This window comes from Jiella marina (assembly GCF_024359545.1).
Taxonomy (GTDB): Bacteria; Pseudomonadota; Alphaproteobacteria; order Rhizobiales; family Rhizobiaceae; genus Jiella.
The window spans coordinates 172,456-265,972 of the sequence record NZ_JAKQZG010000007.1 but is presented as its reverse complement, the minus strand read 5'-3'; the positions used below and the strand labels follow the sequence as shown (position 1 = coordinate 265,972).

The following is a 93,517-nucleotide window of genomic DNA, read 5'->3' as shown; positions in this document are numbered from 1 at the left end:
TGGTGGTTGCGCGACATTGGCCTTCATCCGGATGGTCGCCATCATGGCAAAGGCCAGCATGACGAGACTGACATGGCGGTGCCAGCCATGCCATGAGCGGGTTTCGTTGTGATCGAGGCCAAGCTCGTTCTTGGCGGTCTCGAAACTTTCCTCGATCGCCCACCAGCGGATCACGTCTCAGGAAGTGGTGTAGCCGACGTTTGGCGTTGGCGATTGCGGCAACGTCGAGCTGACCAGTCTGTCATGCAGCGGGGAGGCTGATGATGGGATCATCGCAGACGGGAGCCAGAGATTCCAGCGCCATGTATCGCGAGCGCTGGACGGCCCATTCTTCGTTCTGTTCCATGAGGATGGCGCCGACGAGTGTTATTGGAAATCGCAACTGTAATGCTAGGCGCCGCTTGTATACCGTGGAACAATCGACGCTTTCCGGCTGACCTTGAGAGCGGCGGATGCCTCACTGCCATCCAGGGACACCCGCCATGTCCGGAAGTTCGTGAGCGATGCCCTTGTGGCAGTCGATACAGGTCTTCTGGTCTGTGAGAAGGAAGGTTTCGTGCGCTTCTTGTGCGCGGGGATTTTGCTGGGTGAGGTCCATCGAATCGGCCGAGTGACAGTTGCGGCATTCGAGCGAATCATTGTGGGTCATCCGAGACCATTCGCGGCTCGCCATAGCGAGTCTATGGTCGAGGAACTTCTCGCGCGTATCGATTGTGCCGAAGATCGCGCCCCAGACCTCCTTCGATGCCGCGACCTTGCGGGCGATCTTGTCGGTCCATTCGTGCGGCACGTGACAATCCGGGCATTGGGCTCTGACGCCGGAGGCATTCGACCAGTGCGGCGTCGTCTTCAGTTCGGTATAAACATTGTCGCGCATCTCGTGACAGGACACGCAGAACGCCTCGCGATTGGTGGCTTCGAGGGCGGTGTTGAACCCGCCCCAGAACAGGACCCCGGCGATGAAGCCGCCGAAGGTCAGGAAGCCCAGGCTGAAATGCACGCTCGGGCGGCGGAGGGTACGCCAGAACCAGCGGATCGGACCCAACATGATCAGCGCTGCCCGCTGGCGTTCTTCGGATGGATCAGATCGTCCAGATCGACGAAGTCATTCTCGACGAGGGGCGTGACCTCCTGCTGGCTGACATGGCATTGGGTGCAGAAATAGCGGCGCGGCGTGACGGCGGCGCGGAACTGGCCGTCGCGATCCATGAAATGGGTGATCGAGACCATCGGCGCGCCGCTCTCGCCCACCCGCGCGCGGGCGTGGCAGGAGAGGCATTTGTTGGAGTTGAGGTCGATCCGGTAGCCGGTGACGTCGTGAGGAATGATCGGCGGCTGCTCCGGATAGTTGCGGACCTTGCGGCCCGCGCCTTCCTCGAAATTCGCCATGGGCGGCGGCTCGGCATTGTCGGCCGGCGAGGTAGGCCCGCGCAAAGAGACGGGCTGCGCTAGAGCGGCGCCGAACAGGAAGGCGGTGGCGGCGAAGGCGAAAGCGGGGGCGAGACAGTGTTTCACGGCAAACCTCCTCAGACCTTCACCAGCTTGACAGCGCATTTCTTGAAGTCCGTCTGCTTGGAGATCGGGTCGGTCGCGTCGAGCGTCACCTTGTTGATGAGCTGGCTCGCGTCGAACCAGGGCACGAAGACGAGACCGCGTGGCGGCTTGTTGCGTCCCCTCGTCTCGACGCGGGTGACGATCTCGCCACGCCGGGAGACGACCCGCACTTCGGAGCCGCGCCGCATGTCGAGTTCGGCGGCATCGTCGGGATGCATGAAGCAGACGGCGTCGGGGAACGCGCGGTAGAGCTCCGGCACACGCTCGGTCATCGAGCCCGAATGCCAGTGTTCGAGAACCCGGCCCGTGGAGAGCCAGAACGGATATTCCTCGTCCGGACTTTCCGCCGGCGGCTCATAGGGCAGCGCGAAAATCCAGGCGCGGCCCTCCGGCTTGCCGTAGAAATCGAAGCCGGAACCGGGCGCTGCATAGGGGTCCGAGCCCTCGCGATAGCGCCACAGCGTCTCCTTGCCGTCGACGACGGGCCATCGCAGCCCACGCTCCTCATGATAGCGGTCGAAGGGCGCGAGGTCGTGCCCATGGCCCCGGCCGAAGCTCGCATATTCCTCGAACAGGCCCTTCTGGACGTAGAAGCCGAAATGCTCCGCCTCGTGATTGTCGTAGTCGGGCGATGTCTGGTCGAGGGGGAAGGCATCCACCTGGCCATTGGCAAAGAGGATGTCGAAGAGCGTCTTGCCGCGATGCTCCGGCATCCTGGCGATGAGTTCCTCCGGCCAGACCTCCTCGACCTGGAAGCGCCTAGAGAACTCCATGAGCTGCCAGAGGTCGGATTTCGCCTCGCCCGGCGCGGGCACCAGCTCGTGCCAGAGCTGGGTGCGCCGCTCGGCATTGCCGTAGGCGCCTTCCTTCTCCACCCACATGGCGGTGGGCAGGATCAGGTCGGCCGCCATGGCGGTGACGGTGGGATAGGCGTCGGAGACGACGATGAAGTTCTCCGGGTTGCGGTATCCCGGATAGGTCTCCTCGTTCATGTTGGGTGCTGCCTGGAGGTTGTTGTTCACCTGGATCCAGTAGGCGTTGAGCTTGCCGTCCTTCAGCATGCGGTTCTGCAGAACTGCGTGGTAGCCGGGCTTTTCGGGGATGGTTCCTTCGGGCAGCTTCCAGATGCGCTCGGCGGTCGCGCGGTGTTCCGGGTTCATCACCACGAGATCGGCGGGCAGGCGGTGGGCGAAGGTGCCGACCTCGCGGGCGGTGCCGCAGGCCGATGGCTGGCCTGTCAGCGAGAAGGGCGAATTGCCGGGGGTCGATATCTTCCCGGTGAGAAGGTGGATATTGTAGATGAGATTGTTGCACCAGACGCCGCGCGTGTGCTGGTTGAACCCCATCGTCCAGAAGCTCGTGACCTTCGTGTCGGGGTCGGCATAGAGCTCGGCGAGCGCCTCCAGCCGCTCCTTCGGCACGCCGGAAATCTCATGGGCCTTGTCGAGCGTATATTCGGAGACGAATGCGGCGAATTCCTCGAAGGTCATCGGCTCGGAATCATTGGCCGTCGCCGCGTTCGCCGCTGCCGCCTCGCGTGGGTGCTCGGGCCGCAATCCGTAGCCGATATCCGTCTGGCCACGGCGAAAGGTCGTGTGCTTGTCGACGAAGTCGCGGTTCACCCGCCCGGTCTCGATGATGTGGTTGGCGATGTAGTTGAGGATCGCGAGATCGGCATGGGGGGTGAAGACCACCGGAATGTCGGCGAGGTCGAAGCACCGGTGCTCGAAGATCGAGAGAACGGCCACCCTGACATGGGGTGCCGATAGCCGTCGGTCGGTCACCCGCGTCCACAGGATCGGGTGCATCTCCGCCATGTTCGAGCCCCAGAGGACGAAGGCGTCCGCCGCCTCGATGTCGTCATAGCAGCCCATCGGCTCGTCGACGCCGAAGCTGCGCATGAAGCCCGCCACCGCCGAGGCCATGCAATGGCGCGCGTTCGGATCGATATTGTTGGAGCGAAAGCCCGCCTTGTAGAGCTTCGAGGCGGCATAGCCCTCCCAGACGGTCCACTGGCCGGAACCGAACATGCCGACCGCCGTCGGTCCTTTCTCCTTCAGCGTTTCCTTGAACTTCTCGGCCATCACGTCGAAGGCCTCGTCCCAGGAGACCGGCTCGAATTCACCCTCCTTGTGGAAGACGCCATTGCGCTTTCTCAGGAGCGGCGTCGTCAGCCGATCCGCGCCATACATGATCTTGGAGAGAAAATAGCCCTTCACGCAGTTGATGCCACGATTGACCGGCGAGAGCACATCGCCATGGGTCGCCACCACGCGCTTGTCGCGCGTCGCCACCATCACCGAACAGCCGGTGCCGCAGAATCGGCAGGGCGCCTTGGACCATGTGAGCCCAGTCTCGTCGGCGTCGGTGACGAGGTTCGCGGCGCCCGCCGGCGTCGCGATGCCGGCAGCGGCGGCGGCCACCATGGCAGCCTGCGCCTTCAGCGCCTCGCGACGGGTGATCTCCGTGTCTGACATGATGGGTCGGCTCCCTTACGTCGAGACGCGGGGTGCGCCCGCATCGGTATGGTGGAACACGAGGCCGACGGACAGGACGCCGGCCAGCTTCGTGATTTTTTCGGTCGATCGGGCAAGCGCCGCATCGGTTTCCGATTCCAGGACGACGACGAGCTTGCCGCTCGCGTCCTCCGCGGAAATCTCGGCACCGCGCTCGGCCAGAATCGCGACCGCGACCGCCCGGAGGCGTTCCGGACGCACCTGGACGAAGAGGCTGGAGATGACGATCGGCTCAGCCATGGCGCGCCTCTTGCGCCGAAGCGCGAAGGGCGATCGCTTCTGCCGGGCAGATGCTGACGCACTCGCCGCAGCCGGTGCACAGGGCCGCGTCGATCGCGACATGGGCTCGGCCGCCGAGCGCGGGCCGGATCGACAGGGCGCCCGGCTCGCAGCTTTCCACGCAGCTGCGGCAATAGATGCCGCGGCTCGCAAGGCATGCCGCCCCGACCATGGCCAGGCCGGGCTGCGGTTTCGGCTGAAACTCGCCGCGAAGAAGGGCGCGGCGGCTGAGGTTGGCCATGATCACCCGGCCTCCGGCGGCGCCTCGACGACGCCGTTGACGAGATTGAAGATCCAGATCGCAAGGCCGAGACCGCCGATGCCGGCGACCACCAGGGCAGGAACGATGAGAAAGGCCAGAATGAAAAAGGCCGTGAACTCGCTGCGACGGCTGGCGGCTGGGGCTGCATGTTCCATAGTCGGCCGATCCTCCCGCGAAGCGCCGATCTTCGAAAGCTGCCCCATTCGGTAAAGCGAGGCTGCACGATCTGTCCTTGACGATCGTCAAGCTCAGCCCGAAATCAGGCCTGCCATGCTCAAACGCCTCTCGCCTTCCGATCACATCATCATGGCGAATACGCCGCTTCTCTCTGAGCTTCCGTCGGCCAAACGCGAAGCGATGGTGGCGGTCATGACGATTGTCGAAGCGCAGAAGCGCGAGATTCTGTTCACTGAGGGCGATGTCGCATCCGAATGTTTCATCGTGATCGACGGTTGGGTGCGCCTGTTCAGAATGGATCGCTCCGGGGCGGAGGCAGATATCGGCCTGTTTGGGCCCGGCCAGAGCTTCGCCGAGGCGGTGATGTTCCTGGGCGGTCGTTTTCCGGCATCGGCGCAGGTTGTCGAGCCGGCCCGGCTCGCGCGTCTGCCTCTAGAGGAGGTGCGCGGGCTTCTGAAGGACGACGCCGACCTCGCCATGGCGCTCCTGGGATCGTTGTCACTCCATCTGCATCGGCTGGTCGGAAGGGTGAGCAGCGATCGGTTGCAAAATGCCGAACAGCGGCTTTGCGCCTTTCTTCTCGAGAGCAGCGAGCCGGGACCAAGCGAATGCGCCGTTCGTCTTCCCTACGACAAGACAGTCTTGGCTGGCACGCTAGGTATGGCGCCGGAGGCATTGTCCCGAGCCTTCGCCGCGCTGCGCCCATTGGGGGTCAACGTCGAGGGCCGGGATATTGTGATCAGGAACCGGGCGACGCTGTTAAAACACCTCGATTGACGGCGTTCGGTGTGAAGGACTGCTCTCAGAGACCCTTGCCATTCCGTGCGATACGATCGTGTGCTTGGCCAGGACGAGAATATTAGGACGCGGTTTCCAGCGAACACAAAACTGCCTGTCTCCCTAACGGCTGCTACAAAGCCAGAAGCGATCAGACAGGGGTAGTTTGCGGGAGGGGGCGAAATCCTACCCTCTCATGACTGCCATCTGTGACGCGAGACGCATTTTACCTTGTCGCTGACCAATCGACCAGCGATGATCGATCCACCTTGGCAGGTGTGCCGCGTGCTCCTGATCGACGACGATTGATCAAGCGGAGACCTCGAAGTACCGGTATTTTTAGCGACGGCGGGCGGGCTGGACGGGCTGTAGCAGGCATGAACGGGTCGATCGGATGCGATTTCGGTCTTGTTGGTCGCCGATTTGGCGCTTGAAGGCGGCGTTTCCGGCGATTTCGCCGTCATGCAGGCGCAGTTCGCCCCTTGTGCCAGACGAAGCGTCGGAAGTTGTAGGTGAGATTGGCCATGCCGATTTTGATCTCGGCGCGCACGATGCCGATGGTGCGGATGACCAGACCCATCGGGCCCTTCTCGCAGGCGAAGACGTGCTCGACGCCCGAGCGGATCGTTGAGCGCCGCGCGTTGGCCTTGGAGGTGCGCTCGCTCATCGGCTTACCCTTCGGCTTCTTGCGGTGAATGTCCGAATTGAAGCCGTTCTCCCGCAGCCACTCTTCGTTCTTCTTTGATCGATAGGCGGTATCCGCCCAGACCGTCGAGCCGGTGTTGTTCTTGTCGAGGACGTTGGGGAGCTGCGCGCCATCATAGGCGGCGGCGTTCGTCGTCGACCATCCGCGGATGAAGCCGTGCCGGCGGTCGATCGCGATGTGGTTCTTGTAACCAAAGGCCGGAACAGCGATATCGACCCGCTTCTGGCCGTCATCAGCCGGCTTGGCCTTGGAGAACTTCACCGTCCAGCGGGCATCACGATCCTTCTGCCTCAGCTTGGCAGGCTTGTCCTTCCAGGCTTCAGGGACCTCGCCGGCCTTGATCGCCGCCTTTTCCTCTTCCGTATTGCGCTGCTTCGGCGCGGCGACGATCGTGGCATCCACGATCTGGCCGCCCATCGCCAGATAGCCGGCCTTGGCGAGATGCTTGTCGAAGCGCGCGAACAGGTTCTTGATCGCTCCGGCCTCGGCCAAGTGCTCGCGGAACAACAAGATCGTCTTGGCATCCGGCACCTTGTCGGCAAGCCCGAGGCCGAGGAAGCGCATGAACGACAACCGGTCCTGGATCTGAAATTCGGCCTGATCGTCCGACAGGTTGTAGAGCGCCTGCAGCACCAGGACCTTGAACATGAAAACCGGATCGTAGGGCGGCCTGCCGCCCTTGGCGCCGTCGGATCGCTTCAGCGCCTTCGACAAAGGCTTGCGGAACACCTCCCACGGCACGATCGCGTTCAACTTCTCCAGTGGATCGCCAGCTTCGCTCAGACGCCCGTAACGCTCGTCGATGTCCCAGAACCCTGGCTGTCCGCGCATCCATGCCCTCCCATCGCTTCGAAGGCGATGGAATCACAAAACGCCGCGCTTGGGGAGGTTTTTAGAGGCGTCCAAGCTCTCATCCGCGGGTTGGTTACCGCACGTCCCGTTTCCGTCGCTGGGCCTGCCTCACTCTAAGCTCGGGCGTTGGACGAACCTGCCCCACCGTACATCGAGGATTGCCCATCACAGTCGGGTGCCCGCGGCACGCCTGCCAAGGCTATGGTCCTGCCCATCGAAACGAGCAGAAATCCAACGACTTCAGGTCGCCTATGCCATCGGAGTGCGCCGTGCGATGTCCCAGGCGTAGCCAACCAATTCGCGAGCGATCGCCGTGTTCACCTTCGGTTGCGGCTTGCCGGCGGCCGATAGCCGTCGGAACCGCTGGCATAAACGAACCTGCGCCTTCCAGCCGATCGCCTGGATATCATCGGGAAGATCGGCAACACGCTGCCGGTAGCGTCGTTCTTCGCGTGCCGGCAACCGATAGGACCAACCAGCCTCGATCAGCATGGTCCTCGCATGGGCATTGCCCGCGCGTGTGATCCGTCCACGGTTCGTGCGCGCGCCGCTGGAATGCTCGGACGGTACGAGGCCGAGATATGCCATCAACTGCTTCGGGTTGGAGAAACGACCGAGATCGCCGACCTCGGCAATCAATGTTGCGGCGACGACGAGACGGACACCGCGCAGAACCTGAAGACTTCTCAGGACCGGCGCAAACCGCCAATTGGCTACGGCTTCCTCCAAAGCTTTTTCGAGCCGTTCGACGCGAGCCTGCCGTTCGAGAAGGCACCGCTTCAATTCCTCGAATACAAGTTGCTGATGAATAAAATCGAAGCGCTGCTCGGACAACCAGCGCCAATAGGTCTTGGTCCAGGCTGTTCGGCCAGGAAAACGTCGATCATGTCGCAGCAGAAACGAACGGACCGACTGCTTGGCGGCCGTAACCTCCTGCCTTGCACCGCGTCTCGCCCGCACGAGATCTCGGATAGCTTCATGGGCTTCATCAGGAACCCAAATCGCCTCGAGTTCTCCTGCCCTTAAGAGACGGGCGAGCGTCTGCGCATCGCGCCGATCGGTCTTGACGCGGTCGCCAGGGCGGCGAGGCATCATGGATGGGGCGATGACGATGCAGGATTGATCGAGCTTCTCCAAGTGGCGCTGAAGCCCGTAGCCGCAGGGACCGGCCTCGTAGCAAAACCGAAGCTCAATACCTGGACCATCAAGTTTCTTCACCAAACGCCGTACGGCCTCCTCTGTGTGAGCGATGACGCCGAGGTAGCGGATTTCACCTCCCGGCTCCCCGGCAGCTACCGCCACCGCGATCGTCTCCTTGTGAACATCAAGGCCGACATACTTTCTCTTTCCCTTCACGGCTCTTCTCCGTTGCTGACCCACTTCGTCAGCATCACAGATCCAAGCCCAAAGGGCCCCCGCAGTCATCGGGTCTCAGGATGCAGGTGTGTTCCACTGTGGACCGACTTCACAGCCGTCGTATCTCCATTGGTATCGATAACTCGGAATTATCGTGACCAACATCGAGAACTCGAGTGGCTCGGTCTTCTCCACCTCGCATTGGCTAAACAACCACTTTAGTATCAAGTCCCGAGGTCGGTTTCGCTATATGAGTTCGCGGAGATCGTGTTTTAGACTTCGGTTGCGCAAACGGTTCGTGGACGAGGCTTTTTGCCGAAATGGTGGGGGAGACAGGTCGTGTTGTCGGTCTCGATCGAGACACCGAACTGTTGCGAGCCGTTCCCGATAACTCCCGATTATCGAATTTGGCGTCGATGAGCGATCTCGGAGTAAATCCTCTCAAGGACATTGCCATGGGCCGCGCAGGTGTTACATTTGGCGTGGAGAGTCGCAGTCTGAAATCAAATATTTCAATAGTTTAGCAATATGCGGGCTTGCAGGTCGGAATCCTGCCGCCCCAGCCAAATCCAGCTAAGTCATTGAAATACTGATCGCTCCGTTCCAGCTGGGTAGACATTCCTCCAAGTGGGACACACGGCTGTGACACAACCCAAGTGACACGGAGTGTGAAATGGGGATCGCGACAGGTCTCGAACGACGAGGCGCCGTCTACTACTGGCGCAAGCGCCTGCCGGATACGCTCGCCGAGCGAATCGGTCTGACGCATGTTAAGCTCAGTCTTCGAACCCGAGAGGCTCAGGAGGCTCGATATCTCGGGGCTTGCCTCAACGGGATGGCTGCCGAGTTTCTGATGAGCGAACTTCCAGAGATCACGCGGGAGCAGCTGCAATCGCTCTTCCGCAAGACATTCGAGCAGCATCGTCGAAAGCTCGCCCTTCTCGCCGACTTCGCACGAAGCGAACGGGGCTTCATGCCATTGCAGGAGATCCAAGAAGAGACGGCGACGGGGTGGGCGTATCAGCACTTTTCTCGGAATGGACTGCATGCTTCAGTCGATGAGGATGCTCGAGATCGCTTTGCGAAGGTCGGCCTGTCCAAGGAAGAGATCGAGCGCGTCACAGCCACTGTTGACCGTATGAAGGCGAGTGGCGAGGCGACACCATCGGCGTCTCGCCTCACCGAAGCTATCAGGGCAACCGGTGCCGAGGTCACAGCTGCAACGAAAGCGAAAGCGCAGCCGATCTATCTGAGGGCTCTGGCCGAAGCGCTTATGAAGACGGACGAGCGCTATCGCCACGATCCTTTCGATTTCGATGCGGAGATCGGCTCGCTTGGGCTGCACCGTCGTGTCGACGATGGTCCTGGTGAAGTCGGCCGCCTTGGCCGCGCCGGTGCGCGTCGCGGTGGCCAGGCTTTCCTGCAGCAGCGCGTTCAGCCGCTCCTCGCCCATCCGCTGGCGCCATCTTGTCATTGAGGAGCGGTCGAAGGGCAGCCTGTGGCAGAAGAACTCTTCGCCGCAAAACAGCTGATAGTACGGGTTCTCCAGCCAGCGATCGCAGAGCGCCTCGTCAGACAGATCGTGCATCGCCTTCAGGATGCGAGCCCGGCCATCAGCCGCGTCGGCAGCGGTGGATGACCCGGAGCGTCGGTATAGACCGCGCCGAGCCGCGCCTCCAGAAACCGCCAGTCGATCGCCCGGCCGAGCCTGGTGAGCGCATGGTTCATGTCAACGATCTGATCGAGCCGGGCCCGGAACATGTCCGTCTGCCCGCTGTCCCGCCGCTCCTTCGGACGCATCCCGAAGCTCCCGATCCATGGACCCGAAAGCCATGGAATCACGCCCGCCGCCGCAACGCAATTTGCAAGTTTCTCCGCTCACACACGGCTGAAACTGGCAAAAAGCAATTCTTCGGAGCGGCTGATCAGCAGCCGAATTCAAAGGCTTCGATATTCTTCACGGGGGACGGCGTCGTAGCCCTTGTCGCCAAGCAGTTCTCTGGGCGGCGGAAGATGAGCAAGCATCGCCCGGGCACCACGATAGTCGCTTGTCTGGCCTTCGGACAGAAGAAGGACGAGCGGCCGACCTGATCCGTCGCAGACAGCATGGAGCTTTGAGTTCAAGCCGCCTTTCGTGCGTCCGATACGTCGGGGAACATCCCCTTTTTGAGCAGGCTCGCCGCGGTCCGGTGGGCCTTGAGATGGGTCGCGTCAATCATGATCCGCTCCGGCTCGGGCCCTTGGGTGGCAAGACTGGCGAATATCCGGTTGAACACGCCAAGACGGCTCCAACGGATGAAGCGATTGTAGAGCGTCTTTGGCGGACCGTAGCCAGCGGGCGCATCCTTCCACTGCAAACCGTTGCGGATGACGTAGACGATGCCGCTGACGACCCGGCGATCGTCGACCCTGGGGACGCCGTGCGGCAACGGGAAGAAAGGGGCGATACGCAACATCTGGCGGTTGCTCAACAGAAACAGTCCGGTCATCAGACCCTCCATCCGAAAACCGAACTGAATCAGATGTCGAAGCAGATTAATAGGTCCTGAGCCTAGGCGTCCGAAGACCATACAGCGCCTGGATCACCAGCACCTTGAACATCAAGACCGCGTCCATCGGCGGGCAACCGCCTATCGCACCATCCGAGCGCTTCAGCGCGGCACCCGTTTCAGACCGGAATATCTCGAAATCCACGACCGCCAACAACCGCTCTAGCGGGGCGCCCACCTTCGACAACGCAGCATAGCAATCGTCCAGATCGAAAAAGCCCCGCTGCTCCTACGTCCAGAGCCTCCATCGCCAACAAAGCGATGGAATCATGTCAGCCAGCTCAAAGCGAGGAGTTTTTCTTGTTGTCCAGTTGACGCAGCGATTGAAGTCGATAGGCTCAGCTTCGAGTTGTATGCCTCGCTTCAGGCGTGATAATACCAATATGCGACGAAGCTCGGCTCGACAGGCAAGACATTCTCGGCGGTTATATTGCGGGAACTCGCTCAACCATAGCAAAAATCGTTCCAACGCTCGTACCAAGTTTCGATTTTTTACCAAGCGCGACCAGACGAATGAATTCTAAAACTCGCTGCTTGCCAGGACTACACTACAGGGAGTTTTTTTACATGAATACCGAAGATCGATCGAGGGAAATCCAAGCTCCCTTCCTCAGACAGGAGGCGAAGCCCGTCCGGTATGTCGAACTTGGCTCGCGACAACGCGATGCCTTTCGTCGAATCTTATTCATGCTGCGGGAAAGTGTCTTACAGCTCGATGGCGCGTCGGCCAGTGCTGAGGCTATGCCCAGTTGGATGGTCGACAATCGCTCCTCGCGGATCGCTTTTCTCTCTGGGGCGCGCGGAACTGGTAAAACGACAGCTATGCTGTCGCTTGCGTTCGAGCTTGCAGAAGCCAGTCGAACGAAGCCAGACTCCAAAAGGTTTCATCCCGAGGCCCTAGATAGCGACGGCGCCGCGGAGAAAGAGGCTGCACTGCGGGTCAGCAACGCTGTCAACGACGTTGCCAATCGCGTTGTCTGGCTGGAGCCGCTCGATATTGAAGCAACACCCGACACGGCGAATTTGCTGGCAGCAATCCTGGCGCGCGTCGATAGCGCCACCCGACGCAACTCGGAACCGGAGAAAAATACCGCGCCGCGGCGGATGCAAGGCTTGTTTGAACGCGGCTCAGATTTTCAAGACGCATTGGCCGAACTCAGCCGCCTTCAGACCGATGTCGCCTTGGCGTGGGATGGCAATCTTGACAGCCGGGCCGGCCATCTTGATCCAGATGTCTATGCCGTGGAGGTCATGCGCGCGGAACGCGCGAGGCTTAGCCTTTTCACGCGCATGGCTGGCGTGCTTGATAAGATTGCGGATAGTGTCGCATTCTCTGATATTAATATGCCGCACGCCAACAATCGCGGACCGATTTTTGTTCTGCCGATCGACGATTTCGACATCAACGCTTCAATGTGCCTGCCGATCTTGCGGCTGATGCGAATGATCCTCGTACCTCGCTTGTTTGGTCTCGTTTTGGGCGACGTTGGGATAGCCCGCTACATGCTCAATATGAAGGTCGCGGGCGACATGGTGCGCGCAACGCACCATGCCGATCCACGGCTCCTCCCCATCATTCCTGAAGATGTTGGCGCGGCCGCGGGGGAGATCGCCTCCAACGCGCTGCGAAAGCTCGTTCCGCCCAATCAGCGGGTTCACCTCGAACAGCATTCCGCACGCCAGGGGCTCAATTTCCGCCCGCTTGGCAAAGAGGTTGCAAACAAACTCCTGCTTCATGAACTGCTCGAGGAAATCAAACTTGAACTTGAAGTTTTAGTTCCCAACGTCTCGGGAAGAGAGATCAAAACGCATCATGCTCGTGTCGCTGGCATGCCGATTCGCAGCTTTCGCGACTTTCTGCTGATAGGTCGATTCTCACTGTTCGAGTCGCCGGACGAAATTGATTCTTTTAGAGATGAACCCGCCTTCGAAAAGAACGAACGTATTGGCGAAGATCGGGTCAACGCTTGTGCTTACTCCGGGAAGGAATTTCTTCAATCACCGCTTCGTCGTTTAACGGATTTTTGGATTGAACTCTCCAATTTGGTTGAACGCACTAGGCACGGCAAAGATAACATGACTAGCTACGAAATGGCCGACGACGAGGAGAAAGCCGGTCTTGTCGATTTTTTGGGTGAACATTGCCGTCAAACACTTGAGGAAGACCGCGCTCTCGCTTCGCTCGACCGGCAACTTGTCCCGCTTGCACTTGGACGGTCTATGCCACGCCTTCCAGACTTCGACCTTCTACCGCTCCAAGTCCGCTCCGCGCCTGTTTCAGAGCGGCGACTTTTGGCCTACATCGACACAGAACGTGATGAAACGAACTACGTTGCGCAGCTGTATGTCGCTGGCCATCGGGCGTGGCGTTTTGAAAAAGTGCGAGAGCGCCAGCCCAACGACGTAGATATTCCCCGTGGAGTCCGAGAAGACGACAGTTCCCGTGACATCGTTGACGTTCAAGCGCTACTTGGCACCGAGAGCGCGTCGGCTCTCATGGTCTATCACGACATTTTGGTCCTTGTTTCGGAACATAGCTATGTTGGACGATCACGACTTTCGCCAGCCGAGATCTTTTCGGATGCGCGGCGACCGCTGGCGGTTGTAAAATGGAAGCGCACTGGCCGACCCCATAGTCTCGCCAGAGAGCGGTGGCCGCTTCCCTATTGGCAGACCTTTTGGGAATACGATTTGTTTCTCCATGCTTGGAACGACGCCATACGCAATATCGGCTATGCCCAGCAAGGAGAGGTGGCGAGCGGGCAGGTTGAACGCCTTGCTTATGTCTGGATCGCCAGCGCTACTGCAATTCTGGGTGGCGACACTCCAAAACGCCTCGAATCCACAATACGATTGACGAATACGAATTCTTCTGGCGTTGGCAAGGAGCACTGGCAACTACTTTTTGAAAATGTCGAGAAACTCATCAAAGAAAACTCTCGGCATACCAAACGTGGTGAGCGCCTGCGTGAGTGGGCTGTGCGAACCGTTCTTTTTACTTTGCCGGAATATGGATTAAGTCTCCAGGAGCGCGAACGTATCGCAAAATATGCAATGGAGAAACGGCAATTAATAAAAATTATCGAATCAGAAGCCGGTTATTTGCGTCGTATTCGTGATAACTCGAGTTCAATGAATAACAACTCCGTGCGAGAATTAATATCAAAGGCGTCTTTACCTAAGTCTGCGCGGCATTTATTCGAAATCGATGTTCCGGACGAGCATCAAGTCTAATGGCCTTCTCACGCAAATCAAGCATTCCCGTAGATCACCTAGTCGCGGAGATGGCGGCCTATCCGTTTTCGAGCGTTTGCGCACTTAAGCTCGGTTCGCAGCTCATAGCACTCGATCCCCAGATCACAGGTCCGACGCGAACCCTTTGGCGCAGCGCCGAAGACGAGATGGTTCGAAGCTCACCGTCTTTCTCCGTGGACGAAGTCGTCGCGCTACGTGATCGGGAGTGGTTTGCGGGCCTAGACAAAAATTTCACCCCGGTGCCGCTCCTCGAGTACTTAAGGCGCGTTGCGCGCGCCGCTCTCATGCTACATGGAACGGTCGCAGTTCCTTATGTGCCCGACAAGGTCGAAGCCATGAACGCGGAGACGATGCGGTCTCGAGAAGCACTGGCGCGCTGGCGCTGGCGCTGGCTATCTCTCTCGCTCCCCCAGGAATTGCTTTTGGCCGCACTACCAAACACGAGAGAGGCACTGCCGCAAGCAATCAATACTCTGTCGCCAACCTTGCTGCGCAATTTGCAGGATAATGGCTTTGCCGAAACCCACATGCATCTCGGTGCGGCGCTTGACTTTCCTTTACTCTGGATTGCCACACTGCATGCAATCGCCGACCGCACGGTTGAGTGGGATGCCTTCGAAAGCCCAGGCGCGTCGCTGGACGAGGGCCGGGATATGGCAGCATGGCTGGTGCGTTCCGCAAGTGTTCGCTACCTGCTCGCAGCTTTTCTCCAACAGCGCAAGTTTGATGAGACGTTCGAGGTATTCATCGATAATTGTCTTGATGAAACAGGCGACGCATCACTCGGCTCCACTGAGCGTGCACTGTTGTCAGACGGAATCGTTGAAATGGAAGCCGGCGACTTGATGGAGAACGGGCCGCTAAATTTTCGCCGCTGGCAGTCCCTCTACCGGCGGATGACCGGGATCGTCCCACGGTCATTCCCTGAAAAACTAGATGACGCGTTTTCCGCCGACCCCATTGCTAGCATGATCTCGGCCCGCCATACCGCACGACCAAGCGTCGACATGGAATTCCTAGCCCGTGCATTTGCGTACATGGACACAGTGAAAGCCGATCGACATTTTACCGCTTTACTTTGGCAGACGGTTCGCGTGCAAACCTTGTTTTTTCGGCATGTGACGCAGCGCCCACTCACCCCAGGGTTGACTTGGTTTGTCCGCTTTTACGATCGCATGCGCTCTTCTCGCAAACCGATCAGCTATAAGCTTCGCCTTTCCTCCGCTGCTTCTGTGTGTGGCTATGATGATGGACTGCGATCGTTGGAAATCCGCACGGCTCCAGAAAACAATACGACCGAACTATTCTGCCAATTGCGGGAACTCGGCAATGCGGCCAAGGAGTATGCTCCGGACGTTGCCGCAGCCTCGCCGCATGGCACCTATGAGACGACTCGTCCGATAGATCAGGGTGTATCAGGCCAAGGGCGACAAGACCGTGCAGCGCTCGCCAAGGCCGGTCTCGAAATTGGCGTCGTTTATCATTTCATCAAGGAACGAGGTGGCAGCGCAGGGCGTGGTGCACCGGCAGCCAACTGGTATGGCACGCATGCCGACCCGCTTGGCCAGGAGGGGCGGCCAGGCGGCAATCCGTCCGGATATCGCTATGCCCACTACTACAACAAACGAGAACGAGAGGCGCTAATATTAATTCGCGTGCTGCGGCAATGGCCACAGTCACTCGAAATGATCCGTGGCATCGACATGTGCACGGACGAACTCGGCGTGCCGGCCTGGGTGCTAGCTCCACTGATACGCGCAGTACGAAAAACGAGCTTCGAGACTTCGCAGAGCTTATATGCCGACGCCAAGTTGACTGTTCCCCCCTTGCGTACGACGGCCCATGCAGGCGAGGACTTTATTCATCTCCTAACCGGTCTGCGACTAGTCGACGACGCCGTCACCTATTTCGACCTGCGTGAGGGCGACCGTATTGGCCATGCGATATCGCTCGGGGTCGATGCCGAGCGCTGGGCCGACAGTACGGGACGCGTGCCGATGATGCGTGAAACACGCCTGTTTGATCTCACTTGGGAGTTGTCCTGGTATCGTCGCTCTCGCGCGGTCTTGCCGCCCGCCCGGCGCACATATATTGAAAGCGAGATCAGACGCCTCTTTCAGACCGTATTCGATGCCCGTGGCGATCAGCAGGATGTGTCGCACTTGATCGAAGACCTGCACGATGGCACGGAACTTTGGCTTGCAGGCTTTCCAAATGGCCCAACACCGCGCATTGCAAAAATCTCTCAACTGGGAGAGAGCTTGGAAGGAGCTGCGCGGCGCCGCTCACTGCTTCATACCTATCTTACCGATGCTGCAACCTTTCGCCGTAGCCGCGAAATCGAATGGATTGAACCGGAGCTCGAAGGCGAAGGCGCTATTCTTGCAGAAATCCAGCAAGGCATCCGCCACAGCTTGTCACAAAGGGAGATAACCATCGAAGTTAACCCTTCATCTAACCTTCTTATCGGCGATCTCGGTGATCTGACAAATCATCCTTTGTGGCGGATGCAGCCCCCTCGAAGCGACGCGGATGAACCGCTTTTGCCAATATGTATAGGATCCGACGATCCGCTGACCTTTGGTACGAGCTTGCCCCAGGAATATCAGTTGGTCTATGACGCGATGGTGCTTGCAGGTCTTTCGACGGAAGAAGCGCGGCGATGGCTCGACAGAGTTCGCGCCCGCAGCATGGAAGCTCGGTTCACTCTGCCCTATCGTCTCGGGACGCATGTCACTGACGCAAGTACTCATCACGGGTCTGAGCCTTCCCTGCTTCTTGCGGCAAATTGAAACGGCGCTCGCGCTCGCTGCAGAGCCGCTTTCCGGCCGCGTCATAGTCGCCAGCCAAAGACCAAGAGAGCCATCCGCTGAAAAGAACGAAAACTATCCCGAGAATTTTTGATATGTGAAAGTCGAACAAACTCGGCGTGAACAAAATCGCACATATCACGAAAGCCACACTTATGTTCGCGCACGTCGCGCGCATGTACCAAAAATAATTTTGAATTTCGCTGAATTGCGGTTCTTCTAGATAGAGATACCAAGAATTCTTTTTCGAGTATTTGGATCCGCCGATCTGAGAAACACGTTTACCGCCGAGTCTCCATATCAACGATCGTAATGCGTGAATAACAACTCCGATTGCATAAGTTGCAGTTACAATGGCCGCGAGGGCGAAAACGCCATCCGGGTCAGTAAGGCTCTTGGCTCTCCGAAGAGGGTCGAGAGCACCGAGATAATCTAAACTATGTGCGAGCCAGAGAACCAACGCGCCTGGCGCGAAAAACGCAAGATCGAAAACGCGAAAAAAGCTTAAGAAATTATTCATTAATTCCCTTACGTAAATTCAAAGACCTCAAATCGCGAGTACCTATTTTCGATTACAGCGTTCAAATAGATCGTGATTAAGTCCTCCACACGGTGAGGCCGGCAGTCGCGGTACTCACCTCTCCTAAGCAGCAGCCTTCTGAAGATCTGGTGTAATTTCCGAGTTCGCACGATCATGGAAGCCTCCAGCCCCCATAAACGCTAAACTCCGGATCACCAAGGTCTGATCCCAACTCCTTCGAAGCCGCCGGTAGCTTTTCGCGTTCCACCAGAATTCGGACTGAATGCCTTAAGGCGACGACGATTATCCAAACATCCTCGTCTCTGCCGTCGCAGGTTCCAAGATCCAAGGCGTAGGCTGGCGGAACCATGAGGACCTTGCGCGTGGCCTCCGCCACCTCCATCGGGAAGTGGATCGCCACGCGAACCGCAATCGTATGATCGCAGTTTGACGTCTGAAGCCCAATCCATGTCGTCTCCGCAGGCGGGACCGCGCCGATGAAATCGCGACCTTCTCGCCCGCTTTCGCATGACCGAAGTTTCAAAAGCCCAAGATTGCGACACCTGTCGACACCAGTTTCCCGGCGCTGCGCGGAGACGATCAAGCCTTCCGAGAAAACGATCCGTCCCTGATCAAGCCTCGGGGCGCGATCGGTCGTCATGGCCCCTCGCCGCGCCGCGCAAGGGCGGCGTCGACCACCGCTCGCGGAAGACCCATGTCGCGGGAGAGCTGCGCCCGCATCTCGGCGTCGAACTGCGGCCGAGCTGGTGGGGCGGGGCCTCCCAAATCCGTCGCCAGCGCGGGGACGAACGCAATATCCGCGCCGCCGGCTACGACCGGTCGTGGCAGCGTTGCCTCGACCTCTCTCGCCTGACGTTCGACGCGGTTCAGGATATCCGCGATCGCCTCCACCTGCGTGCCGCGACGGATCTGCCAGGTCGGCCGGCGAAACCAGACGAGATGCGGGCGGCTGAGCGGCTGCTCGGCGACCATTTCGGCGATATCGAGGGGAATCAGTCGCGGCTGCCGATTGCTCGCCTCCATCAGCCGCGACCAGCTCGGCCAAAGCATCGGTGGCATGGTGATCGGCAGGAAGCCGGCATCCTGTGCCGCGGCAAGGCGGATCGCGCGAATGTCGGGATGATCCTCGCCGAAGACCGCCATGGCTTCCTCCAGTGTCAAAGTGAAGAGGTCTGGATCGAACTGGAGGGGGCGCAACGCAGCCTGGGGTATCTCGCCGGCGCGCACGACGCTCTGGCGCGTGTCTTCGATCTCCTTTCGCTTCAGCAAGAGCATGTGATGCAGGGCGTAGAGCATCATCATCGGGTTGAGCTTGCGCCCCCACGCGCTTCGAAGAAGCTGCGGCGATAGCGTCGAGCGCTCGTCGGCCAGCGCCAGACGCGCGGCATCGGTCAGGCGGACGATTTCCGGCCGCTCGGTATAGAGCGTGTTCCACATGAAGACGGAAGCGTCGACGAGCCGCGGCTCGGAGGAATTCTCGGGATTGGACCCGAAGAGCAGATAAAGACGGGTTTGAAAATTGGTCACCGCGCTGATCGTCATCGACGCGGCCGTCTTTCCGCCAATCCGGAAATCCAGGCGGTGCAGTCCGGGGTCGATCGAGACCGTCCGGGTCGCCCAGCGATCGTGGTCGATGTCTCCCTCGCTCGCCCCGGATGCGAGATCGAACCGCTCGCTGCCGTGATGGAGGAGCGTGAGACCCGAATGGGGCGCCCGGAAGCGGCGATGCTCGGCCGTGTCGCTCCACCAGCGCGTCATAACCATCAGCGAGGCACGCTCCCCCGGTCCCCGGTCGATCCGGGCGATGGCATCGAACGACGCCGTCTCATGGGTTTCATGGATCCGCGATGTCCCGGCCAGCGGTGCGGCGGAGGCGAACTGAATGCCGGGCAGTTGAATCGTCCGCTCGCTCTCGAGCTCAATATGTTGCTCGTGTTCGGCGCGGCCGAGCTTGGCTCGCAGGAGATATCGGCCCTTGGGGACCTTGATCTCGAGCGCGCCCAGCCCTCGCGCGGCAAGCGCATGGGCTTCGTTGATGAGCAGGATTTCCGTGGCCTCGTCATCCGCCTTCACGGTCAGTTTGACCTTCGCGACCGGAACGACGGGCGCCGGCGGCGCTAGGCCTGGAACCAGGACGAAGTCGTCCACCGCGCCGAAGTCGGGCTCGGTCGAAATGTCGGGATCGTTGATCTGATCCTGCGACATGTATCGGCGCATATCGTTGAAGAGGTGGTTCCTGAGGCTCGCCGTCGTGATCGCACCGGTTGCGGAATCGATGGCCTTGCCGGACAGCCCTTCCAAGAGAGAGTGGGTAAAGACGCCGCGGACACGGCCGCCAATCAAATTCTCGACGGCCTTCTGGGTGAAATTGGCCGCATAGGCCGCCATCTCGACGGTTCTGGCCACCCTTGAGGAAAATTTCGGCAGGAAGCTAGGGGGCTGCGGCGTGAACAGGCGATCACGACTGGAACAGGCGTCGAACCAGAGCACATATTGCTCGAAACCGGCGCCATTGACGAACCAGTTGAAATACTCGGAAACATAGAGATGGGCGCGGTTCAAGGTATCGGCATTGGCCGTGAACAGTGCGGCGCGCTTACGCTCCGGCGAAAATCCATGTCCACCAGCATAGATATACAGCCGGCGGCCCGAGCGACCACTTTGTTCGATCGCGTCGGCGACCGTCAGAAACGCCTGAACGATATCGTTTTCGATCGGTTGCGGGCCACCGCCATCGAAGGGATCGGCGTAGTTGGCGGATCGGATCAGTTGGAGATTACCGGCTGGAAGCCCCCCGCCATTCGGATCGGTTAACCATGCGGCGACGGCCTTTGCGTCCTTGTCCGGCCCCTTCAGGTCGTTGGCTTTGGCCGGGTTGCGCCCGCCCAAGGTTGGATAGCGACCAACGCCGATCACGACGGCGTAATCGTCCGGGTTCATGGCAGCCGCCGCATCCGACCGCTCATGGATAAGCCTGGCGGATAACCTCCCGATCGGTGTCGGAGAGGTCGTCGTTGAAGCCCGTCGAAAAATCACCCACCGTCCAAGCTTCCGGGATCGGGTACATCATGATCGAGCGGGGATCGAGATTGCTCCCGCTGATCACGTGTGGATCGTAGTGCTTGAGGACGTTTTCATGGATCTGCGCGTGCGACCAGTTGTTCGGCGGGCCGGACAGATCGGCGATCACAGCCGGCTCGTTCCAGACGATACCGCCCTCCGGGTTTTGATGTTCGTGGATCAGGCCAAGGGCGTGGCCGAATTCGTGCAGGACGACGCGCCGCACGTCTGCTTCGCTCGATTGATCGGTCAGCCAGCCGTAGTTCATGGTCGGCTCGCTCTGATCGAGGATCTTCCGGCAATCCGTGCCAAGATAGGACCATGAGCCGTTACCCTGGACGAAGGCAATGCGGATTTCGGCGTCGCCCTGATCGATCCAGTCTAAGGTGAGATTGGCCATGCCGTTGCTCACCCACTCCTCCGCCACGGCCTTCACGCGGTCCCGTAGCGCCTGCGAGCCCTCCAGAAAGCGCACCCGGATAACATCCTGCGGATTCCACTTTGTGGGGTCGAGGACGGCGGCCTTCTCCCCCATCGCGACGTTCGTCTTGGTCATGCAGATGCAAAAGCGTTGTTCGTTCGTTGCCATAGCGACTTCCTCAACATCTTGGGCCCTGAGCATGCCGGCGGGGCGCGGCCTTGCGTCTCCCACAGGTGCAAGCTGCTCGCCCCAGGCGAGGCAGATCTCCGCCCATCCTGACTGAGCGAAGCGGCGGACGAGGATAGAGGCGACAATTGTCGCCGCTGCCGCTGGCAGGCCGAAGCCGCTGCCGGCTAGGAGCCCCGCGAGGCTGGCCGCCAACGCCCCCTGGCCGAGACCAAAGGCATGGCGGAGCGCGGTGCGATCGTCTTGATCGACGCGATCGTTTCCGCAAAGCAGGCGATAGACCTCGCGATGCATGCGCGCCAGGACCCGGCGCCCGAGCAGATAAAGAGCGTCCGAAGCCCCGTCGATCGAACCGGCGGGCATGTCGAGCGCGGCGCCCGGCGGCGAGGCCGCCCGACCGACGCCAGCAAGTGTCATCTGACGGCCAAGTTCCCGGCACAGCACCATCTCGTCATAGGTCGCGGCCAGGGCAAGGACCGCGTCGCCAACAGGAGATCGCTTACCCTTCGAGGCACCCGCACCGACCGTGGCCGGCAGCCCGCTCGCGAGCACGCCGCGGGACGACCGTCTCGGACCCACCGCCGCCATGGCGGAGCGAAACCGCGCGGCGACTGCGGCAAAGCCCTGGTCCTTCGGATGCAGTTCGTCGTACCACAGATCGTCGGCGACCGCGTCGCGACAATCGACCAGCGTGACTCGGCGTCCGAAGACGGGATCGGCCAGCAACGCTTCGAGCGCGGCATGAAACCGGTCGACGATGAGGCCCACGATCTCCCGTTGCAGCCCTTCATCGACAATGCCGCGGCTGGCCAACGGCTCGCCGAGCCAGCGGCCGCTATCGGGCACGGCATGGGCATAGCTATGGATGAAGACTGGCGTATCGGGTGCGGCCGCCGCCACACCCGACAACACCCTTTGATAGTCGTCAAGCACCTCTGCCAGGCGGCGGTCGAAGACGGCCTGCAAGTAGCTTTCGACCGGTCGCCCCGGCGCGAAGGGTTCGACAACATGGCGAATGCGACCACCGCCCAACAGATCGTTGCCGCCGCCCGAAAGCATCACCGCATCAGGCTTTTCGGTCAAAACCGCACTGACGAGCTCATCCTGCTTGCGGTAGTCAGCGAGCGTATCGCCCGCCGCGTCGAGGCTGAAGATGGCGAAATCGGTGTCGAGTTGGTCGACGACGTCGTCGAGCAGAAACGGATACTGGAACCAGGAATCTCCCTCCGACACGATCCGGGGTCCCGTCCAGCTGGGCACCCGGTCGCGATAACGCCTCTGCCGCCGCCAGCGATCAGCGGCATTGAGGGCATTAAGAAGCAAGGCGGATTGCGGTCGCACGCCCTGGGCTGGGCCGACTCCGGCAATTCGCGACGGATTGACCCGGACCCGAGGCGCGAATGCGCTGCTGGCGCTGGCGTCGGGCATCAGGTACGGACGAATTTCATGGTCCGGAACCTGCGGATCCAGAAGCATCCGTTCCAATTCATCTACAGAAATGGCTTTCGAGAAAGACATCAGCAATGCTCCCAATGCAAATGGGGCGCTACACTTCCTATACAATCACTGGTAACATAAACCATTTGATATGGCTATAATAGCGTTGCGGCAGTCTTACCAAGCGACATGTTCGTCGATCGCGTCTCAGGAAGTGGTGTAGCTGACGCTGGTCTCTGGGGATGTCACCGGCGAGGTCGAGCTGATCAGCCTGTCATGCAGCGTGCAGGCTGATGATGGAATCATCGCAGGCGGGAGGGAGAGTTTACAGCGTCATGTATCGCGAGCGCTGGACGGCGCATTCCTCGTTCTGCTCCATGAGGATGGCGCCGACGAGCCGCGTGATCGCCTTTTCGTTTGGAAAGATGCCGACGACATCAGTGCGGTGTTTGATCTCGCCGTTGAGCCGCTCGATCGGGTTTGTGCTGTGCAACTTCGCCCGATGCTGCTGCGGGAGGGTCATGTAGGCGAAGACGTCTTCCTCCGCGTCATCCATCAGAGTGGCCAGTTTCGGCAACTTCCCCCTCATCTGATCGGCGACCTGACGCCATTGCTTCTTGGCACTGACATGATCGTTCTGGGCAAAGGCGGCAACAACGCGCCGGCTGTTCTCGCCGGCATGGGCCAGGGCGCTTCTTTGAAAGTGGACCCGGCAACGCTGCCAGCTCGTGCCCAGGACGCGAGCGACAGCAGCCTTGATGCCTTCATGGGCGTCGGAGATCACCAGCTTCACGCCTTTGAGGCCGCGTCGGACGAGACCACGAAGAAAGTCCGTCCAGAACGGTTCAGCCTCGGACGGACCGATCGCCATGACGAGAACTTCGCGTCGCCCATCGCGGTTGACCCCGACGGCGATGGTGACTGCGACGGAGACGATGCGGCCAGCCTGGCGAACCTTCAGATAGGTGGCGTCGATCCACAGATAGACCCACTCGCCCTCGATCGGCCGGGTCAGGAAGGCGTCGACGCGTTCGTCGATCTCCTCTCAAAGCCCGGAAACCTGGCTACGGCTGACGCCGGCGCCGCCATGGCGTGGACGAGGTCGTCCATGGAGCGGGCCGATACCCCATGAACATACGCCTCCTGAATGACGGCTACGAGCGCCTTTTCCACAGCGCGGCGCGGCTTGAGGAACGAGGGGAAGTAGGAGCCCGTCCTCAGCTTTGGGATCCGCAGCTCTACATTGCCGGCCTGGGTCTGCCATCGCGGTCGCGGTAGCCGTTGCGCTGAGCAAGCCGATCGACGCTCTTCTCGCCGCAGGCCGCACCGGTAGCGGCACTGACCTCCAGTTCCATCAGCCCTTCGGCGGCAAAGCCGATCATCTCGCGAAGAATGTCTGCGTCGGCACTCTGTTCGACAAGGGCGCGCAGGTCCATCATGGGTTTGGTCATCGGGGAGTCCTCGGTTCGGCTGCGTACCGCAACTCGACCCTATCGCCGGACCCCCGGTGACCGCTCAGCTACCCCAGTCGTTGGAACGTGACCGGCCGAACGAAGACGTCGGCTTTCCGCCTAATTTGCAGACAGGCCCAGATAATGTGCAATACGATGTTGCACGTTCGCTCTTCGCAGGTGCAATATCCCGGGCATGTCGCAGCCGCTGACCATCCTTCTCGTCGACGATAACGGTCTTCGCGCCTCGATTATCGAGGAGGGGCTGCGCGAGGCCGGACACTCGGAGGTGTCCATCGTCACCACCGTCGCGGGTCTCGTGAAGCGCATCGAGGTGCTCGAACCGGACGTGATCGTCGTCGATCTCGAAAACCCGAATCGCGACCAGCTCGAGCACTTCTTCCAGGTCTCGCGGGTGGTGAAGCGGCCAATGGCGATGTTTGTCGACCGTTCCGATGCGGCCTCCATCGAAGCGGCAATCGAGGCAGGGGTTTCGGCCTATGTGGTGGACGGGCTGAAGAAGGAGCGGATCAAGCCGATCCTGGACATGGCGATTTCGCGCTTCAACGCGGTCTCGCGGCTGTCTCGTGAGCTCGCCGAGGCCCGCTCGGAACTGGCGGAGCGCAAGGTGATCGACCGTGCCAAGGGTATTCTGATGAAGGCGAAGAAGCTCGACGAGGATCAGGCCTACAAGCTTCTGCGCCGCACCGCTATGAACGAGAACCGCCGGATCGGAGAAGTGGCCGCCAATCTCGTCAACGCCTACAATCTTCTCGGAGACGATTGATGGCCCGCCCCACCTCCATTCGTGCGGGCTATGTTCCGCTTCTCGACAGCGCCGTCCTGGTCGCCGCCGCCGAACTCGGCTTTGCCGAGGAACGCGGCCTGGACCTCGTACTCCAGCGTGAAACCTCCTGGGCGACGGTGCGCGACCGGATTGGCGTCGGTCAGTTCGAGGCCGCCCACATGCTTGCCCCGATGCCGATCGCGGCCAATCTCGGGCTGGGCCCGCTTCCGGTGCCGATGATGGCGCCGATGGTGCTGGCACTCGGCGGTAATGGGGTCACGGTGTCGAACGAATTGGCCCAAGCGATGGCCTCCCTCGCGCCGGCAGGCTTCGAGGCGACCCCGGGAGCTTCCGGTCAGGCGCTGGCCAAGGCGATCGGCCAGTTGGCGGACAACGGCCGGCCGGCCCTGCGCTTTGCGGTCGTCCATCCCCATTCGAGCCACAATTACGATTTGCGCTACTGGTTGGCGGCCTCAGGCATCGAGCCCGATCGCGACGTGGAAATCACCGTCGTTCCGCCGCCCCTGATGCCCGATGCACTCGCCGGCGGTGGCATCGACGGCTTCTGCGCCGGGGAACCCTGGGGGACGATCGCCGTGCGGCGCGGCGCCGGGCGCATGGTGACCAGCCGGGCGGAAATCTGGCGGCGCGGCCCCGAAAAGGTCCTCGGGGTAACGCAAGCCTTTGCCGACGAAAATCCCGAGGCGCTGCTTGCGCTGATCCAGGCGCTCCTCGACGCCGCAGAATGGTGTTCCGCCCCGGAAAACCATGAGCGTTTGGCGGGCCTCCTCGCCGGACCCGATCGTCTCTCGGTCGACGCGGCGACCCTCTTGCCCGGATTGCGGGGCATGCTCGAAATCGCGCCCGGCGAGGTGCGGGCTATCCCGGATTTCATGGTTTTTGCGGGTAAGGACGCGAACCGGCCCGACCCGCGTCACGCTCGCTGGCTCTATCGGCAGATGGCCCGCTGGCACGATGCGCCGATGTCGGAGGCGGGTCGAGAGATCGCAGGCAGGACCTTCCGCCCGGATCTGTTCGCCAAGGCCGCCGGCGGGGCGGCGCCCGACGTGATGCTCTCAGCTCTGGGCGACGGAGACGACGACAAACCGCATGGACTCTTCGACGTCTGATGTACTGCCGGCCGGTCCGTTGGGCACTCGTTTTTTGCGCGCCTGATGGGTCGCTGCCCAATGCTACGCCAAAGATTGTGCGCAGCGCAAAAGCAAAATGGCAAGAAAATAGGCACACACAGCAGAAGGGCAGATAATTTGCAGAAATTGCCGATTTCGCGTTGCAACAAGGCTGTCATTGTTCTAAGAATAGGGCTCAGAAGACGGTCGGTATCTCAATGACTATCGTCTTCTGACACGAAGCGGCGCAGGTCGCTGAGTATTTTGACGTCCAAAGGCGGGCGTCCCTGGCAAGGCTGCCGATCCTCGTAGATTCGCCAATTTCCATTGGCGTCGATGGGTCGGGCAGCCTTTTTTCGTTCCAAAATCCACCACGCCGGCGGATCTCCGCTCCGGGCAACGGGAGAGCTATGCGCATGCCCATCCTGAACTCGATCACCAGACGCACTCTTCTCGGCGCCGCGGGCGCTGCGCTTTGGCTTGGAACGTCGGCGGCCCAGGCCGAGATGCTGTTCCCGGAAAAGGAAGAACTGAAATTCGGCTTCATCAAGCTGACCGACATGGCGCCGCTCGCCATCGCCAAGGAACAGCACTTCTTCGAGGATGAAGGGCTTTACGTCACGCTGGAGCCCCAGGCGAACTGGAAGGTGCTGCTCGATCGGGTGATCACCGGCGAACTCGACGGCGCGCATATGCTGGCCGGCCAGCCGCTCGCGGCGACCATCGGCTTCGGCACCGAAGCTCATATCGTCACGCCCTTTTCCATGGATCTCAACGGTAACGGCATCACCGTGTCGAACGAGGTCTGGGCTGAGATGAAGAAACACATCCCCGAGAACGACGAGGGCCTGCCGGTCCATCCGATTTCGGCCGAGGCCCTGAAACCGGTGGTCGATCAGTACAAGTCCCAGGGCAAGCCCTTCAACATGGGCATGGTCTTCCCGGTCTCGACCCACAATTACGAGCTTCGCTACTGGCTTGCCGCCGGCGGGCTCAACCCCGGCTACTACACACCGTCCGACACGTCCGGCCAGGTCAAGGCCGATGTGCTTCTCTCCGTCACGCCGCCGCCGCAGATGCCGGCGACGCTGGAGGCTGGCACCATCCAGGGGTACTGCGTCGGCGAACCCTGGAACCAGCAGGCGGTGTTCAAGGGGATCGGCGTTCCGGTCATCACGGACTACGAGATCTGGAAGAACAATCCCGAGAAGGTCTTCGGGATGACTGCCAGCTTCGTCGAGGAAAACCCGCAGACCGCCATCGCCGTCACCAAGGCACTGATCCGCGCCGGCAAATGGCTGGACGAAAGTGCCGAAAACCGCGAGGAAGCCGTCCAGATCCTGTCGCGGCCGGAATATGTCGGCGCGGACGCCGAAGTCATCGCCAATTCCATGACCGGCACCTTCGAATACGAGAAGGGCGACAAGCGCGAGGTTCCGGACTTCAACGTCTTCTTCCGCTATTACGCGACTTATCCGTATTATTCCGACGCCGTCTGGTATCTCACCCAGATGCGCCGCTGGGGCCAGATCGCCGAAGCCAAGTCCGACGAATGGTACGACGAGGTCGCGCAAAAGGTCTACCGCCCGGACATCTACAAGCAGGCGGCCGACTCCCTCATCGATGACGGCTATCTCGATGCGTCCGAGGTCCCCGAGACCGACGGCTACAAGCCTGCGACGGCCGAGTTCATCGACGGCGTCGAATATGATGGCAGGAAGCCCAACGACTATCTCGGCAGGTTCGAGATTGGCCTGAAGGGCGACGAGGACGTCGCGAGCCTCTCCAACTGAACCCATCCAAAATCTGACGCGATCGGGCATGGCGGATCATCCCCGCCGTGTCCACGCGAGCAACCATCCGATCCGACCCGAGGACATGGCTGACATGAGCACCGCCTCCGATTTCATGGGCCACGAGCTTTCCGCCGACGAGCGGAAGGTCTTGAAGCGCGAAAAACGCCTCGCCCGCATCACCCGCGCGACTGGTCCCCTGACCGCCATTGGCCTTGGCTGGTCCGTGCCGCTCGCCAAGATCGCTGCCGGCGACGATGCGCGATCGAACCTGCAGGCCCTCTGGAAAGGCCTGGGCGTGCCGCTCATCGGCATCCTCGGCTTCCTGATCGTCTGGGCGACGCTCGCCCCGCAGGTACAGACCTCCCTCGGCTCCGTGCCCGGTCCGGTCCAGGTCTGGGAGCAGGTCGAATCGCTCTATGGCGACTACCAGCGCACCCAGGCCGACAAGGCCGCCTTCTACGAGCGCCAGGAAATCCGCAATCAGAAGCTCATCGAGGCCGGCCATGCCGACCGGGTGGGCATCCGCGACTATACCGGCGCGCCGACCTATCCCGAGCAGATCTTCACCAGTTTGAAGACCGTCTTCCTCGGCTTCCTGCTCGCGACAATCATCGCGGTTCCGCTTGGCATCGCCTGCGGCCTCTCCTCGACCATCAACGGCGCGCTGAACCCGCTGATCCAGATCTTCAAGCCGGTCTCGCCGCTCGCCTGGCTGCCGATCGTCACGATGATCGTCTCGGCGCTCTACGTGAACGCGTCCGACGCCTTGCCCAAATCCATGGTCGTCTCGGCGATTACCGTCACGCTCTGCTCGCTCTGGCCGACGCTCATCAACACCGCGTTGGGTGTCGCTTCGATCGACAAGGATCTCGTCAATGTCGGCAAGGTCCTGCAGCTGCCGACCTCGAAGACCATCACCAAGCTGGTGCTGCCCTCGGCGATGCCGCTGATCTTCACGGGCCTTCGCCTCTCGCTCGGTGTGGGCTGGATGGTGCTGATCGCCGCCGAAATGCTCGCCCAGAACCCCGGCCTCGGCAAGTTCGTCTGGGACGAGTTCCAGAACGGATCCTCGGACTCGCTCGCCCGCATCATCGTCGCGGTGATCACCATCGGCATCGTCGGCTTCATCCTCGACCGGATCATGGCCGCGCTGCAGTCCGCCTTCACCTTCTCATCGACCCGCTGAACCGAGGGAGCTTGTGACCATGACCAGTGCTTCCCCGATCATCGAACTGAAGTCGGTTTCGAAGAGCTATGGCGAGGGCAAGAACCGCGCCGACATCCTGAGCGGCGTCGATCTCAGCGTGAAGGAAGGCGAGTTCGTCGCGATCGTCGGCTTCTCCGGCTCCGGCAAGACGACGCTGATCTCGCTGCTCGCCGGTCTGATTGCACCCGACCAGGGCGAGGTCCTGATGCGCGGCAAGACGGTCCAGGGCCCCGGCCCCGAGCGCGGGCTGGTGTTTCAGTCCTACTCGCTGATGCCCTGGCTCTCGGTGCGCGGCAATGTGGCGCTCGCCGTCGATACGGTCTTCGCCAAGGAATCCAAGGCTGAGCGCAAGGCCCGCGTCGACAAGTATATCGACATGGTCGGCCTGTCCCACGCCGTCGACCGCAAGCCGGCGGAGCTTTCCGGCGGCATGCGCCAGCGCGTTTCGGTCGCCCGTGCCCTCGCCATGCAGCCCGAAGTTCTCCTCCTCGACGAGCCGCTCTCGGCGCTCGACGCGCTGACCCGCGCCAAGCTGCAGGACGAGTTCGCGGCGATCAGCCAGGTCGAGAAGAAGACGATCATCCTGATCACCAACGACGTCGACGAGGCGATCTTGCTCGCCGACCGGATCATTCCACTCAATCCCGGGCCGCGCGCCTCGCTCGGCCCCTCCTTCGACGTCGATCTCGCCCGGCCGCGCGATCGCACCGAGATGAACAGCGACGAGACCTTCAAGCGCCTGCGCCGGGACGTGACCAACTATCTGATGGAGCGTGGCCGCCACGCGAGCGACGACGCCGGCGAGGCCGTGTCGCTTCCCAATGTCGTACCGATCACCCAGAAGCCCCAGAAGGGCCCCGCACCCGATCTGCCCGACGCTTACAAGCGCGCCGCCCATTCCCCGATCGAGCGCGGTTTCGTCGAGTTCTTCGAGGTCACGAAGACCTATCCGACGCCGAAGGGCCCCCTCACCGTCGTCGACGGTTTCGATCTGAAAATGGAAAAGGGCGAGTTCATCTCCCTGATCGGTCATTCCGGCTGCGGCAAATCGACGGTCCTGTCCATGTGCGCCGGGCTGAACGACATCTCGTCAGGCGGCATCATCCTCGACGGGCGCGAAATCACCGCCGCCGGTCCGGATCGGGCCGTGGTCTTCCAGGCGCCGTCGCTGATGCCCTGGCTCACCGCCCGCGAAAACGTCGCGCTCGGCGTCGACCGGGTCTATCCGGACGCGACGCCCGCCGAGCGCAAGGACGTGGTCGAGCATTATCTCCACCGGGTCGGTCTTGCCGACGCCATGCATCGAAAGGCCGCCGACCTGTCCAACGGCATGAAGCAGCGCGTCGGCATCGCGCGGGCCTTCGCGCTCTCGCCGAAACTCCTTCTCCTGGACGAGCCCTTCGGCATGCTCGACTCGCTGACCCGCTGGGAGCTGCAGGACGTGCTCATGGACGTCTGGAAGCGTACCCAGGTGACGGCGATCTGCGTCACCCACGACGTCGACGAGGCGATCCTCCTCGCCGACCGGGTGGTGATGATGACCAACGGGCCGATGGCGAAGATCGGCAAGATCATGAAGGTCGACCTGCCTCGCCCGCGCACCCGCAAGGCGCTCCTCGAACACCCCGACTACTACCTCTATCGCGAGCAACTTCTGGGCTTCCTCGAGGAATACGAGACCGGCTCCCACGGCAAGTCCGCACAACCCGACGCCGAATCCTTGCCCAACGCTGCCGCCGAACCCGCTGCTGAGACCAAGAGGGAAGCCGCATGAGCGCTGTCATGGAACAAGAGGTTGCAACGACCCGCGCCTTCGTCGAAGTGACCGAGGTCTGGGTTCCGGAAGGCGACCGCCTCGTCTGGTCGAGCGGCAGCTACGGCGCCCTCGCCGATTTCGCCGCCGTCTCCGAAAAGCAGAGCTTCGCCAAGGGCGAGGGCTTGCCCGGCAAGGCCTGGGCCGAAGCCCGGCCGGTCGTGCTGAAGCGCTTCGACGGCTCGTATTTCCTGCGCGCCGAAGCCGCGAGGGATGCTGGGCTGACCACGGCCGTCGCCTTCCCGATCTTCGCCGGCAGTGAGCTCAAGTCCGTCGTCGTGGTGCTCTGCGCCGACGATGCCGTGCGCACCGGCGCCATCGAGGTGTGGCACGAGGACAGCGGCCTGTTGATGCTGGACGACGGCTACTACGGCGCCGCCAGGCATTTCGAATGGGTCTCCCAGCACACCCATTTCCCGCGCGGCCAGGGCCTGCCCGGCGGCGTGTGGGCCGCCAACGCGCCGATGCTGATGCGCGATCTCGGCTCCGGCTACCGCTTCATCCGGGCCGACAGCGCCGGCAAGGCGGGACTCACCACCGGCCTCGGCCTGCCGGTCGCCGTCCCCGGCGGCAAAACCTATGTGCTGACGCTCTTGTCGGCACGCGGCACGCCGATCGCCCAGCGCTTCGAGCTGTGGAATGCCCGCAAGAGCCGCACGGGTCCGGCGCGGGACGCGGTTCTCGCCGACGGCATCTGCCAGCGCGAAGGCCCGCTCTGGGACGACGAGAACGACCGCACCGTCGCGACCTGGGAAGGGCCGATCGGCCAGGTTCTCGGCTCCGGCATTCCGGTCGTCAAATACGACAATCCCGTTCTGACCGCAGGCTACGCCTCGATGGTCGCCGTTCCGATCTATCGCGACGGTGCGATCGCCCATGTGGTCGCCTGGTATTACTGAAAGGACAGTCCATGCAGAAACTGGTCGTCATCGGCGCCGGCATGGCTTCGGGCCGCGTGCTCGAACATCTGTTCGAAACCGACGCACAAGCCTACGAGGTCACGCTCTTCAACGCGGAACCGCGCGGCAACTACAATCGCATCATGCTCTCGCCGGTGCTTTCCGGCGAGAAGAGCTACGCGGAAATCGTCACCCATGACGATGACTGGTACGCCGAACACAAGGTCACCTGCCGCTTCGGCGAGAAGGTTCTCTCGGTCGATCGGACCCGCAAGGTCGTCGTCGGCGAAAAGGGCGAAGTCCCCTATGACAAGCTGATCATCGCGACCGGCTCGACCCCCTTCATCGTGCCGGTGGAAGGCCGCGATCTTCCGGGCGTCATCGCCTATCGCGATCTCGACGACACCAACACCATGATCGAGGCCTCCGGAAAGCCCGGCACCCAGGCCGTCGTCATCGGCGGCGGCCTGCTCGGGCTGGAAGCGGCGGCGGGTCTTCGGCTGCGCGGCATGGAGGTGACGGTCGTTCATCTGTCCGGCCATCTGATGGAGCGCCAGCTCGACGAGGCAGCGGGCTATCTCCTGCGCAAGGACTTGGAACGGCGCGGCATCAATGTCGTCACCCGCGGCTCGACCCAGCGGATCGTCGGCACGGACAAGGTTGAGGGCGTCGAGCTTGCCGATGGCACCGTGCTTCCGGCCAGTCTCGTGGTTATGGCGGTGGGCATTCGTCCCTCGGTGCAGATCGCCAAGGAGGCCGGTCTCGACGTCGGCCGGGCTATCACCGTCGACGCACAGATGCAGACGTCGGACCCGGACATCTACGCCGTCGGCGAATGCGTCGAGTTCGAAGGCACGCTCTTCGGCCTCGTGGCGCCGCTCTACGAGCAGGCCAAGGTGCTGGCGAAGGCCCTCCTCGGCGAGGCCGACACCTTCGTCGTCAAGGAACTCTCGACCAAGCTCAAGGTCACCGGCTGCGATCTGTTCTCCGCTGGCGACTTCGCCGAGGCCGAGGGCCGCGAGGAGATCGTGCTGCGCGATCCAACGCAAGGGGTGTATCGGCGGCTGGTGATCGAGAACGACCGGCTGGTCGGCGCGGTCATGTATGGCGATACCGGCGATGCCAACTGGTTCTTCGATCTGATGAAGAACAAGACACCCGTTGCGGAGATGCGCGAAACCCTGATCTTCGGCCAGTCCTATCAGGGTGGCGCCCCCTTGGACCCTATGGCGGCCGTTGCAGCCTTGCCGGATGATGCGGAAATCTGCGGCTGCAACGGCGTATGCAAGGGCAAGATCACTAGCACAATCAACGAGAAGGGCCTGACGTCTCTCGACGACGTGCGGGCTCACACGAAGGCTTCGTCTTCTTGCGGCACGTGCACCGGCCTCGTCGAGCAGCTGATGGCGCTGACCCTCGGCGGCGCGTTCAATCCGAACGCGGTGAAGCCCATGTGCGGCTGCACCGATCTCGGCCATGGGGACGTCCGCCGGCTCATTCGGGCCAAGGAGCTGAAGTCGATTCCCGAGGTGATGCAGGAGCTCGAATGGAAGACCTCCTGCGGCTGCGCCAAGTGCCGGCCGGCACTCAATTATTACCTCATCTCCGACTGGCCCGGAGAATATCAGGACGACAAGCAGTCGCGCTTCATCAATGAGCGCGTCCACGCCAACATCCAGAAGGACGGCACCTATTCCGTCGTCCCCCGCATGTGGGGCGGGATGACCAGCGCCAAGGAACTGCGCGCCATCGCCGACGTCGTCGAGAAATTCGACATCCCGTCGGTCAAATGCACCGGTGGCGCGCGTATCGACATGCTGGGCGTCAAGAAGGAGGATCTGCCCGCCGTCTGGGCCGATCTCAACGCCGCCGGCATGGTCTCGGGTGCCGCCTACGGCAAGGCGCTGCGCACGGTGAAGAGCTGCGTCGGCTCCGACTGGTGCCGCTTCGGCACGCAGGATTCGACCGGTCTCGGGATGCGGATCGAAAAGTTCATGTGGGGCTCGTGGACGCCCGGCAAGGTCAAGATGGCGGTCTCGGGGTGCCCGCGAAACTGCGCCGAGGCGACCTGCAAGGATGTCGGCGTCATCTGCACCGAAGCCGGCTACGAGATCCATTTCGCCGGGGCCGCCGGGCTCGACATCAAGGGCACCGAAATCCTCACCCAGGTGAAGACCGAGGATGAAGCCTTCGAGATGATCGTCGCCCTGGTCCAGCTCTATCGCGAGCAGGGCCATTATCTGGAGCGCATCTACAAATGGCTAAAGCGGGTCGGCATGGACTCGATCAAGGAGGCCATCGTCGAGAACGCCGAGAAGCGCCGCCATTATTTCGAGCGCTTTGCCGAAAGCCAGGACATTTACCGGCGCGATCCCTGGGCCGAACGCGCCACGGGCGGCGTCGCTTCCCATGAATTCAAGCCCATGGCCGACATCACCTTCAAGGAGGCTGCGGAATGACCACGCCTGCCTGGTACAAGATCGGCCTCGTCACCGACATCCCCAAACGCGGCGCGCGCTGCCTCAACACGCCGCTTGGCCGGGTCGCCGTGTTCCGCACGGCCGACGATCGCGTCTTCGCCATGGAGGATCGCTGCCCGCACAAGGGCGGCCCGCTCAGCCAGGGCATCGTCCATGACCGGTCGGTGACCTGCCCGCTCCACAACGCCGTCATCTCTCTCGAAAGCGGGGAGATGAAAGGGCCGGACGAGGGCACGGTCAAGACGTTCGCCATCCGGATCGACGCCCAGAGCCAGACGATCGAGATCAGCTTCGACGCGGTTGCGGCGGAACCCTTCGTCGAGGCGGCTGAATAAGCCGGGAGAGACCCGATCATGGACGCCGCCCAGACGACGAAGACCGTTCGCACCACCTGCGCCTATTGCGGGGTCGGATGCGGCATTCTGGCGACGCCGCAGCCTGACGGCAGCGTCGCCATTCAAGGCGATCCCGATCATCCGGCGAATTTCGGCAGGCTCTGTTCGAAGGGGTCCGCCCTCGGCGAGACGCTCGGCCTCGATGGCCGGCTGCTTCATCCGACCATCGACGGCGAACGCGCGAGCTGGGACGAGGCGCTTGGTCGGGTCGCGGAGACTTTTTCGCGCACGATCGCAGAGCACGGGCCGGATTCCGTCGCCTTCTACGTCTCCGGCCAGCTCCTGACCGAAGACTATTACGTTGCCAACAAGCTGATGAAGGGCTTCATCGGCTCAGGCAATATCGACACCAATTCACGGCTCTGCATGGCGTCCTCTGTCGCCGGCCATCGCCGCGCCTTCGGCTCGGATACCGTTCCCGGCACCTATGAGGATCTGGAACAGGCCGATCTCGTCGTCCTCGTGGGCTCCAATCTCGCCTGGTGCCACCCGGTGATCTATCAGCGCCTCGCCGCCGCCAAGGCCGAGCGCCCGCAGCTGCAGGTCGTCCTGATCGATCCGCGCCGGACGATGACGGCCGATATCGCCGACATGCATCTTGCGATCGCAAGCGACGGCGACACCGCGCTGTTCTCGGGCCTTCTCCGCCACCTCGCCGCTGTGGGCGCCGTCGATCAATCCTATGTCGAGGCTTACACGGATGGCTTTGAGGAGGTAATCGGTGCCGTCGGCCAGATGACGGTCGCTCAGGTCGCCGAGGCGACCGGGCTGAAGCCGCACGCGATCGCGAGCTTCTATGAGCTTTTCGCCCGCACCGAAAAGGTCGTCACTGTCTACAGCCAGGGCGTCAACCAGTCCGTCCAGGGCACCGACAAGGTCAACGCAATCATCAACTGCCATCTGGCGACCGGCCGGATCGGCCGGCCCGGCATGGGACCCTTCTCGATCACCGGCCAGCCCAACGCCATGGGCGGGCGGGAAGTCGGCGGCATGGCGAACATGCTCGCCGCCCACATGGCGATCGAGGACGCGGGACACCGGCGCATCGTCCAGGATTTCTGGGCCTCGCCGACGATCGCCGACAAACCCGGCCTAAAGGCCGTCGAAATGTTTCAGGCGGTGGCGGACGGCCGGATCAAGGCGATCTGGATCATGGGCACGAACCCCGTCGTCTCGATGCCCGATGCCGATGCGGTTGCCCAAGCGCTCGGCCAGTGCCCCTTCGTCGTCGTCTCCGATGTGGTCGCAAAGACCGATACGATGGCCTATGCCCATGTCGCGCTCCCGGCTGCCGCATGGGGCGAGAAGGACGGGACCGTCACAAACTCCGAGCGCCGCATCTCCCGCCAGCGCCCGTTCCTGCCGCTCCCCGGCGAAGCAAGGCCCGACTGGGCGATCGTCACCGAAATCGCCCGGCGCATGGGCTTCGATGCAGCCTTCGCCTATCAGAGCCCGGCCGAGATCTTCGACGAGCATGCCCGGCTGTCAGCCGAAGCGAATGCCGGCACCCGAGACTTCGACATCGGTGCGCTGGCCGGGCTCGACCGCGCGGCTTTCGATACGCTTTCTCCGGTGCAATGGCCGCAGCCTGCCACCGGAGAGAAGGCCACAGCCGACACGCGCTTCTTCGCAGAGGGCCGCTTTTATCATCCCGATCGCCGCGCCCGCTTCGTCGCACCTGCCCAGACCGACCTGCAATCGCAAACGCCGGGCGAGGCAAAGACGCTCCTCCTCAACACCGGCCGTGTCCGCGACCACTGGCACACGATGACGCGAACCGGCCTTTCGGCGCGGCTTTCGGCCCATATCGCCGAACCCTATGCTGAACTGCATCCCAAGGACGCCGAACGCCTGGGAGTGAACGAGGCCGATCTCGTCACCGTGGCATCCGATCGAGGCGAAGCGATCCTGCGGGTGCTGGTCAGCGAGCGCCAGAAGCCCGGCTCGGTCTTCGTGCCCATGCACTGGACCTCGCAGAATTCCGCCAAGGGGCGGGTCGATGCGCTGATTGATGCTGCGACCGATCCCATCTCCGGGCAGCCCGGCCTGAAATCGACCGCCGTCACCCTCAGGCGTTTTGCTGCAGCGTGGTACGGGTTCGCCGTGACGGCGAAACGACCCGTCACGAATGGACTCGACTACTTCTCGCTCGCCCGTGCGGAAAGGGGCTTCAGGCTGGAGGCGGCCGTCGCGGCCGAACTTGACGACCCGACGGCTCTCGCGGAACGGCTGATGGGCGTCGCGCGAAGCGCCATCCTTTCCTATCACGACGTTTCTGGCGGCGCCTATCGCTTCGCCGCCTTCGACGGCGAACGCTTGCTCGGCGCCTTCTGGCTCTCACGCAGCCCCGTCATCGTCTCGCGCTCCTGGGCGTCGGAGCGTCTCGGGGCCGAGCATCTGGCGCGCGATCGCTTTCGGCTTCTGGCCGGCCGCGGCGGCGCCGACCGGCCCGATCCCGGCGCGACGGTCTGCTCGTGCTTTTCTGTCGGGGTCAACGAAATCACGGCCGCTGTCGTGTCGGGCAAGGCGGTCACAGTGGGAGCGATCGGCGAGCTGCTCAAGGCCGGATCCAATTGCGGCTCCTGCCGCAGCGAGATCAAGGGGATCATCGATGGCGTCGAACTCAAACACTCAGCGTGACACGGGGCTTGGCGCGATGAGCATTCCCACTGAAGCGAGCGGTGTGGGGCACGCGCCGCCGCGCCCACGACGCTTGGGCTCGCTCGACGTCCTGCCGGTGTTCTTCTCGATCAAGGGCCGGCCCGTCCTGTTGGCCGGCGGCTCGGCCGCCGCTGCCTGGAAGGCCGAAATGCTGGCGGCGGCCGGAGCCGCGATCGAACTCTATGCGCCGTCTTGTGATCTCGACGCCGAGATGGCCGGCCTACTCGCCGAAATCGGCAGAGATGGGGTTCCACGGGCCGGACAGGTCCGTCATCACGCCAGGCCCTGGGGGCTCGACCTCTTCACTGAAAGCGCCCCCCGTTTCGCTCTCGCCATTCTCGAAACCGAGAGCGACGCCGAGGGTCAGGCCTTCGCATGCGCCGCGCGGGCGGCGCGCCTGCCAGTGAATGTGGTCGACAAGCCGGCCTTCTGCGACTTCGCCTTCGGCTCAATTGTCAATCGTTCTCCGGTCGTCGTCGGGATTTCGACCGCCGGCGCTGCCCCGATCCTCGGCCAGGCAATCCGCCGCCGCATCGAGACCTTGCTTCCCCCGGCGCTCGCCGGTTGGGCGCAACTCGCCGCCGAACTCCGCCAAGGCGTGATGGCGAGACTGTCTCCCGGTCTCGAACGCCGCAGCTTCTGGGAGCGCTTCACCGACAAGGCCTTTCAGACACGCGCTCCCGATGTCGAAGACGAAAGGGACGCGTCCCGCCTGATCGACGACATCGCGAAAGCCGCGAAGCCGGAAACAGGCCGCGCGCGGCTCGGCAGGGTGACGCTGGTCGGTGCCGGTCCAGGCGATGCCGAGTTGTTGACGCTGAAGGCGGTGCGCGCGCTCCAGGCGGCCGACGTCATCCTGTTCGACGATCTCGTCTCCGACGCGGTGTTGGAGCTTGCCCGCCGCGAGGCAAAGCGGTTGCTGGTCGGCAAGCGTGCGGCACGCGAGAGCTGTCGCCAGGAAGACATCAACGCGATGATGGTTACCCTCGCCAAGGCCGGCAAGAGTGTCGTGCGGCTGAAATCGGGCGACGTGTCGGTCTTCGGACGCGCCGGCGAGGAGCTTGAGACGTTGAGGCGCGAAGGTATTCCCGTCTCCATCGTGCCCGGAATCACGGCAGCTTCGGCCCTTGCGGCGAGCCTCGGAGTGTCATTGACCCATCGCGACCACGCCCAGGAGCTGCGCCTCGTGACCGGCCATTCGAAGAAGGGCGGCCTGCCCGAGGAGGTCGACTGGCCGGCGCTCGCCACTCCTAATGTCACCACGATATTTTACATGGGGGGCCGCATGGCCGGGCGGATCGCGGAGCGCCTGATGAGCCATGGGCTCGACGCGGATACCCCCTTCGCAATCGCCGCCAACCTGTCGCGCGACGACGAGACCTACGCCATCGGCCGCCTCGGAGATCTCGGGGAAATCGTTGTCGGCTTGGGCCTTGATCGCCCGATCCTGATCGGCGTCGGCCAGGTCTTCGGCCAGGCGGCGCAAGCAGTCGCGCAGTCGAGAGAAGGAAACATCACTCCCCTCCACCGTCCTTTCGAGAGACGCCAGGCTGTTGCCGGCTAGACAGACAGAGCCATGTTGGTCGAGATCGGTCCTTGACGTATTGGTCTCGTTCATCCCGATACTCTTGCGCCCTCATCGCAAATGTCATCGAGAATCGCGGCGACCCCATCCACAATGGCTGTGCCGAGAGCCTCAATGGCCGCGTGCGTGACGAACTCCTGGACGAGATCCTCTTCCTCGATCTCACCCAGGCCCGCGAGTCCATCACCGCAACCGGCTCGGGCGCTCCGCGTTCGTGGCGCACCCGTGAGGAGCCTGCCCACGGCAAATCTTTTTTGCGGGCGCACCAGGCTGCCCAACAGTCCGGGACAGAAACTCGAAGGCATGATCCTCGATTCAGTCATTTCAACGAGGCGCAAGTTCGGACCGGGCGTTGCCTTCATCGAGAATTCGACTTTATTGGGCTTGGTCTAACTGACCACGGGCGCCCCGCTGACAGAAGATTGGCGCCGGAGACGAACCGAGGCAAGTCGTCGGCATGAACGAAAGCAGCGCCCTCCCCGATGATCTCGGGCAGAAGCTCCGCCATATGCGAACGCTCCATAGCTTGTCCCTGAAGCAGCTCGCCAAAACCGTCGGCTGCTCCGAAAGCATGCTGTCCAAGATCGAAACAGGGAAAGTGAATCCGACCTTGACGATGCTCAGAAAGCTCGTCGACGCGCTCGGCATCAACATCGCATTCCTCTTCAACACCAAGGACGACGACGATACCGTGGTGCATCGGGCGGGGAATCGCCCCTTGATCGGCTTGGGCAATTCGCGGCATGGCGCCGGTATCGTGCTGGAACGACTGCCCCCGATTTCACGCCATACCGTACTCGAGGCCAATATTCACATCGTCAGTCCTGGCGGCTCGACGGGCGGCGCCTTCAGTCATGTGGGCGAAGAGATGGGCTTCGTCCTCGAAGGCGAAGTGACGCTGACCGTGGACGGCACCCCCTATCAGCTTGGTCCTGGCGATTCTTTCGCATTCCGCTCGGAGAAGGCACACGAATACTGCAATCACGGAAACCGGGACGCCCGCATCTTGTGGGTGAACACACCTCCGACGTTCTGAACCCGCTTCTCCGTCGAAACGACGATTTCGGCAATTCGACCATGCCGTCCCGGGCCTGCGGCCCGACCGGGCCGGAGGCTTCACCGCACCAGATACAACGTGACCGTGAGATCCGCCGGGAGTCCAGCCTGCCCAACAAGTAGGCTCGCCTATTTTATTCTCATATTTTTCATTCAAGTCACTTGAATGCGCGTTGGGATCGGGTACGCTCCCGGCTCGATCTCATCGGCCGAGGCGAGGGAAGGCTCGTATCCATGGCACAAGAAGCCACGATCCAGATCTCTTGCGCGCAGTTCGAACCGCGCATTGGGGAGAAAAACGCCAATGTCGAGCATAGCCTCGCACTGATCGAAACGCTGGCCAAAGACGGTTCGCAGCTGATCGTGCTGCCAGAACTCTGCAACTCGGGCTATGTCTTGGAAAGCCGCGAAGAGGCTTACGATCTCGCCGAGGACGTGGCCACCGGCGAAACCATTGACGCCTGGACGAAGGCCGCCGCCGACAGGAACGTCACCTTGGTCGCGGGCTTTCTCGAGCGCGACGGCGTGAAGCTCTACAACAGCGCGATCGTGATCGGGCCGGACGGCGTCATCGGGACCTATCGCAAGACCCATTTGTGGGCTGCGGAAGCATTGTTCTTCGAACGCGGCGATCTCGGCTTTCCGGTGTTTCACACGCGCTTCGGCCGCCTCGGCGTCCTGATCTGCTACGATGGCTGGTTTCCCGAAGCCTGGCGCCTTCTCGCCCTGCAGGGCGCGGACATCGTCTGCGTGCCGACCAACTGGGTTCCGATGGAAAACCAGCCCGGCCACCTGCCGGCGATGGCGAACATCCTCTGCATGGGGGCTGCACATTCCAATTCGATGGTGGTTGCAGCCTGCGACCGGGTCGGCACTGAGCGCGACCAGCCCTTCATCGGCCAAAGCGTGATCGTCGACCATAACGGATGGCCCGTGGCGGGGCCGGCCAGCAAGAGCGAGCCGGAACTCATCACCGCCCGTGTCGATCTCAGCCAGGCACGCCGGCAGCGCAACTGGAACGCCTTCAACCAGGTCGTCCGAGACCGTCGGACGGACCTCTACGGTGAAATGTTGGGGACTACGGCTCAACCCAACTGGTACTGACAAAGAGCCGCTCGCAAACAGGGAACGACGTCATGAAACTCACCCGTCTGGCAAGCAGCCTGCTGCTGCTCGGAGCGATGACATACGGCGCCGCGGCGCAGGAAGATCCGATCAAGATCGGCATACCGGTCGGCCTCAGCGGCGCCAACAGTGTCGTCGCCCCGTCGGTGGTCCAGTCGAGCGAGCTTGCTGCCGAAGAAATCAACGCCGAAGGCGGCATTCTCGGTCGTCAGGTCGAGCTCGTCGTCGCCGACGACGGCAGCGGCGCCCAGGGAGCCCAGCGCGCCTTCGACTCCCTCGTTTTCCAGGACGACGTGGACGTCCTGATCTCGATGGAGACGAGCGCGGCCCGCAATGCCGGCCTGCCGATCGTCAACCGGGCCGGCAAGCCGTATATCTACACCTCGTTCTACGAGGGCCGTTCCTGCAGCCCGTGGATGTATGTCAACGCCTGGGTGCCTGAGCAGCAGGTCACGCCGATCGTCGACCATTTCATGAACGAGGAAGGCGCCAAGAGCTTCTACCTCATCGGTTCCGACTACGCCTTCGGCCGCGGCATGCTGGAGTTCACCCGCCAGTATATCGAGGAAAGCGGCGGCGAGGTTCTCGGCGAAGAATACTTGCCCATGGACGGTTCCGACTGGACGGCGATCATCTCCGATCTGAAGTCGAAGAACCCCGACGCGCTGATCACCTCGACCGCCGGCGGCGCGCCCAACGTGACGCTCACCAAGCAATTGCGCAATTCCGGCGTCGACATCCCCTATGGCAACCTCGCCGTCGATGAGGGCACGGCCAAGAGCATGGGCTCGGACGCGACCGGCATCTACATCTCCCAGTCCTACCTGACGGGCATCGAGAGCGAGGAGAACAAGACCTTCCTCGCCGCAATGGAGGAAAAGTTCGGCGACGAGCTGAAGACTCCGAACGATCTGTCGGTGCCGCAATACGAGGCGATCTACCTCTACAAGGCCGCCGTCGAAAAAGCGGGCTCTGCCGATCCACAGGCCGTCGTCGATGCCCTGCCGGAGGTTTCCTATACCGGGCCCCGCGGCGACATCCAGATGAACAAGCAGCACCACACGCCGCTGACCATGTATCTCGGCCAGGTGAAGGATGACGGCACGGTCGAGGTCATCAAGACCTTCGAGAACGTCGATCCGGGCGAGCAGTGCCCGAACCTGTAATCGCCTGACGCGCGGGCGGGCGAGGCCACTCGTCCGTCCGCCCTTGCTTGTCCCCCCGCCGCGAACGCTTTCCAAGGAACCGGCCGATGGCGACGCTCTTCCTCGACATCCTGACGACGTCGTCGATGCTCTTTATCGTCGCGGCAGGACTGATGATCATCCTCGGCGTCATGAAGCTGATCAACTTCGCCCATGGCGCCTTCCTGACCGTCGGCGGCTATTCCGCCCATGTCGTGACCGATGCCGGGTTCAACGCCTGGCTGACCATCCCGGCCGCGGCACTCGTCGGCTTCGTGCTCGGAATCGTGGTGGAACGCGTCATCCTGCGCCCGCTCTACGACCGGCCGCTGGACGCCATCCTCGCGACCTGGGGCCTGGGAATCGTCATCGCGCAGGTCATCACCTTCATCTTCGGCCGCGGCGTCCAGTTCGCCGAGAGCCCGATTTCCGGAACGGCCGATCTCTTCGACATCAGCTACTCGTCCTGGCGACTGATCCTGGTCCTCGTCGCGGTGGTGCTCGGCGCGGCCCTGACCGCACTTCTCTATTTCACCCGTTTCGGCCTGAACGCCCGGGCGGTGATCATGAACGAGAATCTCGCCCGCGGTCTCGGCATCGACAGCGTCAAGGTGCGCGCGCTGACCTTCGGGTTGGGCGCGGCGCTCGCCTGTGCGGCAGGGGCGCTGATCACGCCGCTGCTGTCGATCGACCCGAATATGGGCCTGCCTTGGCTGGTCAACTCCTTCATGCTGGTCCTGGTCTCCGGCGTTGCCATTCCCGGCCTCGCCCTCGCCTCGCTGCTCCTCGGCGGCGCCCAGGTCCTCGTCTCGACCTTCGTCAGCCCGATCATCGGGGGGATCACCATCGTCGTTCTGGCGGCCGTCATTCTCAGGATCAAACCGCAGGGATTGTCCCGTGGCTGACATCACCTCGCAAACGCCGCAGCGTTCCTTGTCACCCTACTGGACCACTGCGATCGCGGCGGCGCTGGCTCTCGCCGTCGTCCTGACGGCGCCGCTCTATCTCGACATCTATCTGACCAACGTCCTGATCCGAGCCCTTTTCCTGGGGGTTCTGGCACTCACGGTCGATCTCGTCTGGGGCTATACGGGCATCCTGACCTTCGGCCAGTCCGCCTTTTTCGGCATCGGCGCCTATGCCTGCGCCCTGGTCTTCACCCATTGGGGTTTCGGGCCGGGATGGTTCGTCGCGGCTCTGGTGATCGGCATCCTGGCGGCGGGGCTGATCGCCTGGCTCGTGGGCCTCCTGTCGTTCTATCACGGCGCCTCGCCGCTCTATTCGTCGATCATGACGCTGGCCCTGCCGATCGTCCTCGTCCAGATCATCTTTTCCGGCGGCCGTTTCACCGGCTCGAGCAGCGGCCTGTCCGGGTTCCCGACATATTACTGGTCGATCAACACCTGGTTCATCATCGCCGGCGTGCTTCTGGTGACGGTCGCCTCGCTCGCCTGGCTCTTCGTGCGGAGCGACTTCGGCCGAATCCTGATCGCCATCCGCGAGAACGAGGATCGCTGCGCCTATCTCGGCATCCCGGTTTCGGCCATCAAGACCGGGCTCTTCGTCGTCTGCGGGGCGATCGGATCGATCGCCGGCTTCGGCTATGCCGCCTTTACCAATGTCGTCGCGCCGGAACTCGCCGGCTTCCTGCTCGGCACGGAATCGCTCGTCTGGGTCGCGCTCGGCGGCCGGGCGACACTGATCGGCCCGATCCTCGGTGCGATCGGCATCGACGTCACCTCGTCCTATCTGTCGGGCAGCCTGCCGTTCTTGTGGAAATTCATCGTCGGCGTCGCTTTCGTCGTGGTGATCATCCTTCTGCCGAACGGCATCGCTTCGCTCGTGACCGGTGCGTGGCGGCGCTACAAGGCCCGCGGCAAGGACGAAACCGCCGCGCATCGCCACAGATCGAACGTGACGCTGGTTCCGGCCAAGAGCCGTCGGCTCGAGGAAAACCTGTCCGACGACAAGGCTCCGATCCTGATCGAAGCGCTCACCTGCCGCTATGGCAGCCTGACCGTGCTCGATGGCATCGAAGTCGTGGGGCGCCGCGGCGAACTTCTGTCCATCGTCGGCCCGAACGGCGCCGGCAAGACCACCTTGATGCGCTGTATCAGCAATGGCGGCGAACGAACCAGCGGCGAGGTGGTGATCGCCGGCGAGAAGATCGGCCGCCGATCGCCGCAAAAGATCGTCGAGCTCGGCGTCGGGCGGAGTTTCCAGAACACCAGCCTGTTCGACAGCCTCACGGTCGGCGACTGTCTGCGACTCGCCCGCTACCGCATCGACGGCGCCAGCTATCTCGAACGCACCGAAAGGGTCGCCCTCCCCGAGCCGGCGCTGGAGATCCTCAAGGCCACCGGCCTGGACCGTCAGCTGGGGCTGGAGACGCGCTATCTCTCCCACGGCATGAAGCGCGGCCTGGAACTCGCGATGGTCCTGGCGACGGAACCGCGTGTCCTGCTTCTGGACGAGCCGACGGCGGGCCTGACCAAACCGGAACGCACGGCGATCGGAGACGTGCTGACGCGTCTCGTCGAGGACTATGGCCTTTGCGTTTTCCTCATCGAGCACGATCTCGATTTCGTCCGAGAGATCTCCAACCGGATCGTCGTGCTCCACCAGGGCAAGATGCTGCTCGACGGCAGCGTCGAGGAGGTCGTCTCCTCAGACCTCGTCAAAGCGGTCTATTCGGGCCAGGAGACGGAGACGCCGGCATGAGCGCCCTTCGCAAACCCGAATCTGCCGAAAGCGTGCTGACGGTCGAAGGGCTCACCAGCGGCTACGACGCGGCCCCGGTGGTGCGGGACGTATCCTTCTCCATCGCCGCTGGCGAGATCCTGGTGATCCTCGGCAAGAACGGCATGGGCAAGTCGACGCTTCTGAAGACCATCATGGGTTTCGTGCGCGCCTCCAGCGGCAAGGTGCACCTGGCCGGCGAGAACATCACCAACCGTCCGCCGCATCTGATCGCCCAGCACTCCGTCGCCTATACGCCGCAGGAATACGCGATCTTCCAGGATCTGACGGTCGAGGAAAACCTCCGGCTCGGCGTCGAGAACGACAAGCTGCTGAAGGAACGGCTGGAGGATGTCGAAGCGGCCTTTCCCCGTATTGTCGAGCGCCTGCGCCAGGGGGCGGGCACCCTGTCGGGCGGCGAGCAGAAGATGCTTCTTCTCTCCCGAGCCCTGATCGCCCGTCCGCAGATCATGCTGATCGACGAGATATCCGAAGGTCTGCAGCCCACGATGATCGCCAGGATGGCGGAGGTCCTGCAGGCGACCAAGGAGAAGAACGGCGTCGCCATTCTCCTCGTCGAGCAGAACCTGCCCTTCGCGCTTTCGGTCGCCGACCGCTACGCCATCCTCAAGATCGGCGAGATCGTCGAGCGGGGCGACGTGGCCCATGCGGACACGGCGGCAACGCTCGAAGAGCACCTGCGGATCTGAGCTCATGGCGGGGCAACGTTGATGATGGGCATCGAAGCCAACACATTCTCGATCGTCGGGCGTTGCGCGCGAACCGGCGAACTCGGCGTCGCAGTGGCCTCGGCGGTCCCGGCCGTCGGTGCGATCTGCCCCTATGTGCGACCGGGCGTGGGCGCCGTGACGACCCAGTCCTGGGTGAACCCCTATCTCGCCATCACCATCCTGGATGCGCTTGCCGACGGCGCCAATGCCGAGACCGCCCTGGCGCGGGCGATCGAAAGCGACAGCGAGGCCGGGCTTCGCCAGGTCGGCGTGGTGGATGCAATGGGCGGATCTGCCGTGTGGACCGGCGAGTCCTGCACCACTTGGCATGACTCGAAGACCGGCGATGATTTCAGCGCCCAGGGCAACATGCTTACCGGACCCGACGTGATCGCCGCGCTCGCCGCCACCTTCGAAGCGAATCCCCAGGACAGCCTGGCCGAACGGTTGCTGAAATGCCTGGAAGCGGCCCAGGCCGTGGGCGGCGACAAGCGCGGCAAGCAGGCGGCTGGCCTCCTGGTCTTCGGGTCAGAGGCCTACGCAAAGGTCGACCTGCGGGTCGACGAGGATCCGGCGCCGATCGCACGGCTGCGGGAGACCTACGAAATCGCCAAATTGCAATTGATGCCCTTCGTGGAAGGAATGCCGAAGCGGGACGCGCCGAGCGCTTTCCCGCCGAGCGTCATGGAGCTTTTGTTGAAGTCCCCGCCCGAACGGCCCGGCGGCGGAGGGAGCGACCAGCCATGAGCGAAGATACCAGAACCGGCCAACGCAAAGCCGATCCGGAAACCCTCATCCGCACCGACCGGCTGGAGGAAGTCCGCACCGCCTATGCAGCGATCGCCCGGCAAGTCGAGATCTTGAGGTCGCTCGATCTCGGCGAAACCCACCCGGCGGTGGTCTATCGGCCGCTGCGCCGCCAGGAGAAGAAGCCATGACGCCGGACGAAGCATTGAAGTCACCCCTCACCGACGTGGCGGCGGCAGTGCGGGCAGGCAAGCTTTCCTCGGCTGATCTCGTGGCCAGATGTCTCGCGAATATCGAAGCGCGCGACGGAGTGTTGAAATCCTTCGTCCACGTCGCCGAGGACGCCTTGGAACAAGGTCGCCGCGCCGACGCGGCGGCAACCTCCGGGATCGCCACCGGACCTCTTCACGGCATCCCGATTGCGGTCAAGGACAACTATCTCACCGCCGGCATGCCGACGACGGCGGGTACTGAAGCCGCCATTGCCTTTCCGCAAGAGGATGGGGCGGCCATCGCCAGGCTGCGAGCGGCCGGAGCGATCTTCATCGGCAAGACGCGGATGCATGAATTCGCTTGGGGCATGGAAACGCCTCCCACCTGCAATCCCTATGACGAAAGCCGCGTGCCGGGCGGATCGAGCGGCGGCTCGGGCGCCGCGGTCACGGCCGGCTTCTGTCTCGCCGCCACGGGCTCGGATACCGGCGGATCGATCCGCATCCCGGCAAGCCTTTGCGGCAATGTGGGCTTCAAGCCGACCTTCGGCCGGATCGGCCGCTCCGGCATCGTCCCGCATTCCTGGTCGCTCGACCATGCCGGCCCCCTCGCCCGCAACGTCGCGGATGCGGCCCTCCTCGTCGACGTGATGTCGGGCTACGATCCCGGCGACCCGGGTTCGGCCAACGAACCGCCGAGCGATCTCTCGCAAGCGCTGACGCAGGACGCACGAGGCCTTCGCGTCGGAGTCTGCCGCAACCACTTCTTCGAAGCCCTGGACCCCGAGGTCGAACGCTCGGTCGAAGCGGCGATCGCGCTGCTGGGTCGCCTCGGCGCGACCATCGTCGAATTCGAGGTTCCCGAACTGAAATACGGGCTCGGCGCGATCTTCGCCGTCGAGCTGTCGTCCTCGACCGCCTATCACCTTCCCCATATCGCGGCGGGCCATGTCGACGCCTATGCCGAGGACGTGCGGATGCTGGTCGAGATGGGCCGGCTGGTGACAGGCTCGGACTATCTGCAGGCCGAGCGCTACCGGGAACTGCTGGCGCAGCGGTTTCAGGACGTCTTTTCCCGCGTCGACGTCGTCGTCGGCCCGACCATGCCGATCACCGCCTGGGAAATCGGCCAGAAGGAGGTCGTGCTGGGCGGCAAGCGGGAGGCGGTTCTCGAGACCTCCTGGCGCTTCACCTACCCATGGAACCTCCTCGGTCTGCCGGCGATCAGCATTCCTTGCGGCTTCGATTCCAAGGGGCTGCCGATCGGCTTTCAGATCGCCGGCGCCGCCTTTGACGAAGCGAACGTCGTGCGGGCCGCCTCGGTGGTCGAGCGCCATACGCCCCGGTAGGACGGCGGACGCAGCCCGCAGACTCGCCGGCAGAGCTTTGAAACATCCAATCCCCGACCTTCGGGTTGGCCATGCTCGACCCGTCCGTCACGCGTATGACGGATGATGATGGGCGACCCCGCGCCGGCCGTCGACACCACCGACGTCGCAACGGGAAACAGGCCGCGCCTCTTCCTTGGTGCGATCGCTGGCGCAGACGCGAGGACATGTGAAGGGGCTTCTCGCCATTGTCCAGGAAGAGAAGCGATGGGTTGGGCGCATCGTCACGTCTCTCGGATCGCCCGCGCGGCGTTGGTCGCAGTGAAAGGGGCGGAACTGGCGTTGCCCGGCCTGCCCGGGGCGCAGCGCCGGGCCGGTCAGTTGGCCTGTTCGATGCGGACCGAAAATGGCTGGCTCTTCATCAGGGCGTCGATGTCGCCGTCGAAGCTTCCGAGCCGCACGAGGCCAGCCGAGTTCTGGAAGCTGCGATAAAAGATCGCGAGATTGCCCCACGGGGCATAATAAGTGATGTCGCCAGCCTCGGGCGTGTAGCTTTTCGGTGCCCCCTCGATGCTGAGCCGCCGGGGAAGATCCGAGACTTTTTCCGTCGAGGCATAGTCTTTCAGATCAAGTTCCAGCGGCAGGAGCGCGGCGAAATCGCGTGCCGAGGGGCTGTCGTCGAGTGTTGCCGGCAGGATCGTGTCGCCGACCACGAGTTGGATCTTCATGGTGTTCTCCTGTTCGATGGACTGGGCCAGCGCCAGGCGCAAGTCGGCGAGTCCGCACACGGCGCCGACCAGGATCAGGCAGCGCGCGATCGGCCAGATGGCGCCGGCGGCCAGAATTCGTTTCTGAAGCATCGTTCCTCGTCCGGTGAAAGGCGGGCCCGGCACTCGTCGGCGGTGGCGGAAACCCAGATGCCGAGCCGTGCCTGCTGGTCCTTGTGGTTCTCTGCGCATGCGGCCCGCCGCCGAAGGCTCTGAGACCCCCTGGCCAGCGACAGAAGCTCTCCGCCAAGGCCAGGGGTGTTCAGCTTTTCGCCTTGGCGGTCTGCTCCAGCATGTCGACGACTTCATGAAGCCGCACGGCATCCGCGAAGCTCGGGGCTGTCCGCGTGCCGTTGTCAAGATCGTCGGCCATTCGCGCATAAACGCCGGCGACGTTGCGGACGAGGGCGCTGTCCGGCAGGCCCTCATAGGCCGAGGCCGGAGGATCGAGAGGCGCCATCTCGCGGTCACTGCCGCGGGCACCGCGCAGCGAAAGCTGCGTCATCTGGCCATGGCCGCTCGTCCCGGTAACCTGGATGTCGCCTTCGCTGCCGTTGATCTCCCAGAGAAGATTCGTCCCGCGCGATGAGCCTCCGCGATAGTGGACCACCAGGGCAGCGCCGCTTTCCAGCGTACCGGTCGCCATGATCTGGTCAGGGGCTGTCTTCGGTCGCGTCTCGCCGCTATCGGTGACATTAACGGTCTTGAAATTGCTGGCGAATTGGCCGTCCAACCTGGCGATCGGACCCAGCACCTCGCCCACCGCCGCGAGCGTATGGGCGAGCGGGATCGATTGCATCGTCGCGCCGTTGGCGGCGTCGAACAGATAGGCGAGATCCGCGACCGTCTCTCCAGACCAATTGCCCCCCGATCCGACGAGCGTCGTGGAAAGCACCTTTCCGACGAAACCGTCCATGACGAGGCCGCGAAGATGCGCGACCTCGACGGCCATGCGCGCCTGCGTGCCGCACACCGCGACCACGCCTTTTTCGGCGGCGAGTGCCGCAAGCTGGCGTGCCTCGTCGATACCATTGCCGAGCGGCCACTCGCAATAGACGTTCTTGCCGGCGTTCAGGGCTGTGGTGACGAGTTCAAGATGATGCGGAACCTTCACGGTCACCACGACGATGTCGATGTCGGGCGAAGCACAGAGCGCCCCTGCGCTGTCGTAGGCCTGAATGCCGAGGGCATCCGCCGTCCGCTTGGCGCTTTCGGGCGTGCTGTTGGCGACGCCGTCGATGCTGAAGCGGTCCGAAAGAGACTTGAGGGCAGGAACATGGGCGGTCGCCGCCCAGTGAGAATCGGGATTGAGGCCGATGAAGCCGATCCGGTACTGTTTGCTGGTCATGACTCTTTCCAACTCGAGCGAAGGAGCGCGGCCGGCATGCCGACCGTCGCTCGGCGCGCATTGTCGAAGCCTACATCCAGCCACTCGCTCGTTTCAGGTGAGAATTCCGCTAGCTCATGTGAACGGGGCTCATGAATGCCGATGGTCAGCGTTGCCGCATCGATGTGCCGGTCTCATCACTCCTGTCGGTCGGATTTGCCCGGCGAGCACCTCCCGGGTCGTTGTCTCTCGGATCCTCGGCGCCCCCAACGCCGGACCACCGAAGTCAGTGACCGGCCGCCGCCTAGCCAGCCCAATGCGAGAGGATCGATCCCATGCGTGAGAGATCGCAGCCCTCGCCTGTTCCTTGTCGCTGACCGCAGCCATGGAAGCCCTGCGACTATCCCCGGTGGCGCAGGGCCTCGAGGATGACGCTGAAGGCGGCCGAATGCTGGCGGCGATGCGGGTAGTAGAGGTAATAGCCCGGAAAGGGCGGACACCAATCCTCGAGCACCGAAACGAGCCGGCCAGCCTCGATATGGGGCAGGACCAGATCCTCCGGGGCATAGCCCAGCCCGTAGCCCGACAAGGCTGCCTCGACCACCGGTCCTATGGCGTTGAAGGTCATCTGGCCGTCGACGCGTACTCGCATCTCCCGGCCATCCTTCTCGAATTCCCAGGCGTAGAGTCCGCCATGGGTCGGCAGACGCAGATTGATGCAGTCGTGGCCGGTCAGGTCCTGCGGCACGGAAGGCGTGCCGCGCTCTGCCAAATAGGCCGGCGAACCAACCACCAGCATCCTGAAGTCGGGCCCGATGCGAACGGCGATCATCCCTTCGGAGACCTGCTCGCCAAGCCGCACACCGGCGTCGAACCGGTCTCCGACGATGTCCGCCAGCGCATAGTCGGTGACGATCTCCACCTTCAGTTCCGGGTAGTTCCTCAGCACCGGCGCGAGCTTCGGCCAGACCAAAGTCTCGGCCGAATGGTCCAGCATCGTCATGCGGATCGTCCCTGCCGGCCGGTCCTTCGTTTCGATCAGCGCCCAGAGCTCCTTTTCGATGTCGGCAAAAGACGGCGCAATGCGCTCGAGGACCCGCTGGCCTTCGGCCGTCGGCGAGACCTTGCGCGTCGTGCGCGTCAACAGGCGAAGGCCGAGCCGCTGTTCCAGCGCCCGCACCGAATGGCTCAGCGCCGACTGGGACACACCGATCTGGGCCGCGGCACGGGTGAAGCTTCCTTCCTGGGCGACGGCGATGAAAGACAACAGATCGGCCATGTTCTCGCGCAGCATTTATGAGCACCTCTCTGATGTTCTTCTGTTTATCGCCTGTTTGCGCAGAAGAGAAAGGACCCATATCGCGTTCGTGAACGGTCCCGAAGGAGGCTCAGGATGAAGATCGCCATACTGGGTTCCGGCCGCATGGGCGGCGCTCTCGGAACCATCTGGGCGAAGGCGGGCCACAGCGTCACCTTCGCCTATTCGCGAAGCAGCCGAAAACTCGAAGACCTTGCAAAGGCCACGAATGGCCGCGCCGAGAGCCCGGCGGACGCGGCGAAGGACGCTGACGCCGTGCTCATCGCGGTCCACTGGTCGCGTATCGACGACGTCCTCGGCAAGGCGGGCTCGCTCGACGGCAAGGTCGTCGTCAACTGCTGCATTCCCCTCGACGAAGAGGATCGCGACCTCGTTCTCGGCACGACCACCTCTGGCGCGGAGGAGCTTGACCGCCGCCTGCCGGAAGCGCGGCTCGTCTGCGCGTTCAATACCTGTCCCAGCGAGGCGCTGTCCGCCGTCTTCGCCAAGTGTGACAGTTCGCCCCGTCCGCAGCTCCTCTATTATGGCGACGATCCTGCCGCGAAGGAGGTCGCGCGACAGCTCATCGAAGACACGGGATACGAGCCGCTCGACGCCGGCGCGCTGCGCATGGCCCGGTTTGTGGAACCCTTCGCCATGGTCACGGCCGAACTCGCCTATGGCGGTTCCGGCGGGGCGGAACTCGTCTACCGGTTCGACCGCCTTTCATGAGGCTTCGGCCTCCATTCGCGAGCATATTGGGCGCGTTCATAGCCGCAAACAGGATAGGGCCCCCGACCCCACTCGGATCTCTCTGGGCTTCATGGACGAGGCCGCACCGGGGAACTTCGCCCGACCAGATTGCCAGCCGCACCGCCATCGACGGGGGACCCGGCTGGCGCCCCGAGAGCGGGGAAAGACCGGCCCCCAAACCGATCTTCTCGCCGAAATCACCGGTGTGCCGGAAGCATGGCAGGACGGCATGGGCGGTCGCCACTTCTCACCCCGCCAGGAGGTCTTCCACGCGGATCGGGAACCGGCGGATACGCCGGCCCGTGGCGTGCCGGATGGCGTTGCCGATGGCGCCCACGGTGCCGGTCACGCCGATCTCGCCAACACCCTTGATGCCGAGCGCGTTGACGAAGGGGTCGTCCTCGTGAACCGTGATGACCTCCAGCCCCTGGACGTCGGCGTTTACCGGCACGTGGTAGCCCGCGAAATCGGCGTTCACGATTCGCCCGGACCGGTGGTCGAACTTCGCCTCCTCGTGCAGGGCGAAGGATATGCCCCAGATCATGCCGCCCATCAGCTGGCTCTCCGCCAACCGAGGATTGATGATCCGCCCGGCCGCGAAGGCGCCGACCAGCCGCGTCACGCGCATCTGGCCGAGTTCCGGATCGACCTTGACCTCGGCAAAGACGGCCCCGTGCGAGCTCATGGCATGCCTTTCCGCATCCTCGGGCGGCCGGGAAGCACTTCCGCTGCCCGTGATCTCGGCGCTGCCTGTGCGCGCCATGATGTCGGCGAACGCCTCGCTGCGGGTGTCGTCGCCTTCGAGATAGATTCGGCTTTCACGCGCCACGAAACGGCCGTTGCCCGCGCCGTGCAACGGCGAGGCCGGATCCGCTGCCGCGATCTGGCCGAGCTGCTGGACGACGTCGGTGCCTGCCGCGTGCAGTGCGCCACCGGCGGTCGCGGTATGGCCGGAGCCACCGGCGATGCCACCGTCCGGCAGGCTGGAATGGCCGGCGCGGAACTCGAGCTTGTCCATGGGCAGGCCGAGGCTGTCGGCCGCGATCTGGGCGAGCGCGGTCCATGCGCCCTGCCCCATGTCGGCCGCCGACGTCTCGACGAGGGCCGTCCCGTCGGGACGCAGGGTGGCTGTCGCCTCGGCGGCGAACATCGGAGCGGGAAAGAAGGCCGTGCCCATGCCCCAGCCGGTGAGCAACCCGTTCTCGTCGCGCACCTGGCGCGGCTCAAGCGGCCGGTCAGCCCAACCGAAACGCGCTGCGCCCTGACTGTAGCACTCGCGCAAGGCCTTCGACGAATAGGGCCGTCCGGTCCCGGGCTCCGTCTCGGCATAGTTGCGCAGCCGGCACTCGAGCGGGTCGATCCCGGCAAGCTCCGCCAGTTCGTCGATCGCGCATTCGAGCGCCGCAGAGCCCGACGCCTCCCCCGGCGCGCGCATCGGGCCAGGTGTCCCGATGTCGAGGCGCACGGCCCGATGAGTGGAGCGTAGCGCCCGTGCCGCGTAAAGGCCTTGCGAAGCGTTTGCCGCGGGTTCGACGAAGTCGTCGAAGGTCGAGGTTTCCGCGAGCCCCTCGTGGTCGATGACCGTCAATTCCGCATTCTCGTCGATGCCGAGACGCAGGCGCTGGCGCGTTGCCCCGCGATGGCCGACGGGACCGAACATTTGCTGCCGCGTCAGCATCAGCTTGACGGGTCGTCCCGCCATGCGCGCCGCCAGGATCGCCAGCACCTGCGGACCGGTCACAAAGGCCTTGGAGCCGAACCCGCCGCCCAGATAAGGGCTGCTGAGGGTGACGTTCTCAGGCGGAATACCGAAAAAATTCGCATAACCGGCGCACGACATCATCAAGGCCTGGCTCGGCATGTCGAGAGTGAGACGGTCGCCGTCCCAGCTGGCGACGACGGCGTGCGTCTCCATCGCGTTGTGATACTGCGCGGCGGTCTCGTAAGTCACGTCGACGGACTTGGCCGAAGCCGCATGGCCCGCTTCGACGTCGCCGTGTTCAGCGCCTGCTGGCAGGCCGAAACCGGCCGGCTCGAAGCCGAAGGCCTCGTTGTCGTCGAGCGAGGTACGCACGGGCTCCACCTCATAGCGCGGACTCAGCAGACGTGCGCCCTCCGTCGCGGCCTCAAGAGTCTCGCCGACCACCAGGGCGATCGGCTGCCCGGCATAGCGGACCGTGTCGTCCTGCAGCACTTCGATGCGGAAGGAGAACATGGTCGGCTTGGCCGACGGGTCTCCCTGCAGCGGCGGGCGGTTCTGCGGCGTCAGCACGCACGTGACACCGGGATGCCTCTCGGCGCTTTCGACGTCCAGATAGGTGACGTGGCCACGGGCGATGGTCGCCGGCACGAAGACGGCGTGCAGCAGCCCCTCGGGGCTGTTGTCCCCCGCGAACGTCGCGGCGCCGGTCACCTTGGCGATGCCGTCGCGTCGGGTCAGGGGCTGGCCCGAATTGGAGCCGAACCGCATGGGGCGGGCGAGAGTGTCAGACATGTGCGGGTTCTCCGGCTTGAGCCGCGAAGACGGATGCGGGAAGTGCCGGCATGCGCTGGGGCGTGCCGGCGGCAGCCATGGCGAGGGCGCGCGCGGCCGTGCGGCGGCCGAGCTCGATCTTCCAGGCGTTGTCACCCGAGGCGGTCGCTCCGGCCAGAGCGGCGTTGGCGGCACGCTCGAAGAGCGCTGCGTCGGGCGCCTGCCCCGCCAGCAACGCCTCGGCCTCGCTGACGCGCCAGGGTTTGGCCGCGAGAGCGCCAAGGGCAAACCGCGCCTCCGCGATGCGGCCTCCCTCCATTCGCAAGGCGGCGGCACAGGAAGCGATGGCGAAGGCGAAGGAGGTGCGTTCACGCACCTTGAGATAGCGCGCATTGGCAGCGAACCCGCTGCTCGCCGCCGGCAGGCGCAGTGCCACGATCAGTTCGCCAGGCTGAAGCGCGGTCTCGCGTTCGGGCGTGTCGCCCGGCAGGAGGTGAAAGTCGCCGATGGCGATCTCCCGCTCGCCGGAAGGTCCGGCGACCTCCACGACCGCATCGAGCGCCGACAGGGGGACGCAGAAATCCGAGGGATTCGTGGCAATGCAGGCGTCGCTCCACCCGAGGACCGCGAGATTGGCGTTCTCCCCCTCGCGGGCGTCGCAGCCCGTCCCGGGGGCGCGCCGGTTGCAGGCCGCGTAGGGATCCTGGAAATAGGCGCATCTGGTGCGCTGCATCAGGTTGCCGGCCACTGTCGCCATGTTGCGGAGCTGGCCGGACGCGCCCGACAGGAGCGCTTCGGACACCATGGGATACCGACGGAGGATTTCCGGGTTATCCGCGAGGTCGGCGTTGCTGACGAGCGCACCGATACGCATCGATCCGTCTGGCAGTGTCTCGACATCACGAAGCACCGCAAGGCGTCCGAGATCGATCAGCTTGCCGGGCTCGAGGGCGCCGGTCTTCATCAGGTCGACGAGGTTGGTGCCGCCGCCGAGCCAGCTTGCGCCCGGCTCCCAGGCAGCGATGGCCTCCTGCACCGTGGCGGGCCGGATGAGATCAAAGCTTTTCATGCCGCGTCCTCCATTTCGTCCTTCGCCATGCGGCGCGTGGCCTCCTGCACGGCAAGGGTGATGCCGTGATAGGCGGCGCATCGGCACAGATTGCCGCTCATGCCCTCGCGGATGCGTTCGGGGTCGTCGCCCGCACGGCCTTCCGCGATCAGGCCCACCGCGCTCATGATCTGGCCCGGCGTGCAGTAGCCGCACTGGAAGGCGTCGTTTTCGATAAAGGCGGTCTGGACCGGGTGCAGGTCGCCGCCTTCGGAGAGCCCTTCGATCGTCGTGATTTCGCAGCCGTCCAGCGTTGCCGCCAGCATCAGGCAGGAATTGGCCCGCCGCCCGTTTACGAGGACCGTACAGGCGCCGCACTGGCCGCGGTCGCAACCTTTCTTCGTGCCCGCTAGCGCCAGGCGCTCGCGCAAGAGGTCAAGCAGCGTCACGCGCGGATCGTCAAGATGAACTTCGTGGGCGCGGCCGTTTACGGTAAGGGTAATGGAGTGTGGCATTGAGGGTCCCTTCGAATGGGATTTGCCGACAGGTGGGCGCTTGCGCTGGAGAAGAGATCTCCGCAAGGTCGCGCCAAGGGATGCTATCGGCATCGTGGAAGAGCATATACGGAGGGGCCCTCCGTTTTCAAGGGGACATCTTTTTCAATGGAAGTGCGTAAGCGCAAGCCGCGTGCCGATGCCCTGAGGAACCGAGAACGACTGGTCGAAACGGCGAAGGACGTGCTCGGCAAGGGCGGACCGGACGCCAGCCTCGAAGCGGTGGCGCGGCAGGCCGGGGTGGGGATCGGAACACTTTATCGGCACTTCCCGACGCGCGAAGCCCTCTTCCACGCGGTCTTCAGCCGGGATCTGGAACGCCTCGTCGAGACGGCGGAGGGGCTTAAGGGATCCAACGACCCGCTCGAGGCACTGCGCGACTGGCTTCATGCCAATGTCGCTCTCGTCGAAACCAAGCGCGGCATGCTCGGCGCGCTGTCCATCGTGATGACGGAGGAATCAAAGGAAGCTTATTCCGCACAGTCGGAACGGATCCTCGCTGCATTGAACGGGCTGCTGAAACAGGCGGCGGACGCCGGCCAGATCCGCGAGGACGTGACGGCAGAGGACCTGCTTCAGACCATGTACGCCCTGTGCTATTCGCGCGAACCGGGCCCGGACTGGCGAGCACGAGTGCTGCGGCTGCTCGACATCTTCATAGACGGCCTGAAACGCTAGGCTGCCCTGTCGGAGGATTTGCTCTAGCGGGTTCGTCTGCAAGAGCCGGTACTCCGGCAGCCCCGCAATTTGCGGGATCGGGGTCGAAGCGGGAGCGCGCCGCCATGGCCGGCGACGGGCCGAGCCCGGCCTCGCCGCCGCCCGGCTGCCGCTTTCATCCTCGGTGCCCGCTCGCCTTCGACCGCTGCCGCGAGGAGCGGCCGGAACGCACCATGAATTCCCTCGACGGCCCGTGTCACATGTCTTGCCGCAGCGGCGATGGATAGGGGCATCGGTCTGCACCACCCTCGCGTCAATCGAGGCCCATCGTCTCTCTGTAGCCCTCCAGATACTCTCGCTCGGCCTCACTGGCGCGATCCATGCCGTTCATCGCCCGGTGCCAGAGCGGCACGATCGCCGGCGGGCGGCCCGCCTTCTCGATCCGCCGCGACTGCTCTTGCGAGAGCGTCAGGTCGATGGAGGCGAGATTGTCGCGCAAATGGTCCTCGCTCCTCGCCCCGAGCGCGATCGAGTGGACGCCGGGACGTTCGCGCAGCCAGGCCAGCACGACCTGGGGCACGCTGCGGCCCACTTCGCCCGAAACATCCTTCAACACGTCGATCACACGGTAGAGCCGCTCGGTATCGACGATGTGCGGCTCGGGCCAGTCGTTGCCCTGCCTCGTGCCGGGCTGCGGACCGTTGTCGCGGTCGATCTTGCCGGTGAGCAGCCCCTCGCCCAGCGGGCTCCAGACCTGCGTCGCGACGCCCAGATCACGGCCGGCCGGAATGATCTCGTATTCGACCTCACGCGCTTCCGGCGTGTAGTTCAGCTGATGGGCGACGGGCGGCGTCGCGCCGAGCATCTTCGCCGTCAGAACCGTCTTCGCCACCTGCCAGCCGGAATAGTTCGAGACGCCCCAGGAACGGATCTTGCCGGCACGGATCAGGTCGTCCATCACCGAAACCGTCTCCTCGACCGGGGTGACGCCATCCCACTGGTGGATCCAGTAATGATCGATCCAGTCGGTCTGCAGCCGCTTCAGGCTCTGGTCGATCTGGCCCATGATGTGGGCGCGCGAGGCGCCGGCCATGTTCGGCCCCTCGCCCATCGTCGTGCGGACCTTGGAGAAGATCAGAAGGTCGCTCCGCCGGCCCTTCACCGCCTCGCCGACGACCTTTTCGGAATCGCCCTTGGAATAGATGTTGGCCGTATCGAGCGCATTGACGCCGGCCTCCATGGCGATGTCGATGAAGCGTCTTGCGTCCTCGACACCGACATTGCCGGTCTTCTCGAAGCCATGTGTGCCGCCGAAGGTGACGGTGCCAAGCACGAAGGGCGAGACCATCATGCCGGAATTGCCGAAGGGGGCGTACTTCATGTCGAACTCTCTTCGCTCGTGTCGCGGTTCCGCTCGCGGATTGTCATCCACGGCCTTTGCCGGCCAACGCATTCGATGCCGACCCGGTTCTGAAGCCTCGTGCTCATTCGGCCAGATCGCCCGCGCTCCGCGGAGATGATGCACGGCGGCAAGGGCGTGGGAACAGTTCGTTCGGGGGGATGATCAGAGCGGCGCTCGAGCCGTCCGGCCGATCATCGGCCGATCGAGGCAGCCAGAACTCCCGCCAGAAGACGGTAGCTTTGGAGAACTCGAGAAGCCTTTCGGCCTCCCTATCGCCGATGCGCCGACATTTCCATCGTCGTGTCACCCGAGCCGCAGGCCGAAACTCGCACCCGATCTCCCAAAGATTTGGATGAACGTGTTGCGAGACCGATTGCCGAGGCTATGTGCCCGTACGAGAGACTTATCAAACATCGCCGAGACACGAGGGCACGATGACCGACCACTCGAACAGCGCACGACGCGGCGTGGGATATTGGGCCGTGGTGGTCCTTGCCATCGTACTCGTCCTTTTCGGACTGCCGATCTTCGGTGGTGGCGTCTATCTCGCTTGGCTCGGCGGCTCTTGGTACTACGTCTTCGCCGGCCTCGGCCTCCTTGCGACCGCCTGGTTCCTCGTGAGAGCTTCGATGCTCGCGGTCTGGATCTATCTCCTCACCTTCATCTTCACCGTCGTCTGGGCGTTCTGGGAAAAGGGTTTCGACTGGTGGGCGCAGGTGCCGCGGCTCGTCGCGCCCACGGTCATTCTCGTCCTCGTCCTCGCCACGATCCCCGTTCTGCGTCGCGCGAGCAGTTCACAGGCCCGTCCACGTGACGCCGATCAAGGTAAAAGCCATCAGGTGACAGAGAGCCGGCGGCAGACGGAGAGCCGGCGGCCGAAGAAGCCGCACTCGACCAAGACGCTCCTCCCGACCGCAAGCTGACCTGTCCCTCCCGGAGACCACGATGACACGAGATCTTTCGCGCACCGGCGTCGCCGCGACGCTCGCCGCCGCTCTTTCTCTTTCCGTCTGCCCGCCCTTCGCCTTCGCGCAGGACACCCAGCCCGCGGCATCCGACAACACGCCCGCATCCGGCGCCGACCCCAGCGGCGAGGGTGAGGCCGTGGAGATAGGTGAAACGCCTCAGGGCGTCGCCACCCCTGCTCCGGACGCCACGCCTGCAGCCGAAGCGGAAGACGCACCCGACGCGACTGCGAACACTGAGGTCGCTCGCGCTCCGGCCACCCCGCGCGAGGTTGGCACGGACTGGCCCTTCTGGGGCGGCGGGCCCAATGCGACCCGCTTCTCGCCGCTCGACCAGATCACACCGGACAATGTCGACCAGCTCGAAAAGGTCTGGACCTATCGCACCGGCGACATGCCGACCGAAAAGACCGAGGGCAAATACTCGCCCGAAGGAACGCCGCTGAAGATCGGCGACGCCCTCTACATCTGCTCGGCGATGAACATCCTGTCCTCCGTCGATGCGAGAACGGGAGAGGAGATCTGGCGCTACGACCCGAAGGTCGCTCCCGAAGCGATCCCCTATGGCGCAAGCTGCCGGGGCGTTGCCTATTACGAATTGCCCGACGCATCCGAAGATCAGGCCTGCGCGACGCGGATCATCGAGGGCACGCTCGACGCCCGGCTGATCGCGGTCGACGCCAAGACCGGCGCGCCCTGCGCCGATTTCGGGGAGAACGGCCAGGTCGACCTGTGGCAGGGCATCGGTGAGAAGGTGCCCGGCTGGTACGCCGTCACCGCGCCGCCGGCAATCGTCCGCGGCATCGCAGTCACCGGCGCGCAGGTGAAGGATGGTCAGGCCGAGGACGCACCCTCCGGCGTCATTCGTGGCTATGACGCGGTCACCGGCGAACTCGCCTGGGCCTGGGACCTCGGCGATCCGGACCTCACCGGCCTGCCGCCCGAGGGCGAGACCTACACCCGCGGCACGCCTAACATGTGGACCCAGGCGACCGGCGACGAGGAGCTCGGCTACGTCTATCTGCCGATGGGCAATTCCTCGGTCGATTATTACGGCGGCAATCGCTCCGAAGCCGAGAACGAATATGCGACCTCCCTCGTCGCCATCGACGTGACCACCGGCAAGCCGGTCTGGCACTTCCAGACCGTGCGCTACGATGTCTGGGACTACGATCTCGGCAGTCAGGCGACGCTCATCGACTTCCCGAACGAAGACGGCGGCACCACGCCGGCCATCCTCCTGCCATCGAAACAAGGCGACATCTACATTCTCGATCGCGAAACCGGCGAGCCGCTGGTCCCGATCGAGGAGATCGAAACACCGGAAGGCGGCGTCGAGGGCGACGCCTATGCCGAGACCCAGCCGACCTCGGGCTACCACACCCTGCGCAAGGACGATCTGACCGAGGCGGACATGTGGGGCGTCACCCCCCTCGATCAGCTCTTCTGCCGCATTGCCTTTCGCGAGGCCGCCTATAACGGCATCTACACCCACCCGACGGCCGACCGGCGCTGGATCCAGTATCCCGGCTACAATGGCGGCTCGGACTGGGGCAGCGTCGCCGTCGACACCGAAAACGGCATCATCGTCGCGAACTACAACGACGTGCCGAACTATAACCGGCTGATTCCCCGGGAAGAAGCGGACGAGCGCAATCTGAAGCCGATCAACGAAAAGCAGTCCGAGGGCGAGTCGGGCTCGAAGGCCGAAGGTGAAGGCGATCCGCAGGCCGGCGCGCCCTATGCCATCGACGTCAATGCCGGCTGGCGGGCACCCTTCACCGGCATTCCCTGCAAGCAGCCGCCGCTCGGCGGCATCCGGGCGATCGATCTGAAGACCGGCGAGACCCTGTGGGACCGCCCGCTCGGCACCGCCCGCCGCAACGGTCCCTTCGGCATCCCGTCCTTCCTGCCCTTGTCGATCGGCACGCCCAACAATGGCGGCTCCGTCGTCACCAAGGGCGGACTCGTATTCATCGCCGCGGCGACCGACAATCTCATCCGCGCCATCGATCTGAAGACCGGCGAGACCTTGTGGTCGGACGTCCTGCCGGCTGGCGGCCAGGCCAACCCCATCGTCTACGAACAGGACGGTCGCGAATACCTCGTCATCCAGGCCGGCGGCCACCACTTCATGGAGACCCCGGTGGGCGACTACTACATCGCCTACGCGCTGCCGGAGAATTGAGGCGAAGCGGAGCCCGCGACGCTGATCCGCCGCGTCTTCCAGCGAACTTCGGTGTCTCCGGAGTTTGCACGGTCTTGAGTCAGACGAAGCGCCAAGGCATCGATGGCACCCGCTGTACGGATCGCCCCGCTGATGGAGGCGATCGTCCTGAAGAGCGGGTTTCTCGGCAGGCCGTTGGAGATGACAATCAGCCACACAGCCGCGCCCAGCCCTTCCGATTGGGTTAACCGGCCGGTTCCAGGCGCCAGAGGAAGTCTGAGGCGGCGCCGCATCGGTTGAAGCGTCCGGCTGATCGGACGCCTCCATTCGCGCTACTTCTCTGCGGCGTTTCTGCGTTGAGGATACCAGTAGCGGGCGTCGGCGGAACCGCGATCGATCAGGACGAAACTGTTGGCGAATACCCGGTACGGGTGGCTCCACTCGCCATCGGCCCACTGGATGCGAATCTGTGCCCGTTCGGCGACGCCGAGACCGAGATGCGTGAAGCCTGAGGTTCCGGAGGCGTGACCGCCGCCAACCCGGATCGTGCGCGTCAGCGTCTTCTTGCCGACGCGCACGACGATCTGCGCGCCGATCCCGTCGCGGTTTCCGGTTGGATCGTTCAAGCTGATCTCAAGAAAATTGCCCATGGGCCGGGTGCCGAAGGCCGACTTTGCTCCCCGATTATGGAACAGGCTCGCCGACCCACCGCGATTGACGACCAGAAGATCGAGGGAACCGTCGAGATCGAAGTCGGCGACGAGCGCGCCTCGGCCCTTGGTCGGCAGCGCCAGTCCCGCCTCTTTCCCCCGCTCGGTGAACCGCCCGTCGAACCCGCCCATCAGGAGATTGTCGGGATCGAAGCTGGCGAAATCCGGCATGGCCTCGACATTGCCTTTCGCGATGAACAGGTCGAGCGCGGTGTCGTTGTTGAAATCGGCGAATTCGGCATGCCACCCGGTCGAGGGTTTGCCCTCGTCCTTCGTATAGGGGCGGTGCGCCGTCGCGCGTCGGTCCCAGGCCTCGTCGCGATAGGCGGGGGTGTCCTCGAATTCGCGGTCGAGCACCTGCAGCTTGGTGTCCCCCATCGAAGTCAGCGCGTATTCGGGCCAGCCATCGCCGTCGAGATCGCCCTCGGCGATGCCCATGCCCCAGATCGAAAGATGCTTCCAGCCGTCGGCCCGGCGATAGGGGCGCGGCGCCCGCTCCGGCTCGACGCGCCAGAGCTGCTCTTCGCCGCCGCGATAATATTGCCGGTCATTGGTGATCCGCAGCGCCGGCTCGCCCGTATGGTTCCAGTCGGTGAAGAGCATCGAAAGGGCGCAAAAGCCGGGCTTCAGTTTCTCCGAGACCGAATAGTCGGGCACGTCGCGGCCGGGCTGCGGGCGCATGAGGACATTGTCCGCGCAGGTTCCCCAGGGCGAGCCCGGCGCCGTCCGATCGACGTAGTTGCCGAAAGCGAGCGTCGGAAATTGCGCGCCCGGCTCGAAGATGGCCGCGAAGGCCGTCGTCCAGTCCCTGCCGCCGTCGATCGCGAAGTGCCGGTTAGCCTCCTCGAAACCGCAGGCACCGTCGCCCTTGAGGACGATGTTCTTGCCGACCCGAAGAAGAACGAGATCCATGTTGCCATCCTGATCGATGTCGATCGGATAGGCGCCCGTGACCTTTTCGAGATCGGCCGGTTCGATTCCGATCGGAATCGGCTCGAAGGTGAGCCGACCCGCCGAACTCTGATTGCGGTAGAGCTGCGCGGGATTCTTGCCGCCGCTCAGGAAGACTTCGGGATAGCGGTCGCCATTGCAGTCGAAGGCGGCCCCACCTCCGCCGACGAAGAACTCCCAAGGCCCGTCATAACTGTGGGCAATCCCGGCATCGGCCGCGACCTCCTCGAAGACCGGCGTGTCGGCGCTGAACGGGGCCGGCTCCGACGGCGTTTCAGCGAAGGCCGGGCCAGCCTGCAATGCGCCCACGCTGCAAGCAAGCGCGACCGCGATCAGGCAGCTGACGGTCTTCGCGCAAGCGCTCATTCGCCGATCCTCAATGTCTTGAGCCATGCGATCAACGCGGAGCGGTCTTTCTCGGCAAGCGCGGCATAGGCCTTGCCAGCTTCATAGGCTTCGCCCCCATGGGCCCGGATGGCTTCGTCCAGCGTCGTCATGTCGCCGCGATGGCCGTAGGGGGCGGTATCGGCCAGTCCCCACAGTTCGGAAGTGATGAAGACGTCCCGCTCGACGAAGCGCTGCGCCAGGGTCTCGTTGCCGAAGGCAGCTTGGCGCTGATCGGCGATGCGATGCCGCTTCAGGTCACCGAAGAGCGGCACGAGAACACGCCCCTTTGCGTCTCGGGGCAGAGCTTTCGCCCAATCGAGCAAGGCGAGGTCGTAGATCGCAGGAGCTTCGACGTCGCCGGTCCGTAACGTCCCCGCCGTATCCACCGGCCCCGGATCGGAGAAGCCCAGGCTGTCCAGCGGAAGAGACGGTCGGTGGCAGTTCGTGCAGCCGAGATCGGCAAAGACTTCACGCCCACGAACCGCAGCCTTTCGCCACTCGGCGCTGTCCGGCTCGACCTCCTGCGGCGACGGCAGGCTGGCCTGGAACGCCACCATGGCCGAGACCAGACCGGCAGAGATCTCATTGGAATGTCCGTCACCATCGAAATCGTCGGTCCCCGTCCAGCGCGCGCCCCAGCGCTCGTCCGGCTGCATGCCGTGATGCTGATTGAGTGCATTGACGGTGAACTGGCGGAGCGACGTCATCACACCCTTCTGGGTGAACGGCCGGATGACCAGATCGGGGTCGACGCCCTCGAGGCCTGCGAAGTCGATCGATCCATCCGGCAGCGCCGTGATCGAGCCGAAGGACACGCCCTTGCTGGCGAGCGCAACCTTCTCCGGCTCGCCCAGACGGCGCGCCTCGTCGAGCGCGGTGGTCCGAGCGGCCTGCAGGTCTGCCGTCATCTCGCGCGCCAAGAGTTCGACGAGGCCTGCGCCGAAGAGATGGTTGGTTCCGCGCTCATTGGAGAATTGCGGATCGAGGGTGTCGAAATCCGCGCTCTCGAAACCTTCCGAAACGAAGACATTGCCGACGAAACCGCCAGCGCCGCCGGTTCGAGGTTCGTTGTGACAGGACGAGCAGGCATTCGCGTCGGGGCCGGCGAGCCGCTGAAAATCATGCTCGACCGGCCGGCGATGGGCCGTCGGGATGATGGCCTGGGTCGCATGGGGCCGCCCCGCGCCGTCGAGGCTCGTGAACCGCGCCTCGAACAGCGCGCGGCCCTTGTCGATCAGGCTGGACAGGTCTCCCAGCGACAGCACGCCCCGAAGCTCCGACTGATCGACATGCACCTTGACGGCATGCTCGGACCAGGGTGGCGCTTCATCAGCTTGAACCGACCACGGCGAAGCGAAAGCGAGACAGGTTGCAAGTGCAAGGCCTGGGATGACGGATGTCCGGGCGGTCATTCGGCGGCCTCCGCTTTCGGCGTCGTTGCTGTCGCGAAGCGCTCGTCGATCCCCGCCAGCGCGTGATTGGCGGCCGCTTCGAAGACCAGGGCGTCGACGTCGTCCTCGATGCTGAACTCGACGTCAGCCCCTTGCCCGGCAATCGAGCTCTCGGTGATTCCGCGGCGTATCGCTGGCTCCAGGAGATCGATCGCCTGGGCCCCGGAGCCGGTGAAGACGATCGGCAAGGGATCGATCAGCGTGAAGATCCGCCCGAGTCCATAGCCGATGGCAAGACCCGCCTCTTCGAAGGCTTCCCGCGCCGCGCCCTCGGACGAACGCGCTTCAGCGGCCAGTTGCCGCATCTCGGCGTCGCTGATCCGTCGGGCGAGAATCGCGTTCGCCTCGAGACCGCGCGCACGCCGCCAGAGGGCGTAGTCGCCGGCATAAGCCTCGACGCATCCGCGATTGCCGCAGCGGCAGGCCGCGCCCCCCGGAATATGGTTGATGTGCCCGAACTCGATCGTCGAAACGCCCTGTCCGCCAAAGTTGCGGCCCGCGACGCGAAGGCCCATGCCGACGCCGAAGCCGATGAACACGAAGGCGTAGTTCTGCAGCCGACCTTCGGAGCGCCAGCGAAAGCTCTCGGGCATCAGGGAACAGTCGTTGCAGACGGCGACCAGCGCGCCGGTGGCCTCAGCCAGAGGCGGTCCCACGAGAAGATCACGCAGCCGCATCGCGGGCGACCAGACGATGCGACCCTCGCCGGGATCCGTCTTTCCCTGGACGGCCACCGTGATCGATTCGATCGTTCCGCCCTCGGTGGGGCTTGCCCCCGTCATCGCGCGAACCTCGGCCAAGAGTTCGAGAATGGCGTCGACGAGCCGATCGGCATCGAGGTCGGCGATGCTCATCTCGCGCCGGACATGAGCAAGCGTTTGCCCGTCATAGCTGCAAAGCCTGACCGCGATCTCTCCAACGGCAATCTTCACCACGGCGACACGCGCGGCCTCCGCCCTGAGAACCAGTCTGCGTTCGGGCCGCCCGCGTCGGAAATCGCGTTCATTGTCCTGCATCTCGACGAGGATGCTGTCCCTGACCAGCGCGGAAGCGATCGAAGAGGCCGACGACATGGACAGCCCGGTCGCCTCGCTGATCGCGCGTCGGGTCGATATCCCGGTGCGCCGCAAATGATTGAGGACGACGCGCCGATTGTGGGCACGCACGCCTTCGGCGTCGGTCTTGGACAGCATGGGCCTTGTCATCTCCTCCCGCCGTCCCGTCGGATTTCGTATCTCGTTGAGGACCGGCGCACGCAAGTTGACACGCCAAGTTTTTGCTGTCACCATTTTTTACGAGGCTCGGAAAAAGTCTCGATGGCCGCGAGGGAGCGGCCGGGAAGGATCAGGCGCAGGTTGCGCCAGGGAGGAAATCCATGAAAGCTTTGAAGCTCGCGCTTGCCGGCGCGGTGTTCACGATGGCCGGCGCCACGTCCGTGCTCGCGCAGACGGTCGGCGTCTCTTGGTCGAACTTCCAGGAAGAGCGCTGGAAGACCGACGAGGCGGCCATCAAGGAAGCGCTCGAAAAGGCCGGCGCGACCTACATCTCCGCCGACGCCCAGTCGTCCGCGGCCAAGCAGCTGACCGACGTCGAGTCGCTGATCAGCCAAGGCGCCGAGGCGCTGATCATTCTTGCGCAGGATTCGGCCGCCATCGGCCCGGCCGTGCAGACCGCCGTCAACAACGGCATCCCGGTCGTCGGCTATGACCGCCTGATCGAGGATCCGAACGCCTTCTACCTGACCTTCGACAACAAGGAAGTCGGCCGCATCCAGGCGCGGGAAGTCCAGAAGGTCCAGCCGGAAGGCAATTACGCCTTCATCAAGGGCTCGTCGGCCGATCCGAACGCCGACTTCCTGTTCTCCGGTCAGATGGAAGTGCTGCAGGAGGCGATCGATTCCGGCAAGATCAAGAATGTCGGCGAGGCCTACACGGACGGCTGGCTTCCGGCGAACGCCCAGCAGAACATGGAACAGATCCTGACCGCCAACAACAACGAGGTCGACGCGGTCGTTGCCTCGAACGACGGCACCGCCGGCGGCGCCATCGCAGCACTCGAGGCGCAGGGTCTCGCCGGCACGGTCCCGGTTTCCGGCCAGGACGCCGACCAGGCGGCGCTGAACCGCATCGCCCGCGGCACCCAGACCGTCTCGGTCTGGAAGGACTCCCGCGAACTCGGCAAGCGCGCCGCCGAGATCGCCCTCGAACTCGCCAAGGGCACGGCGATGAACGAAATCGAGGGTGCCGAAGGCTGGGAAAGCCCGAACGGCCAGGATCTCCAGGCGATCTTCCTGAAGCCGGTGGCGATCACCAAGGACAACCTGCAAACGATCATCGACGCCGGCTGGGTGTCGAAGGAGACCGTCTGCCAGGGCGTCGAGGCGGGTTCGGTTCCGGCCTGCGACTGAAAAGCTGAATGACCGGGCGGCTGCGCAGACTGACGGCGCGGCCGCCCGATCCATTTTCGGGGCTGTGGTCCCGCTCGATCCCGCCGCGCCGTTTGCGCCGGGATGGATCGAGGCCATCGGCGACGGTCACGCCGCTTCAGTCGGCGCGAACGTCTAAAGACAACAAGAAGGGCACGGCACCGGCCAGACGGTCGCACGCCTTGCCGAACGCTCCGCTGGGAGGCGAGCCATGAGTCAAGCGGTTTCGGACGCTCCGGCCGGGACGAAAAGCGTCCAGGCCGAGAGCGGCTTCAAGCGATTCCTGCGAGCGACGGAGATCGACACCCGCATGCTCGGCATGGTGGGTGCCCTCCTCGTCATCTGGATCGGCTTCCACATCCTGTCGGGCGGCACATTCCTGACGCCGCGCAATTTGTGGAACCTCTCGGTCCAGACCGCGTCCGTCGGCGTCATGGCGACAGGCATGGTGCTGGTCATCGTCACCCGCAACATCGACCTTTCCGTCGGCTCGATCCTCGGCGTCACCGGCATGGTGATGGCGATCGTGCAGACGACCTGGTTCACGCCGATGTTCGGATTCAACAGTCCGATGGTCTGGATCGCCACGATCGGCGTCGGGCTGCTCTGCGGCCTGGCGATCGGCGGGCTTCAGGGCTTCGTCATCGCCTATATGGGCGTGCCGGCCTTCATCGTGACGCTCGGCGGCCTGCTTGTCTGGCGCGGCGCCGCCTGGTGGGTGGCCTCCGGCAGGACGATCCCGATCACCGACGACAATTTCAAGATCATCGGCGGTGGCTCGGACGGCTCGATCGGTGCAAGCTGGAGCTGGATCATCGCCCTCGTCGCGATTGCGTTTCTGGCCTGGTCGACGTTCAATGCGCGCCGGCAGCGCCACCGCTTCAAGTTCCCGGTCAAGCCGATGTGGGCGGAGTATCTGACCTTCGGTGTGTCCGCCCTGGCCGTGATCGTCGCGACCTTCATCGTCAATTCCTACCTGCTGCCCGGGCCGCTCGCGCGCCGTTATGCCGAGGCGAACGGTATCACCATGCCCGAGGGCGGCCTCGAGATCGCCTTCGGCTATGCCGTGCCGGTGCTTCTCTTCATCGGCGTCGGCGTGGTGATGACCTTCATCGCACGGCGCACCCGGTTCGGCCGCTACGTCTTCGCGATCGGCGGCAATCCCGAGGCGGCCGAGCTCGCCGGCATCAACACCAAGCGCGTGACCATGATGGTATTTGCGCTGATGGGCATGCTCGCCGCGATCGCCGCGGCCATCTCGACCGCCCGCCTCACCTCGGCGACGAATGCGCAGGGCACGCTCGACGAACTCTACACCATCGCCGCCGCCGTGATCGGCGGCACCTCGCTGGCCGGTGGTGCGGGCACGATCGCCGGTGCCATGCTCGGCGCCCTTGTCATGCAGAGCTTGCAGTCGGGCATGGTGCTCCTCGGCATGGACACTCCGCTGCAGAACATCGTCGTCGGCGCCGTTCTCGTCGTCGCCGTCTGGCTCGACACTATCTACCGCAGGAGGGCCGCATGAGCACCTCAATGGATACCATCGCCGACCACGGTCCGGCGCATCACGCCGACACGGTGGACCGGTCGGGCCCGCCACTGGTCGAGATGAAGGACATCTCGATCGCCTTCGGCGGCATCCACGCCGTCGACAATGCCTCGATCGATCTCTACCCGGGCGAGGTCGTCGCACTGCTCGGCCACAATGGCGCCGGCAAGTCGACGCTGATCAAGATCCTGTCCGGCGCCTACAAGCGCGATTCCGGCGAGATCAATGTGCGCGGCGAGACCGCGACCATCACCAATCCGCGCGACGCGAAGAAATACGGGATCGAGACGATCTATCAGACGCTGGCGCTGGCCGACAATGTCGACGCCGCGGCGAACCTCTTCCTCGGCCGCGAGATCATGACGCCGCTCGGCACGCTCGACGACGCCGCGATGGAGGCCGAGGCGCGCAAGGTCATGGGCCGTCTCAACCCGAACTTCCGCCGCTTCAAGGAGCCTGTGAGGGCGCTGTCCGGCGGCCAGCGCCAGTCGGTCGCAATCGCCCGCGCGATCCTCTTCAATGCCAAGATCCTGATCATGGACGAGCCGACCGCCGCGCTCGGTCCGCAGGAGACGGCGCAGGTCGCCGACCTGATCAAGGAATTGAAGAAGGACGAGATCGGCATCTTCCTGATCAGCCACGACATCCACGACGTCTTCGACCTGTCCGATCGCGTCGTCGTCATGAAGAACGGCCAGGTCGTCGGCAGCGCCAAGACCAGTGACGTCACCAAGGACGAGGTGCTCGGCATGATCATTCTCGGCAAGTGCCCGCCCGGCGCGACACCCGGCCCCGGCGCGATGCGGGACTGAGACGGCTCTCGCCCGACTTCGATTGAACCAAAGATCCCTGCCCGGCCCCGACGCTTTTCCTGCGTTCGTCGCTTCGGGCGATACGAAAAGGACGTTCCGATGAGCGCACCCGCCTTCTTCAGCCCCGCCGATCCGATCCGTTTTCAGGGCGAAAGCACCTCGGAGGCCCTCGCCTATCGTCACTACGACAAGGACCGGCTGGTCATGGGCAAGCGGATGGAGGACCACCTCCGCTTTGCCGTCTGCTATTGGCATTCCTTCACCTGGCCGGGCGGCGATCCGTTCGGCGGCGAAACCTTCCTGCGGCCCTGGATGCATGGCGGCGACCCGCTCGAACTCGCCAAGCAGAAGGCCGATACGGCCTTCGAGATGTTCCGCCTGCTCGACGTGCCCTTCTTCACCTTCCACGACGTCGACGTCGCCCCGGAAGGCGAGAGTCTCCAGGAGTCGATCGACAATCTGAAGGCGATCACCGATATCTTCGCCGCCAAGATGGAGACCGCGAAGGTCCGCCTTCTCTGGGGCACGGCGAACCTCTTCTCGAACCGCCGCTACATGGCGGGCGCAGCGACCAATCCGGACCCGGACGTCTTCGCCTATGCCTGCGGCCAGGTGAAGGCCGCCATCGACGCGACCCATCGGCTCGGCGGCGCGAACTATGTCTGCTGGGGCGGACGCGAGGGTTACGAGACGCTGCTGAACACCGATATGGCCCGCGAGCTCGACCAGCTCGGCCGCTTCCTGTCCATGCTGGTCGACTACAAGCACAAGATCGGTTTCAAGGGCCCGATCCTGATCGAGCCGAAGCCGAAGGAGCCGACCAAGCACCAGTACGACTTCGACGCCTCGACCGTCATTGGCTTCCTGCGGAAATACGATCTGACCGCCGACGTGAAGCTCAATCTCGAGCAGAACCATGCAATTCTCGCCGGCCATTCCTTCGACCACGAAGTCAAGGTCGCCTATGCCAACGATCTGTTCGGCTCGCTCGACATCAATCGCGGCGACGATCTTCTCGGCTGGGACACCGACCAGTTCGCGATGGACGTGAAGGAGATCGCGCTCGTCTTCCACGAGATGCTGCAGCATGGCGGCTTCACGACGGGCGGGCTCAATTTCGACGCCAAGATCCGTCGCCAGTCGATCGATCCGGACGACCTTCTCCACGCCCATATCGCCTCCATGGACGCCTGCGCCCGGGGACTTCTGGCCGCAGAACGCATGCTGGAGGACAAGGCGCTGACCGGTCCCCTCGCCGATCGCTATGCCGGCTGGGACGAGCCGGAGGCGAAAGCCATCCTGGCGGGCGAGCGCTCGCTGGAACAGGTCGCGGCCGATGCCCTGAGCCTCAATCCTCAGCCGCGATCCGGTCGCCAGGAATATCTCGAAGGCATCGTCAACCGCTACGTCTGAGGCGGAACGCACGTCGAGAAACGCGGTCCTTGCCGAACTTTGTTCAAGGGCGGTCGGCGCCGACGAGCGAAGACAAGCCATGAGGCTGCACCGCATCGCTTTGATCCCTGGCGACGGGATCGGATCCGACGTCGTCGAGGCGGCCTGGAAGGTCGGCGAGGCGGTCGCAGCAAGGAGACCTCCGCGCTTGAACCGACGCGTTTCCCCTGGTCCTGCGAATTCTACGCCGAGACTGGCGCGATGACGCCGGCTGATGGGATCGAGACGCTGCGCGGCTTCGACGCGATCTTCCTCGGTGCGATCGGCTGGCCGGCCCGCGTGCCGGATTCGGTCTCGCTGCACGGCCCGTGGCTGCCGATTCGCAAGTCCTTCGTGCAATATGCCAATGCCCTTTCACACCGGCTTCTGCCCGGCGTGGAAGGGCCGTTGAAGCCCGAAAGCTCCCATATTCTGTGCATTCGCGAAAACACCGAGGGCGACTATTCGGGCGCCGGGGGCCGGGTTCATCGGGGCGGACGGGACGAACTCGCGGTTGGAGAAAACTTGCGAGCAGCCCGACCCGTTTTCTGATACCCAGCCGTGGGAGTGCCTGCAATTCGCAGCACGCCTGGCCACGTCTACCCATGGCTTCGAACCGGAAAGCAAACGACAGCGGATCCATTCTACATGCCCAATCCCCTGCGCGGCGTTCTCTTCGACAAGGACGGAACGCTGGTCGACTACGAGGCCACCTGGGCCCCGATCAATATCGAAGCCGCCGACTTCGCGGCCGATGGCGATCCGGCCCTCGCCCAGCGTCTTCTGAAGATTGCGGGACATGATCCCGAGACGGACAGGATCGCCAGCGGCAGCCTGCTCGCCGCGTCCAATACGATCGAGATCGCGACCGCCTGGCACGAGGCGGGCTCTCCTCACGACGTTCCGCATCTGACGGGCGAGTTGGACCGCATCTTCACGAAAGGCGCTTCGGCCGCGGTCGCCGTGCCGGGCATCGTTCCGTTCTTCGAGACACTGAAGCAGGCCGGAATCAGGACGGGAGTGGCGACCAGCGACAGCGTTGCAGGCGCCCGAGCAACCCTCGCCACCATCGGGATCGACCATCTCGCCGATTTCGTCGCCGGTTACGACAGCGGCCACGGGGTCAAGCCGGAAGCCGGAATGGCCGAGGCCTTCGCGCGAAGCTGCGGCCTTGTCGCCGCCGATCTCCTGATGGTCGGCGACAATCTCCACGATATCCGGATGGGCCGGGCCGCCGGCTATTCGGTCTGTGTCGGCGTTCTGACCGGAACCGGGACCCGCGCGGATCTCTCGGCCGAAGCCGACCATGTTCTGGACGATATCACCGCGCTTCCGGCCCTGATCGATGAGTTGGGACGTTGGCCGAAAACGGCGGCGCGCGCAGTTTGATGGGGACACCGGTCACAGTGCCCGACACGATGGCCGGCGCCGGCGGGACCGTCTCCCTGGACAGCCGCGCCGGGCTTCGAAACCCTACTTGATCTTGAGGACCGCGACCCTCGACGGAACGGTGTCGGGCCGGCCGGGCATCGACACGTAAGAGGGCGTTTCCTCAACGACCTCCCAGATGCCATCTTTCGCCATCTCGGCGATCTTGTCGCCGATGCCGCCGTTCCAGAGTGTGTCCTTGATGGTGATGACCAGCACGCCCCCGGCGCGGGTGATACGCACGAGTTCCGGAAAGCCTTCGACGCCGACATGACCAGTGGTGAAGACACCGGCGGACACGACGGCCGCGAAGTGGTTGTCGTCGAAGGGCAGCGTCTCGCCCATCACGCCGTATCGGCAGGCCTGATAGACGCCCTTGGAACGGGCGACCTTGAGCATGCCTTCCGAGATGTCGAGAGCCTCCACCGCATCATAGCCGGCGATCGCCATCCATTCGCCGAGGAGTCCGGTGCCGGCGCCTGCATCGAGTACCGGGCCTTCGCTTTTCGGAAGATGCCGGGTGAGCATCGCCAGACAGATCGTCGGATGCCGATATCCGAGGCTCGCCATTTCGGTGTCATAGCGCTCGGCCCAGGCGTCATATCGCTCGGCGACATCCTTCGGGCTCGAGGCTGCGTAGACGACGTCGAGGCTCTTGGCCGCATCGTTGCTCATGGAAACTCCCTCTTGTCTGACGCCTGCGCATGTTTGACAGGACCGGAAATCGTCGCCGATCTCGCTGCCGCCCACCATGCCGCAGGTCACGCACACTGTGACGACACGCAAGTCGTCACAGGTCGCGGTTGATGATCTCACCCGGCGAGTGTTATCAGGCTGTGAGTTTTTTTGGAAGTTTGTTGGATTTTTTGACAGGAGACGCCCAGAGATGAACGAATCCACCGCCTTCGATCGTCTGAAGACCATTCCGCAGTTTGCCGACCTGAACCGGGACGACGTCGAAATCACCCGGCTGGGCGGACAGACGAACATCGTCTTCCGCGTCCGTATGTCGGACAAAACCCTTCTTCTGCGGATCCCGGGGCACGGAACCGAGAGTTACATCGACCGCAAGGTCGAGGCTCACAACGCCCGTGTCGCCGCCGAAGTCGGTGTCTCCCCCGAAGTGATCCATTTCGACGAGGAAAGCGGCCTGATGGTCGCGGAGTATGTCGATGCTCCGACCATGTCGCCCGAGACATTCCGCTCGACGCCCGGCGCGCCGACCCGGGCCGCGAAGGCTTTCAAGGCGCTGCATCAAAGCGGCAGACACTTCGAATTCCGCTTCGAACTCTTCTCGATGATCGACGAGTACCTGAAGATCCTCAAGGAGAAGAATGCCACCCTGCCGGAAGGCTATCACGACGTCGTCGCCGAGGCCGGCGCCGTGCGCGAGGCTCTCGACGCCCATCCGGCCGCGCTCGCCCCGTGCCATTGCGATCCCTTGTGCGAGAATTTCCTCGATACCGGCGACAAGATGTGGATCGTCGACTGGGAGTATTCCGGCATGAACGATCCCCTCTGGGATCTCGGCGACCTCTCGGTCGAGGCCGGCTTCGGACCGGAAGCCGATCGCGAGATGATGGAGGCCTATGCCGGCGGGCCGGTCGATGCAGCGACCTTCGGGCGAATGGTCGTCTACAAGGCGATGTGCGACCTTCTGTGGACTCTCTGGGGCCTTATCCAGCACGCCAACGACAATCCCGCCGAGGACTTCTGGGCCTATTCCGAGGAACGCTTCGCCCGCTGCAAGGCCCTCATGGCGAGCGAGGACTTCGCCAAGCACCTCGAAGCGGTCAAGGCCGGCCCGGCCTAATCGGCCAGCGCTTCCACGTCGGCGGTCTCGACGGCCTCGTTCTTGCGATCGCATGAAAGAATGAGGCCGTCATTCTCGGCCATCTGCCGCGCGACATCCGGCGGCGGAGACTGATCGCAGACAAGCATGTTGACGCGATCGAACCCGCACACCGCGACCGGTGCCAGATTGCTGAACTTGGTGTGGTCCGCGACCACCATGGTGCTCAGCGACTGTTCGATCATGCAGCGGGCGATCTCGGCTTCCTGCAGGTGAAAGTCCATGAAGCCGCTCGTGCGGTGAACTGCGCCGATGGAAAGGATCGCGAGCCGCGTGCGGAACTGGCGCATGAACGCGACCGCCGTCTCGCCGAAAATGCCGTTGTCGTCCGGGCGAACCTCGCCGCCCGTCACATGCACACGGTTGCCCGTACCGCGCCCGAGAATTCGGGCAATCTCGGTGCCGTTGGTAATGACGAAAAGATCCCGGTGCCCGAGGAGCGCCTGGGCCACGTAGGTGGTGGTCGATCCGCTGTCGATCATCAGCGTGTCGCCGTTGCGCACCTGGCGCGCGGCCAACGCCGCTAGGGCACGCTTTTCCTCCGGCTGCTGGTTCATGCGCTTGCGGAAATCAGCCTCGCCCTTGGCATCCGGGAGGACGACGCCGCCATGGACGCGGTTGACCAGGCCCTGAGCCTCCAGAACCTTGATGTCCCGCCTCACCGTCTCGTCGGAAACGGACAGACGCTGCATGAGATCGTTGACCGAGCATGAACCGGCCAGTTCAAGTGCCCGCATGATGGCATTGTAACGCTGGTTCTTGTGCATCATCGCTCCGCCGGTTCTTCAAGATCGCCATTGTGCGGTAAAAATAGGCATTTTTTGGCTGACCGACAAAGGTTTGTTGGAATTCTGTGGCCTTTGCGTTGACATTTGTGGCCGAGCGAGGAAACTTGCGACACCTTTCCAGGGTGGGTCGCTCGACCCCATCCCGCAAGTCGCAACCGGGCCAATCGCTTCGGCGCGCCAGTCTGGCGCTGCCGGAGGTGGGGCCGGCGCTGCCTCAGGCCGGGAATATCCCGACCGTCACAGACCGAAAAAGGATAGTTGACCATGGCACGAACGAACCAGCCCTTCTCCGCTTCCGCCCGGGCCGTCCGCCTTCTGGGCGCCGCCGCGCTCATGGCGGGCACGATGATGGCGGGCGCCGCCTCGGCCCAGTCCGTTCCCGAGTCCGACGAACCGATCAAGCTGACGATCAATGACTGGACCGGCCAGGAGATCACGACCCGGATCATGGGCGGCGTTCTCGAGGAGATGGGCTACGAGGTCGAGTATGTGCAGGCCGACTACCTCGCGCAGTTCGCCGGCCTGGAAAGCGGCGACCTGACGGTCGCGATGGAGATCTGGGAGACCACCGGGAAGGACGCGCTGAAGGAGGCGGTTGCGACCGGCAAGGTCGAAGATCTCGGCGAGACGGGCCTCGAGGCCAAGGAAGAGTGGTGGTATCCCTCCTATGTGAAGGAGCAGTGCCCCGGCCTGCCCGACTGGAAGGCTCTCAACGAATGTGCGGAGCTCTTCGCCTCTCCGCAGACCTCGCCGAAGGGGCGCTATCTTGGCGGTCCGGTCACCTGGGGCGGCCATGACGAAGAGCGCATCGAGGCGCTCGGTCTCGACTTCGAGGTCATCCATGCCGGCACCGACGCCGCGTTGATGGCCGAGATCCAGTCCGCCTACCAGCGCCAGAAGCCGATTCTCGCCTGGGTCTACGCCCCGCATTGGGCGCCGATCCGCTTCGAGGGCGAATGGGTCGAGTTTCCCGAATATGAGGACGCCTGCTACAACGATCCGAGCTGGGGGACCAACGAGGATATGGCCTATGATTGCGGCAAGCCCTATGGCTGGGTGAAGAAGGTGGCCTGGAAGGGCGGCGAGGAAGTCTGGCCGGCAGCCTATCAGGCGATCCGCAATTTCAAGCTGACCAACGAAGATTCCGGCGATCTGATCGGTAAGGTCGACGTCGACGGCATGCCGCTCCAAGCCGCCGTGGACGAGTGGATGAAGAACAACGAAGACACCTGGAAGAGCTGGATTCCGCAGAACTGAGGCAAGCGGATCGGCCGGCACGAAGGTGCCGGCCGATCCAGCGCCGGATTCTTCAATCAGCCACGAGACGTTTCATGATCGAGGCATCCGCCTTGAAGCCGAACACCGAGCCGGACACGCGCGAGGACGCCCAACCGGCGACCAAGCTCTCCTGCCGCAATCTGTGGAAGATCTTCGGAGACGAGCGCGAGGTTCATGATCTCGTCCGCAAATCCGGAGGTGTCCCCGACCCCGCAGCCATTGATCGTGCCGGGCTCTCCGCCGGTGTCCGTGACGCCAGCATTGACGTTCGCGAAGGCGAGATCTTCGTCATCATGGGGCTTTCCGGTTCGGGCAAGTCGACCATCATCCGCTGCCTGTCGATGCTGCTGCAGCCGACGGCCGGCGAGTTGTTCTTCGAAGACCGCGATCTCCTGGCCTGTTCGCGCAAGGAGCTGATCGAACTCAGGCGCCACAAGATGGGCATGGTGTTTCAGCACTTCGCCCTCCTCCCCCATCTCTCGGTCTTGCGGAATGTCGCCTTTCCCCTCGAAGTGCAGGGCGTCGACCGTGCCCGTAGCGAGGAGAAGGCCCGCGAGATGATCGCCCTTGTCGGGCTCGAAAGCCGCGAGGAGGATTTTCCCGACGCGCTCTCCGGCGGCCAGCAGCAACGCGTCGGCATTGCCCGTTCCCTCGCCACCGAGCCGGAGCTGTGGTTCCTCGACGAGCCGTTTTCCGCCCTCGACCCGCTGATCCGCCGCGAGATGCAGGACGAGTTCCTGCGGCTGCAAAGGGTCCTCCACAAGTCGATCGTCTTCATCACCCATGATTTCGACGAGGCGATCCGCATCGCCGACCGTATCGCCATCATGAACCATGGCGAGATCGTCCAGATCGGCACGCCTGAGGATCTCGTGGTGCGCCCCGCCGACGCCTATGTCGAGGAATTCACCCGGGCCGTCAGCCGGTCGAAGGTCCTCTCCGCGCGCACCCTCATGGAAAGCCATGATGCGGCTGCGGACCATGCCGGCGAGATCGGCGCCAGCGAACGCGTCAGCGAATTCGCCGCCCGTGTCGTCGAGGAAACCCGCCCATTCGCCGTTGTCGACAAGCATCGCCGCCCGATCGGGCAGATCAGCCGCGAGGCGGTCATCAGCGTTCTGGCGGAGGGTTGATGAGCATCACCGCCACGGATTCCACGAGCCGCCACCCCGCCATCCGCTCGACGACGCTGTTCTGGGGTGCCGCGCTGGCCGGCCTCGTCGTCCTGTTCGTCGTCGCTTCGCAATTTCCCGTCCTTGACGATCCGCGCCGTGAGTTCCTTCTGCCCTTCGCGCGCTGGATCTCCGACGGCATGGATTTTCTCGTCGACGATCTAAGCTTCGGATTGTTCACCTTCGAGGATCTGACGCGGGCCATCGCATTCGTGTTGTCCCTCCCGCTTCTGGCCCTGACCTCGCTGCTGGCCTCCGGCTGGACGCTGCCGTTCTCTGAGATCGAAGTGGCGCCGCTTCCCTGGTTCGCCGTCGTGGCGGCCATGGTCTTCATGGGCTGGCGTATCGGCGGCGGAAAGCTCGCGGCCCTCATGTTCGCGAGCTTTGCCTATCTCGCGATCTTCGACCAATGGCAGAGCGCGATGATCACCCTGTCCTCGGTGCTCGTCGCGGTCCCGATCGGCATCGTCTTTGGGCTCGGGCTTGGCATCCTCGCCTACAAGCACTCCGGCTCCGAGCGCGTCATCTCACCTCTTCTCGACCTGATGCAGACGGTTCCGGTCTTTGCCTATCTTCTGCCGGTGCTGGTCCTGTTCGGCTTCGGCCAGGTCTCGGCGATGATCGCGACCATCATCTATGCCATGCCGCCGATGGTCCGCGTGACGATCGTGGCGCTGCGGTCGGTGCCCGGCGATCTTCTCGAGTTCGGCGACATGGCGGGTTGCACCGCGCGCCAGATGCTCTGGCGCATCGAGTTGCCGGCAGCGCGCGACAGCCTGATGGTCGGCGTCAATCAGGTGGTGATGCTCTCGCTCAACATGGTGATCATCGCCTCGATGATCGGCGCGGGCGGTCTCGGCCGCGATGTCCTGACCTCCCTGAAGCGGCTGGCGATCGGTGATGCGCTGGAAGCAGGTGTCGCCATCACCCTCCTCGCCATCGCCATCGACCGGCTCAGCCAGGCCTTTGCAAACCGCGCGCGCATGAAGCGCCCCAAGCGCTCGCAGGACCGCACACGGGTTCCGCTTTCCACGCCGGCCGGCTTCGTCGCGATCCTTCTCATCGGCGCGCTGATCACGGCATTGGCGCCCTCGCTTGCCATTTATCCGCGGGCGCTCGTTCTCGACACCGGACCGTTCTGGGACGAGCTCATCCGCCTGATCAACGTGCACCTCTACGACACGCTCGACGCGATCAAGGCCTTCCTGCTGATCTGGGTGATGATCCCCCTGAAGCGGCTCCTCGTGGAGGCGCCCTGGATGGCCGTCGCCGCTGGCGTCGCGCTCATCGGCTGGCGTCTTTCCGGCCTGCGCCTCGCCGCGACGCTGTTCGCGATGGCCGCCTTCATCGCCTTTACCGGCAATTGGGAAAAGGCGATGATTTCGGTCTATCTCTGCGGTACGTCCGTGGTGATCGCCTGCCTGATCGGCATTCCGATCGGCGTCTGGTCCGCCGCGAGCGCCCGCGCCCGCGGAGTGATCTCGGTCGTCATCGACACCCTGCAGACGCTGCCGAGTTTTGTCTATCTCATCCCGGTGGTCATGCTGTTCCAGGTGGGCGACTTCTCGGCGATGATCGCCATCGTCCTTTATGCGCTGGCTCCGGCGGTACGCTACACCGATCACGGGCTGAGACAGGTGCCGGGCGAGACGATCGAGGCCGCGACCATGGCGGGATGCACGCCCGCGCAGATCCTGTGGCGGGTCAAGCTTCCTCTGGCAACGCCGCACATCATGCTCGGCGTCAACCAGACGATCATGATGGCGCTGTCGATGCTGGTCATCACCGCGCTCGTCGGCACCAGCGATCTCGGCCAGGAGGTCTATATCGCCCTGACCCGCGCCAATGTCGGCATGGGTATCGTCGCCGGCCTGTGCGTGGCCTTCCTTGCGATGACGGCAGACCGGCTTATCGGCGCCTGGGCCGCCGAACGGCGGCGCAGATTGCACCTCGCCTAAGTCGACTCATCGGGGAAACTGACCGGACGGGCACTCAGTTCGCCATCCATCCGCCGTCGACGAACAGATTATGCCCCGTCAGATAGGTCGCCTCGTCGCTGGCAAGGAACAATGCTGCATTGGCGACATCCTGGGGAGTCCCGAGACGCGGCCAGGGCGTGCGGGCATGGGAGTAGTCCATCCAGCGCTTCTCGACCGCCCGGCCGCCCTTGCCGGTCAGGATCTTGCCCGGCGCAACGGCATTGCAGACGATGTGCTCCTTGCCGTAGTCGGCGGCGATCTGCCGGGTCATGTACGCGATGCCCGCCTTCGAGACACCATAGGCGAAATCCTCCGGGGCGCTGATGTAGCCATGCTGCGAGGAGATGTTGATGATCCGCCCGCGAACGTCGTTCACAAGCTCCTGCGTCAGCATCTGCCGAACGCTCGCCCGGGCGCAGAGATAGCTGCCCTTCAGACTGACGTTCATCACCCGGTCCCAATCGGCTTCCTCGGTTTCGGTGAGCGGCTTGCCGGCCCTCAGAACGGCATTGTTGACGAGAATGTCGATCCGGCGAAAATCGGAGACAGTTGCCTCAACGAGGGCCTCGACATCGTCTTTGGACGAGACGTCCGTCTTGACGAAACGGGCTGATCCGCCCGCCGACTCGATCAGATCGACGGTCGGCTCGCCGCCCTCGATGACATCGGTGGTGATGTCCGCCACGACGACGCTCGCACCGTGGGCTGCGAAATGCCGTGAAATGCAGCGCCCGATGCCCGATGCGCCGCCGGTGACGATCGCCACCCTGCCTGGAAGACGTTGTTCCATCTGAAGATCTTTCTCCGCTTCGCGGAATGAAATGTCCGAGGGTTAAGCCGGATCAGGAGGCGAAGACGAGGCTCGGCAGCCAGAGCGCGAGGGACGGCACGCCGATCAACAGGAGCACCATCGCCAGCATGATCAGGGCGAACGGAAACGATCCCGCCATCACCTCGCGGATCGAGCCCTCGCCGCGCACACCCTGGACGATGAACAGATTCATGCCGAGCGGCGGGGTGATCAGTGCGACCTCCATCATGATCACCAGGAAGATGCCGAACCACACCGGATCGATGCCGTAATGGAAGACCAGCGGCATGACGATCGGAATGGTGGCGATCATCATCGACAGCGTTTCAAGGAAACAACCGAGGATGAAGTAGAAGAGGATCAGGAGCAGAAGCACCTCGAAGGGGCTTGATGCGATCGTCCCGACGGCGCGCGTGAGCGTCTGGGGAATGCCGAGAATGCCGATCACGAAGTTGAGGAACTGCGCGGCGACGACGATAAGCAGGATCATGGCGCTGATCTTTACCGTCGAGAGCAGGGCTTCGTGCAGCATCGCGATGGAGAAACGCCGCTTGACGATGGTGACCAGCAACGCCCCGACGACGCCGACACCGGCGGATTCGGACGGCGTCGCCCAGCCGAGATAGATCGAGCCCATGATGAGAACGAAGATCACCAGCGGCGGCAGCACATCGAGAAGATTGCGGAACCGCTGGCCCCAGGGGACCGACGGCGGCGTGACCCCGGCGCGGTCCGGCCGCAGCAGGCTCACCACCAGAATATAGCCCATGAACAGCAGCGCCAGCACGATGCCCGGCAGGATGCCGGCGGCGAAGAGCTGGCCGATCGACGTGTTCGACATCGAGCCGTAGATGATCATGTTGATCGACGGCGGAATGAGTATGCCAAGGGTCGAACCCGCCGCGATCGAGCCGAGCGTCAGGCGATCGTCGTAGCGATTGGCTTTCATCGTCGGAATTGCGACCGTACCAATGGTCGCGGCGGTCGCGACCGACGAACCCGACACGGCCGCGAACAGGCTGCTGGAGGCAACGTTGGTATGGAGGAGACCGCCCGGCAGCCAACGCAGCCAGTCGGTCAGGGCCCGATACATGCCATCGGCAACGCCGGAGCGCACGAGAAGCTCGCCGAGAAGGATGAAGAGCGGGATCGCGGTCAGAATGAAGTCGTTCAGGACGCCCCAGGTCTGATCGCCGAACGTCATCAAGGTGGGAATGCCGAGATAGACGAGACAGCCGACGACGGCCGTGCCGAAGAGTGCGACGGCGACGGGAATGCCGAACAGCATCAGACCCAGCATGAGAATGAAGCCGAGGGCGGCGGACGCGAAGCCGATCACTGGGCCGTTCCCCGAACGCCGAGCTGCGACGTCTGTTCTTCAAGCTCCTCGTCGAGCGACTTCGCACCATAGGCTTGCTCAAGTCCCGGTGAACCCGTGAGGAAGAGGACGAACGCATGGATCATGGTCGCCACAGCCACGAGGGCGAAGAAGATCAGCCCGAGAACCCAGACCGCTTGCGGCTGCCAGAGCGGCGTCATCAGCGGCGTCCCGGAGAGCGAGCCGTATTCCAGACTGTCGGCCATCGCCGACCATCCGCGCCAGGCCATGAAAAGCGCCATCGCCGTAATCGAAAGCACAGAGACGAGATCGAGGAAGCGCCGGACACCGCGCGGCAGCCGCTCCAGGAGGATTTCGACACGCGTGTGGGAGCGATCGAGCCAGGTGTAGGCAAAGCCGAAGGCCGCCAGGGTGGCCAGCGTGTAGCCACCAAATTCGGCACTGCCCTGCAGCGAAACGTTGAACGCCTTGCGCAGGAAGACTTCGACGGTGATGAGCAGCGCCAGGCCGAGCACGGCATAGCCGGCGAGAAGCGCAAACAGCCTGGCCACCGGACCGAAATAGGTGGAGACCGGATTTCTCGTCATGGGTGGCGCGCCTCTCGACGATGAAGAAGGGCCGACCCGCGACGGGGTCGGCCGGCTCTTTTCGGTGGCGGGCGGGTTACTCGATCTCGAGGCCGACAGCCGCGCCGACGGTCTCGTTCCACTTGGCCGAGCACTCGGGATCGACGGCGTTGCAGGTGTCGCGCCAGATCGGCAGGACGACGCTCTCGGCCGCTTCCTTCACTTCCGTCTGGTCCTCCGGCGAAATGTCGACGAGAGTCATGTCGAACTTCTTGTGGTTCGAGCAGCTGTCCTGCCCGGTATTGCAGGCGACCGCGTCTTCATTGGAGGTGACGGCGAGTTCCCAGAGCTTGTCTTCGAGGCTCTTGAAGGCGGTCTGGAGCTCCTCCTGCTGCTCGGCCGAGAAGCTGTTCCAGGTGTCGAGATTGATGAAGTGACCCTGGACCGAACCGGACACCGACAGCGGCAGGAAGTGTGTCGTCACCTCCGGCCAGTTACCGGTATTGCCGGAAGTCGGCGAGGTCACGCCGCACGAGACGACACCACGCTGGAGCGCCGGATAGACCTCGGAGAACTGCAGCGTGACCGGCGTTGCGCCGAAATGCTCGAGCATGGCCGACATGGACGGCGTGAAGCTGCGCACCTTGAGGCCCTCGAGATCGTCGAGGGTCTCGATCGGGTTGTTGCAGTAGAAGACCTGCGGGCCGAACGGCCAGAGGGTCAGAACCTTGGCGTTGAACTTCTCCTGCAGTCGCTCGTCGAAGGCCTCGCGATAGGCGTCAACCGCCTTGTGCAGAGCGTCCATGTCGGTCGCGACACCGATAAGGTCGATGCCTTCGAAGAACGGATCGTCGCGGGACGCCATGCCGATCTGCACCGACATCACGTCGAAGGATCCGCCCTTGAGCATGCGCAGGGCGTCCGGGGCCTTCACGCCGACCACGTCCATCGGATTGTAGTTCACGGAAAGGTCGATGCCGGTCTTTTCGCCGAGATCCTCGAAGAAGGCTCGCTCGATGTCGACCTGCTTGTTGTTCTGCGAGAAATTGCCCGCGACCCGGAGCGACGTCTGCGCCTGGACCGAGGTCACCCCGACCGACAGGGCGGCAGCGGTCGCGAGACAGAGAAGCGAATGTCTGATCATGGAGAGCTCCGTTTGAATTCATTTCTCATGGAAGCATCACAGATCACCCGGCTTTATGAAACGACAAATGTTGTGCAGGCGGATGAAAGCCGGCCGCCCTGATTCCCCAAGGGAAAATCCTTTCGATGCTGAAAAAATGAGCGCGAATTGCGCCGTATGCCTGGTTTTTGGGAGTCTTTTGGCCTTTTCCGATGAGCGGAAACAATTGTCTTCGCCCCGCCTTCATGGCATCACCCACGGCAAGATGCAGCGCTGCATACGGCGCGAGCCAGCAAAACCCGCGGAGAAAATGAATGCAAAACTGGGATCAGAACCGGTCGCCGCTTTCCGTCAGCGAGGCTGCGCCCCGGAAGCTGATCGGCATGCTCACGCCCTCCTCCAACACCGTGCTCGAGCCTTATACGGCGCGGATGATGGAGCCGCTCTTCCCCGCGGTCACGGCTCATTTCGCGCGCTTCCGGGTCACCCAGATCGCCCTCGACGAGGCCGCCAACGGCCAGTTCGCACAGGCGCCGATCATGGCTGCCGCCGAACTCCTGGCGGATGCGAAATGCGACGTCATTGCCTGGAACGGGACGTCGGCGAGCTGGCTCGGCTTCGACAGCGACGAGCGGCTCTGCGAGGCGATTACCGAAAAGACCGGGACCCGAGCGACGAGCGCGATCCTCAGCCTCAACGCTCTGCTCGCAAATCTTCAAGTGAAGAGGCTCGGCCTCGTCACGCCCTATACGATGGACGTGCAGCAGCGGATCATCGAGAATTATGCGGGCATCGGCATCGAAGTCTGCGCCGAGGCCCATTCCGGCCTCAGCGACAACTTTTCCTTCGCCAATGTCGAAGAAGAGGCAATCGAGAGGATGTGCGAGAACGTCGCCGCGGCGAAGCCGGACGCCATCGCGGTCGTCTGTACCAACATGCGGGGTCCGCTCGTGGCGGCAGCGCTTGAACGCCGTCTTGGCATTCCGGTCCTAGATTCCGTCGCCTTCACCTTGTGGGGGTGCCTCGCCGCAATGAATGTCGACGCGACGCCGTTGCAGGAGTTCGGTTCGATTTTCGCACTCCCGAACAGTGAACGGCGCCATGTCTGAGGGCACGACCCTTTCCCTCGATGCCGCGACGGGCACGCCGCCTTCGATCCTGCATATCCAGGTGATCGACGACCTGCGCGGCATCATCACGCGTGGCGAGCTCGCCGAGGGAAAGCGTGTGCCCGAAGCTGCCCTGTGCGAACGTCTCGGCGTCTCCCGCACGCCGCTGCGCGAGGCTCTGAAGGTCCTTGCGGCCGAGGGATTCGTTGAACTCCGGCCCAATCGCGGCGCGGTGGTGGTCCCGATCGACAGCGATGCTGTGGCTGCCCTGTTCGAGCTGAAGGGGGCGATCGAATACATGATCGGGCTGAAGCTGCCCGAGCGGATCACGCCTGCCGAACGCGCTCACATCGAGGCGATCCAGCGGCGCCTTGTGGAATGCCAGAAAAGGGCCGACGCTTCCGGCTACACCCTGGAAAACCACAATTTTCATGCCGCCCTCGCCGCCGGAATCCGCAACGACGCCGTAGTGCAGACCTATTCGACCCTCCAGCGCAAGATCCTGCGGGCCCGACTCGCGATCAACGAGGATCCGAGCCAGCTGGCGCGGTCCGTCGACGAGCATGAAGGCATTCTCACCATGCTGCGCGCCGGAGCTGCCCGCGATCTCGCCTTTCGGCTTGAGAAGCACAATCGCCGGACCGGCGAGGCGATCCTGGCGCAACTGCGCGCGAAGCGGGCCTGACGCGCGATGCTGCTTCTCAAGGCCGCGGCTGTCCTTCCCTTCGCAGGTGGCGAGACGATCCGGGATGCGGGAATCGCCGTCTCGAACGATCGCATCGTCGCGCTTGGGCGTTTCGCGGAACTGCGAGACAGGTTCGAGGGCAGCCAGATCCTCGACCTTCGACAGGCGATCATCCTTCCCGGCCTCGTCAACGCCCATCAGCACGGACGCGGTCTCAGCCCGCTTCTGCTCGGCTATCATGACGACGCGCTGGAGCCGTGGATTGCCGCACGGCGGCGGCATGGTCCGCCCGACATCTATGCCGTCACGCGACTTGCGGCCGAGGAAATGCTGGCGAACGGCGTGACCGCCACCCTCCACGCGAACTACAGCTATGGTTCCGACTATCGCGAAGAACTGGCCGAGACGGCACGGGCCTACCGTGATGCCGGCCTCAGAGCGACGATCTGCATCGGCTATCAGGATCGCGGCTTCCTCACCTATGGAAACGAAACCGAGTTTCTTTCCACCCTGCCCGTCGAGGCCCGCAACGCCCTGCAATCGGGAGGGCCACCGCCCTATGCCGGCAGCGTTGCGGACACGCTGGCGCTGATAGAGGAAATGACGGCGCGGTTCGCCGACACGCCGATGATTTCCTTCGCCTATGGCCCCGCGGGCCCGCAATGGGTGAGCGACGCAGCCTGGACCGCCCTTGCCCGCGACGCGGCAAAGCGCGGGACTGGTCTGCACTTCCACCTCTTGGAATCGCCGGCTCAGGCCGCCTACTGCCGCTCGGTCTATGGCTCCTCGACACTCGCCCATCTTGCGCGGCTCGGGGTGTTCGAGGCGAAGGCGAGCTTTGCTCACGGCGTCTACATGAACGACGAGGACATGACGGTTTCCAGAGATGCGGGGGCCGTTGCCGTTGCCAATCCGGGGTCCAACCTGCGGCTGTTCAATGGTCCACCGCCGGTGGCGGCGCTGCATCGGCGGGGATGCACCGTCGCGGTCGGCACCGACAACACCGCGCTGGCCGACGACGAGGACTATCTCGGCGAATTGCGTCTTTACGCCAACCTCGCCCGCTCCCCCGGCATCGACGCGATCGGCCCGTCGCCGGACGACATTTTGCGCACGGCGACGACCAATGGCGGCAAGGCCGCGTTTCTTCCCGAGGGCTATGGCTCGCTTGCACCGGGTCAGCCCGCCGATCTCATCGCCATCGACGGCACAGGCTTCGATGCGACCGGCCGGATGAGGACGGAGCCCCCTTTGCCGCTGCTGCTTGCGCGGGCCAAGGGCACGGACGTGGTCTTGACCATGACGGATGGTGTCGTTCGCTTCGCCCGCCGCGAGCAGGATGCGGCACGGCGCGCACACTGGCGAGAGATCGCCGCCGCGTCTGTCGTGAAACGCGAATTGCGGCAGGACGCGACGACCGTTTCCGCCATTCAGCAAGCCTTGCGGGACTTCGCCGGAACGCCCGACCCGCCTTGCGAAGACTGAATGGTGCGAACGCGGCGGCGTGCTCCTCAAGGAAACATCACAGGGGGACAAGACCGTGAAAATCGCCATTGCTGGCGGCTCCGGCTTCGTCGGTCTTGCAGCGGCCGAAGCGCTCGCAGCCCGCGGTCACGACGTCGTGCTCTTCGATCTCTGTACGCCACCGGCCGAATTCCAGGCCCATCCGGCCCTCAGGAGAATCCGATTCATCAAGACTGACGTGTGCGACGGCGCAAGGCTGACAGAAGCTTTCGAGGCAGAGCGGCCACACGCGCTCCTGCACATGGCGGCGCTGACGTCGAACGAGACGATGGAACGCACGGCCGCCGCGAAAATCATCGAAGTGAATGTCGGTGGCACGGCAACGGCCCTCGAAGCCGCGGCAAAAGCGTCCTGCCGGCGGATCGTCGCGCTGTCCTCGATTGCCGTCTACGGCTCGCGCCCGGGCGATTTCGGCGCTGCCGAGTCCATTGACGAGGCGATGCCGCCCCGCCCGGATTCCCTTTACGGGAACACCAAACGGGCGAGCGAAGAGGTGGCGCGGCGGCTCGCCGACCTTCACGATCTCGACCTGACGACCCTGCGCCTCGGGCCGATCTTCGGCCCCTGGGAGCGCCCCGGCGACGCAAGGCCCGATCTCAGTCCGCATGCCCAGATCCTCGCTCAGGAGGCACCCCGGCTCGCCGGCGAAATGCGGACCGACTGGCTCTACAGCCGCGATGCCGGTGAAGCGATCGCCGCGGTCGTCGAATCCGCCGATCTCGGCGGCAACACCTTCAATCTCGGTGCCGGCTCGCTTTCGACGCCCGTCGAATGGGCCATCGCCGCCGGCATAGCCACTCCCTCGATCGCACCAGACGCTCCGACCGTCACCTCGCGGATCCCGCCATCGCGGCCGCCGCTGGCCATTGAACGGTTGCGTGCGGCGATCGGCCTTTCCGGCACGCGGCCGATCACCGAGGCTGCGGCCGATCACATGGCGTGGCTCGCGTCCGTCGGCATGACGCCTCCGCGCGCGGGAGGATAAGGAGGCAGACGTGCTGTTGATCCGCATCGAGGGATTCGCGCCGCAGCCTCAGAGCGTCTGGCCTCGGCGGCGCTTTCGGCATAATAGCTCCGGCTATGCCGAGCGTGACCGATGCGTTTGCGCGTGCGATGGCCCAGGCGGCCGGGATGACGCTGAGGGACGACGGAGCGCTTGTCTCCGGCGGTGTCGTCGTGCGTCGTCTGCCGCCGCAGAGCGACGGACGATTTGCCGACACCGACTACTTCGATCTCCTGGATTGGATGCGCCGCCAGCATGGCGACGATGTCGCGCTGCTCGACGCCTATTCCAGATTGATCCGGGCCGACAATATCGGCGTGCTCGGGCTGGCAATGAAGACGGCGCCGACCCTGCGGGCCTCGCTGGAGCGCGTCGAGCGTTACTGGCGGGTGGTCACCGACACTGCGGTCTACAGCCTCGACGAATCCGGCGATCCGTCACTCCTCACCTTCGAGGCCCGCACGGGGCACCACCCCGTTCTTGATTTCCGCAACGAAGGGGCGCTTGCCGGCTTCGCTCGAAACATGCGCCGGTTCGTGGAGGGAGAACTCGTCCTCGACCACGTGACGTTCCGCCATGCCTGCCGCGGCGATCCCGAGCGCTACGCGGCACTCTTTGGCTGTCCCGTGCATTTCGCCGCCGATCGCAATGCGATCGCGCTGAAACCCGCCATGCTCGACCTGCCCAACCGCCTGGGCGACCAGGCGGTGTCGGATTTCCTGACTGCCCATCTCGAGACGGAGATCGGCTCGCTCAGGGACGATCCATCCGTCAGGGCAGCACTTCTGCGGCGCCTCACCCCGGCGCTCAGCCAGGGCGTGCCGCAGGCGGCCGAGATCGCGCATGAGATGGGGATGAGCGAGCGCACGCTCTATCGCCGGCTCGCTGAAGAAGGACTGACCTTTCGCGACGTTCTGACGGAAGCGCAGTCCTCGCTCGCGCAGGAACTTCTTCGCGACAGCACCAGCTCGATCGCCGAGATCGCGTTCCTGGCGGGATTCTCCGAACAAAGCACGTTCAGCCGGGCGTTCAAGCGGTGGGTCGGGCAGGCCCCGGCGCAGTTCCGGCAGCAGGCGTCTTCCCGATAGCACACCGCGCCGGGGAGGCCCTTGGCAGGATCAGCCAACAGCTTGGCAGGAGCGGCCGATATCGCGTGTCAGCTTCGGGGTAATGTCGGAGCATGGCTCAGCGAGCTTGTCCGCGACGCAGGACGTAACGAACGGCTCGACGGCCGAGTTCAACGGCGAACCGAATGGCCGCGTCCCGCAAGCAAGCGATGCAGCACCACGCGCCTCGCAGCCACGCCCACGGGACTTCTGCGTCCGCTCACAAAGGATGATGGACATGAATAGCGGAAACCAGCACCAAGTCCTCCGACTGGCAGCCTTCTCGGACGGTGTCGCCGGAGGCAATCCGGCGGGCGTTGTGGTTGGCGAGACCCTGCCCTCAGAGGCCGAAATGCAGCGTATCGCCGCCCAGGTCGGCTATTCCGAGACCGTCTTCGCCGCCCCCGAGCGCGACGCATGGCGCGTGCGCTATTTCTCGCCCGAAGACGAAGTCGCCTTTTGCGGCCATGCCACGATCGCGCTCGGCAGCGTCCTGGCCGAGCGTGGCGGAGACGGCGTCTTTCCCCTGGACCTCAACACGGGCCGGATCACCGTCGAGACCCAACGCGTCGACGGCGCCACCCGTGCCGCTCTGACCTCGCCGCCAACGCGCAGCACTCCAGCGGACCCGGTGCTTGTGAAGTCGGCGCTCGATCTGTTCGGCTTCGCGCCCGAAGACCTGGACCCTGCCCTGCCCCCGGCGCTGGCCCATGCCGGCAACGACCACCTGATCCTGGCTTTGACGGACAGGGCGACGCTGGCGCGCATGACGTACGACCTGAGCAATGGCGCCCGCCTGATGCGGCGCCACAAATTGACGACGATCGACCTCGTTTGGGTCGAGACGCCGCAGAGATTCCACAGCCGCAACGCCTTCGCCATTGGCGGCGTCCTCGAAGACCCCGCAACCGGCGCAGCCGCTGCAGCGCTTGCGGGATATTTGCGCGACATCGATTGGCCCCATGGCGGCACGATCGACATCGTCCAGGGCGAAGACATGGGCGCGAAGTCCCTGCTCCGTGCCGAGATCGGCGCCACGCCCGGCGAGCCGATCCGTGTCTCGGGAACGACGCGGCCGATCGCCGAATAAGACGGACGAACCACAATCGGGCTGCGGCGTGCGGCCCGGGCTTTTCCTGAACGGCCTGCGCTTGGAGCGAGCGCGGGCCGTTTTTCGTCTCCCACCCGCCACACCTTGTCCTCACGGGGATCCAAGGCAGAGCGCCGGCAAGAAGCACCCTTCAAGGGATGGCCACCACCCTCTCCTGCGTCTCGATCGCCTCTCGCCCCGTCGCCGCAGCCTGCCACTGGCAGATTCGGCCAAGACCTTGGCAGAGCCGGCCGATACCAGCGCGGGCTCCCCAACGTAACTTCGCCTCATCGATCAACGGAGAGGGGTCCGGCACCGAAGCCGGCGCCGCCGCGGCGGCAAGAGCCTGTCGCGGACGTCAGACCTGATCCGCCCCTGGCAGCGTGACGGGGTCACGCTGTCATCAGCCCACCGAAGGAGACGGAAATGGATCACGAACACACACCCGCATGCGGTTGCGATGTCAGCCTCGAGCGTGTCGACATGGCGCGCCGGCGCCTGATGATGGGGGCAACCAGCGCCGCGGCAGCAAGCCTCGTCGCCGCCTCCGCGGGAAGCGCGGAGGCCGCCTCCGACGAAGCCCGTGCGCTCTACGCCGATCCTGCAGAGCCGGGCCTGCCGCAGGTCGATATGAAGATCGAGCCGGGCCGCACCGCGCTCGTGGTCACCGACCCGCAGATCGACTTCCTCTCGAAGGACGGCGTCACCTGGGGCGTTGTCGGAGAGAGCGTGACGGAACAGGGCACCGTCGACAACATCGAAAGGCTGTTCGCCGCCGCCAAGACGGCCGGAATGCCGGTGTTCATCTCGCCGCACTACTACTACCCGCACGATCACAAATGGCAGTTCGAGGGCACCCTCGAAAAGACCATGCACTCGATCGGCATGTTCGATCGGCCCGGCCCGCTCGACCTCGACAATTTCGAAGGCTCCGGCGCCGACTGGATGCCGCAATACAAGAAGTACATCGAGGACGGCGAAACCGTCATCTGCTCGCCCCACAAGGTCTATGGCCCAGCGCAGAACGATCTGAACCTGCAGCTTCGCAAGCGCGGAATCGACAAGGTCATCCTCGCCGGCATGTCGGCCAATCTGTGCACCCAGGCGCATCTCTACGAGCTTCTGGAACTCGGCTACGAGGTCGCCGTCGTGCGCGACGCGACAGCCGGCGCGAAGGTGCCCGAAGGCGACGGCTACCTCGCCGCGATCATCAACTTCCGCATGGTCGCCAACGGCGTCTGGTGGACGGACGACGCTGTCCAGCGCATCGCCCGTGCGGCCTGACTTCCCCCCTCCTGTCATCACCTCCCCACCCCGAAAGGATCAGACCCATGAAAACCGCTCTCTGCTTTTCCTCCATCGCGATGGCTGCGATGCTCGCCTTGACGCCAGCCGCCTTCGCCGCCGACGAGTACAATGTCTCGAACGGACTGACGCTGACGGGCAAACCCCTCGGCATGCACGGCTTCGACCCGGTCGCGATGTTCGATAGCGAGGCGCCCCGGATCGGCGATGCCGTCTACACCTCCGCCCATGACGGGGTGGACTACTACTTCGCCAGCGAGGCGGCGCAGCAGCGCTTCGACACCGATCCCGGCGCCTATCTCCCGCAATTCGGCGGCTTCTGCGCCTATGGCGTCTTTGTGGGCAAGAAGCTCGATGGCGATGTGCGCTATGCCGATATCGTCGACGGCAAGCTCTACCTCTTCGTCAACGCCGCAGTCTTCGAGAAGTACCTCGCAAATCGCGAAGAGGTGCTCGCCACCGCCGACGAAAAGTGGCCGGACATCCGGTCCGCGGCCATCGAAGACCTGTGATCCACAGCTTCTTCCAAGGACTTCAGGCCTCGCCTGTCGGCGCCTGACGTCTCCACCGCGCCTGCAAGGGCCGCAGGGTGCACCTGGCACTCGGCGAAGCCCATTTGGCGCATGAGCGGATCAGGCGCCGAACAACTTCTCTGGCAGAAACGGCCAAAGCGTTGGATGGGGCATGTGCGATCAGGCCTCGCCCTTTCCAGACTCGCGTCTTTTCCAGACCACCATCCCAGCGCAGGGAGACCGACCATGCAACCGAAACCCATCCTCGTCATCGGCGCAACCGGCAAGACCGGCTCGCGCGTCGCCACCCGGCTCGCCGCGGGCGGCCATGCCGTAAGGCTCGGCTCGCGCCAATCCGAGACACCGTTCGACTGGGAGGCACCCGACACATGGGCGGCCACCCTGGACGGGGTCGGATCCGCTTATGTCACCTACTTTCCGGACCTCGCCTTCCCGGGAGCCATCGAGAAGCTCGGCGCGCTCTGCGAGGCTGCGAAAGCCGCGGGTGTCGAGCGTCTCGTCCTGCTCTCCGGCCGAAGCGAGCATCACGCTCGGCAGGGCGAGGACGTCGTCCGCGCTTCAAACCTCGGCTTCACCATCGTGCGTTCCGCATGGTTTGCGCAGAACTTCTCCGAAGGCTACCTGCGCGCCCCGATCCTGGACGGCGTTCTGCCGATGCCAGGCGGCGACACGCCCGAGCCGATCATCGATGTCGACGACATCGCCGATATTGCCGTGGCGGCTCTGACCGAAGAGGGACACGAGGGGGAGTTGTACGAGGTGACCGGACCCCGCCTGTTGACCTTCGCCGACATGGCAACGGAGCTGTCCTCGGCCATCGGCCGGCCGATCCGGCATATTCCGATCAGCTTCGAGGATTTCCACGCCGCCATCGCCCAATCGGGCGGAGAGTTCGTGGCGGACGTCTTCACCGCCATCGCCCGCGAAACGCTCGACGGGCGCAACGCACATCTCACCGACGGGGTGATGCGCGCGTTGCGCCGCCCACCGCGCGACTTCGCCGAGTTTGCACAGCAAGCCGCCCGGTCCGGTGCCTGGGCTGTTGCAGCCTGAACGCCATTGCCTCGGTGCGCCTTCTTTGTCGAGCGCGGCCCGGGAGAATGGTCGCGACAGAAAAAGCCGCGGAGGGGCAGACGCGTTCGCGTGCGAAGCTTCAGGCCCCACTCGCCTCGATCAGCTTCAGGAGCGGCTCCTTCGCCTTCTGCGCAGCTGCAATCACCCGGCCGCCTTTCTCAAGACCTGATTCCGCGAAGAAGTCGTTCGTCCAGCCTCCTGCCTCGCGCACGAGGCAGAGACCAGCGAGGCAGTCCCAGGCATTGATGTGGGGCTCGTAGTAGGCTGCAAGCCGACCCGCCGCGACATAGGCCAGCATCAGCGCGCCGGAGCCGTTGCGGGTGAACATGCCGCCATGCTCCAGGAGCAAGCGCACGAATTCCGAAACCGCCCGGGCGGGCACGCGGTGGTTCGCACCGAGCCCCATGAGGCCATCGGCAAGCGTCGCATCCTTGGCAACGGAGAGCGCGCGGCCGTTCATCGTCGCGCCATGGCCTGCCCGCGCGGCGTAGAGTTCGCCGGTGCAGGGCGCGAAGATGACGCCCGCCACATGGCGCTCGCCGCTGATCAGCGCGATCGACAC

The 93,517-nt window shown here is 63.8% G+C and carries 74 protein-coding genes and 9 pseudogenes (1 of these 83 cut by a window edge); 49 read left to right on the top strand and 34 right to left on the bottom strand.

What is annotated here, in order from left to right:
* The 8 genes and pseudogenes from MF134_RS14330 to MF134_RS14295 form a co-directional block, all read right to left on the bottom strand.
* Positions 1 to 162: pseudogene (locus MF134_RS14330) on the bottom strand (IS701 family transposase); the annotation flags it as partial.
* A 79-nt stretch (positions 163 to 241) separates the two neighbouring features.
* Positions 242 to 364: pseudogene (locus tag MF134_RS14325) on the bottom strand (IS256 family transposase); the annotation flags it as partial.
* Positions 365 to 457: 93 nt separating this feature from the next.
* Positions 458 to 1,048, bottom strand: coding sequence for a NapC/NirT family cytochrome c (locus tag MF134_RS14320; RefSeq protein ID WP_255340145.1), 591 nt, complete (start codon positions 1,046 to 1,048; stop codon positions 458 to 460).
* Positions 1,049 to 1,050: 2 nt separating this feature from the next.
* Positions 1,051 to 1,554 (bottom strand): nitrate reductase cytochrome c-type subunit, encoded by a 504-nt coding sequence (locus MF134_RS14315; protein ID WP_255340144.1) that lies wholly within the window; start codon positions 1,552 to 1,554, stop codon positions 1,051 to 1,053.
* Complete coding sequence (napA, locus tag MF134_RS14310; protein WP_255340143.1) at positions 1,527 to 4,031, bottom strand: nitrate reductase catalytic subunit NapA; 2,505 nt, start codon at positions 4,029 to 4,031, stop codon at positions 1,527 to 1,529. Before napA ends, MF134_RS14315 begins: the two co-directional genes overlap by 28 nt.
* A 15-nt stretch (positions 4,032 to 4,046) precedes the next feature.
* Positions 4,047 to 4,310: a chaperone NapD gene (locus tag MF134_RS14305; RefSeq protein WP_255340142.1), complete on the bottom strand. Its 264-nt coding sequence runs from the start codon at positions 4,308 to 4,310 to the stop codon at positions 4,047 to 4,049.
* The gene (locus tag MF134_RS14300) at positions 4,303 to 4,590 is read right to left on the bottom strand and encodes a 4Fe-4S dicluster domain-containing protein (protein ID WP_255340141.1); all 288 of its coding nucleotides are present in this window, start codon (positions 4,588 to 4,590) and stop codon (positions 4,303 to 4,305) included. The genes MF134_RS14305 and MF134_RS14300 overlap by 8 nt, the downstream gene beginning before the upstream one ends.
* 2 nt (positions 4,591 to 4,592) lie before the next feature.
* Positions 4,593 to 4,766, bottom strand: a complete 174-nt coding sequence (locus MF134_RS14295) for a nitrate reductase (protein WP_255340140.1) — start codon at positions 4,764 to 4,766, stop codon at positions 4,593 to 4,595.
* Between the two features lie 115 nt (positions 4,767 to 4,881).
* Here MF134_RS14295 and MF134_RS14290 point away from each other — a divergent pair, with 115 nt between their 5' ends.
* Positions 4,882 to 5,565, top strand: coding sequence for a Crp/Fnr family transcriptional regulator (locus MF134_RS14290; RefSeq protein WP_255340139.1), 684 nt, complete (start codon positions 4,882 to 4,884; stop codon positions 5,563 to 5,565).
* A gap of 460 nt (positions 5,566 to 6,025) precedes the next feature.
* On the opposite strand, the gene MF134_RS14285 is transcribed toward MF134_RS14290, so the two are convergent.
* On the bottom strand, positions 6,026 to 7,102 hold the full coding sequence (locus MF134_RS14285; RefSeq protein ID WP_255340138.1) for an IS5 family transposase: 1,077 nt from the start codon (positions 7,100 to 7,102) through the stop codon (positions 6,026 to 6,028).
* Positions 7,103 to 7,372: 270 nt separating this feature from the next.
* Positions 7,373 to 8,479: an IS110 family RNA-guided transposase gene (locus MF134_RS14280; RefSeq protein WP_255340137.1), complete on the bottom strand. Its 1,107-nt coding sequence runs from the start codon at positions 8,477 to 8,479 to the stop codon at positions 7,373 to 7,375.
* 269 nt (positions 8,480 to 8,748) lie between these two features.
* Between MF134_RS14280 and MF134_RS24030 the strand changes: the two are divergent.
* Positions 8,749 to 9,003, top strand: a pseudogene (locus tag MF134_RS24030) (methyltransferase domain-containing protein); the annotation flags it as partial.
* A 149-nt stretch (positions 9,004 to 9,152) separates the two neighbouring features.
* A pseudogene (locus MF134_RS24025) lies at positions 9,153 to 9,284 on the top strand (DUF6538 domain-containing protein); the annotation flags it as partial.
* A 456-nt stretch (positions 9,285 to 9,740) separates the two neighbouring features.
* Here MF134_RS24025 and MF134_RS14275 read toward each other — a convergent pair.
* Together MF134_RS14275 and MF134_RS14270 are read right to left on the bottom strand one after the other, a co-directional pair.
* A pseudogene (locus MF134_RS14275) lies at positions 9,741 to 10,279 on the bottom strand (transposase); the annotation flags it as partial.
* A 168-nt stretch (positions 10,280 to 10,447) separates the two neighbouring features.
* Positions 10,448 to 10,968: pseudogene (locus tag MF134_RS14270) on the bottom strand (IS5 family transposase); the annotation flags it as partial.
* 627 nt (positions 10,969 to 11,595) lie between these two features.
* Here MF134_RS14270 and MF134_RS14260 point away from each other — a divergent pair.
* Positions 11,596 to 14,262 (top strand): hypothetical protein, encoded by a 2,667-nt coding sequence (locus MF134_RS14260; protein WP_255340136.1) that lies wholly within the window; start codon positions 11,596 to 11,598, stop codon positions 14,260 to 14,262.
* Positions 14,262 to 17,075, top strand: coding sequence for an amidohydrolase family protein (locus MF134_RS14255; protein WP_255340135.1), 2,814 nt, complete (start codon positions 14,262 to 14,264; stop codon positions 17,073 to 17,075). Before MF134_RS14260 ends, MF134_RS14255 begins: the two co-directional genes overlap by 1 nt.
* Here the strand turns inward: MF134_RS14255 and MF134_RS14250 are convergent.
* The 5 genes and pseudogenes from MF134_RS14250 to MF134_RS14230 all read right to left on the bottom strand — a co-directional run bounded on the left by MF134_RS14250 (position 17,017) and on the right by MF134_RS14230 (position 24,189).
* Complete coding sequence (locus MF134_RS14250) at positions 17,017 to 17,613, bottom strand: hypothetical protein (protein WP_255340134.1); 597 nt, start codon at positions 17,611 to 17,613, stop codon at positions 17,017 to 17,019. The two genes, MF134_RS14255 and MF134_RS14250, sit on opposite strands and share 59 nt — an antisense overlap.
* A gap of 172 nt (positions 17,614 to 17,785) precedes the next feature.
* Positions 17,786 to 18,274 carry a hypothetical protein gene (locus MF134_RS14245; RefSeq protein ID WP_255340133.1) on the bottom strand — a complete coding sequence of 163 codons (489 nt, stop codon included), beginning with the start codon at positions 18,272 to 18,274 and terminating at the stop codon, positions 17,786 to 17,788.
* Entirely contained in the window at positions 18,271 to 20,574 is a 2,304-nt protein-coding gene (locus tag MF134_RS14240) for a hypothetical protein (protein WP_255340132.1), read from the bottom strand. The genes MF134_RS14245 and MF134_RS14240 overlap by 4 nt, the downstream gene beginning before the upstream one ends.
* Before the next feature lie 22 nt (positions 20,575 to 20,596).
* Complete coding sequence (locus tag MF134_RS14235; RefSeq protein WP_255340131.1) at positions 20,597 to 22,534, bottom strand: GDSL-type esterase/lipase family protein; 1,938 nt, start codon at positions 22,532 to 22,534, stop codon at positions 20,597 to 20,599.
* Positions 22,535 to 23,063: 529 nt separating this feature from the next.
* A pseudogene (locus tag MF134_RS14230) lies at positions 23,064 to 24,189 on the bottom strand (IS256 family transposase).
* A gap of 196 nt (positions 24,190 to 24,385) precedes the next feature.
* On the opposite strand from MF134_RS14230, the gene MF134_RS14225 reads away from it, so the two are divergent.
* The 20 genes and pseudogenes from MF134_RS14225 to MF134_RS14130 all read left to right on the top strand — a co-directional run bounded on the left by MF134_RS14225 (position 24,386) and on the right by MF134_RS14130 (position 48,085).
* On the top strand, positions 24,386 to 24,976 hold the full coding sequence (locus tag MF134_RS14225; protein ID WP_255340130.1) for an ANTAR domain-containing response regulator: 591 nt from the start codon (positions 24,386 to 24,388) through the stop codon (positions 24,974 to 24,976).
* Complete coding sequence (locus MF134_RS14220; RefSeq protein WP_255340129.1) at positions 24,976 to 26,106, top strand: CmpA/NrtA family ABC transporter substrate-binding protein; 1,131 nt, start codon at positions 24,976 to 24,978, stop codon at positions 26,104 to 26,106. Before MF134_RS14225 ends, MF134_RS14220 begins: the two co-directional genes overlap by 1 nt.
* Positions 26,107 to 26,522: 416 nt before the next feature.
* A complete protein-coding gene (locus MF134_RS14215) occupies positions 26,523 to 27,899 on the top strand; it encodes a CmpA/NrtA family ABC transporter substrate-binding protein (RefSeq protein ID WP_255340128.1) in 1,377 nt (458 codons plus the stop codon).
* An 85-nt stretch (positions 27,900 to 27,984) separates the two neighbouring features.
* Positions 27,985 to 29,088, top strand: coding sequence for an ABC transporter permease (locus tag MF134_RS14210; RefSeq protein WP_457589994.1), 1,104 nt, complete (start codon positions 27,985 to 27,987; stop codon positions 29,086 to 29,088).
* A gap of 19 nt (positions 29,089 to 29,107) precedes the next feature.
* On the top strand, positions 29,108 to 30,883 hold the full coding sequence (locus MF134_RS14205) for an ABC transporter ATP-binding protein (RefSeq protein WP_255340126.1): 1,776 nt from the start codon (positions 29,108 to 29,110) through the stop codon (positions 30,881 to 30,883).
* On the top strand, positions 30,880 to 31,821 hold the full coding sequence (locus MF134_RS14200) for a GAF domain-containing protein (protein ID WP_255340125.1): 942 nt from the start codon (positions 30,880 to 30,882) through the stop codon (positions 31,819 to 31,821). Before MF134_RS14205 ends, MF134_RS14200 begins: the two co-directional genes overlap by 4 nt.
* Before the next feature lie 11 nt (positions 31,822 to 31,832).
* Positions 31,833 to 34,280 (top strand): nitrite reductase large subunit NirB, encoded by a 2,448-nt coding sequence (gene nirB / locus MF134_RS14195; RefSeq protein WP_255340124.1) that lies wholly within the window; start codon positions 31,833 to 31,835, stop codon positions 34,278 to 34,280.
* Positions 34,277 to 34,636, top strand: coding sequence for a nitrite reductase small subunit NirD (gene nirD, locus MF134_RS14190; RefSeq protein WP_255340123.1), 360 nt, complete (start codon positions 34,277 to 34,279; stop codon positions 34,634 to 34,636). The genes nirB and nirD overlap by 4 nt, the downstream gene beginning before the upstream one ends.
* 18 nt (positions 34,637 to 34,654) lie before the next feature.
* A complete protein-coding gene (locus MF134_RS14185; RefSeq protein WP_255340122.1) occupies positions 34,655 to 37,336 on the top strand; it encodes a nitrate reductase in 2,682 nt (893 codons plus the stop codon).
* Positions 37,337 to 37,352: 16 nt separating this feature from the next.
* On the top strand, positions 37,353 to 38,921 hold the full coding sequence (cysG, locus tag MF134_RS14180) for a siroheme synthase CysG (RefSeq protein ID WP_255340121.1): 1,569 nt from the start codon (positions 37,353 to 37,355) through the stop codon (positions 38,919 to 38,921).
* 98 nt (positions 38,922 to 39,019) lie between these two features.
* Positions 39,020 to 39,133 (top strand): annotated as a pseudogene (locus MF134_RS14175) (integrase core domain-containing protein); the annotation flags it as partial.
* Between the two features lie 266 nt (positions 39,134 to 39,399).
* The gene (locus tag MF134_RS14170; RefSeq protein ID WP_255340120.1) at positions 39,400 to 39,978 is read left to right on the top strand and encodes a cupin domain-containing protein; all 579 of its coding nucleotides are present in this window, start codon (positions 39,400 to 39,402) and stop codon (positions 39,976 to 39,978) included.
* A 254-nt stretch (positions 39,979 to 40,232) separates the two neighbouring features.
* Positions 40,233 to 41,102, top strand: coding sequence for a nitrilase family protein (locus tag MF134_RS14165; RefSeq protein WP_255340119.1), 870 nt, complete (start codon positions 40,233 to 40,235; stop codon positions 41,100 to 41,102).
* Positions 41,103 to 41,134: 32 nt separating this feature from the next.
* Entirely contained in the window at positions 41,135 to 42,289 is a 1,155-nt protein-coding gene (locus MF134_RS14160; protein ID WP_457589993.1) for a substrate-binding protein, read from the top strand.
* An 86-nt stretch (positions 42,290 to 42,375) separates the two neighbouring features.
* Positions 42,376 to 43,212, top strand: coding sequence for a branched-chain amino acid ABC transporter permease (locus tag MF134_RS14155; RefSeq protein WP_255340118.1), 837 nt, complete (start codon positions 42,376 to 42,378; stop codon positions 43,210 to 43,212).
* Positions 43,205 to 45,028 (top strand): branched-chain amino acid ABC transporter ATP-binding protein/permease, encoded by a 1,824-nt coding sequence (locus MF134_RS14150; protein ID WP_255340117.1) that lies wholly within the window; start codon positions 43,205 to 43,207, stop codon positions 45,026 to 45,028. The genes MF134_RS14155 and MF134_RS14150 overlap by 8 nt, the downstream gene beginning before the upstream one ends.
* A complete protein-coding gene (locus MF134_RS14145) occupies positions 45,025 to 45,756 on the top strand; it encodes an ABC transporter ATP-binding protein (protein WP_255340116.1) in 732 nt (243 codons plus the stop codon). The genes MF134_RS14150 and MF134_RS14145 overlap by 4 nt, the downstream gene beginning before the upstream one ends.
* Positions 45,757 to 45,777: 21 nt before the next feature.
* Entirely contained in the window at positions 45,778 to 46,524 is a 747-nt protein-coding gene (locus MF134_RS14140) for a DUF1028 domain-containing protein (protein WP_255340115.1), read from the top strand.
* A complete protein-coding gene (locus tag MF134_RS14135; protein WP_255340114.1) occupies positions 46,521 to 46,715 on the top strand; it encodes a hypothetical protein in 195 nt (64 codons plus the stop codon). The genes MF134_RS14140 and MF134_RS14135 overlap by 4 nt, the downstream gene beginning before the upstream one ends.
* Positions 46,712 to 48,085: an amidase gene (locus MF134_RS14130; protein WP_255340113.1), complete on the top strand. Its 1,374-nt coding sequence runs from the start codon at positions 46,712 to 46,714 to the stop codon at positions 48,083 to 48,085. The genes MF134_RS14135 and MF134_RS14130 overlap by 4 nt, the downstream gene beginning before the upstream one ends.
* Before the next feature lie 356 nt (positions 48,086 to 48,441).
* On the opposite strand, the gene MF134_RS14125 is transcribed toward MF134_RS14130, so the two are convergent.
* From MF134_RS14125 to MF134_RS14115, 3 genes are all read right to left on the bottom strand, one after another.
* A complete protein-coding gene (locus MF134_RS14125; RefSeq protein WP_255340112.1) occupies positions 48,442 to 48,924 on the bottom strand; it encodes a cyclophilin-like fold protein in 483 nt (160 codons plus the stop codon).
* Between the two features lie 169 nt (positions 48,925 to 49,093).
* On the bottom strand, positions 49,094 to 50,179 hold the full coding sequence (locus tag MF134_RS14120; RefSeq protein WP_255340111.1) for a Gfo/Idh/MocA family protein: 1,086 nt from the start codon (positions 50,177 to 50,179) through the stop codon (positions 49,094 to 49,096).
* 379 nt (positions 50,180 to 50,558) lie between these two features.
* Complete coding sequence (locus tag MF134_RS14115; protein WP_255340110.1) at positions 50,559 to 51,452, bottom strand: LysR family transcriptional regulator; 894 nt, start codon at positions 51,450 to 51,452, stop codon at positions 50,559 to 50,561.
* A 99-nt stretch (positions 51,453 to 51,551) separates the two neighbouring features.
* Between MF134_RS14115 and MF134_RS14110 the strand changes: the two genes are divergently transcribed.
* A complete protein-coding gene (locus MF134_RS14110) occupies positions 51,552 to 52,187 on the top strand; it encodes an NADPH-dependent F420 reductase (protein WP_457589992.1) in 636 nt (211 codons plus the stop codon).
* 268 nt (positions 52,188 to 52,455) lie between these two features.
* On the opposite strand, the gene MF134_RS14105 is transcribed toward MF134_RS14110, so the two are convergent.
* The 3 genes from MF134_RS14105 to MF134_RS14095 are packed head-to-tail and all read right to left on the bottom strand — an operon-like array spanning position 52,456 to position 56,244.
* On the bottom strand, positions 52,456 to 54,702 hold the full coding sequence (locus tag MF134_RS14105; RefSeq protein ID WP_255340109.1) for a xanthine dehydrogenase family protein molybdopterin-binding subunit: 2,247 nt from the start codon (positions 54,700 to 54,702) through the stop codon (positions 52,456 to 52,458).
* Complete coding sequence (locus MF134_RS14100; protein ID WP_255340108.1) at positions 54,695 to 55,750, bottom strand: FAD binding domain-containing protein; 1,056 nt, start codon at positions 55,748 to 55,750, stop codon at positions 54,695 to 54,697. The genes MF134_RS14105 and MF134_RS14100 overlap by 8 nt, the downstream gene beginning before the upstream one ends.
* Complete coding sequence (locus MF134_RS14095) at positions 55,747 to 56,244, bottom strand: (2Fe-2S)-binding protein (RefSeq protein ID WP_255340107.1); 498 nt, start codon at positions 56,242 to 56,244, stop codon at positions 55,747 to 55,749. Before MF134_RS14095 ends, MF134_RS14100 begins: the two co-directional genes overlap by 4 nt.
* A 147-nt stretch (positions 56,245 to 56,391) precedes the next feature.
* Here MF134_RS14095 and MF134_RS14090 point away from each other — a divergent pair, with 147 nt between their 5' ends.
* Positions 56,392 to 56,961, top strand: coding sequence for a TetR/AcrR family transcriptional regulator (locus MF134_RS14090; RefSeq protein ID WP_255340106.1), 570 nt, complete (start codon positions 56,392 to 56,394; stop codon positions 56,959 to 56,961).
* Positions 56,877 to 57,227 (top strand): oligopeptide/dipeptide ABC transporter ATP-binding protein, encoded by a 351-nt coding sequence (locus MF134_RS24205; protein WP_457589991.1) that lies wholly within the window; start codon positions 56,877 to 56,879, stop codon positions 57,225 to 57,227. Before MF134_RS14090 ends, MF134_RS24205 begins: the two co-directional genes overlap by 85 nt.
* A 26-nt stretch (positions 57,228 to 57,253) precedes the next feature.
* Here MF134_RS24205 and MF134_RS14080 read toward each other — a convergent pair whose 3' ends face one another.
* The gene (locus MF134_RS14080; protein WP_255340105.1) at positions 57,254 to 58,321 is read right to left on the bottom strand and encodes an aldo/keto reductase; all 1,068 of its coding nucleotides are present in this window, start codon (positions 58,319 to 58,321) and stop codon (positions 57,254 to 57,256) included.
* A 455-nt stretch (positions 58,322 to 58,776) separates the two neighbouring features.
* Between MF134_RS14080 and MF134_RS14075 the strand changes: the two genes are divergently transcribed.
* Both MF134_RS14075 and MF134_RS14070 read left to right on the top strand, forming a co-directional pair.
* On the top strand, positions 58,777 to 59,265 hold the full coding sequence (locus tag MF134_RS14075) for a hypothetical protein (RefSeq protein WP_255340104.1): 489 nt from the start codon (positions 58,777 to 58,779) through the stop codon (positions 59,263 to 59,265).
* A gap of 22 nt (positions 59,266 to 59,287) precedes the next feature.
* Positions 59,288 to 61,495 carry a pyrroloquinoline quinone-dependent dehydrogenase gene (locus tag MF134_RS14070; protein WP_255340103.1) on the top strand — a complete coding sequence of 736 codons (2,208 nt, stop codon included), beginning with the start codon at positions 59,288 to 59,290 and terminating at the stop codon, positions 61,493 to 61,495.
* 311 nt (positions 61,496 to 61,806) lie between these two features.
* Here MF134_RS14070 and MF134_RS14065 read toward each other — a convergent pair whose 3' ends face one another.
* The 3 genes from MF134_RS14065 to MF134_RS14055 are packed head-to-tail and all read right to left on the bottom strand — an operon-like array spanning position 61,807 to position 66,166.
* Complete coding sequence (locus tag MF134_RS14065; RefSeq protein WP_255340102.1) at positions 61,807 to 63,501, bottom strand: CRTAC1 family protein; 1,695 nt, start codon at positions 63,499 to 63,501, stop codon at positions 61,807 to 61,809.
* Positions 63,498 to 64,934 carry a di-heme oxidoredictase family protein gene (locus MF134_RS14060; protein WP_255340101.1) on the bottom strand — a complete coding sequence of 479 codons (1,437 nt, stop codon included), beginning with the start codon at positions 64,932 to 64,934 and terminating at the stop codon, positions 63,498 to 63,500. Before MF134_RS14060 ends, MF134_RS14065 begins: the two co-directional genes overlap by 4 nt.
* Positions 64,931 to 66,166 carry an ROK family protein gene (locus MF134_RS14055; protein ID WP_255340100.1) on the bottom strand — a complete coding sequence of 412 codons (1,236 nt, stop codon included), beginning with the start codon at positions 66,164 to 66,166 and terminating at the stop codon, positions 64,931 to 64,933. The genes MF134_RS14060 and MF134_RS14055 overlap by 4 nt, the downstream gene beginning before the upstream one ends.
* Positions 66,167 to 66,390: 224 nt before the next feature.
* Here MF134_RS14055 and xylF point away from each other — a divergent pair, with 224 nt between their 5' ends.
* The 6 genes and pseudogenes from xylF (at position 66,391) to MF134_RS14025 (ending at position 72,579) form a co-directional block, all read left to right on the top strand.
* Entirely contained in the window at positions 66,391 to 67,380 is a 990-nt protein-coding gene (gene xylF / locus MF134_RS14050) for a D-xylose ABC transporter substrate-binding protein (RefSeq protein ID WP_457589996.1), read from the top strand.
* Positions 67,381 to 67,609: 229 nt separating this feature from the next.
* On the top strand, positions 67,610 to 68,923 hold the full coding sequence (locus MF134_RS14045; RefSeq protein WP_255340098.1) for a sugar ABC transporter permease: 1,314 nt from the start codon (positions 67,610 to 67,612) through the stop codon (positions 68,921 to 68,923).
* An 83-nt stretch (positions 68,924 to 69,006) separates the two neighbouring features.
* Positions 69,007 to 69,759, top strand: a complete 753-nt coding sequence (locus tag MF134_RS14040) for an ATP-binding cassette domain-containing protein (RefSeq protein WP_255340152.1) — start codon at positions 69,007 to 69,009, stop codon at positions 69,757 to 69,759.
* Positions 69,760 to 69,858: 99 nt separating this feature from the next.
* Positions 69,859 to 71,172, top strand: coding sequence for a xylose isomerase (gene xylA, locus MF134_RS14035; RefSeq protein WP_255340097.1), 1,314 nt, complete (start codon positions 69,859 to 69,861; stop codon positions 71,170 to 71,172).
* 79 nt (positions 71,173 to 71,251) lie between these two features.
* Positions 71,252 to 71,706: pseudogene (locus MF134_RS14030) on the top strand (isocitrate/isopropylmalate family dehydrogenase); the annotation flags it as partial.
* A gap of 132 nt (positions 71,707 to 71,838) precedes the next feature.
* The gene (locus tag MF134_RS14025; protein ID WP_255340096.1) at positions 71,839 to 72,579 is read left to right on the top strand and encodes an HAD family hydrolase; all 741 of its coding nucleotides are present in this window, start codon (positions 71,839 to 71,841) and stop codon (positions 72,577 to 72,579) included.
* An 84-nt stretch (positions 72,580 to 72,663) separates the two neighbouring features.
* Here the strand turns inward: MF134_RS14025 and MF134_RS14020 are convergent, their stop codons facing one another.
* Positions 72,664 to 73,293 carry a class I SAM-dependent DNA methyltransferase gene (locus MF134_RS14020; RefSeq protein ID WP_255340095.1) on the bottom strand — a complete coding sequence of 210 codons (630 nt, stop codon included), beginning with the start codon at positions 73,291 to 73,293 and terminating at the stop codon, positions 72,664 to 72,666.
* Between the two features lie 211 nt (positions 73,294 to 73,504).
* Here MF134_RS14020 and MF134_RS14015 point away from each other — a divergent pair, with 211 nt between their 5' ends.
* On the top strand, positions 73,505 to 74,431 hold the full coding sequence (locus MF134_RS14015) for a choline/ethanolamine kinase family protein (protein WP_255340094.1): 927 nt from the start codon (positions 73,505 to 73,507) through the stop codon (positions 74,429 to 74,431).
* Here MF134_RS14015 and MF134_RS14010 read toward each other — a convergent pair.
* On the bottom strand, positions 74,428 to 75,240 hold the full coding sequence (locus MF134_RS14010; RefSeq protein ID WP_255340093.1) for a DeoR/GlpR family DNA-binding transcription regulator: 813 nt from the start codon (positions 75,238 to 75,240) through the stop codon (positions 74,428 to 74,430). The two genes, MF134_RS14015 and MF134_RS14010, sit on opposite strands and share 4 nt — an antisense overlap.
* Before the next feature lie 282 nt (positions 75,241 to 75,522).
* Here MF134_RS14010 and MF134_RS14005 point away from each other — a divergent pair, with 282 nt between their 5' ends.
* From MF134_RS14005 to MF134_RS13995, 3 genes are all read left to right on the top strand, one after another.
* Positions 75,523 to 76,515 carry an ABC transporter substrate-binding protein gene (locus MF134_RS14005; RefSeq protein WP_457589990.1) on the top strand — a complete coding sequence of 331 codons (993 nt, stop codon included), beginning with the start codon at positions 75,523 to 75,525 and terminating at the stop codon, positions 76,513 to 76,515.
* Between the two features lie 74 nt (positions 76,516 to 76,589).
* The gene (locus tag MF134_RS14000) at positions 76,590 to 77,669 is read left to right on the top strand and encodes a quaternary amine ABC transporter ATP-binding protein (RefSeq protein ID WP_255340092.1); all 1,080 of its coding nucleotides are present in this window, start codon (positions 76,590 to 76,592) and stop codon (positions 77,667 to 77,669) included.
* Positions 77,669 to 79,666 carry an ABC transporter permease gene (locus MF134_RS13995; RefSeq protein ID WP_255340091.1) on the top strand — a complete coding sequence of 666 codons (1,998 nt, stop codon included), beginning with the start codon at positions 77,669 to 77,671 and terminating at the stop codon, positions 79,664 to 79,666. The genes MF134_RS14000 and MF134_RS13995 overlap by 1 nt, the downstream gene beginning before the upstream one ends.
* Before the next feature lie 34 nt (positions 79,667 to 79,700).
* Here MF134_RS13995 and MF134_RS13990 read toward each other — a convergent pair whose 3' ends face one another.
* From MF134_RS13990 to MF134_RS13975, 4 genes are all read right to left on the bottom strand, one after another.
* Positions 79,701 to 80,477, bottom strand: a complete 777-nt coding sequence (locus MF134_RS13990; RefSeq protein ID WP_255340090.1) for an SDR family NAD(P)-dependent oxidoreductase — start codon at positions 80,475 to 80,477, stop codon at positions 79,701 to 79,703.
* A 52-nt stretch (positions 80,478 to 80,529) separates the two neighbouring features.
* Complete coding sequence (locus MF134_RS13985; protein ID WP_255340089.1) at positions 80,530 to 81,837, bottom strand: TRAP transporter large permease; 1,308 nt, start codon at positions 81,835 to 81,837, stop codon at positions 80,530 to 80,532.
* Positions 81,834 to 82,424 carry a TRAP transporter small permease subunit gene (locus MF134_RS13980; RefSeq protein WP_255340088.1) on the bottom strand — a complete coding sequence of 197 codons (591 nt, stop codon included), beginning with the start codon at positions 82,422 to 82,424 and terminating at the stop codon, positions 81,834 to 81,836. The genes MF134_RS13985 and MF134_RS13980 overlap by 4 nt, the downstream gene beginning before the upstream one ends.
* A gap of 76 nt (positions 82,425 to 82,500) precedes the next feature.
* A complete protein-coding gene (locus MF134_RS13975) occupies positions 82,501 to 83,547 on the bottom strand; it encodes a TRAP transporter substrate-binding protein (RefSeq protein ID WP_255340087.1) in 1,047 nt (348 codons plus the stop codon).
* Between the two features lie 293 nt (positions 83,548 to 83,840).
* On the opposite strand from MF134_RS13975, the gene MF134_RS13970 reads away from it, so the two are divergent.
* From MF134_RS13970 to MF134_RS13930, 9 genes are all read left to right on the top strand, one after another.
* On the top strand, positions 83,841 to 84,635 hold the full coding sequence (locus MF134_RS13970) for a maleate cis-trans isomerase family protein (RefSeq protein ID WP_255340086.1): 795 nt from the start codon (positions 83,841 to 83,843) through the stop codon (positions 84,633 to 84,635).
* Positions 84,628 to 85,320, top strand: a complete 693-nt coding sequence (locus MF134_RS13965; protein WP_255340085.1) for a GntR family transcriptional regulator — start codon at positions 84,628 to 84,630, stop codon at positions 85,318 to 85,320. The genes MF134_RS13970 and MF134_RS13965 overlap by 8 nt, the downstream gene beginning before the upstream one ends.
* 6 nt (positions 85,321 to 85,326) lie before the next feature.
* Positions 85,327 to 86,805 (top strand): amidohydrolase family protein, encoded by a 1,479-nt coding sequence (locus MF134_RS13960; protein WP_255340084.1) that lies wholly within the window; start codon positions 85,327 to 85,329, stop codon positions 86,803 to 86,805.
* Positions 86,806 to 86,860: 55 nt separating this feature from the next.
* A complete protein-coding gene (locus tag MF134_RS13955) occupies positions 86,861 to 87,829 on the top strand; it encodes an NAD-dependent epimerase/dehydratase family protein (RefSeq protein WP_255340083.1) in 969 nt (322 codons plus the stop codon).
* Positions 87,830 to 87,924: 95 nt separating this feature from the next.
* Complete coding sequence (locus MF134_RS13950; protein ID WP_255340082.1) at positions 87,925 to 88,935, top strand: AraC family transcriptional regulator; 1,011 nt, start codon at positions 87,925 to 87,927, stop codon at positions 88,933 to 88,935.
* Positions 88,936 to 89,191: 256 nt separating this feature from the next.
* Complete coding sequence (locus MF134_RS13945; RefSeq protein ID WP_255340081.1) at positions 89,192 to 90,043, top strand: PhzF family phenazine biosynthesis protein; 852 nt, start codon at positions 89,192 to 89,194, stop codon at positions 90,041 to 90,043.
* A gap of 426 nt (positions 90,044 to 90,469) precedes the next feature.
* Positions 90,470 to 91,327: a cysteine hydrolase gene (locus tag MF134_RS13940; protein WP_255340080.1), complete on the top strand. Its 858-nt coding sequence runs from the start codon at positions 90,470 to 90,472 to the stop codon at positions 91,325 to 91,327.
* A 47-nt stretch (positions 91,328 to 91,374) separates the two neighbouring features.
* Positions 91,375 to 91,860, top strand: a complete 486-nt coding sequence (locus MF134_RS13935; protein WP_255340079.1) for a YHS domain-containing (seleno)protein — start codon at positions 91,375 to 91,377, stop codon at positions 91,858 to 91,860.
* 246 nt (positions 91,861 to 92,106) lie between these two features.
* Positions 92,107 to 92,934 (top strand): Rossmann-fold NAD(P)-binding domain-containing protein, encoded by an 828-nt coding sequence (locus MF134_RS13930; RefSeq protein WP_255340078.1) that lies wholly within the window; start codon positions 92,107 to 92,109, stop codon positions 92,932 to 92,934.
* Between the two features lie 100 nt (positions 92,935 to 93,034).
* Here MF134_RS13930 and MF134_RS13925 read toward each other — a convergent pair whose 3' ends face one another.
* On the bottom strand, positions 93,035 to 93,517 hold the 3' portion of the coding sequence (locus MF134_RS13925) for an inositol monophosphatase family protein (protein WP_255340077.1). The gene runs 318 nt beyond the window's last position; 483 of the gene's 801 nt are visible here — the last part of the coding sequence; the start codon falls outside the window, past its right edge; its stop codon occupies positions 93,035 to 93,037.

What these genes read in the sequence shown, in the direction of transcription:
- MF134_RS14320 (WP_255340145.1), bottom strand. Translation starts at nt 1,048, where the DNA reads ATGTTGGGTCCGATCCGCTGGTTCTGGCGTACCCTCCGCCGCCCGAGC.
- MF134_RS14315 (WP_255340144.1), bottom strand. Translation starts at nt 1,554, where the DNA reads ATGCGCTGTCAAGCTGGTGAAGGTCTGAGGAGGTTTGCCGTGAAACAC.
- napA (WP_255340143.1), bottom strand. Translation starts at nt 4,031, where the DNA reads ATGTCAGACACGGAGATCACCCGTCGCGAGGCGCTGAAGGCGCAGGCT.
- MF134_RS14305 (WP_255340142.1), bottom strand. Translation starts at nt 4,310, where the DNA reads ATGGCTGAGCCGATCGTCATCTCCAGCCTCTTCGTCCAGGTGCGTCCG.
- MF134_RS14300 (WP_255340141.1), bottom strand. Translation starts at nt 4,590, where the DNA reads ATGGCCAACCTCAGCCGCCGCGCCCTTCTTCGCGGCGAGTTTCAGCCG.
- MF134_RS14295 (WP_255340140.1), bottom strand. Translation starts at nt 4,766, where the DNA reads ATGGAACATGCAGCCCCAGCCGCCAGCCGTCGCAGCGAGTTCACGGCC.
- MF134_RS14290 (WP_255340139.1), top strand. Translation starts at nt 4,882, where the DNA reads ATGCTCAAACGCCTCTCGCCTTCCGATCACATCATCATGGCGAATACG.
- MF134_RS14285 (WP_255340138.1), bottom strand. Translation starts at nt 7,102, where the DNA reads ATGCGCGGACAGCCAGGGTTCTGGGACATCGACGAGCGTTACGGGCGT.
- MF134_RS14260 (WP_255340136.1), top strand. Translation starts at nt 11,596, where the DNA reads ATGAATACCGAAGATCGATCGAGGGAAATCCAAGCTCCCTTCCTCAGA.
- MF134_RS14255 (WP_255340135.1), top strand. Translation starts at nt 14,262, where the DNA reads ATGGCCTTCTCACGCAAATCAAGCATTCCCGTAGATCACCTAGTCGCG.
- MF134_RS14250 (WP_255340134.1), bottom strand. Translation starts at nt 17,613, where the DNA reads ATGAATAATTTCTTAAGCTTTTTTCGCGTTTTCGATCTTGCGTTTTTC.
- MF134_RS14245 (WP_255340133.1), bottom strand. Translation starts at nt 18,274, where the DNA reads ATGACGACCGATCGCGCCCCGAGGCTTGATCAGGGACGGATCGTTTTC.
- MF134_RS14240 (WP_255340132.1), bottom strand. Translation starts at nt 20,574, where the DNA reads ATGAACCCGGACGATTACGCCGTCGTGATCGGCGTTGGTCGCTATCCA.
- MF134_RS14225 (WP_255340130.1), top strand. Translation starts at nt 24,386, where the DNA reads ATGTCGCAGCCGCTGACCATCCTTCTCGTCGACGATAACGGTCTTCGC.
- MF134_RS14220 (WP_255340129.1), top strand. Translation starts at nt 24,976, where the DNA reads ATGGCCCGCCCCACCTCCATTCGTGCGGGCTATGTTCCGCTTCTCGAC.
- MF134_RS14215 (WP_255340128.1), top strand. Translation starts at nt 26,523, where the DNA reads ATGCCCATCCTGAACTCGATCACCAGACGCACTCTTCTCGGCGCCGCG.
- MF134_RS14210 (WP_457589994.1), top strand. Translation starts at nt 27,985, where the DNA reads ATGGCTGACATGAGCACCGCCTCCGATTTCATGGGCCACGAGCTTTCC.
- MF134_RS14205 (WP_255340126.1), top strand. Translation starts at nt 29,108, where the DNA reads ATGACCAGTGCTTCCCCGATCATCGAACTGAAGTCGGTTTCGAAGAGC.
- MF134_RS14200 (WP_255340125.1), top strand. Translation starts at nt 30,880, where the DNA reads ATGAGCGCTGTCATGGAACAAGAGGTTGCAACGACCCGCGCCTTCGTC.
- nirB (WP_255340124.1), top strand. Translation starts at nt 31,833, where the DNA reads ATGCAGAAACTGGTCGTCATCGGCGCCGGCATGGCTTCGGGCCGCGTG.
- nirD (WP_255340123.1), top strand. Translation starts at nt 34,277, where the DNA reads ATGACCACGCCTGCCTGGTACAAGATCGGCCTCGTCACCGACATCCCC.
- MF134_RS14185 (WP_255340122.1), top strand. Translation starts at nt 34,655, where the DNA reads ATGGACGCCGCCCAGACGACGAAGACCGTTCGCACCACCTGCGCCTAT.
- cysG (WP_255340121.1), top strand. Translation starts at nt 37,353, where the DNA reads ATGAGCATTCCCACTGAAGCGAGCGGTGTGGGGCACGCGCCGCCGCGC.
- MF134_RS14170 (WP_255340120.1), top strand. Translation starts at nt 39,400, where the DNA reads ATGAACGAAAGCAGCGCCCTCCCCGATGATCTCGGGCAGAAGCTCCGC.
- MF134_RS14165 (WP_255340119.1), top strand. Translation starts at nt 40,233, where the DNA reads ATGGCACAAGAAGCCACGATCCAGATCTCTTGCGCGCAGTTCGAACCG.
- MF134_RS14160 (WP_457589993.1), top strand. Translation starts at nt 41,135, where the DNA reads ATGAAACTCACCCGTCTGGCAAGCAGCCTGCTGCTGCTCGGAGCGATG.
- MF134_RS14155 (WP_255340118.1), top strand. Translation starts at nt 42,376, where the DNA reads ATGGCGACGCTCTTCCTCGACATCCTGACGACGTCGTCGATGCTCTTT.
- MF134_RS14145 (WP_255340116.1), top strand. Translation starts at nt 45,025, where the DNA reads ATGAGCGCCCTTCGCAAACCCGAATCTGCCGAAAGCGTGCTGACGGTC.
- MF134_RS14140 (WP_255340115.1), top strand. Translation starts at nt 45,778, where the DNA reads ATGATGGGCATCGAAGCCAACACATTCTCGATCGTCGGGCGTTGCGCG.
- MF134_RS14135 (WP_255340114.1), top strand. Translation starts at nt 46,521, where the DNA reads ATGAGCGAAGATACCAGAACCGGCCAACGCAAAGCCGATCCGGAAACC.
- MF134_RS14130 (WP_255340113.1), top strand. Translation starts at nt 46,712, where the DNA reads ATGACGCCGGACGAAGCATTGAAGTCACCCCTCACCGACGTGGCGGCG.
- MF134_RS14125 (WP_255340112.1), bottom strand. Translation starts at nt 48,924, where the DNA reads ATGCTTCAGAAACGAATTCTGGCCGCCGGCGCCATCTGGCCGATCGCG.
- MF134_RS14120 (WP_255340111.1), bottom strand. Translation starts at nt 50,179, where the DNA reads ATGACCAGCAAACAGTACCGGATCGGCTTCATCGGCCTCAATCCCGAT.
- MF134_RS14115 (WP_255340110.1), bottom strand. Translation starts at nt 51,452, where the DNA reads ATGCTGCGCGAGAACATGGCCGATCTGTTGTCTTTCATCGCCGTCGCC.
- MF134_RS14110 (WP_457589992.1), top strand. Translation starts at nt 51,552, where the DNA reads ATGAAGATCGCCATACTGGGTTCCGGCCGCATGGGCGGCGCTCTCGGA.
- MF134_RS14105 (WP_255340109.1), bottom strand. Translation starts at nt 54,702, where the DNA reads ATGTCTGACACTCTCGCCCGCCCCATGCGGTTCGGCTCCAATTCGGGC.
- MF134_RS14100 (WP_255340108.1), bottom strand. Translation starts at nt 55,750, where the DNA reads ATGAAAAGCTTTGATCTCATCCGGCCCGCCACGGTGCAGGAGGCCATC.
- MF134_RS14095 (WP_255340107.1), bottom strand. Translation starts at nt 56,244, where the DNA reads ATGCCACACTCCATTACCCTTACCGTAAACGGCCGCGCCCACGAAGTT.
- MF134_RS14090 (WP_255340106.1), top strand. Translation starts at nt 56,392, where the DNA reads ATGGAAGTGCGTAAGCGCAAGCCGCGTGCCGATGCCCTGAGGAACCGA.
- MF134_RS14080 (WP_255340105.1), bottom strand. Translation starts at nt 58,321, where the DNA reads ATGAAGTACGCCCCCTTCGGCAATTCCGGCATGATGGTCTCGCCCTTC.
- MF134_RS14075 (WP_255340104.1), top strand. Translation starts at nt 58,777, where the DNA reads ATGACCGACCACTCGAACAGCGCACGACGCGGCGTGGGATATTGGGCC.
- MF134_RS14070 (WP_255340103.1), top strand. Translation starts at nt 59,288, where the DNA reads ATGACACGAGATCTTTCGCGCACCGGCGTCGCCGCGACGCTCGCCGCC.
- MF134_RS14065 (WP_255340102.1), bottom strand. Translation starts at nt 63,501, where the DNA reads ATGAGCGCTTGCGCGAAGACCGTCAGCTGCCTGATCGCGGTCGCGCTT.
- MF134_RS14060 (WP_255340101.1), bottom strand. Translation starts at nt 64,934, where the DNA reads ATGACCGCCCGGACATCCGTCATCCCAGGCCTTGCACTTGCAACCTGT.
- MF134_RS14055 (WP_255340100.1), bottom strand. Translation starts at nt 66,166, where the DNA reads ATGCTGTCCAAGACCGACGCCGAAGGCGTGCGTGCCCACAATCGGCGC.
- xylF (WP_457589996.1), top strand. Translation starts at nt 66,391, where the DNA reads ATGGCCGGCGCCACGTCCGTGCTCGCGCAGACGGTCGGCGTCTCTTGG.
- MF134_RS14045 (WP_255340098.1), top strand. Translation starts at nt 67,610, where the DNA reads ATGAGTCAAGCGGTTTCGGACGCTCCGGCCGGGACGAAAAGCGTCCAG.
- MF134_RS14040 (WP_255340152.1), top strand. Translation starts at nt 69,007, where the DNA reads ATGAAGGACATCTCGATCGCCTTCGGCGGCATCCACGCCGTCGACAAT.
- xylA (WP_255340097.1), top strand. Translation starts at nt 69,859, where the DNA reads ATGAGCGCACCCGCCTTCTTCAGCCCCGCCGATCCGATCCGTTTTCAG.
- MF134_RS14025 (WP_255340096.1), top strand. Translation starts at nt 71,839, where the DNA reads ATGCCCAATCCCCTGCGCGGCGTTCTCTTCGACAAGGACGGAACGCTG.
- MF134_RS14020 (WP_255340095.1), bottom strand. Translation starts at nt 73,293, where the DNA reads ATGAGCAACGATGCGGCCAAGAGCCTCGACGTCGTCTACGCAGCCTCG.
- MF134_RS14015 (WP_255340094.1), top strand. Translation starts at nt 73,505, where the DNA reads ATGAACGAATCCACCGCCTTCGATCGTCTGAAGACCATTCCGCAGTTT.
- MF134_RS14010 (WP_255340093.1), bottom strand. Translation starts at nt 75,240, where the DNA reads ATGATGCACAAGAACCAGCGTTACAATGCCATCATGCGGGCACTTGAA.
- MF134_RS14005 (WP_457589990.1), top strand. Translation starts at nt 75,523, where the DNA reads ATGGCACGAACGAACCAGCCCTTCTCCGCTTCCGCCCGGGCCGTCCGC.
- MF134_RS14000 (WP_255340092.1), top strand. Translation starts at nt 76,590, where the DNA reads ATGATCGAGGCATCCGCCTTGAAGCCGAACACCGAGCCGGACACGCGC.
- MF134_RS13995 (WP_255340091.1), top strand. Translation starts at nt 77,669, where the DNA reads ATGAGCATCACCGCCACGGATTCCACGAGCCGCCACCCCGCCATCCGC.
- MF134_RS13990 (WP_255340090.1), bottom strand. Translation starts at nt 80,477, where the DNA reads ATGGAACAACGTCTTCCAGGCAGGGTGGCGATCGTCACCGGCGGCGCA.
- MF134_RS13980 (WP_255340088.1), bottom strand. Translation starts at nt 82,424, where the DNA reads ATGACGAGAAATCCGGTCTCCACCTATTTCGGTCCGGTGGCCAGGCTG.
- MF134_RS13975 (WP_255340087.1), bottom strand. Translation starts at nt 83,547, where the DNA reads ATGATCAGACATTCGCTTCTCTGTCTCGCGACCGCTGCCGCCCTGTCG.
- MF134_RS13970 (WP_255340086.1), top strand. Translation starts at nt 83,841, where the DNA reads ATGCAAAACTGGGATCAGAACCGGTCGCCGCTTTCCGTCAGCGAGGCT.
- MF134_RS13965 (WP_255340085.1), top strand. Translation starts at nt 84,628, where the DNA reads ATGTCTGAGGGCACGACCCTTTCCCTCGATGCCGCGACGGGCACGCCG.
- MF134_RS13960 (WP_255340084.1), top strand. Translation starts at nt 85,327, where the DNA reads ATGCTGCTTCTCAAGGCCGCGGCTGTCCTTCCCTTCGCAGGTGGCGAG.
- MF134_RS13950 (WP_255340082.1), top strand. Translation starts at nt 87,925, where the DNA reads ATGCCGAGCGTGACCGATGCGTTTGCGCGTGCGATGGCCCAGGCGGCC.
- MF134_RS13945 (WP_255340081.1), top strand. Translation starts at nt 89,192, where the DNA reads ATGAATAGCGGAAACCAGCACCAAGTCCTCCGACTGGCAGCCTTCTCG.
- MF134_RS13940 (WP_255340080.1), top strand. Translation starts at nt 90,470, where the DNA reads ATGGATCACGAACACACACCCGCATGCGGTTGCGATGTCAGCCTCGAG.
- MF134_RS13935 (WP_255340079.1), top strand. Translation starts at nt 91,375, where the DNA reads ATGAAAACCGCTCTCTGCTTTTCCTCCATCGCGATGGCTGCGATGCTC.
- MF134_RS13930 (WP_255340078.1), top strand. Translation starts at nt 92,107, where the DNA reads ATGCAACCGAAACCCATCCTCGTCATCGGCGCAACCGGCAAGACCGGC.